Annotated in this window: 93 protein-coding genes, 6 tRNA genes and 1 riboswitch (2 of these 100 only partly in view); of the genes, 46 read left to right on the forward strand and 53 right to left on the reverse strand. The window is 47.7% G+C overall.

Annotation, left to right across the window (positions count from 1 at the left end; all coding sequences use genetic code 11):
- Together AC2CG4_RS10305 and AC2CG4_RS10310 are read right to left on the reverse strand one after the other, a co-directional pair.
- Window positions 1–962, reverse strand: the 5' portion of a protein-coding gene (locus AC2CG4_RS10305; protein ID WP_484486174.1) for an efflux RND transporter periplasmic adaptor subunit. 826 nt of this gene lie to the left of the window's left edge; only the first 962 of its 1,788 coding nucleotides appear in the window; its start codon is at window positions 960–962; the stop codon falls past the left edge of the window.
- A 123-nt stretch (window positions 963–1,085) separates the two neighbouring features.
- On the reverse strand, window positions 1,086–1,280 hold the full coding sequence (locus tag AC2CG4_RS10310; RefSeq protein ID WP_484486175.1) for a DUF1289 domain-containing protein: 195 nt from the start codon (window positions 1,278–1,280) through the stop codon (window positions 1,086–1,088).
- Window positions 1,281–1,478: 198 nt separating this feature from the next.
- Here AC2CG4_RS10310 and AC2CG4_RS10315 point away from each other — a divergent pair, with 198 nt between their 5' ends.
- The 4 genes from AC2CG4_RS10315 (at window position 1,479) to trxB (ending at window position 7,015) form a co-directional block, all read left to right on the forward strand.
- On the forward strand, window positions 1,479–3,650 hold the full coding sequence (locus AC2CG4_RS10315) for a sensor histidine kinase (RefSeq protein WP_484486176.1): 2,172 nt from the start codon (window positions 1,479–1,481) through the stop codon (window positions 3,648–3,650).
- Window positions 3,643–4,098, forward strand: coding sequence for a response regulator (locus AC2CG4_RS10320; RefSeq protein WP_484486177.1), 456 nt, complete (start codon window positions 3,643–3,645; stop codon window positions 4,096–4,098). The genes AC2CG4_RS10315 and AC2CG4_RS10320 overlap by 8 nt, the downstream gene beginning before the upstream one ends.
- 44 nt (window positions 4,099–4,142) lie before the next feature.
- On the forward strand, window positions 4,143–5,900 hold the full coding sequence (locus tag AC2CG4_RS10325) for a putative bifunctional diguanylate cyclase/phosphodiesterase (protein WP_484486178.1): 1,758 nt from the start codon (window positions 4,143–4,145) through the stop codon (window positions 5,898–5,900).
- A 167-nt stretch (window positions 5,901–6,067) separates the two neighbouring features.
- On the forward strand, window positions 6,068–7,015 hold the full coding sequence (gene trxB, locus AC2CG4_RS10330) for a thioredoxin-disulfide reductase (RefSeq protein ID WP_484486179.1): 948 nt from the start codon (window positions 6,068–6,070) through the stop codon (window positions 7,013–7,015).
- Window positions 7,016–7,098: 83 nt separating this feature from the next.
- Here the strand turns inward: trxB and AC2CG4_RS10335 are convergent, their stop codons facing one another.
- Window positions 7,099–9,822 carry a TonB-dependent receptor gene (locus tag AC2CG4_RS10335; RefSeq protein WP_484486180.1) on the reverse strand — a complete coding sequence of 908 codons (2,724 nt, stop codon included), beginning with the start codon at window positions 9,820–9,822 and terminating at the stop codon, window positions 7,099–7,101.
- A gap of 608 nt (window positions 9,823–10,430) precedes the next feature.
- Here AC2CG4_RS10335 and AC2CG4_RS10340 point away from each other — a divergent pair.
- Window positions 10,431–10,904, forward strand: a complete 474-nt coding sequence (locus tag AC2CG4_RS10340) for an acyl-CoA thioesterase (protein ID WP_484486181.1) — start codon at window positions 10,431–10,433, stop codon at window positions 10,902–10,904.
- A gap of 78 nt (window positions 10,905–10,982) precedes the next feature.
- Here the strand turns inward: AC2CG4_RS10340 and AC2CG4_RS10345 are convergent, their stop codons facing one another.
- Together AC2CG4_RS10345 and AC2CG4_RS10350 are read right to left on the reverse strand one after the other, a co-directional pair.
- Window positions 10,983–11,213 (reverse strand): DUF2789 domain-containing protein, encoded by a 231-nt coding sequence (locus AC2CG4_RS10345; protein WP_484486182.1) that lies wholly within the window; start codon window positions 11,211–11,213, stop codon window positions 10,983–10,985.
- 1,238 nt (window positions 11,214–12,451) lie between these two features.
- Entirely contained in the window at window positions 12,452–12,658 is a 207-nt protein-coding gene (locus AC2CG4_RS10350; protein WP_484486183.1) for a hypothetical protein, read from the reverse strand.
- 186 nt (window positions 12,659–12,844) lie between these two features.
- On the opposite strand from AC2CG4_RS10350, the gene AC2CG4_RS10355 reads away from it, so the two are divergent.
- Together AC2CG4_RS10355 and radC are read left to right on the forward strand one after the other, a co-directional pair.
- Window positions 12,845–13,057 (forward strand): hypothetical protein, encoded by a 213-nt coding sequence (locus AC2CG4_RS10355; RefSeq protein WP_484486184.1) that lies wholly within the window; start codon window positions 12,845–12,847, stop codon window positions 13,055–13,057.
- 11 nt (window positions 13,058–13,068) lie between these two features.
- Window positions 13,069–13,572 (forward strand): RadC family protein, encoded by a 504-nt coding sequence (radC, locus tag AC2CG4_RS10360; protein WP_484486185.1) that lies wholly within the window; start codon window positions 13,069–13,071, stop codon window positions 13,570–13,572.
- Window positions 13,573–13,623: 51 nt separating this feature from the next.
- Here the strand turns inward: radC and AC2CG4_RS10365 are convergent, their stop codons facing one another.
- The 10 genes from AC2CG4_RS10365 to AC2CG4_RS10410 all read right to left on the reverse strand — a co-directional run bounded on the left by AC2CG4_RS10365 (window position 13,624) and on the right by AC2CG4_RS10410 (window position 21,486).
- Complete coding sequence (locus AC2CG4_RS10365; protein WP_484486186.1) at window positions 13,624–16,599, reverse strand: DUF927 domain-containing protein; 2,976 nt, start codon at window positions 16,597–16,599, stop codon at window positions 13,624–13,626.
- A 61-nt stretch (window positions 16,600–16,660) separates the two neighbouring features.
- Window positions 16,661–17,035 carry a hypothetical protein gene (locus tag AC2CG4_RS10370; RefSeq protein WP_484486187.1) on the reverse strand — a complete coding sequence of 125 codons (375 nt, stop codon included), beginning with the start codon at window positions 17,033–17,035 and terminating at the stop codon, window positions 16,661–16,663.
- Window positions 17,036–17,044: 9 nt separating this feature from the next.
- Window positions 17,045–17,407, reverse strand: a complete 363-nt coding sequence (locus tag AC2CG4_RS10375; RefSeq protein ID WP_484486188.1) for a hypothetical protein — start codon at window positions 17,405–17,407, stop codon at window positions 17,045–17,047.
- Complete coding sequence (locus AC2CG4_RS10380; RefSeq protein WP_484486189.1) at window positions 17,397–17,726, reverse strand: hypothetical protein; 330 nt, start codon at window positions 17,724–17,726, stop codon at window positions 17,397–17,399. Before AC2CG4_RS10380 ends, AC2CG4_RS10375 begins: the two co-directional genes overlap by 11 nt.
- A gap of 1 nt (window position 17,727) precedes the next feature.
- The gene (locus tag AC2CG4_RS10385; RefSeq protein ID WP_484486190.1) at window positions 17,728–17,964 is read right to left on the reverse strand and encodes a helix-turn-helix transcriptional regulator; all 237 of its coding nucleotides are present in this window, start codon (window positions 17,962–17,964) and stop codon (window positions 17,728–17,730) included.
- 134 nt (window positions 17,965–18,098) lie between these two features.
- A complete protein-coding gene (locus AC2CG4_RS10390) occupies window positions 18,099–18,812 on the reverse strand; it encodes a hypothetical protein (RefSeq protein ID WP_484486191.1) in 714 nt (237 codons plus the stop codon).
- A 255-nt stretch (window positions 18,813–19,067) separates the two neighbouring features.
- Window positions 19,068–20,294, reverse strand: a complete 1,227-nt coding sequence (locus AC2CG4_RS10395) for a tyrosine-type recombinase/integrase (protein ID WP_484486192.1) — start codon at window positions 20,292–20,294, stop codon at window positions 19,068–19,070.
- Window positions 20,295–20,473: 179 nt separating this feature from the next.
- Window positions 20,474–20,550 (reverse strand) — tRNA-Arg (locus AC2CG4_RS10400).
- Between the two features lie 182 nt (window positions 20,551–20,732).
- A tRNA-Ser gene (locus AC2CG4_RS10405) sits at window positions 20,733–20,820 on the reverse strand.
- Between the two features lie 102 nt (window positions 20,821–20,922).
- Complete coding sequence (locus AC2CG4_RS10410) at window positions 20,923–21,486, reverse strand: nitroreductase family protein (protein WP_484486193.1); 564 nt, start codon at window positions 21,484–21,486, stop codon at window positions 20,923–20,925.
- Window positions 21,487–21,681: 195 nt separating this feature from the next.
- Between AC2CG4_RS10410 and AC2CG4_RS10415 the strand changes: the two genes are divergently transcribed.
- A complete protein-coding gene (locus tag AC2CG4_RS10415; RefSeq protein ID WP_484486194.1) occupies window positions 21,682–22,941 on the forward strand; it encodes a hypothetical protein in 1,260 nt (419 codons plus the stop codon).
- Between the two features lie 144 nt (window positions 22,942–23,085).
- Window positions 23,086–24,468 carry an adenylate/guanylate cyclase domain-containing protein gene (locus tag AC2CG4_RS10420; RefSeq protein ID WP_484486195.1) on the forward strand — a complete coding sequence of 461 codons (1,383 nt, stop codon included), beginning with the start codon at window positions 23,086–23,088 and terminating at the stop codon, window positions 24,466–24,468.
- Window positions 24,469–24,493: 25 nt separating this feature from the next.
- On the opposite strand, the gene queF is transcribed toward AC2CG4_RS10420, so the two are convergent.
- The 3 genes from queF to AC2CG4_RS10435 are packed head-to-tail and all read right to left on the reverse strand — an operon-like array spanning window position 24,494 to window position 27,061.
- Window positions 24,494–25,321 carry an NADPH-dependent 7-cyano-7-deazaguanine reductase QueF gene (gene queF, locus AC2CG4_RS10425; protein WP_484486196.1) on the reverse strand — a complete coding sequence of 276 codons (828 nt, stop codon included), beginning with the start codon at window positions 25,319–25,321 and terminating at the stop codon, window positions 24,494–24,496.
- A 16-nt stretch (window positions 25,322–25,337) separates the two neighbouring features.
- Window positions 25,338–26,111 carry an ABC transporter permease gene (locus AC2CG4_RS10430; RefSeq protein WP_484486197.1) on the reverse strand — a complete coding sequence of 258 codons (774 nt, stop codon included), beginning with the start codon at window positions 26,109–26,111 and terminating at the stop codon, window positions 25,338–25,340.
- Window positions 26,108–27,061, reverse strand: coding sequence for an ABC transporter ATP-binding protein (locus AC2CG4_RS10435; RefSeq protein ID WP_484486198.1), 954 nt, complete (start codon window positions 27,059–27,061; stop codon window positions 26,108–26,110). Before AC2CG4_RS10435 ends, AC2CG4_RS10430 begins: the two co-directional genes overlap by 4 nt.
- A gap of 57 nt (window positions 27,062–27,118) precedes the next feature.
- Between AC2CG4_RS10435 and AC2CG4_RS10440 the strand changes: the two genes are divergently transcribed.
- Window positions 27,119–27,541: a PA2817 family protein gene (locus AC2CG4_RS10440; protein ID WP_484486199.1), complete on the forward strand. Its 423-nt coding sequence runs from the start codon at window positions 27,119–27,121 to the stop codon at window positions 27,539–27,541.
- A gap of 92 nt (window positions 27,542–27,633) precedes the next feature.
- On the opposite strand, the gene AC2CG4_RS10445 is transcribed toward AC2CG4_RS10440, so the two are convergent.
- The 4 genes from AC2CG4_RS10445 to AC2CG4_RS10460 all read right to left on the reverse strand — a co-directional run bounded on the left by AC2CG4_RS10445 (window position 27,634) and on the right by AC2CG4_RS10460 (window position 28,067).
- Window positions 27,634–27,708: transfer RNA gene (locus AC2CG4_RS10445), tRNA-Gly, on the reverse strand.
- A gap of 6 nt (window positions 27,709–27,714) precedes the next feature.
- Window positions 27,715–27,790, reverse strand: a tRNA-Glu gene (locus tag AC2CG4_RS10450).
- A gap of 122 nt (window positions 27,791–27,912) precedes the next feature.
- Window positions 27,913–27,987, reverse strand: a tRNA-Gly gene (locus AC2CG4_RS10455).
- A gap of 4 nt (window positions 27,988–27,991) precedes the next feature.
- Window positions 27,992–28,067 (reverse strand) — tRNA-Glu (locus AC2CG4_RS10460).
- A 240-nt stretch (window positions 28,068–28,307) separates the two neighbouring features.
- Here AC2CG4_RS10460 and AC2CG4_RS10465 point away from each other — a divergent pair.
- Window positions 28,308–29,102, forward strand: coding sequence for a hypothetical protein (locus AC2CG4_RS10465; protein ID WP_484486200.1), 795 nt, complete (start codon window positions 28,308–28,310; stop codon window positions 29,100–29,102).
- 38 nt (window positions 29,103–29,140) lie between these two features.
- On the opposite strand, the gene AC2CG4_RS10470 is transcribed toward AC2CG4_RS10465, so the two are convergent.
- Window positions 29,141–29,413, reverse strand: a complete 273-nt coding sequence (locus AC2CG4_RS10470; protein WP_484486201.1) for a helix-turn-helix domain-containing protein — start codon at window positions 29,411–29,413, stop codon at window positions 29,141–29,143.
- A 102-nt stretch (window positions 29,414–29,515) separates the two neighbouring features.
- Here AC2CG4_RS10470 and corA point away from each other — a divergent pair, with 102 nt between their 5' ends.
- Complete coding sequence (gene corA, locus AC2CG4_RS10475) at window positions 29,516–30,481, forward strand: magnesium/cobalt transporter CorA (protein WP_484486202.1); 966 nt, start codon at window positions 29,516–29,518, stop codon at window positions 30,479–30,481.
- A 6-nt stretch (window positions 30,482–30,487) separates the two neighbouring features.
- Here the strand turns inward: corA and AC2CG4_RS10480 are convergent, their stop codons facing one another.
- Both AC2CG4_RS10480 and AC2CG4_RS10485 read right to left on the reverse strand, forming a co-directional pair.
- On the reverse strand, window positions 30,488–32,221 hold the full coding sequence (locus AC2CG4_RS10480) for a pentapeptide repeat-containing protein (RefSeq protein WP_484486203.1): 1,734 nt from the start codon (window positions 32,219–32,221) through the stop codon (window positions 30,488–30,490).
- A 77-nt stretch (window positions 32,222–32,298) separates the two neighbouring features.
- Window positions 32,299–33,888 (reverse strand): nitrilase-related carbon-nitrogen hydrolase, encoded by a 1,590-nt coding sequence (locus AC2CG4_RS10485; protein ID WP_484486204.1) that lies wholly within the window; start codon window positions 33,886–33,888, stop codon window positions 32,299–32,301.
- A gap of 180 nt (window positions 33,889–34,068) precedes the next feature.
- On the opposite strand from AC2CG4_RS10485, the gene ettA reads away from it, so the two are divergent.
- The 6 genes from ettA to AC2CG4_RS10515 all read left to right on the forward strand — a co-directional run bounded on the left by ettA (window position 34,069) and on the right by AC2CG4_RS10515 (window position 43,634).
- Entirely contained in the window at window positions 34,069–35,733 is a 1,665-nt protein-coding gene (gene ettA, locus AC2CG4_RS10490; protein WP_484486205.1) for an energy-dependent translational throttle protein EttA, read from the forward strand.
- 113 nt (window positions 35,734–35,846) lie between these two features.
- On the forward strand, window positions 35,847–37,277 hold the full coding sequence (nhaD, locus tag AC2CG4_RS10495; protein WP_484486206.1) for a sodium:proton antiporter NhaD: 1,431 nt from the start codon (window positions 35,847–35,849) through the stop codon (window positions 37,275–37,277).
- Window positions 37,278–37,636: 359 nt separating this feature from the next.
- Window positions 37,637–38,668, forward strand: a complete 1,032-nt coding sequence (locus AC2CG4_RS10500; protein ID WP_484486207.1) for a nucleoside hydrolase — start codon at window positions 37,637–37,639, stop codon at window positions 38,666–38,668.
- A 118-nt stretch (window positions 38,669–38,786) separates the two neighbouring features.
- Entirely contained in the window at window positions 38,787–40,151 is a 1,365-nt protein-coding gene (locus AC2CG4_RS10505; RefSeq protein WP_484486208.1) for a hypothetical protein, read from the forward strand.
- A 2-nt stretch (window positions 40,152–40,153) separates the two neighbouring features.
- Complete coding sequence (locus AC2CG4_RS10510; RefSeq protein ID WP_484486209.1) at window positions 40,154–41,623, forward strand: hypothetical protein; 1,470 nt, start codon at window positions 40,154–40,156, stop codon at window positions 41,621–41,623.
- Window positions 41,624–41,753: 130 nt separating this feature from the next.
- The gene (locus tag AC2CG4_RS10515) at window positions 41,754–43,634 is read left to right on the forward strand and encodes an SEC-C metal-binding domain-containing protein (RefSeq protein WP_484486210.1); all 1,881 of its coding nucleotides are present in this window, start codon (window positions 41,754–41,756) and stop codon (window positions 43,632–43,634) included.
- 180 nt (window positions 43,635–43,814) lie between these two features.
- On the opposite strand, the gene AC2CG4_RS10520 is transcribed toward AC2CG4_RS10515, so the two are convergent.
- The 12 genes from AC2CG4_RS10520 to AC2CG4_RS10575 form a co-directional block, all read right to left on the reverse strand.
- Window positions 43,815–44,252: a hypothetical protein gene (locus AC2CG4_RS10520; RefSeq protein ID WP_484486211.1), complete on the reverse strand. Its 438-nt coding sequence runs from the start codon at window positions 44,250–44,252 to the stop codon at window positions 43,815–43,817.
- A 104-nt stretch (window positions 44,253–44,356) separates the two neighbouring features.
- Complete coding sequence (locus AC2CG4_RS10525; RefSeq protein WP_484486212.1) at window positions 44,357–44,749, reverse strand: VOC family protein; 393 nt, start codon at window positions 44,747–44,749, stop codon at window positions 44,357–44,359.
- Between the two features lie 293 nt (window positions 44,750–45,042).
- Window positions 45,043–46,206 carry a hypothetical protein gene (locus tag AC2CG4_RS10530; protein WP_484486213.1) on the reverse strand — a complete coding sequence of 388 codons (1,164 nt, stop codon included), beginning with the start codon at window positions 46,204–46,206 and terminating at the stop codon, window positions 45,043–45,045.
- A 237-nt stretch (window positions 46,207–46,443) separates the two neighbouring features.
- Complete coding sequence (locus tag AC2CG4_RS10535; protein ID WP_484486214.1) at window positions 46,444–47,298, reverse strand: HNH endonuclease; 855 nt, start codon at window positions 47,296–47,298, stop codon at window positions 46,444–46,446.
- Window positions 47,295–48,863 (reverse strand): AAA family ATPase, encoded by a 1,569-nt coding sequence (locus AC2CG4_RS10540; protein ID WP_484486215.1) that lies wholly within the window; start codon window positions 48,861–48,863, stop codon window positions 47,295–47,297. Before AC2CG4_RS10540 ends, AC2CG4_RS10535 begins: the two co-directional genes overlap by 4 nt.
- Window positions 48,864–49,408: 545 nt before the next feature.
- A complete protein-coding gene (locus tag AC2CG4_RS10545) occupies window positions 49,409–51,094 on the reverse strand; it encodes a cellulose binding domain-containing protein (protein WP_484486216.1) in 1,686 nt (561 codons plus the stop codon).
- A gap of 454 nt (window positions 51,095–51,548) precedes the next feature.
- The gene (locus tag AC2CG4_RS10550; RefSeq protein ID WP_484486217.1) at window positions 51,549–53,513 is read right to left on the reverse strand and encodes a non-reducing end alpha-L-arabinofuranosidase family hydrolase; all 1,965 of its coding nucleotides are present in this window, start codon (window positions 53,511–53,513) and stop codon (window positions 51,549–51,551) included.
- Window positions 53,514–53,638: 125 nt separating this feature from the next.
- Window positions 53,639–55,525, reverse strand: coding sequence for an endo-1,4-beta-xylanase (locus AC2CG4_RS10555; RefSeq protein WP_484486218.1), 1,887 nt, complete (start codon window positions 55,523–55,525; stop codon window positions 53,639–53,641).
- A 358-nt stretch (window positions 55,526–55,883) separates the two neighbouring features.
- Entirely contained in the window at window positions 55,884–57,056 is a 1,173-nt protein-coding gene (locus AC2CG4_RS10560) for a helix-turn-helix domain-containing protein (RefSeq protein WP_484486219.1), read from the reverse strand.
- A 391-nt stretch (window positions 57,057–57,447) separates the two neighbouring features.
- Window positions 57,448–58,701, reverse strand: coding sequence for a substrate-binding periplasmic protein (locus AC2CG4_RS10565; protein WP_484486220.1), 1,254 nt, complete (start codon window positions 58,699–58,701; stop codon window positions 57,448–57,450).
- A gap of 79 nt (window positions 58,702–58,780) precedes the next feature.
- Entirely contained in the window at window positions 58,781–60,220 is a 1,440-nt protein-coding gene (locus AC2CG4_RS10570) for a cobyric acid synthase (protein WP_484486283.1), read from the reverse strand.
- Between the two features lie 84 nt (window positions 60,221–60,304).
- Window positions 60,305–61,666 (reverse strand): NosD domain-containing protein, encoded by a 1,362-nt coding sequence (locus AC2CG4_RS10575; RefSeq protein ID WP_484486221.1) that lies wholly within the window; start codon window positions 61,664–61,666, stop codon window positions 60,305–60,307.
- On the opposite strand from AC2CG4_RS10575, the gene AC2CG4_RS10580 reads away from it, so the two are divergent.
- Complete coding sequence (locus AC2CG4_RS10580) at window positions 61,665–61,937, forward strand: hypothetical protein (RefSeq protein ID WP_484486222.1); 273 nt, start codon at window positions 61,665–61,667, stop codon at window positions 61,935–61,937. The genes AC2CG4_RS10575 and AC2CG4_RS10580 overlap by 2 nt on opposite strands.
- Before the next feature lie 128 nt (window positions 61,938–62,065).
- Here the strand turns inward: AC2CG4_RS10580 and cobO are convergent, their stop codons facing one another.
- Both cobO and AC2CG4_RS10590 read right to left on the reverse strand, forming a co-directional pair.
- Window positions 62,066–62,704, reverse strand: a complete 639-nt coding sequence (cobO, locus tag AC2CG4_RS10585; protein WP_484486223.1) for a cob(I)yrinic acid a,c-diamide adenosyltransferase — start codon at window positions 62,702–62,704, stop codon at window positions 62,066–62,068.
- An 82-nt stretch (window positions 62,705–62,786) separates the two neighbouring features.
- Window positions 62,787–64,778: a TonB-dependent receptor gene (locus AC2CG4_RS10590; RefSeq protein ID WP_484486224.1), complete on the reverse strand. Its 1,992-nt coding sequence runs from the start codon at window positions 64,776–64,778 to the stop codon at window positions 62,787–62,789.
- Between the two features lie 122 nt (window positions 64,779–64,900).
- A riboswitch (cobalamin riboswitch) is annotated at window positions 64,901–65,098 on the reverse strand.
- 163 nt (window positions 65,099–65,261) lie between these two features.
- On the opposite strand from AC2CG4_RS10590, the gene AC2CG4_RS10595 reads away from it, so the two are divergent.
- From AC2CG4_RS10595 to AC2CG4_RS10630, 8 genes are all read left to right on the forward strand, one after another.
- On the forward strand, window positions 65,262–67,262 hold the full coding sequence (locus AC2CG4_RS10595; RefSeq protein WP_484486225.1) for a marine proteobacterial sortase target protein: 2,001 nt from the start codon (window positions 65,262–65,264) through the stop codon (window positions 67,260–67,262).
- A complete protein-coding gene (locus AC2CG4_RS10600; RefSeq protein WP_484486226.1) occupies window positions 67,255–67,842 on the forward strand; it encodes a class GN sortase in 588 nt (195 codons plus the stop codon). Before AC2CG4_RS10595 ends, AC2CG4_RS10600 begins: the two co-directional genes overlap by 8 nt.
- A 36-nt stretch (window positions 67,843–67,878) precedes the next feature.
- Window positions 67,879–68,652: a two-component system response regulator CreB gene (creB, locus tag AC2CG4_RS10605; protein ID WP_484486227.1), complete on the forward strand. Its 774-nt coding sequence runs from the start codon at window positions 67,879–67,881 to the stop codon at window positions 68,650–68,652.
- Window positions 68,653–68,677: 25 nt separating this feature from the next.
- Complete coding sequence (gene creC / locus AC2CG4_RS10610; protein WP_484486228.1) at window positions 68,678–70,117, forward strand: two-component system sensor histidine kinase CreC; 1,440 nt, start codon at window positions 68,678–68,680, stop codon at window positions 70,115–70,117.
- An 84-nt stretch (window positions 70,118–70,201) separates the two neighbouring features.
- On the forward strand, window positions 70,202–72,925 hold the full coding sequence (locus AC2CG4_RS10615) for a polysaccharide deacetylase family protein (RefSeq protein WP_484486229.1): 2,724 nt from the start codon (window positions 70,202–70,204) through the stop codon (window positions 72,923–72,925).
- A gap of 195 nt (window positions 72,926–73,120) precedes the next feature.
- On the forward strand, window positions 73,121–75,238 hold the full coding sequence (locus AC2CG4_RS10620; RefSeq protein WP_484486230.1) for a TonB-dependent siderophore receptor: 2,118 nt from the start codon (window positions 73,121–73,123) through the stop codon (window positions 75,236–75,238).
- 1 nt (window position 75,239) lies between these two features.
- A complete protein-coding gene (locus tag AC2CG4_RS10625; RefSeq protein ID WP_484486231.1) occupies window positions 75,240–75,845 on the forward strand; it encodes a hypothetical protein in 606 nt (201 codons plus the stop codon).
- A gap of 29 nt (window positions 75,846–75,874) precedes the next feature.
- The gene (locus AC2CG4_RS10630; RefSeq protein WP_484486232.1) at window positions 75,875–77,386 is read left to right on the forward strand and encodes a PepSY-associated TM helix domain-containing protein; all 1,512 of its coding nucleotides are present in this window, start codon (window positions 75,875–75,877) and stop codon (window positions 77,384–77,386) included.
- On the opposite strand, the gene AC2CG4_RS10635 is transcribed toward AC2CG4_RS10630, so the two are convergent.
- Together AC2CG4_RS10635 and AC2CG4_RS10640 are read right to left on the reverse strand one after the other, a co-directional pair.
- Window positions 77,383–77,694, reverse strand: a complete 312-nt coding sequence (locus AC2CG4_RS10635) for a type II toxin-antitoxin system RelE/ParE family toxin (RefSeq protein ID WP_484486233.1) — start codon at window positions 77,692–77,694, stop codon at window positions 77,383–77,385. The genes AC2CG4_RS10630 and AC2CG4_RS10635 overlap by 4 nt on opposite strands.
- Before the next feature lie 3 nt (window positions 77,695–77,697).
- The gene (locus AC2CG4_RS10640; RefSeq protein ID WP_484486234.1) at window positions 77,698–77,907 is read right to left on the reverse strand and encodes an addiction module protein; all 210 of its coding nucleotides are present in this window, start codon (window positions 77,905–77,907) and stop codon (window positions 77,698–77,700) included.
- 239 nt (window positions 77,908–78,146) lie between these two features.
- Here AC2CG4_RS10640 and AC2CG4_RS10645 point away from each other — a divergent pair, with 239 nt between their 5' ends.
- From AC2CG4_RS10645 to AC2CG4_RS10655, 3 genes are all read left to right on the forward strand, one after another.
- Window positions 78,147–80,501, forward strand: a complete 2,355-nt coding sequence (locus AC2CG4_RS10645) for a TonB-dependent receptor (RefSeq protein WP_484486284.1) — start codon at window positions 78,147–78,149, stop codon at window positions 80,499–80,501.
- A gap of 93 nt (window positions 80,502–80,594) precedes the next feature.
- Window positions 80,595–81,914: a 5-methyltetrahydrofolate--homocysteine methyltransferase gene (locus AC2CG4_RS10650; protein WP_484486235.1), complete on the forward strand. Its 1,320-nt coding sequence runs from the start codon at window positions 80,595–80,597 to the stop codon at window positions 81,912–81,914.
- Window positions 81,915–82,074: 160 nt separating this feature from the next.
- The gene (locus AC2CG4_RS10655; RefSeq protein WP_484486236.1) at window positions 82,075–82,875 is read left to right on the forward strand and encodes a PEP-CTERM/exosortase system-associated acyltransferase; all 801 of its coding nucleotides are present in this window, start codon (window positions 82,075–82,077) and stop codon (window positions 82,873–82,875) included.
- On the opposite strand, the gene ggt is transcribed toward AC2CG4_RS10655, so the two are convergent.
- Entirely contained in the window at window positions 82,864–84,561 is a 1,698-nt protein-coding gene (gene ggt / locus AC2CG4_RS10660) for a gamma-glutamyltransferase (RefSeq protein WP_484486237.1), read from the reverse strand. The two genes, AC2CG4_RS10655 and ggt, sit on opposite strands and share 12 nt — an antisense overlap.
- 227 nt (window positions 84,562–84,788) lie before the next feature.
- On the opposite strand from ggt, the gene AC2CG4_RS10665 reads away from it, so the two are divergent.
- The gene (locus AC2CG4_RS10665; RefSeq protein ID WP_484486238.1) at window positions 84,789–86,876 is read left to right on the forward strand and encodes a S46 family peptidase; all 2,088 of its coding nucleotides are present in this window, start codon (window positions 84,789–84,791) and stop codon (window positions 86,874–86,876) included.
- Between the two features lie 81 nt (window positions 86,877–86,957).
- Here AC2CG4_RS10665 and AC2CG4_RS10670 read toward each other — a convergent pair whose 3' ends face one another.
- Window positions 86,958–88,238 (reverse strand): hemolysin family protein, encoded by a 1,281-nt coding sequence (locus AC2CG4_RS10670; protein ID WP_484486239.1) that lies wholly within the window; start codon window positions 88,236–88,238, stop codon window positions 86,958–86,960.
- Between the two features lie 200 nt (window positions 88,239–88,438).
- Between AC2CG4_RS10670 and AC2CG4_RS10675 the strand changes: the two genes are divergently transcribed.
- The 3 genes from AC2CG4_RS10675 to AC2CG4_RS10685 all read left to right on the forward strand — a co-directional run bounded on the left by AC2CG4_RS10675 (window position 88,439) and on the right by AC2CG4_RS10685 (window position 90,280).
- A complete protein-coding gene (locus AC2CG4_RS10675) occupies window positions 88,439–89,065 on the forward strand; it encodes an energy transducer TonB (RefSeq protein ID WP_484486240.1) in 627 nt (208 codons plus the stop codon).
- Between the two features lie 81 nt (window positions 89,066–89,146).
- Entirely contained in the window at window positions 89,147–89,863 is a 717-nt protein-coding gene (locus AC2CG4_RS10680) for a MotA/TolQ/ExbB proton channel family protein (protein WP_484486241.1), read from the forward strand.
- A gap of 3 nt (window positions 89,864–89,866) precedes the next feature.
- Window positions 89,867–90,280, forward strand: a complete 414-nt coding sequence (locus AC2CG4_RS10685) for an ExbD/TolR family protein (RefSeq protein ID WP_484486242.1) — start codon at window positions 89,867–89,869, stop codon at window positions 90,278–90,280.
- Between the two features lie 38 nt (window positions 90,281–90,318).
- Here AC2CG4_RS10685 and AC2CG4_RS10690 read toward each other — a convergent pair whose 3' ends face one another.
- Window positions 90,319–90,465, reverse strand: coding sequence for a hypothetical protein (locus AC2CG4_RS10690; RefSeq protein ID WP_484486243.1), 147 nt, complete (start codon window positions 90,463–90,465; stop codon window positions 90,319–90,321).
- Between the two features lie 99 nt (window positions 90,466–90,564).
- Between AC2CG4_RS10690 and AC2CG4_RS10695 the strand changes: the two genes are divergently transcribed.
- A complete protein-coding gene (locus AC2CG4_RS10695) occupies window positions 90,565–91,902 on the forward strand; it encodes an MATE family efflux transporter (protein WP_484486244.1) in 1,338 nt (445 codons plus the stop codon).
- A gap of 40 nt (window positions 91,903–91,942) precedes the next feature.
- Here AC2CG4_RS10695 and AC2CG4_RS10700 read toward each other — a convergent pair whose 3' ends face one another.
- Window positions 91,943–92,593 carry a glutathione S-transferase family protein gene (locus AC2CG4_RS10700; protein WP_484486245.1) on the reverse strand — a complete coding sequence of 217 codons (651 nt, stop codon included), beginning with the start codon at window positions 92,591–92,593 and terminating at the stop codon, window positions 91,943–91,945.
- A gap of 103 nt (window positions 92,594–92,696) precedes the next feature.
- On the opposite strand from AC2CG4_RS10700, the gene AC2CG4_RS10705 reads away from it, so the two are divergent.
- Window positions 92,697–93,251: a TetR/AcrR family transcriptional regulator gene (locus tag AC2CG4_RS10705; protein ID WP_484486246.1), complete on the forward strand. Its 555-nt coding sequence runs from the start codon at window positions 92,697–92,699 to the stop codon at window positions 93,249–93,251.
- Window positions 93,252–93,309: 58 nt separating this feature from the next.
- Here the strand turns inward: AC2CG4_RS10705 and AC2CG4_RS10710 are convergent, their stop codons facing one another.
- Both AC2CG4_RS10710 and pdxR read right to left on the reverse strand, forming a co-directional pair.
- Window positions 93,310–93,633: a type 1 pili tip component gene (locus AC2CG4_RS10710; protein ID WP_484486247.1), complete on the reverse strand. Its 324-nt coding sequence runs from the start codon at window positions 93,631–93,633 to the stop codon at window positions 93,310–93,312.
- Between the two features lie 143 nt (window positions 93,634–93,776).
- Window positions 93,777–95,252, reverse strand: a complete 1,476-nt coding sequence (gene pdxR / locus AC2CG4_RS10715) for a MocR-like pyridoxine biosynthesis transcription factor PdxR (RefSeq protein ID WP_484486248.1) — start codon at window positions 95,250–95,252, stop codon at window positions 93,777–93,779.
- A 98-nt stretch (window positions 95,253–95,350) separates the two neighbouring features.
- Between pdxR and AC2CG4_RS10720 the strand changes: the two genes are divergently transcribed.
- Window positions 95,351–96,010, forward strand: a complete 660-nt coding sequence (locus AC2CG4_RS10720; RefSeq protein ID WP_484486249.1) for a pyridoxamine 5'-phosphate oxidase family protein — start codon at window positions 95,351–95,353, stop codon at window positions 96,008–96,010.
- An 80-nt stretch (window positions 96,011–96,090) separates the two neighbouring features.
- Here the strand turns inward: AC2CG4_RS10720 and rsgA are convergent, their stop codons facing one another.
- The 3 genes from rsgA to AC2CG4_RS10735 form a co-directional block, all read right to left on the reverse strand.
- The gene (gene rsgA, locus AC2CG4_RS10725) at window positions 96,091–97,140 is read right to left on the reverse strand and encodes a ribosome small subunit-dependent GTPase A (protein ID WP_484486250.1); all 1,050 of its coding nucleotides are present in this window, start codon (window positions 97,138–97,140) and stop codon (window positions 96,091–96,093) included.
- 366 nt (window positions 97,141–97,506) lie between these two features.
- Window positions 97,507–98,571 (reverse strand): calcium/sodium antiporter, encoded by a 1,065-nt coding sequence (locus AC2CG4_RS10730; RefSeq protein ID WP_484486251.1) that lies wholly within the window; start codon window positions 98,569–98,571, stop codon window positions 97,507–97,509.
- Between the two features lie 142 nt (window positions 98,572–98,713).
- A complete protein-coding gene (locus AC2CG4_RS10735; RefSeq protein ID WP_484486252.1) occupies window positions 98,714–100,900 on the reverse strand; it encodes a cellulase family glycosylhydrolase in 2,187 nt (728 codons plus the stop codon).
- Between the two features lie 412 nt (window positions 100,901–101,312).
- Here AC2CG4_RS10735 and AC2CG4_RS10740 point away from each other — a divergent pair, with 412 nt between their 5' ends.
- The 3 genes from AC2CG4_RS10740 (at window position 101,313) to AC2CG4_RS10750 (ending at window position 103,830) form a co-directional block, all read left to right on the forward strand.
- Window positions 101,313–102,137, forward strand: coding sequence for a polysaccharide deacetylase family protein (locus AC2CG4_RS10740; protein WP_484486253.1), 825 nt, complete (start codon window positions 101,313–101,315; stop codon window positions 102,135–102,137).
- Between the two features lie 302 nt (window positions 102,138–102,439).
- On the forward strand, window positions 102,440–103,333 hold the full coding sequence (locus AC2CG4_RS10745; RefSeq protein ID WP_484486254.1) for a lipid kinase: 894 nt from the start codon (window positions 102,440–102,442) through the stop codon (window positions 103,331–103,333).
- A gap of 47 nt (window positions 103,334–103,380) precedes the next feature.
- Entirely contained in the window at window positions 103,381–103,830 is a 450-nt protein-coding gene (locus tag AC2CG4_RS10750; RefSeq protein ID WP_484486255.1) for a DUF2383 domain-containing protein, read from the forward strand.
- A gap of 5 nt (window positions 103,831–103,835) precedes the next feature.
- On the opposite strand, the gene rlmE is transcribed toward AC2CG4_RS10750, so the two are convergent.
- The 3 genes from rlmE to AC2CG4_RS10765 form a co-directional block, all read right to left on the reverse strand.
- On the reverse strand, window positions 103,836–104,456 hold the full coding sequence (gene rlmE / locus AC2CG4_RS10755) for a 23S rRNA (uridine(2552)-2'-O)-methyltransferase RlmE (RefSeq protein ID WP_484486256.1): 621 nt from the start codon (window positions 104,454–104,456) through the stop codon (window positions 103,836–103,838).
- An 80-nt stretch (window positions 104,457–104,536) separates the two neighbouring features.
- Window positions 104,537–104,776 (reverse strand): toxin-antitoxin system HicB family antitoxin, encoded by a 240-nt coding sequence (locus tag AC2CG4_RS10760; protein ID WP_484486257.1) that lies wholly within the window; start codon window positions 104,774–104,776, stop codon window positions 104,537–104,539.
- On the reverse strand, window positions 104,773–105,198 hold the full coding sequence (locus AC2CG4_RS10765; RefSeq protein ID WP_484486258.1) for a putative toxin-antitoxin system toxin component, PIN family: 426 nt from the start codon (window positions 105,196–105,198) through the stop codon (window positions 104,773–104,775). The genes AC2CG4_RS10760 and AC2CG4_RS10765 overlap by 4 nt, the downstream gene beginning before the upstream one ends.
- 197 nt (window positions 105,199–105,395) lie before the next feature.
- On the opposite strand from AC2CG4_RS10765, the gene AC2CG4_RS10770 reads away from it, so the two are divergent.
- The 6 genes from AC2CG4_RS10770 to AC2CG4_RS10795 form a co-directional block, all read left to right on the forward strand.
- Entirely contained in the window at window positions 105,396–107,495 is a 2,100-nt protein-coding gene (locus tag AC2CG4_RS10770; protein WP_484486259.1) for a TonB-dependent receptor domain-containing protein, read from the forward strand.
- A gap of 50 nt (window positions 107,496–107,545) precedes the next feature.
- Window positions 107,546–108,379: a DUF4198 domain-containing protein gene (locus AC2CG4_RS10775; RefSeq protein WP_484486260.1), complete on the forward strand. Its 834-nt coding sequence runs from the start codon at window positions 107,546–107,548 to the stop codon at window positions 108,377–108,379.
- A 32-nt stretch (window positions 108,380–108,411) separates the two neighbouring features.
- Window positions 108,412–109,605, forward strand: coding sequence for an isochorismate synthase DhbC (gene dhbC, locus AC2CG4_RS10780; RefSeq protein WP_484486261.1), 1,194 nt, complete (start codon window positions 108,412–108,414; stop codon window positions 109,603–109,605).
- Between the two features lie 12 nt (window positions 109,606–109,617).
- Complete coding sequence (locus AC2CG4_RS10785) at window positions 109,618–111,303, forward strand: (2,3-dihydroxybenzoyl)adenylate synthase (protein ID WP_484486262.1); 1,686 nt, start codon at window positions 109,618–109,620, stop codon at window positions 111,301–111,303.
- 61 nt (window positions 111,304–111,364) lie between these two features.
- Window positions 111,365–112,297 carry an isochorismatase gene (locus AC2CG4_RS10790; protein ID WP_484486263.1) on the forward strand — a complete coding sequence of 311 codons (933 nt, stop codon included), beginning with the start codon at window positions 111,365–111,367 and terminating at the stop codon, window positions 112,295–112,297.
- A protein-coding gene (locus AC2CG4_RS10795) for an amino acid adenylation domain-containing protein (protein ID WP_484486264.1) crosses the window boundary here: on the forward strand, window positions 112,297–115,343 show its 5' portion. 1,615 nt of this gene lie beyond the right edge of the window; only the first 3,047 of its 4,662 coding nucleotides appear in the window; the start codon lies at window positions 112,297–112,299; its stop codon lies off the right edge, out of view. Before AC2CG4_RS10790 ends, AC2CG4_RS10795 begins: the two co-directional genes overlap by 1 nt.

A 115,343-nucleotide genomic window follows, 5' to 3' on the forward strand; every position in this document is an offset into this window, starting at 1 on the left:
GCAATACGCCTTTTTAAACCCTGCCACAGATTGGCATTCGCCTGCTGCCGCAATGCGAGAATCGCTCCGGCAAACTGCAATGCCTGCTGAACAAAACTGCGTTGTTCGTCAGATAAATCAGCTTGTTTATCTAACTCTATGGTGAGCACACCTACAATCACATCACCATTGCGCACCAATAAACTGTGCACCGACTGCAACTGTTGTTGCTGCAGCAATTGCTGATGGGAGCGTTTAATTAAATTTGGAGCTGAAGCAGCATCAACAGCCTGATCAATAACGGGCGAGCAATGAATGGCTGCGCCCTGCTCTATCGCCTCAGCCATAGCTTCGCTAATTGCCTGCATCGCCTGAGTGCGCTTATCAAAATTAGCCGAGAATGACACCGCCTCCAGCTCAATACGGCTGGCGTGACAAAGACCAAGGCTTACGCGGGTAGATTGCAGAAAGCCCGCTAGCATATTCACCAGGCTGATTGCACTTTCTTGCAGTGAGTTTTCTTTTAATAAACTGGCACTGAGCTGCAATAATGCTGGGCTAGCGGAATTTTTATCAATAACAGGGACAACAACCACCGGCTCAGCCTCGGCGGACTGCTGCAAGATAAACTGCAGCCAGTACTGGCCCAGCTTGAGGTTCTTTAATACGGCAGGTAATTCTTTTTTATCCTGAAGCTGCAAACGCAATAGCAACACCCCCCAGGACTCACCATCAATCACCAGCGGGTGGCCAACAATAAAATAACCCTCACCGTCGGGCGCCAGATGCAACCGTTTTTTATCCGCCACCTGTTTAAGCGCCTCGCGCAAGGCGGCATTATTTGCCGCCGCATTAGGCCATTTAGCAAGAATTTTTGGCGAAACACCAAAGGGGGTTTGCACTAACATTGACGCGCTGACGTTACCCAGCATTTGGCATTGCATGCTGAGCCAGAGTTTAAGTGAAGCGGTAAAAGACTGCATAAGCATTCTACGGTGATGTGTTATTCAAAAAGTCTAGTTCTAATAAAGGCAATTTGTATAACTAATTTATGATTATTGTGAGGCCGCAAAGAATAAACCAATGATGAATAATGTGCCAGCCGATTATTTTTTCCTCCCGGGAATTACTTGATGTTTGTCCTCGCGGCGCGCCCTGGCAGCAGCCAAGATTGACAACTTTGCCTCATCATCAGCCTGACTCCAATAAGTGATCTCAGCCAAACTGCGATAACAACCAACACAAATATCATTGTTATTCAGACAGCAATTGCGAACACAAGGTGATTCCACTGTCGCCATAAATCGACTACTCCAACTTCAATACATGATGGTTATGACACATCAGTATAAATAACGATAAATACTAATTATTTTCATCGCTACAGATATTTTTTAAGAGTATTTATCAATAGCTCATCTACACTCACACAGATTAGTGCTTTTTCTTCTGCGAGAACGAGGAAAAATGTATCTCAATGGATATGGATTAAACGAGACATGCACAGAATAACTTCGAGCAACGTTATCGCCACTGTGCCTATAGCAGCAGGGGCTGCGCTATTACTGCTGATTAGTAGCGGGGTCATCATCATATGGCACATCCCGTCACTGTTCCCAACCCTACGCCCCTATGCAACCCTAATGGCATACAACACCGCTGCCAGTTTTTTATTATGCGGTTTGGCGTTAATCGCCCTGTTAAATCAATTGCGTTTGACCGGGGTAGCATTGTCGCTTGGATTGCTAATACTTAGCAGCATTAGTGTCACAGAAATGCTATTTGATCTGCCGTTTGATTCGGGTTATTGGTATGAAACATTATTTAAGGCTGCTGTTACAGCCCCTATTGCAGCCCCCATTCCCACATCATCAATTACCTCAATTACCTTTGTATTTACGGCCATTACGCTGCTGTTACTGCTTAGCCAGTTGCTCACCCCAACAAGAATCCTGATTACCGCTTTCATCGCGTTGATTATTATCACCATTGCCAGCGCGATCATGATCGGGCACAGCCTGCACCTATTCCCCAGCTCAGTCTGGGCGGGGCGCAAAATGTCGCCCCATACAGCACTCTGTTTTTTTACCTATGCCACGGCGATTATTATCAGCTTATACCCTCACATTCTGACGGCCTTTACACGGTTAAATTTTTTCAACCGGTTAACGATTGGTTTTATGTTTATGAGTATTCTCTTTATCGGTATAGGCTCAATTGGCATTTTACAAATTAATAGTGTTGCAGCCATTTCACAAAAACTCTATCAAGAACCATTTCAAACCAATAGCGCTGCACTCCGGATAAAGCACCACATAAATTTACTCAACCGCACCATTAAAGATATTGGCATGGATCCCAACTTGGCAAAATCCAACCAGTACCGTCTCGTCCTTGAACAGACGATCGACAACATCGAAGAAGAAATTGAGCAGTTTACTCATGGCCAAGAGCACGAACAAAACTTGCACGCCTTACGTGAGCAATTTACGCAATGGGCAACCATGGTCAACAACCTCTTCCAACAGCTTGAGCAAGGGGACATTGCAGGGTACCGACAGAACGCACTCAATAATAATCAACGCAGTATTGTCGCTTTGGAAACCATTTGCGACACCATCATCAATGGCGCCCAGAAGGAGATGGAAAAATTAAATGCCGAAGCTGTTCAGACAAAACAACACGCAGAAAATTTAATGTTCATTGTTATCTTTGGTTTTTTAATTATGGGATTTTTGGTGTCGGTATTGCTCACGCGCAGTTTGAATCAACAATTGACTAAAGTGCGCTGCGCCATGCTTGATATTGCGCAGGGCAACAGCGACACCGCCATTCCATATCTTGATTACCCACATGAAATAGGTGACATGGCAAGAACACTGGAGGTCTTTGCCCAGAACGTCAGTGAACGAAAAAAAAATGCGGAACTACTGATCAAACATCAACAAGAGCTGGAGCAAATTAATCAACAACTAGCGTTAACCAATAAGGAGCTAGAAACCTTTGCTTACGTCGCTTCACACGATTTGAAATCGCCCTTGCGCGGCATTGCCCAACTTTCTACTTGGATTGAAGAAGATCTGGAATCCAAAGAATTTAGCGAAGTGAATAAGCACACCAATATGCTGCGCAACCGCATTTTGCGCATGGAAAAATTATTGGATGACATGCTGGTTTTTTACCGCGCGGGGAAAACCGACGGGACTATAAGCCGGATTGATGTTGCCCATATGGCCAAAGAGTTATTTGATATACAAAACACCAAGCCCGGATTGCGCCTGGTATTGGCTGAGAATCTACCCAGTATTGAGACATTAAAAACTCCCTTTGAACAAACCCTGCGCAACCTATTCTCTAATGCCATCAAACATCACGATACCGCTGAAGGTGTTATTAGCGTAAACGCACGCACTATCGACCAGAATTTTTACGAGTTTAGTGTTAGCGATGACGGCCCTGGCATCCCGCTCAAATTTCAGGAGCGGGTATTTGGCATGTTTCAAACCCTGAAATCTCGTGACGATTTGGAAGGCAGTGGCATGGGGCTTGCGTTGATTAAAAAAATTGTGGAGACCTACGGCGGAAAGATCAGTGTGTTTTCGGAGGGCCGAGGATGCCGCTTTACCTTTACATGGCCAATTCATATCAAAAGGAAACAAGATCATGATTGATAAAATTCACCCCACCGGCAACCAGGAATTTAAAGCGGTTAGCCTGTTAATTATTGACGATGACGATATAGATGCAACGGCATTAAAAAGAGCGTTGCATAAACTGAAATTACTTAACCCCCTCTATCGCGCCAAAGATGGATTGGAAGCTCTTGAAATATTGCGTAATGGCGGAATACCTAGCCCTTATATTATTTTATTAGATATCAACATGCCGCGAATGAATGGCTTGGAGTTTTTAGAATCTTTACGCGCCGATCCCGAGCTTACTCATGCGGTGGTATTTGTATTGACCACATCCAAATCCGATGAAGACATTATTGCTGCCTACCGGGAACACGTAGCTGGCTACTTATTAAAGCAGCGTATGGATAGCGATTTTATGCAAGTGATCAGCCTGCTTGATCACTACTGGCGGGTCATTGAATTACCGACAAAAACACCATAAATGTAAACCTGTATGATCTAGATCACTGCAAAGAGGTATCTTGCATGAAGTTATTACTCATTGACGATAACGAGCTTGACCGTCAAGCGATTATTCGCACTTTTAAGAAAACGGAATGGGACATTACCATTGCCCAGGCCAGTTCCGCCAATGAAGGGCTAGCGCAGTTCGATTGCAATGATTTTGATGCGGTTTTGCTCGATTATCGCTTGCCCGATATTGATGGCATGGAAGTTTTGCAGCTACTCAACAAGCACCCTCACAATCACGCGGCTATTATCATCCTCACCGGTGCCAATGCTGACGATGAACTTGAGCGCGAGTTTATTGCCGCTGGCGCGCAAGATGTATTATTTAAATCAGAAATAGTCCACAAACATTTAACCCGCGCCATTACTCACGCACAGGCGCGTCATCTACTAGAGCGACAACTACAAGAAAGCCATCAACGTCTGCGTGCACTAGCCGAAAACGATTCTCTAACCGGTTTGGCAAATCGCTATTATTTTGATGAAAGCTTGCGCGCCTCAATACAGCGAGCCAAACGCCACAATGAACAACTTGCTCTGCTATTTCTGGATCTGGATAACTTCAAATTTATCAATGATGGACTAGGCCATACGATCGGAGACCTTGTACTCAAAGAAGTAGCCAATCGCTTACTACAAGTTGTGCGCGCGGGCGATATTGTCTGCCGCTTGGGTGGCGATGAGTTTGCAGTACTCGCGCACAATTTTGATTCTGAAGAAGCCATAAGCCAATTAGCACAGCGTATTCTTGAGGACTTGCGCCGCCCCATTATGATCGGCACTTACGAGAACTGCATATCTAGCAGCATTGGCATCGCCACTTTTCCTGAAGCAGGTGATAACGCGGGCGACCTGCTTAAAGCCGCCGATATGGCCATGTACCGCGCCAAACAAGATGGCCGCGATAATTTCCAATTTTTCTCAGCGGTTATGCAAGCGCAAATGCAGGAGCGTTTACGCCTGGAAAAAGAATTGCGCGCACTGATCCCTACCGACCATTTTATTTTGTTTTATCAACCTATTGTGGATGCACAAACCTTTGAGATTTGTGGTGCGGAAGGTTTGATTCGCTGGGATCACCCTGAGCGTGGCATTTTGCCGCCGAGCGAATTTATCAGCCTTGCCGAAGAAATTGGCTTGATCAGTGAAATTGATTCACGCAGTCGTTTTAATGCCTGCCAACAATTAGCAGATTGGCGCGCGCAAAAGCTAGTCAATGACGACTTCAACATGAAGTTCAATGTCTGCGCTCAACTACTTACCGATGAAGATCTATATCAGGGAATAATTGATGATCTTGAGCGCACCGGCCTACCCGGCCGCTGCGTGAGCTTGGAAATCACCGAATCAGTACTGATTGAAAATCTGCAAAACACAGCGCACAGCTTAAAAAAAATCCGCGATTACGGCGTCGATATTGCTGTCGATGATTTTGGTACAGGCTATTCGTCCATGTCTTATCTAAAAGAGCTGCCCGCACGCACTCTGAAGATAGACCGCAAATTCGTCATGGGTGTGCCTGACAATGCCGCCGATTGCCGCATTCTGCGCGCCATGATTGTGTTTGCCAAAAGCCTGGATTTAATTATCGTAGTAGAAGGGGTAGAGACCCGCGAACAAGCGCGCATCTGCCGCGATTATGGTGCTGACTTATTGCAAGGCTATCTCTTCTCAAAACCCCTATCGCCCATGGCCTTTGAACAACTTTTGCGTACCCACAACGCGCAAGAGTGGAGTAATCATTTATCCACACTGGGAGTTATGACAGGTTAAACGATTTATTTAATTGCACCCCGCAGCATCAGCGATCAAGAAATACCCAAATAGCCAATGCCAATATGGCGTATTGAGTCAGACAATTTTGCACGGCTATTGTGATTGACCTATCATGCCCCCACATTGCGTAACACCCCCTTCTTTAGCAAGACCAAGGACTTCCTATGAGTGACGTACAACATCATCGCCTGATTATTCTCGGCTCAGGCCCTGCAGGTTATACCGCTGCTATTTACGCGGCGCGCGCCAACCTCAAGCCGGTTGTGATTACCGGTATGCAACAAGGCGGGCAATTGACCACCACTACTGAGGTAGAAAACTGGCCAGGCGGTGTGCATGACCTGCAAGGGCCGGATTTGATGGTACAAATGCAAGAACACGCCGAGCGCTTTGACACCCAAATTATTTTTGACCATATTCATGAAACCGTGCTGACCGAGCGCCCGTTCAAACTGATCGGCTCAAACACTTACACCTGCGATGCACTGATTATCTCTACCGGTGCCTCAGCTCAGTATTTGGGCTTGCCGTCTGAAGAAGCCTTTATGGGCAAAGGCGTGAGCGCCTGTGCCACCTGTGACGGCTTCTTTTATCGCGATCAAAAAGTGGCGGTAGTCGGCGGCGGCAATACCGCAGTTGAAGAGGCGCTTTATCTGTCTAATATCGCCAGCGAAGTCACCCTGATTCACCGTCGCGACAAATTGAAGTCAGAGAAAATTTTGCAAGACAAGCTAATGGCCAAAGTTGCCAATGGCAATATCAAAGTGATCTGGAACCACCAGTTAGATGAAGTGCTGGGCAATGATTCCGGTGTAACGGGTTTGCGTTTAAAAAGCACCCAAGATGGCGCCACCCAAGAAATTGATGTCGCCGGTGTGTTTATCGCGATTGGTCACAAGCCCAATACCGATATCTTTGAAGGCCAACTAACCATGAAAGATGGCTACATCAAAGTCAAAAGCGGTTTGGAAGGCAATGCGACGCAAACCAGCATTGAGGGTGTGTTTGCCGCAGGCGATGTGGCCGACCACATTTACCGTCAGGCAATTACCTCATCCGGCTCTGGTTGTATGGCCGCATTGGATGCTGAAAAGTATTTGGATGATCTTTAACACAGTACCAAGATCTCACAAAAACTAAAAAGGGGGTGCCTGTAATTTGGCACCCCCTTTTTAGTTTACCCAGAGCTACCGAATCAGAACGAGTATTGGGCACCCAGGTAGAATTGGCGACCTGATTTAAGTGTGGTATCTACCAAACCATAGTCACTGATCAATGTAGTTTCAGCTTCGTCAGTCAGATTCAATGCATCAAAAGTAAACTTCAAATTGTCATTGAATTGATAGCTAAACGCCGCATCGACTACAGCAACATCATCGGTGTTGTCACTGCCAATCGCCGCGCCCGCCGGGGTTTTGTAGACAGTCACACCTTGAGTTTGATAATCGCTACGGAAGGTGTAAGAAATACGTCCAGAGAATCCAGAATCATTTTCATACCAAAGCGTTGCGTTATAGCTTTCATCTGACTGGCCATTCAAGCGGGTCAACACAGGTAAAGCTGCAGTGCCGGTGTTAACCTCTGACTCAATCGAGGTGACGTTGGCTTTAATACCGAAGTTTTGCAGCCACTCTGGGCCAAAGGTAAACGGCTGCTGGTATTGCAATTCCCAACCGATTAATTCACCACCTTCACCGTTGATGTTTGAACGGTAGTTGAAAATATCTTGCTTGGTTGCGGGGCCATTACCTAACAAGCTGTCTGGTAAGCCCAACGAAGTCCAGGGCACATTGACAGGAATTGCTGCAGGGAAGGATTCAATGTCTTTTTTGAACCAGGCCAATGACACCAATGCTTCTTCTGCAAAGTACCACTCAACACCAATATCAGTAGCCTTGGCGCGGAATGGATCTAGATTAGGGTTGCCTGCAGTGTAGGCGCGGTTGAACACGTCTACGCTGCCGCCTGGCGTCAAGTTACCCAAGCTTGGGCGGGTCATTACTTCTGCCCAAGAGGCTCTCACAATAACATCAGCTATTGGCTCCAAGGCGAGGTTAATAGCTGGCAGAGTATCGGTGTAATCGCGCGAAACACTGACTTCGGTACCGCTCACAATACCGCGTGAGGATTGCATAGTTTCCACATAACGCACACCAACATCACCTCGGAACGGCAAGCTGAACAGCTCGGTATTGAAATCTACTTGTGCGTAGTGACCGCGGTCGTACTCCTCTACTGAACGATCCTCACCAGCTTGAACAACCGCAGGGAAACAAACGCTATCGGTAAACAAGCCCGTTTTGTTAGCAACCTTGTTAATGTTTGGCAGGAAGAATTCGTTGGCGCCATTGCCTGGTGTATAGAGTGAGCCTAGATCAGATGTCACATTCATATCAGCCAGTGTAAGCGAGCAGCCCGCAGGAACACTGACGCTGCCACCTTGAGGGGCCGCTTGGCTCAACACCGCGCGATCGCGTCTAGCTTGATTGTTATCAAAGCCAAACTTCTTCCACGAGGCACCCGCTTTCAAGGTGAATACTTCTGTCAGATCCCAAATAAAATCCAACTGACCAACATCATAATCATTGGTTGTGTCAGCAGGGCGATCACGCAATTCTGAAATCTTCCAGTTGGCAGGATCTTTTAAATCAAAACCGTAAGTTAAAGTTGGATTTAATGCATTGCCACGATAGTCGTAAGTGAAGTCAGCGTTAAAGCGCTCCAAAATTACGGTTGACTCTTGTAGGACTTCGGTTTTTGACTCAGAAGTACCTGCAAGCGCTTTTATACGAAAGCTATCGGTAAACTCGTGAGTTACGTTGAGTGAGTACTGACCAAAACTGGTGTCAGCATCCACTAAAGAGTTTTCAGCACGAACGTCAACACCGCTTAATTTGGCGTACTGCAATGAATTAGTTGCGGCATCATACGCATAGTCTACAACTGTAGTTTCACGGCGACCCGTAGCACCAGTACGCGCCATGGAAATTGGCGTTAAAGTCAAATCATTTTGCTGATAGCCGAGCTCAGCATAGAGCGCATCCAATGTCACCTTGGTTGCATCTGTTGGAGCCCATTGAATTGTTGCGGTGGCCCCCAAACGCTCCAGATCAATACTTCTGTCGAGCTGGCGAGGAAAGCGAGGAATGTTTGCAGTATTTACTTCCGCTGGGAGAGTGGCCGCATTTTTCCAGCGGTTATTGCCAGTGGTAGGGGAACCAAGTTGTTCCCAACGGCCAGAATTGTGGCCTTCTTGAGCGATACTGCGCTCTGAATACGCTAAAGAGACAGACGCTCCCAAAGTGCCTTCATCATTAACGATATTTGCCAAGGCGGTCATACGGGGATCGCTATTCCCCGACAGATCGTTATAGCCTTGGGTATAGCTCACAGTGTATGAGTCTTCTGAAGAATCCAGTGGGCGAGCGGTGAACAAATCAACAGTTGCACCTAATGAACCCTCTTCTACTTCTGCAGTTTGAGATTTTCTTACATCAATGCGGCTAAATAACTCCGATGCAAAAATATTAAAATCAAACGAGCGGGCTTTGTTGTTGTATCCGGTAGCAATCGTCTCCATGCCATTAATACGAACACGGCTAAAATCAGGACTTAAACCTCGCACACTGATTTGCTTGCCTTCACCGCCTACACGATCAATATTCACGCCAGGGATACGCTGCATAGCTTCAGCAAGATTGTTATCGGGGAAGTCGCCGATATCTTCAGCAACAATACTGTCGGTTGCACCGACATTATTGCGCTTCAAATTCAGCGCATTTTTTAAGCTGTCACGAAAACTACCTGTGACAACAACTTCTTCTACAGCATTATCTGACGAGCCTTGCGCATAAACCGCTGGTGCTATAGATACAACTGCCATAGCGAATACAAGTGGATTAAGAGTAAATTTTTTCATAGCTATTCCCGTGTTTTATTGTGATGGGCCCAATTAATTTTTATTGATATTAACGACGCGAATATGCCGATAAGGCTTAGCCTCAAGAGCTAAATTTTTTTATAAGTTATTTGTGGCAGACACAATCAAGAAACCTATTCGTGAAAAAAGCCACTACAGTGCAGTGGCAAACATGGGGAATAAGCATCCTTATAGACGGCCTAAAATTATTATTATTCTCATCTTTTCTATTTGCAACAAAAGCCTATAAATATTACTTAATGAATCATCAATGTGTGTATATATTACTCACCATACACAATGAATACGTTTACATAATTACAAAAACAACAAATGTAAACGATTACTCACAATTTAGTAAGACAAAAGACTATTGAAAATAAACAAAAGGTGGAAATTATATAAATCCTAATATTTTAAAATAATTAGAATTTATATCCCAATATAAACGAGAACAAAAAAGCCTTAACACTGGCCTTATCAACAGAATTAGACGACGAGAAGAGCCCTTCAACAGGAGCCGGATACAGCAGTTTTTATGCAGTGAATAAAAGATCAAAGTGTTTTATCCTCCCAAGCTACAACACCAACCCAGCCTGGGAGACACTATGAGCGACCCACAACGCGACATCACTCTACGCTTTCTAGCGGAGCCGCAAGATGTGAATTTTGGTGGAAAGGTTCACGGCGGCGCCGTTATGAAATGGATCGACCTCGCAGCTTACGCTTGCGCGGCTGGCTGGAGCAGCCGTTACTGCGTCACCGCCTATGCTGGAGGTATTCGGTTTGTGTCACCTATTCATGTAGGCAACTTGGTGGAAGTGGGCGCAAAAATTATCTACACCGGCAAATCCTCTATGCACATTGCCATCGAAGTAAATGCCTGCGACCCCAAATCGCGCAACCGACGCCTCACCACTCACTGCATCGTGATAATGGTGGCCGTTGATGAATCTGGCCACCCAGTCATTGTGCCTGAATGGGTTCCCCAAACCGATCAGGACAAACAGCAACACGCCGCCGCAATCAAGCTGATGGACATGCGCAAAAAAATTGGCGATGAAATGCAGATTTTTGTTTGAGTGCCGCGACAAAAATCATAACTAACTGAATAATGCCGCAGTCAACCACCCCAACCGGGGTGGCCAATCAATACTTTATTAGTGACGCAACAAAGCATCCAACTTATCGACAGCAACACACCAATCGGAATCCTGCTGCCAGCTTTCGCGTAAAAATTGCCGCTGACCATCTGTCCAGAAATCCGCTTCAGGCAAGGTGATATCTTTCGGTAAAGGATGCGCCTTTACGAAAGCCGCTATATCAGCTTCCGTATTTGGCAATCCCAACTGGACAAATAAATCTGGCAGCTCAATCGTGGTAATTTGCATTCTGATTCCTCCTTTACTCATCAAATGTAAGTAATTAGAACAGCAATTTATTTACCCATCTGTTGGCACTCGCACATTCCGTTAGTCGTATTTAATGCGCAACCAGAAAGCAAAAACCCCGATAATCGCCAGGATTATCGGGGTTCTCGGTACTGCTTTATGGTGCCTCAGGATCACTTGAATAAGCAACATAAGACAATGTTTTATATAGAATTAATGTTATTCGATAGTTGTAGGTACCCCCAAAAGTACCCCCAAACTTTAATTGTGCCTCACTTTCTTAACGAACTAATTACCACCACAACCCCCTATAAGCGATTACCTTTGGCGCTTTTGTGCGAGGCATTGCTCCGTATGATTAAAACCCTCGGGAAGAACCTAAAGGGTGGGGGGCGCCACTAACCAACCAAGCCAGAAGAAAATATAGCTGTGCGAAACAAGAGGACTTTTCACCCGTGAGGAATGTAGTAGAGGGAAGAACCTAAAAAATTTGCCTCGTTAAATTTGGTACCCCCCCCTCCCAAAACTCCCGCTAATAAAAACAGAGCGAGGGGATCGGTCTAGGTCGCGTTACCTTCCAAGCTTTTAACCCCCCTACCACCTATAGCCGCATACTACGTGGTGAATCTCTTTTCATTTCGGTACGCATAAAAATTACATTGAAGGTGCGGTGTCCGGCTCATCACCTCCACGGTTTAAACCCACCCCTCCCTTATGGTGGCTTTTTGTATTCAATTGCCCTGTTGTGAAAGAAATGCTGGGGGAACGGTCATTCAGGCTAAGGGATAAAACTTTTAGATAGCCCCAACGCTTGCACCTCACTTGCCAGATACACACCAGCAACAGCCAAAAAAAGCTAATCCGTATAAACCTGAAAGCAACAACCCGCGCTTTAATTCCGTGGAACATAGCGCGCTAATAGCACCCATTAAGGGGGCGGGGGGATTCGTTATATTAGGTACAGATACCAGCTACCTACTTTTTTAGGTGGGGAACGCGGGGAACGTGGGGAACGTTTTATAAGTAATTGATTTATATGATTTTAAATTGCTAAAAGTTCCCCAAACACCGTGCCCCACCGGTTTGTAAAAGTGGGGAACAAGGACTAAATAAGACCATGCACGGGCGATAATATGGGGGTGATGCTCACTTGGTACAGTGAAAGACGGGATTAGTAACGGACAAAAGATGGAAGGAATAGCACACAGGGAGGCCGTGGAACATTAAGCCATACGCAATCACACCCCCACGATATACACACCATCAAGGCCATCAAAGCGAACCTTGCCGGTATCAGTAAAAGCCTTGACTATCGCCTGTAGGGTGCGAATCTGCGCCCCTTCAAGGACACCATCGATAAGTTCAACGCGCTTTATGGTGGTAGTTCCAACCTCTGATTTGTCTGCAAGCACCTGAACACTCCAACACAACAAGCCCCGAGCCATTCGGCATTGAGCACCTGACAACATAACACCTCCAAATAGGTCTAATTTAGACAATTAAAAGCACAGAATAGATTGTTATTGTGCTTAATAAGGTCTATATTAGACCATGTAAAGCCAATAAAAAAGCCCAAGAGTGCGCTAACACCTTTGGGCTTCATCATTAACCGATTAAATGGGGATCAGCTAATGAGTACCAGCACTTTATCACAAACCGCTTTAACCGCGCACCAAGCCGTTTTTACTATCCACACTGATGTTATTACCGATTGGCGCCGGAAAGTGCGGGACGTGCAATTGATCGCCCGTGAATTCAGCAGCCAGATAGAAGCACTCGCAACACTTGAGCGCGTGCGTAAGACCAACCCGAAAGCATTTATTAAAACTCGCGTTATTCATTGAGGGCGCCATCTATGCAAGCAATAAAACATATCAGCGAATGCCTACCGGCTGCGGGTTATGACGCAAAAGAACAGCGCCTTGTGCGCAAGGCAATTGAACTACTAAAAACCAAACTCAAAAAGGATGGTGCTTGCGTGAACTGTGTTGTAACTGCCAGTGCAGAAGCTCGATTGCTTATTAATTTAGCGTTGGCCGATAAAGATCACGAAGTTTTTCTAGTAATGTTTTTGGATAGTCAAAATCGTATTATTGAAAGTGCAGAATTATTTAAAGGCACAATAGATAGCGCGGCCATATATCCTAGGGAGATTGTCAAGGCTGCTTTAGTGGTCAATGCGGCAGCGGTGATACTTGCTCACAATCACCCATCAGGAAATACAACACCAAGCGAGGCAGATAAAAGAATTACCCAAACAATTAAAGATGCTTTGGCCGTGGTAGAAATTAAAACACTCGATCACATTATTGTCGGCGGTGATAAAAATTTTAGTTTTGCCGAACACGGAATTCTATAAAAAAGCAAAAAGCCGGTGCAAAAAACACCGGCTTTTTATTGCTCACCCTTACTAAAACCCCGCCGCATTTTGTAAATCACTTTCGTTTTCTTCACCCTCTGCCATTAATGCAGATAACGTGATTTTGTAGCACCACACGCGCTTATTGCCCATGCGTGGCAGCTTTTCTTTTCTATCCATACGCTCCTTACCGTTGCTTTCAATGGTGGGCTGTAAGGCTCCCAAAGTGCGCAGCATTTTGGCGATGCGGTTGTGGTCAAAGCCTTTGCAAATATCGTTTTTAAAGGCGTCCTTAAATACATAAAAAACCACTTCGGATGAATCACCCTCTAAATAATCTTTAGTGCGTGATTCGCGCCTGTAGCCCCAGCATTCAGCCGTAATAGTCACATGGGAATCTATAACCGCGTTTTTGCTTTCCTCTGGATCGTCCCAACGTTTAAAGCGTGATTCACTGTATTTGGTGAATTGCTGGCGCACATGCTCGATCATTTGCTTTTCTTCAAAATTGCCATCACCCCCACGGGTGCGAAGCCAGGTATTAAAACAGGCAGCGGCCGCGCTTTTCGCTTGTCCTTGTTGCCAGCCTGTAATTCCCCAGTGGGTTGCAAGTTCACCAGCCCAACCCACTAACGCAAATTTAACGGCGGCTCTGTGTACTTGCCCGCTGGCATTATCATTTAAGTTTTCTTTTCTGAATTTTTCTAACCGTGACAGCATGGCCGCAATAAATCGCCCGTGCTTGTCGCCCTCCAATTCTTGCACCAGCGCATTTAAGAACGCGGGGAAGGCTGTGCCGTGGTATTGCGCCATAGTGCCTTTAAGCAGCTCTGAAAGAGCCGCGCCACCCATTAGCCCATGCGCATTATTAAACACCCCCATGCGCTTAATATCGGCCTCGGATTCGTGCAAGGTTGCGCGTATTTCTAAAAAACGCATTTCCATTCCGGCTGTTTGCGTTTTACCGGCTTCGCCCATGTATTGCTCTAACGTTTTTTCACCGTTGGATAAAAATGTAAAGCGCCAGCGGTGCGAATCATCACGCGCACCACCGCGATCATTAGCGCGGGTTTTACCGCTACCATTGCCCAGCATATAAACCGCATCACCCAACTTGCGCGGATCAAACTGGTTAATTTCATCCAGTGCTAACAACATTTCAGAATGCGAGGCGGCGAGGCTTTCCATACCGTTGTCAGTTGAGCGCCACGCCTTTTTGTAATCGTCTGGTTTACCAAATACCGAACACGCAATATTTAACAGCGTGGACTTGCCCCAAGAGCTATCGCCGTAAAAGTGAAAGCCCATTGTTTCCACCCCCAATAAATCAACCAAGGGCGCGGAAAAAGCCGCACTAACTGCAAACAATGCCAAGGGATTATCTACACAATACCGGCTTACATTGTCTTGCCATTCTGCCAAGGTGCCGCGTTCGGATAATTTGCACAGGGTTGCGCCTTCGGTATAAAACAATAGTTTTTCTTCGGTGCCTCCAATGATGCGATCCGGCAACACAAAGGCGCTTTTGTGCCAGCCGGTCTTATGCACCAGCCCTATGCGCTCTTGGGTTTTGTGGCCTTGCAAATACTCCAACACTTTGCGCTTGCTTTCGCGGTGCGCGTCATATTCCAGCCCCATACCTAATAGGCGTTTGGTTACTTCGGTACCGCCATCACTGCCAAATAATTCCAACGGAAAATTAAGCTGTTTTTCTTTCCCATCGCGATTTTTAAAGCGCACCAAAATTCCCCAGTTATCACCGGCATCATTTGCATCACGGCAATAAGCCACCACATCCAAGCGCGAACAAATGCGCCGGTGCTTTTCTGCTTTGGGGTCGTAGGCATACACCCCATCATCATCGACTTTAAAACCATAGGGCACGGCGGTTGGCTTATCGCTGGTGGCGTTTTCTGTATTGGGGGTGATAACTGGTATGGGTGCGGGTGTTTCGCCTTCTAGCGGCAATAAAAGCGCATTGCGTTCTATAAGCGCGGTTAGATGTGGCGATAACCAACCAAGGGCAACCGCATCAAAGGCGTCTGCTTTTTCTGGCCATGTAGTGGCGGCCTCGATCAACTGCCCATCATTGCCAGGTGCAAAGCGGGCGAACACATTCAAATCAAATACCCGAAACGATTTAACCCCTATGGCATTCAGTACAGGGCGCAGCGTATCAACGGTTTTATCACCGGCCAAATCATTATCCGGCCATAGCCATACGTCACGGCCAGCCAAGGGCGAAAAATCAGTTTTACCTATCGCTTTACTGCCACCGCTCCACGTCATGCATGGCTTACCAATAAACAAAGAGCGCGCAGCCTCACACGCTTTTTCACCTTCAACTAAAATAATCGGCAAATAATCAGCGGATACCGCCAACCATTCCAGCCCATAAAGCGGGCGATTATCCGGTAATTGGCGGAAGTGCCAGCCGGTGCGCTCTTTGCCTTTGCTGGTGCCAGTGCCATACACCACAGGGCGGTATTCTTTGGCGCGTTCGCCCGCACTGGTGGTGCGATCAAAGCGACACACACGCATCAATAAATCACCGGCGGCGTTTTTATAATCCCAATAGTGCGAAGCCTTCCCAAATTGTGGGAAATTAAACGGGCAGCTTTTGGCGGCCTCTGGTGGCGGTGGGAGTATCGGTTTAAATACAGGCTCTTTGGGTGCCTTTGGGGGTGTAGGTGTTGCGGTGTTCACGCGCTCAAATTCGCCCAAAGGCTCATCACTCACCCCCAAATAATTGGCCAGTGTTTTAAATGCATCCCCTTGGCTTAGGCGTAGCACATAAGCCACATAACTCACTATGTCCCCGCCAGACTCGCCAGATGCGAATTCAGACCAAACACCCGTATCTACATTGATTGAAAACGAACCGGCCTTGTTGTCGTTTCTGTTTGGATTAAGCGCTACCCATTCGCGGCCATTTAATTTCCCGTCCGGTGCGTAACGGCTAACAATGGATTCAGCTTGCGCCAAAGCCAATGAATTTATTTTCTTAAAATCTAGTTTTTTACCCATTTTAAAAAACTCTTTTGTTCAATATAAAAAGTGTATTTCCCACGCCCGATAAAAGCAGCATTCAGCGCGACCAAGCCAACTTAAAGCGGTGCTTGTGGAGGCGATCAACATTAATAACGCAAGGCGAGCCGTAACTAACCTCCATATCTGCCTCACAAAGCGCCAGTATTTGCATAAGCTCATAGTCGGTAAAGTCACAGGGGGAGAATTCGTAATAGCTAACCAGTAGGACAAAATGGTCATCATCAAATGCAGCGAATGCTAAGTATTTTTCTTTGTACCAATCGTCATAAAGCGCACTCAAAAACCCGTGTTTTATTGACTGAGAAAAGCCAGGTAAATCCATCATATTTAGCGTCACTTCATGAAAGTAAAATCTGGCGTTTTGAAGTGGTAGGCGCTCACCGATAAATAAAGAAAAAGAATCATCATTCATAAGCCACCTTTAGCGATGCAAAATAAGATCACGGGCGGTATCAGTTTCGAGGTGATAAAAGTGCTTTGCTTCATCACGGCTGGCGTAATAGCCCTTTTGTAATTGCCCGGGCGCTACGCTTGCATCCCTGTAAAACTCATCGTGAAAACAAGCCCAATTCCCATCACGCCAAAATGCAAAAACAGCCGTAAAAGACAGGGTTTTTCGCGCTCTTTTGCTGGCTATTAAGCAATCGAAAAGCTCAGGTTCCCCCATGGTTTTATCAGTCTGTTTTAATGCGTGTTTTAACTCGCCCACGCTCTCGCAAATATGCGGCTTGAGTATTTCGGTCTCACTCATAGGGGCGCTAAAAAGCTGCAAACTATGCAACATGGCCAACACCCCCAGCATCACGATAAATCAACCCACAACCGCGCACCGCGTAACAATAAGCGGCGGTAATTGTGTCCGGTGATAGTTGCGAAAACTCGCGGGCATGGTGGCTGATAACAAGCACTAGCGAACCGTCCGGCCATTCCAATAAATGCGCCCCGCAATCGTAGGCGATAGCGTTATTTATAAAGCTGGCGAGGCGTTTAAACATGGGATTGCGTGCGTTAGCACCACGGGACAAAAGATCATCCAGAGTGATACAGGCGCAGCGCTCAATGATTTGGGCGTGGGTGTATTGGGATTGGGTGCGAGAGGTCATATTAGGCGGCCTCGGGCGGTGTGGTGTCGGTACTTTCGGCCTCTAATTTCTCAATAAAGGCGTGAATACTTGAACGGCTCCATACAGTGACGCCAGGTGATAGCTTATGGCCTTTGGGTGCCTTGCCATTTTGTACCCATAGCCACCAAGTGCTTTTTGATATGCAGAGTAAATCAGTGATGTGTGAAACACGATAAAAACCAAATTCTTGGTTTTTGATGGGGGTGGGATTTGCCATGCTTAGTCTCCTTAGGACTGATTCACATGGCTTCGTATTTAATAGGGCAATACGAATATAAAAAAGAACTGTTATTTGCACTAAGCCCAGCTCACTGAAAACTTTTTTTCAGTGAGCTGGGCTTAGTGCAAAAATTAATTTATTTTTATTTTTGAAACGCCACTATCGCTATAGCTATCAAGTGAATCCATGAAGCCATTTCCATTTAGCCAAATTTCTGCACATTCATTGATGCCGGTCTTAAATTTATTACCCCCTAAGGACTTGAGATAGTTTCTAAGGCCTCCAACAGTCGGTTTAAACCCAGCTTCTTGGGCTGCTTTCTTGGCGCACACATATGCCTCTTTTCGGCGTTCACCTAACTCCTTTTTATCTTGACCGTTTTTATGCCCGCCTCGATGCGTTTTTCTAATGCTTTCCATACCTTTTGCCATTAAATCCTGATTATTTATCGCGCCTACATGTGTTCCTAGCTCGAACATAAGGAGCAGCAATTTTTCTGCATTTTTTGTGGATAAGTCAGGGGTTTTAGCCAACAGCTCATCTATCACCGCAACACTTCTTTTGAGCGGTACCTTTACACTGTTTAAATCAAAATTGATTCCATTAAAAGCATGGCTAGGCGGTGGTTCACTACTCGCTATAAACTCATTAATTCGATTTAAAACTGTGCGAACACTTAATACATCACCATCAACACAAGCTTTAATGTGACTTGGGTTATCGCCGCCCGTGATGATCGCCTGCATTTTTTTCAGATCATCCCAATCATCATCCCATTCGGCTCTAATCACATTCCAAAGCGGGCGATAACGCTTAACCTCTATAACCTTCCCATCATCTGGCATATCAAAACCTCAGGTAGTAAACGCTACAATTTGCGCAACGGTCATTTTTCGTGCGAATGATTATCATTATTGAGGTTTCGCCCGTTGCCGCAAAGCGCCAATTGTTCCCCACGTTCCCCACTCTTTAAAAAGTAAGTGGGGAACGATAAATACACATAAAACTATATCTAACTCTTTGATTTTCTTACGTGAGAGAGTAACCGTTCCCCAGTGTCCCCACGTTCCCCACTGCAAAACCGACTTTGCCGAAACGTTTTAGCCAGCTTTGCCAAAATTCGCAGTGATGACATTGGGGGTGAGTGCTTGCAGGCGCAGGGCATCAAGGTAATCAGCCCACTTTTGCATCATGGCTTTGCGCTGGGGTAAATGCTTGGTTCGGTTATAGGCGGTACCCAAAGCATCCTTAACCTTGTGTGCGAGTTGGTGTTCTATTAATTCAGTTGGAACACCCAGCACTTCATCTAAAATAGTACGCGCCATCGCCCTAAAGCCGTGGGCTGTCATATCGTCATTGGTATAACCCATCGTGCGTAACGCCACACGAATTCCATTTTCAGACAATGGCCGCGAAGCACTGCGCGCAGACGGAAATACAAAAGGACTGCGTTCTGTGTAGGGCTTGAGCGCGTTTAATACTTCAAGAGCTTGTGTGGATAACGGGACTATGTGCGGGGTTTGCGTTTTAGTGACCAAGTAGCGCCACTCGCTTGCCTCCCAATCAATATCCGCCCATTTCATTGTGCGAATTTCGCCAGGTCTTTGAAAGAACAACGCCGACAGTTGCAAAGCTGCTTTTACTGCCGGCGTGCCTTGATAATTACTGATAGCCACCATTAACCCACCTACCGCTTTTGGTTCGGTAAGTGCTGCATAGTGTTTTTGCTTGGGGGTGGTTAGGCCGCCACTAAGATCACGGCTTGGGTCACTGGCTAACTTGCCCATGCGTATGGCGTGCCTGAATACTTGGCTGGCAGTCTGTTTGGCGCGCTTGGCGGTTTCTAATAATCCGCGATCTTGTGCCTTATATAAGGCGGCCAATAATTCGGGCGGGGTTATTTCATTAATAGGACGTTTGCCGATCCACGGGAACAGGTGATTTTTGAGCAGGTTTTGGGTGCGCTCCCTGTGAGTCTCTGACCACTCAGGGCTGATAATTTCAAACCACGCATTGGCGATCACCTCGAACGTGTTTTCGGCAGCGCCTAACGCATCATGTTTTTCAGCTTTACGCTGCGCCATCGGGTCAATGGATTCAGCTATCAGCTTTCTGGCCTCGTTGGCTTTCGCCCTAGCCTCTTTCAAAGTCACTTCGGGATATACACCCAAGGGCATTAGCTTCTCTTTACCGGCCATGCGGTACTTCAATCGCCAGTATTTACCGCCATTGGGTTTAACTAATAGGTGCATACCGCCTGAGTCGCCCATCTTGTAGGCTTTCTCTCTCGGGGTAGCTGTTTTGACTTGAATATCGGTGAGCGCCATCCTATCAACCTCCAATTGGGGGTACCTGTTTTTGGGGGTATCTGAGGTACCCCCAAAAGTACCCCCAAAACCTATCGGATTAGGGGGTACTTCATCGGACTGTATAGGATGCAGTATAAACAAAAAACCCCGCAATAAGCGGGGTTTCAGGTCGTATCGGACTAATCTGATACGTTATATGGTGCACTCAGGAGGATTCGAACCTCCGACCGCTCGGTTCGTAGCCGAGTACTCTATCCAGCTGAGCTATGAGTGCGTTGTTGAGGCGCGCATTTTATTGATCGGGGTTCAGTGAGTCAAGCATTTATTTGATTTTCTTTTGTGAAACTTTCAAATTAATGCTTTATAAATCAATGAAATACAAATTTCGATCAACCTGTGCAAATAGCAAACTAAACACTGCTATGGGCCACACTGTACAGTTAAACTTTTAAAAAATGGCGGTGAGAGAGGGAGTCGAACCCTCGATACCTTGCGGTATACACACTTTCCAGGCGTGCTCCTTCGGCCACTCGGACACCTCACCGTTTTTCCGCATTACAACCGCGCGGTTTCGCTAAAAAATACTCGCTAAAGTACCCCCTGCGAAGGCGCGCTAATGTACACAAGCAAGCTCGTAAACGCAATCTTATTCCTGCGGCCATGCACTAAAAAAGTCAGCAGGGTTTTGTTCGCGCGGTGCATGCGGCGGAACCGTGGGCGTACCCAGATAAATAAAGCCGATAATTTCTTCACCCTCAATTAAACCCAATGCTTCTTTTACTATTGGATCGTAAGCCATATCGCCCGTGCGCCACACTGCTCCAACATGTGTTGCAAATGCGGCATTAAGCAAATTTTGCGTAGCAGCCCCCGCCGCAATGATTTGCTCAACCTGCGGCACTTTCAGATTAGGCTGGCACTTCGCGATGGAGACAATAATCATTGGCGCACGCTGGGGCATAGCATGGCAGCGATCCAATTCAGGCTGAGTAATCGCTGGATTTCTTGCTGTAGCGGCCTTGGCAAACAGCCCTCCAAGCTGAATAAGCCCTTCCCCTTCCACGATGAGAAAGCGCCACGGGCGCATATTGCCGTGATCGGCAGCCCGCATCGCCGCACGAAACAAAGTGTTCAGTTGCTCCGGCGTAGGTGCCGGTGCAGTGAGCCGGGGAGTTGATACACGCTGATGCAAGGCTGTAATAGCATCCATAAAGCTGAAACCTCATTGATAAAATCGTTCAAAACACAGGGAAAGCTGCGTAATACACTATAGCCAAGTCGAATATTGGCCAAATCTGTACCATACTTTCCGCTAAATACACTATTCGGCGATTATAAAGTCGATTGCGTACTTAAGGTTGCGATAACCCCATTGCCAACCAGAATCTTTTCGGCCGACAATAATATGCAAGTACCGACTCTTGTTCTCGCGGTAGCCATAGAAATCTATCTGGCGTTGCTTATCGCGACTGTTGTTGTGATTCTTTATGCATCCAAACAAAAACAGCTGGTTCGCCGACAACAAGAAAAACTGCTCGAGCTGATTGAAACAATCAACGCTGTCAGCTCCCCCGCTTCACCAGCGACAAAATCTTACAAACAACTGATCTACGACCAGCTGGAGCTAACGCAAGATCGCTTTGCACTGATTGCTCCGCGCAGCGATATCAGCGAAGCACAACCCTCCAACCTACCGATCAACCAACGTATTGTTGCTCTGCGCTATGCATTCCTGCGCGCAGAAGAGCTGGGCACTACCGAAGTGCCTGGCAGTGAAGGCTATTGGAACGTCTTTCGCCAAACACTAGAACCGCTGCTTCAAACTGGCATTGACAATGAACTTGGCACATCTCTAGATGCAGACGGTAATGAAGAGCTGGAGATGTATAAAAAGCGAGTTGAGAATCTAGAGAAATTTAAAAAACTGTTTTTTGATCTGGAAAAACGCTGGAACGAAGCCCAAGCCAATGCGCAAGGTTATTACAACGAACTTTATGCTATGGCCGATGGTATAGAGGATCGAGAGAGATACGAGATGCTGCTTGAGCAATATGGCAATAGTTACAATGAGATAACTCATTATATGCACTCCACCAATGCTGCGATTACGGGGCAACCAGTTGAGGGCAAGACCATTAATATTGTTCGTCAGGATCCGCGCGCAACAGAAGAGATCATGAAGTTGCGCAATGTAGCGGCTGACCAATACCGGGTAATCAGCAACCTGCAACGCAAACTGGAAGACGCGAAAACCGCTGAAGAGAAAGATCTTGTAATTAAGGAGTTAGAACAACAACTGCAACGACAAGTGCGCTTTGTTCAAGAATCAGACACCTGTGTACAACTGCTTGAGGAAGAACTCAACAAAGCTCATGAGCAACTAGCCAAACAAGGGGAGCAAATTGAACACGATCATTTACTTGAGGAGGAAAATCAGCGCATCAAAGAGACACTGCAAAATTTTACCCATGAAAGCAAAGAACTGCTGGGAAACCTGGAAGACTTGGAACGGGAAAACAATCAACTTAAAAATGACTTGGAAGATACTCTGACAACACCAAGGGAAAGCCCTGCAAATCTACAACAAATCCAGCGTGAATTTACTGAATTACGCAAGCAATATACCGAATTAGAAGAAAAATACCTGGAATTGAAGTTTAAATAATAAGCAATCTGATAATTCAGTGACACATTCCACAACAGGTAGACATTTCCAATAAAAACCCGTTTAATTCACTGGCTTAGGCAAGCAGAGCACCATTTTATAGGGATTCCTTACTGACCAAATAACTACAAGGTTTTCAGTCCAATGAACAGTAAGACCGACAGTCAACAACTGCAAACTGAATCTCCCATACAACAGTATTATTTTCGCGCCCTCATCTGTTTTACCGCCTCCGGCACCCTTGCCTCCTTTATTGATTGGAATCATCCCAGTATCGCCCATATGGGCGTCATTGTATTTTTGCTTATCTACGCTTACGCCACCTACTATTTCACCCGCAAACAAATTCCCGAGCAAATTAGCCGCATCAATCGCTGGCTATCCCATGTGGATGCAGCATTGATCGGTGTTGTATTGAGCCTAACTGACTTTAGTATCCTACCCTGCGTCATGTTTTTAACCATGATTCAATTTAACGCGCTAATAAGTGGCGGGGTACGCAAGCTGCTGGAAGACAATAGCGCGTTTGCGGTAGGTGTCATCCTAAGCCTAATTATTCATAAACCCCAGTTAGTGCTCTCCAGCAGTATAGAAATAAGCGCCGCCAGCCTGATCGGTGTCGCCACCTACTTTTTGGTCTATGCCATATATATGCATCAACGCTTTCACAAATTAATGATCAGCCAAAAACAGCTCGAAAACGAACAAAAATGGCATAAGATTCGCGCCTATAAGTTGTCACGTTATTTACCACCCACCGTATGGCAGGCGATTAATCGCGGCGATGACAAAAATCTGCAGGCAGAGCGCAAACGCATCAGTGTGTTTTTTTCTGACATTAAAGATTTCAGCCAACTCTCAGAAGAAATTGAGGCGGAAGCATTAACCGAACTGCTCAATCACTACCTCACCGAAATGTCAAAAATCGTTGCGCACTACGGCGGCACTATCGATAAATTTATGGGCGACGGTATTATGGTGCTGTTTGGCGATAGCAACAGCAAGGGAGTTAAAGACGATGCAACCCGCTGTGCCGCCATGGCGATTGCAATGAAAAAACGCATTAAAGCTATGCAGGTTGAATGGTTTAACCAAGGCATTAAAAAGCCACTGCAAGTACGCATGGGCATTAACACTGGCTATTGCACCGTGGGCACCTTTGGCACCTCCAATCACCTTGATTACACCGTTTTGGGCACTCAGGTTAACTTGGCTAGCCGCCTTGAATCTGCCGCAGAACCGGATGAGATTCTGATATCGCATGAAACCTGGTCACTGGTAAAAGATACCGTCATGTGCCGTGACAAAGGTGAAATTCAGGTGAAAGGTTTTTCGCTGCCGGTAAAGGTTTATCAAGTGGCAGATTTACGCAAAGAGATGGGCAAAAACCAAAGCTACTTCGAGGATCGCGCCGAAGGCTTTTCTATGTATTTAGATATGGAAAAAGTGCGTAACTACGACAAACAAAAAGTTATTGAGTCACTTGAAAAAGCCGCGAACCGCTTAAAAGATAAAGTCATAGTCTAAGCAATAACCAGTAGCGCGGCATGCACTACTGGCGAATCAAACGCCGCAGCTCTGGTTTAAGATTCGGGTTGCTAGCGCGAAACGGATTAATATCCAACCCGCCCCGCCGCGTATAACGTGCATATACCACCAACTCCTCCGGCATACATACGCGTGTAATATCGCTAAAAATCCGTTCCACACAATGCTCGTGAAAATCTTGATGCTCGCGAAATGAAATAATGTAGCGCAGCAAATTCTCACGTTGAATTTTTATGCCCTTGTAGCGAATCACAAGGCTCGCCCAATCCGGCTGCCCCGTCACTGGGCAATTGGTTTTTAATAAATGACTCACCAAGCACTCATCTACCACCTCAAGTTCAGTAGTAAGCAACTCAGGAGCGGGATGGTAGTTATCAACCACCACATCCAACTCATCTAATAATTCACCTTGCACTTCTGCGATTTCCGCCAAATGTTGCGCAGCACGCGCCGGTGTATTTAACGGTGTTATCACAACACGAACATCTGCATAGGTGACGCGCGCAAGATCTTGCGCAATCAGTTGCTCAACCTCAACCGCACTATCAAAATGCGTTTGATTCAGCGAGTTCAAATACAACTTGAACGATTTTGATTCCACAATGAATTCACTGGAACAAGGAATAAAAAACTCAGCCACAGCCACAACCGGCTTACCCTTTTTATCCAACCAGGACAACTCATAACCAGTCCAAATATCCACACCGTAAAACGGCAACTCATCGCCTATACCCAACAAGCTGCGCGATTCAGCGCGGGCAATGGGAAATAATAATTGCGGGGCATACACCGAAATATAATCAGTTTGCTGCCCAAGGGGATTGTGGCTCATCGCAACTCCTGCCAGATCAAGCGCGCAAACGCTTGCCGGTTTTTAATAAATGCATCGCAACCGTAAACAGGATCACCACAAAGATAGTTAACCCTACCAATGCCGAACCTATGTGCACATCGCTAACGCCCAGCATGCCATAGCGAAACCCGTTTACCATATGCAGAATGGGGTTAAACACCGATACCTGCTGCCAAAACTCCGGTAACAAGTTAATGGAATAGAACACACCACCAAAGTAAGTGAGCGGGGTTAATACAAAGGTGGGAATGATGGATACATCATCAAAGGTATTGGCGTAAATTGCATTGATAAAACCAGCCAAGGAAAACAGCACCGACGTCATAAACACAATAAATAGCGTCGCCCCCCAATGATGAATAGATAATTTCGTAAAAAATAACGACATGATAGTCACAATAAAACCTACCGCCACTCCCCGCGCAACACCGCCCATGACATAACCCAGTAAAATAATATAGTTAGGGGTGGGTGAAACCAGCAGTTCTTCAATACTGCGCTGGAATTTTGCACTAAAAAAAGACGATGAAACATTGGCGTAGGCATTGGTAATAACCGCCATCATAATTAAGCCCGGTGCAACAAATTCGATGTAGCTAAAACCCGCCATATCGCCGATGCGGCTTCCAATTAACTTGCCAAAAATCACAAAATACAAAATCATGGTGATGGCTGGTGGCAACAAAGTTTGAATCCAAATACGGGTGAAACGCTTAATTTCTTTGCGCAAAATGGTGAGAAAGGCAATCCACTGCTCTTGTACATTCATGATTGCACCTCTTTTTGTGTAGCGGCCAACAAATCTTTATTCCCATTGACCATCGCAACAAACAACTCCTCCAAGCGATTGGATTTATTGCGCATGCTGACAATCTCAAACCCTTGTGCGGTTAATTGCGTAAATACCGCGTTAAGCGATTGCCCTTTATCCACTTCAACTTCAAAAGAGTGATCATCAGTTTTTTCGACACGATGCCCCGCTAGGCTTGGCAAATTATGCAAATCACCCACCACATCAAAAATGAATACTTCTTTATTAAGCTGTTGCAGTAAATGTTTTACGCTGGTGTTTTTAACTATGACACCCTGATCAATAATCGCCACGTTGCGGCACAAACTCTCCGCCTCTTCTAAATAATGGGTGGTGAGAATAATTGTAGTGCCTGCCGCATTGATCTCGCGCAGAAAATCCCACATGGAACGACGCAGTTCTATATCAACACCCGCTGTAGGCTCATCAAGAATCAACAGCTGTGGCTCATGCACCAGTGCCCGCGCAATCATCAAACGCCGCTTCATCCCTCCCGACAACATGCGCGCAGGTGTGTGGCGCTTATCCCATAAACTTAATTGTTTTAAATATTTTTCAGTTTGCTGCAACGCCTGTTTGCGCGGCAACCCATAATACCCAGCTTGCTGCAGCACTATGTCTTCCACTTTTTCAAACATACTGAAATTAAATTCTTGCGGAACTACGCCCAGGTATTTTTTTGCACTGGAAAAATCCGTATCAATATTTTTACCAAACACCTCCACCGAGCCTGAGGTTTTGCGCACCAATGAACTAATAATGCCAATGGTGGTGGATTTACCTGCGCCATTTGGCCCAAGTACAGCAAAAAAATCCCCGGGCATCACATCCAAGGAAATACCCTTTAGTGCTTCGAATTTTTCGTTGTAAACTTTGCGCAGATTTCTTAATGAGAGTGCCGGAGTCATAACCCCTCGCAATAATGAATGAAAGTCAAAAAATTTATCACCAGATCAGGGCGCTGTATGTCGATTTCAAGTTTGGAACAATCCATTTACGACCAAGAGTATTATACCTATCATCTGGAGTTGCTCGCCGCTTTCAGCGCGCAAGTTCAAGAATTGCCGCCTTTTAATACAGAACCCCCTAGCGAGGATGATCAGGAGTTTCTCGCCGCACTCACCCAGTTGCCCCACCGATCCCATGAGCCAGGCTTTCTTGAGCAAGGCCAAACACTCATGTGCCGAGTTGTCGGCTCCTATCCGCATTTGATGCCGTTATTGTATCGCGACCTGCTGTGGTTTTTTGGTGGTGATTGCCTGCATTTTATGCCGGATGAAGAAATTGCGGTGTTCCAACGATTAGACGAGCAACGCGAAGAGGCAAAAGAGCAACAAGTGCCGTTCAGCTATAAAGAGGCGCGCGCAAAAACAATGGGAATGCATTAAACAGAATAAACGCAAGGGAATGCGACGCCCAAGCGGGCAAATATATTTTGAGAGAATGAGGAAAGTAAACTAAGAGATGAACTGAGTAAAAATGGAGCGGGAAACGAGGCTCGAACTCGCGACCCCAACCTTGGCAAGGTTGTGCTCTACCACTGAGCTATTCCCGCAAAATGTGGCGTCCCCTAGGGGACTCGAACCCCTGTTACCGCCGTGAAAGGGCGGTGTCCTAGGCCACTAGACGAAGGGGACATTTTCAAAGCTACCTAGGCGGCAACTATAAAACGTACTTCACTAACAGATTAAAACTTACAATTTTTTACTACTTAACTCTTTACTACGAGTTACTACTAACTTCTCACGGTGAGAGAAGTTGGAGCGGGAAACGAGGCTCGAACTCGCGACCCCAACCTTGGCAAGGTTGTGCTCTACCACTGAGCTATTCCCGCATATTGGCGTCCCCTAGGGGACTCGAACCCCTGTTACCGCCGTGAAAGGGCGGTGTCCTAGGCCACTAGACGAAGGGGACCCGGACCATCTCACGCTTAACCTACTCTTTCAAGTCGATGTCTGCGTCAGAAGTGGGGCGCATTCTAGGGACAGGTGCCGCCTGTGTCAACACTTTTAATTCTTTTTTTATCGGAGTGGAAACAAGCACTTAGCGAACTTAAACAAGAAATAAAATACAAACTCTAGTGCCATTTTTATCGGTGCTATACTTGAGGCAACTATATGCCCAGCAATTAACCAATAAGGTCTTTAATACATCATGTCGGTATACGTTATTGCCATAATACTTTTGTTGCTGATCTTGCTGGCGGGGTATTTGTTTTTATCTCACGCGATTGAAAAGCGACGCGCGCGGCGCCAGCGGCTCATTACCGCACTACGCGCACGACGCAACTCTTTTCGCGATCTTGCCACTGGTTTTCCTTCAGGTTTTTTATCTGCCGACTTAACTGCCCTGCTCTATCGCGCACTAATAGACTGCAGCGAGCAACTTTCACGCCTTGAGCCTAGTGACCCAACTCACGCTGAATACTTCAACCTTTACACAAATCTGCTGGCCGCGCAAAAAGATACCCCTGACCAAACCCGTACGCGCTTGGATAACCCGCAGCAAATGAAAGAAGCGCAAGGCTTACTACAAGAGCTACACAAGTTTGTGATGCAACAATCCGCATTGCATCTAATTAATCAAGTGCAAACTGATGCTTATGTCGATCAGATCAACCGGCTAGTATTGCAAATCTCCGTAGATGGCCATGTCTTTAACGCTCGCCAATCACAACAAATCGGTAAAATTCGCCTGGCCATTCATTATTACACCTTGGCTCGCAAAGCCTTAATCACGGAAAAAGCCGGGCGTAGCTTTGACAAACAAATAACACAACTGGACACCATCATCGCCAAGTTGCAAGAAAAAGCTGATGCGACACCAGAGAGCACCGAAACGTCTACCGAAACAAAACCTGGTGCAACTGCCGATATCACATCCAGCAAAGAGTGGCAGCAGTTCGACGAGGAAAATGATAAGTGGAAGAAAAAACAAATTTACGATTAATCACCCAACTACAATGGGCACCAAATAACCCTCTTCCCTCACGGATATTCCAGCACCTGTTTTAACTGCAAGATATTTTCCGCCACCCAATCCCTATTCACTGCCCCCCAAGCCACGACACGATAACTGCCGCTGATATTTTCCAACTCGATAGCCAGCTCATGAATAGCGGCCAGAGTATCTTGAGCGGTACGTCTTGGCATACCTGTAGCGCTGATTATTTTAGGAACTGTGTTAACTCCCTGCGCGATTAACCAGGCAACATAAATTCGGCGATAAAAACTGGTTTTAGTTTTACTGTGGGCATTCATAAAGCCTCTCCAAGCATCGAAAATTCATGATCCAGTATCGTCTTTATCAAAGAAATTTGCACTAGAATGGCCTTATGATTCCGCTTTTCACTTGGTGCTCCCATGTTAATTAATTGCGTTGCCTATCAAGAAGGTAAAAAGCTCTGTGATATCCCTGTAGTGGAAATCAGTGAGTACGTAAAAAAGAATGATTGCTTTGTATGGGTCGCATTAAAAGATGCTGAACCGAATGAACTCGACCAAATGCGACAGGAATTTGGTTTACATGAACTAGCCGTTGAAGATGCCCATGTCGGTCACCAGCGCCCCAAAATTGAAGAGTATGGCGATTCACTTTTTGCCGTCATGCATACCGTGGAATTTAATGACGGTGAATTACATGTGGGCGAAGTGGATGTATTCGTCGGGGAGAATTATGTACTCTCTACCCGCAATCGCACCCAGCAAGGATTCCTCGGCGTACGCGCCCGGTGCGAACGCGAACCACATCATCTTGCCCAAGGTTCAGCATTTGTTTTTTATGCATTGATGGATGCGGTTGTCGACCGCTACTTTCCCGTCGTTGTCGCCTTTGAAACCGAACTGGAAATTATCGAAGATCAAATCTTTACCAAAGGATCGCAGCGCGCCAATATTGAGCGACTCTATGAATTAAAACGCAAGGTTACTATTTTAAAACACGCAGTTGCGCCCTTGCTGGAGGCGGTGGGCAAACTCGATGGCGGCCGTGTTCCGCCAATAGTGGCGAACACCAAAGATTATTTCCGCGACGTGCAAGATCACCTCTATCGTATCAACACTTCAATCGACTCGATTCGCGACACTATTAGCACCGCGATTCAAGTCAACTTATCCATGGTGAGCATCGACGAAAGCGAAGTGAATAAGCGCCTCGCCGCTTGGGCTGCCATATTTGCCGTCGCTACAGCGTTTGTAGGTATTTGGGGGATGAACTTCGAGCACATGCCAGAGCTAAAATGGAAATACGGCTATCCAGTATCACTCGGCATTGTGTCAGTAATTTGTGTGTATTTGTATTATCGGTTTAAAAAATCTGGCTGGCTGTAAACAAGATTACGCCAGTGTATCTTGTAAATTTTTTGTCGCCTCTACCGCAAAACACTCAACATGTTCACCTTGCGCCAGTGTGCCAATAGATTTTTTCAGTGGCACACGGCGCGGGGTAAAGCTAAACAAATCACTGCGCTCAGCGTAGTGACGCACCATGTGGCTGACCAATACTTCGCCCGGCTCTGCCGCAGCCTCCATCCGCGCCGCCATACTTACTGCAACCCCTTCTAAATCAGGGATATCAGTCACTTCATTGTGAACTATGCTCACTTCACCCAATTCCACACCTATCCGCAATTCAAATCCGGCCGCGCGTAAAACGTTGCGCATCATGCACGCGCAGGCCAAACCTGCTGTGGCATTTTTAAAGGTCACGCGCAGTGAGTCACCTTCCATATTGGGATGATCTGCCGACCACTTTTTAAGGATCGGTTTTACCAAGCCGCGAAATAGCGCTAACTTTTCCGAAAGCTCGTCATTCCCCCATTGGGAGAAACCTTTTAAATCCATAAACAAAATAGTGAGTTTGCGCACTTGTTCTTGTTCATGGTCAGCGGCAAGCTCCAATAATCGCGGCCAGAACTCCTCGCGAATCGCCGCCATTTTTTCTTTCAGCTGCACATGTAACTGGGTATTAGTGCGCAACATTAATTGCGCGAGCTGAATACGCTCAGCTTCAGTTTGCAATTGATTTTTTAACTCGGTCGGGTTGTGCCTGCCCACCTCCTCCACTACAAATTTTACCAGCGCGCCGCCAGCGACATCACTGATAGACTTTAGACGCAATATTGTGCCCCAGTGAACCGCGGCTAAATGCTCCAAGAAAATGGGCAGTGTTGCCAACTCATGGTCGGCAAGGCGATAGGGGTAGCGCAACTCAATCGTAATAGCTTCAGCAAAAATGCGCTCAAATTCATGAGGGCGATAAACGGTTTTTTCCTGGCCATTTTCATCCCAATAAGCATGGGCACATTTAATATTAGCGATATTCCAACCAGCACTGGTAATTTTCCATAATTTACTGCCAGTAATAGTAGCCCCCGTCAATCTGACCTTGCTGAGATTGGCGCCGCGCAAATCGCAGTCCGATAAATTGGCGCTCGCAAAATCGGCCTTGTGTAAATCCAGCTGATGCAGATCTACGCCGGTTAAGTTAGCCGCTTTAAACACAGCTCCCGACAAGTTAACGCCGCGCATATTGGCGCAACTCAAATTAGCGCCCGTGAAGATAGCATTGGATAAATCCGCATTGCACAGATTAACGCCCGCCAGATTGGAATTGCTAAAATCCACGCGCGCCAACTGTTGCGCTTCCAAATTACTGCCCGCTAGTGATACATCGCGCAGAATCAAACTGCTGATATCATGACCGCGAAAATCAATATTTTCCAAGCGGGCATTACGCGTATTTGCGGTAAGAATTTTGGCAAGAAATAAAATTGAGCCGCTCAGATCGCAGCGTGATAGATTAGCTGCAATAAGTTTTGCATAAGAAAAATCATTGTGCTGAAAAAAGGAACCCTGCAAATTTGCGAAAATCAAATCCGCATATTGGAAGCTACAGTGAGCAACCCGCGCGTTACAAAAGGATACTTTAGAAAAATCGTAGCCGTTAAAATTCATTCCCTCCAACTCGACACCATCCAGATTAATGTCAACATTAGCCTGACGCTTACGCCAGCTATTCCAGAATGAAGCTCCTTGCTCCAACGCGTGCAGAATTTGGGCTTTATCCATCAAGATCTATCTCCGTAATAGCCATAAAATCAGCAAAGCAGCTCAACAAAAAATGGTGAGCTGCTCTTTTTCACTTGTTAATTGCGCTTTTTGTCGCCGCGCCATTGTACGCGATACAAATCGTGACGACGGTCTTTCAGGTTTTGCACTGTACCGCTATTGCGTGCCTGGATTAATAAATCGGGGCGCAAATCAGCAAAGCCGACCATCTCTACATTAGGCGTGGTATCGGCCGCAATACCATCGCGGGCGAAGGGGAAATCACACGGCGTCAGGATACAACTTTGCGCGTATTGGATATCCAAATTCGCCACATTGGGCAAGTTGCCCACATTGCCCGACATCACTACATAAATTTGGTTTTCTACCGCGCGCGCCTGGCAGCAATAACGCACACGTAAATAACTTTGGCGTTCGTCGGTACAGAAAGGCACAAACAAAATTTGCACACCCTGATCGACTAAGTGACGTGCCAGCTCGGGAAATTCGGAATCGTAACAAATCAATACGCCGATGGGGCCGCAGTCAGTATCAATTGCACTCAGGCTGCTGCCGCCTTCTATATCCCACCAGTAGCGCTCGCTCGGTGTCGGATGAATTTTCGGTTGCTCAAACGAACGGCCATCGCGCAAAAATACATAACTAATATTTTCAATGCGGCCATTTTCTACACGGGTAGGATGGGAACCGGCAATGATATTAACGTTGTATTGCAAAGCCAACTCGCGCATGGATTCTTTAAAACGCGGCGTATATTTAGTTAGCGCCTCTATCGATTGACTGGGCGATAGTTCCTGATCCTCAATAGATAACAATTGCAGAGTAAATAATTCCGGAAACACGACAAAATCACTTTTGTAATCGGCGACCACATTGACAAAATATTCAATATTTTTCATGAACTCGCCAAAAGAGCTCACTTTGCGCAATTGATATTGCACGGTGGCGATACGCACTACATCGGGCATGCGCACCCCAAATTGTTTTACTGGTTTCTCTTCTTTGAGTTGCACTTTGGGATTATACCAAGCCATGTGCGCGGCATACCCCATGGATTGATCATCATCGGGCAAATAATTTTCAATTATTCCGAGCACTTCAAAACCATTGCGCAATTGAAATGACAATACCGGATCTTTGATTTTTTTATGGACTACATTGTCAACATAGTTCTCAACAGTTTTGAACTTGCCGATACGTTTTGCCAGATTGGGAATTCGCCCGGCAAAAACCACGCCTTTTAAACCCAAGCCCTGACATAATTTTTTACGCTCATTGTAGAGCCGCTGGCCAATGCGATAACCGCGATAACTATCGTCAATACAAACTTCCATACCGTACAGCCAATCACCATTAATATCGTGACGCGAGGCATAACCATTTCCGGTGATTTCATGCCAGGTATGCGGCTTTAAACCAATCTTCTCGGCAATACGAAAAGTCGCACAATAACCAACCAACTCGTCGCCAACCATCACGACAATCTGCCCTTGGGCAAAATTATTAATCTGCCCGACAATCGCCGCAGGTGAATAGACTTCCATTTTTAGCGGTTTATAGACACGTTCAGACAAAGCAACAATGGCGGGAACATCTTTTACCGTCGCATTGCGTACCGTTAAGTGCGTATTGGGGTCACGCAGAGGGTTAATCGTTTTACTTGGCATTGCTTCCTCGCAGATTTATCAAGACATCAAACATAAAAAGGTTATACGCATTTCACGCGACAAACTCAAATTGAACCCTTTATAGGTACTCCCCTTTACAACGTAGATTGCGCCTTTCCCCCTCGCGCCGCTTTCTTTATAGTAGGCACCCTCTTTTACCGCGAATGAGAAAGTTACATCATGGCTCAATATGTATTCAGCATGCATCGCCTTGGCAAGATAGTACCGCCCAAGCGCGAAATCCTTAAAGATATTTCCCTCTCTTTCTTTCCCGGCGCCAAAATCGGCGTACTTGGCCTGAACGGCTCGGGTAAATCCACGCTCTTGCGCATCATGGCCGGTGTGGATCAGGATTTTAATGGCGAAGCTCGCCCTATGCCGAACCTGAAAATCGGCTATTTACCTCAGGAACCGCAGCTCGACCCAGCCAAAGATGTTCTGGGCAATGTACAAGACGGTGTGCGCGAAGCGGTAGATGCGCTAGCCGAACTCGACCAGATTTACGCCGCCTACGCCGAACCCGATGCCGACTTTGATGAGCTGGCCAAAAAACAAGCCAAGTGCGAAGACATCATTCAAGCTTGGGATGCCCACAATCTGCAACACACATTAGAAGTCGCCGCCGATGCGTTGCGCCTGCCGCCATGGGATGCCGACGTGACTGTGCTTTCCGGTGGTGAACGCCGCCGTGTGGCTCTGTGCCGCTTGCTATTGTCGCGCCCCGATATGCTCCTGCTCGACGAACCCACCAACCACCTGGATGCCGAATCCGTTTACTGGTTAGAACAATTTCTGCACAACTTCACCGGCACCGTAGTGGCGATTACCCATGATCGCTACTTCCTCGATAACGCCGCTGGTTGGATTCTGGAACTCGATCGCGGTCATGGCATTCCGTACGAAGGCAACTACACCAGCTGGCTGGAACAGAAAGATGCGCGTTTAGAACAAGAACAACGCACTGAAGCTGCGCACCAAAAAGCATTGAAAACCGAACTGGAATGGGTGCGTCAAAACCCTAAAGGCCGCCAAGCCAAGAGCAAGGCGCGTCTCGCTCGCTTCGATGAATTGCAATCGCAAGAATTCCAGGCGCGTAACGAAACCAACGAAATTTACATTCCGCCGGGCGAGCGTTTGGGCGATAAAGTCATCGTGCTGGAAAACGTGAGCAAGGGGTATGGCGACCGCCTGTTGATCGATAACTTGTCACTGAGCATCCCCAAAGGTGCAGTGGTCGGTATAGTCGGTGGTAACGGTGCGGGTAAATCAACCTTGTTCCGCATGATCGCCGGCAGCGAAAAGCCGGACAGCGGTACTGTCACTCTCGGCGAAACCGTAAAAGTCGCCTATGTAGAACAGAGCCGTGAAAACCTCGACGATAAACATTCTGTCTGGGAAGCCGTATCCGGCGGTGCAGACGTGTTGAAAATCGGCAACTACGAAGTGAGCTCGCGCTCTTACCTGGGTCGCTTTAACTTCAAAGGTGGCGATCAACAAAAACGTGTGGGTGAACTGTCAGGTGGTGAACGTGGCCGCTTGCATCTGGCCAACACCCTAAAGCAAGGCGCTAACGTGCTGTTGCTCGATGAGCCGTCAAACGACTTGGACATCGAAACCCTGCGCGCCTTGGAAGATGCAATCCTCGCCTTCCCCGGCTGCGTATTGGTGATCTCGCATGACCGCTGGTTCCTCGACCGTATCGCGACTCATATCCTCGCCTACGAAGGCGACTCCGATATTGTTTTCTTTGAAGGCAATTACACGGATTACCACGAGGATTTCGTCAAGCGTAAGGGCAATGATTCACAACCCAAGCGTATGAAGTACAAACCACTGAAAACTTAAACCCCAAGGGCAGCTCATACGAGCTGCCTTTTCTGTATCCAGTACCACACTCTAGAGTCAAATAACCTATAACTAATGACGATACGATTAATATCTTCTGAGACGGAGCACCTATGCGACTAAAACACATCTTACCCATCTTGCCATTCGCGGGGCTGGCAAGCAGCGCCCAAGCAGCCACCGGAGGGATCGACCTAACCAATGCTGCTGTTGGCTTTTTTGCTATCGGGGTCTTTGTAGTTGCCTACGCCTTGGTAATGGCTGAAGAGGCGCTACACCTGCGTAAATCCAAACCGGTACTGGTTGCCGCTGGTATCATCTGGATCGCCATAGGTATTGTGTATACCGCAGCGGGTCAACAAGAGGCGGCGCAACAAGCCTTCCGACATACCCTCCTCGAATTCTCTGAATTGTTTTTGTTTTTATTGGTGGCTATGACTTATATCAACGCCATGGATGAGCGCAATCTATTTGATACCCTGCGGGTATGGATGATCCGAAAAGGCTTCAGTTATAAAACCCTGTTCTGGCTAACCGGTATTTTGTCGTTTTTCATTTCTCCCATTGCCGACAACCTAACCACCGCGTTATTGATGTGCGCGGTGATTATGAAAGTCGGCGCAGGTGACAAACGTTTTATCAATCTCTGCTGTATCAATGTGGTGGTCGCCGCTAACGCTGGCGGCGCCTTCAGCCCCTTCGGCGATATCACCACGCTGATGGTTTGGCAGGCAGGCATTCTGCCTTTCCATGAGTTCTTTGCCTTGTTTATTCCCGCTGTAGTCAACTTTGGCTTGCCAGCATTGATCATGAGCTTTTTTGTTGAAAATCGTAAACCCGAGCCAGACACCAGTGAAGCCACCACACTCAAACGCGGCGCGCGCCGCATTCTGGCATTATTCTTATTCACCATTGCTACCGCTGTAGCCTGCCATAGCTTCCTCCATTTACCGCCAGTACTAGGCATGATGATGGGCTTGGGTTATCTGCAATTTTTTGGCTTTTTCCTACAGAAAACACTGCCCCGATCATTGGAGCGCAAACGCGCCGATGCAGAGCGCCGCGGCGATATGGAGGCCATGCGCCGCTTGGGCGACGTTATGCCATTCGATGTATTTAACAAAGTCGCCCGCGCAGAATGGGATACCCTGTTGTTCTTCTACGGCGTAGTAATGTGTGTAGGCGGATTAGGCTTTATGGGCTACCTCGCACTTATGTCTGATTTGCTCTACAACAACATGGGCGCAGTAACGACCAATATTATTCTCGGCGCCGTCTCAGCGGTTATCGACAACATTCCGGTTATGTTCGCGGTAATCAACATGCACCCGGAAATGTCTCAGGGTAACTGGTTGCTCATCACCCTCACTGCAGGTGTAGGCGGTAGCATGCTTTCTATCGGCTCGGCGGCAGGCGTTGCGCTTATGGGTCAAGCGCGCGGCTACTACACTTTTATGGGCCATTTGAAATGGGCACCGGTAATCGCTCTGGGTTACTTCGCTAGTATTGGCGTGCACTTATGGTTGAATTCTTCGCTGATGTAATTAGAAGCGACAAATAAAAAAGAAAACGCAGATTATTTTTAATAATCTGCGTTTTTTTTATTCGCCAAATAGCCAATTGCCCTCTACATTTTTGTCAGTGCAAAATTTTAATAATTATTGCACTGCAACAATGACCTCGATCGTCATCTAAATCAACAGCTACATTGCAGCGGTAATATCGCGTAATTCCCACGGTGTTATTGCGCCGACTACTATGATCGTGGTTGCTCATATTGTATCGATTTATATTATGAGTAGTTTTTACTGCAATATTTTTTAATCAGAATTTTTCGCCAAACAGGGAGTTGACACACAAGCGAAATAACTTAACAAACATTTAATCAAAATAAGGATTTGTTATGGCCCAGCTTACCTCCGCAACACAAGTATTAATTGATACTGATGCCGATTTTGATGACTACCTGGCGATGCTTTATTTACTCAAGCACCCCGCCATTCAAGTGACTGGCATTACCGTCACCGGAACCGGTGATGTTCATTTAACACCCGGCGTCAGTAATGTCAGCAACATGCTCACTTTGCTTGATGACCCCCTTGCTTTAAAAATTCCTGTCGCACGCGGTGCCAAAGCACCGATGATTTACAGCAACACCTTTCCCGGTAGCGACCGCACCGCAGCCAATGAGCATTACAACGCGAATTTTCCTGCAACCAATCCCACACCAACCATTGATTGCGCGCACACTTTTCTACGCAATTATTTTATCAACAGCACTATGCCAACCACGGTATTGTGCATTGGCGGCGGATCAAATTATGGGCGCCTGTTTGAATCAGCCAAAAACGATCCGGAATTGCGTGCGGCGCTGAAAAAAAATCTCACCAAAATCGTGATGATGGGCGGCAATTTGCTACCGCAATTTACGCCATCCGGATTTGACGGTGCGCAGGGCAATATTCAGGCAACCATGCAACCCACGCCCTACTACACCAATAAAGTTGCAGAATGGAATATTTTTGTGGATGTACGCGGCGCGCAGGAAATTTTTTCCAGCGGAATTCCCATCACTCTGGTTGCATTAAACGCAACCCAACAAGTTCCTATCACTGCCGATTTTGTGGAAAAAATAAAACGCATCAATAATCCCGCCACCAACTTTCTTTACGCCGTGTTAACCAGCAGCACAATTAAAGATGGGATTGGTAAATACCTCGACTTTTGGGACCCACTTGCCGCTTGCGTATTAACCAACCCATCACTGGTGACTACCCAAACCTTATCGCTGCGTATCGAGCAAGAACTCAACGAAGAAGATGATCACTCAGGAATGATCATCGTGGATAAGAGCGCAGGCTGTCCGATCGACGTTGCTCTCAGTGCTGATGCCGAAGCGGTCTACAGCACCTATTTGGAAATTATCGCGCGCTAAAAAAACAGTATTTTGCATACTAAAAATATCGCAATCACAATTTTCCATTACCAAAACATTTTAATTATTAAACTTTTTTAATTATTAAACTTATCTGATTATTAATAAGGACCGTGTTATGAAACGCACTTTATTTGCACTCGCCTGTGTGCTTGCCGCCAATACAACGCTGGCCACCAACACCAAGACTGAAGCCTATCGCAATGCCGCTATACCCGCACCAGCAGACTGGCAAGGCCCCACCTTTAAACTGAGCCATAACTACCCCAAACAGCAACCGGCTGCATGCACTGCCGCTGAATGCCCTTGGTTGGCAATTGATTTGAATATGGATAAAACCGATTTTTCCGCAGCGGGCATACCCTCCTGGGAAAAAAATTCGGTGTACAACCAATACATCATGAGTATTCTGGATTACGTCAAAAAAGGACAAACCCTCGACCTTAATAATACGGAAGGATTTAAAACCCAAGTTGATGGAAAGGAGCAATGGTTTCATATTCCCTGGATGGCATTTAATCAACACACCGGGCGCGAATTTGTACATGGGTTAACGAACGAGCGCACTGCGGTCATCAGTGATTTTTACGGTGAAGAACGGCAGGGTTTACACGCGCTGCCCAATGCCAAGAGCGGCAGCGAAGCCGGATTTGAAACCTGGGCAGTTGGTATGTATAACAATTATGGCGGCTACACCATTGGCCAAAGCTGGAGCAAAAAAGGCACGCCCAATATCGAAACCATCAATGGCATTACCTCCACTAAAGGCATGCCATTTATGGAAGGCACTGTGGTGGTGAAATTTTTATTTACCACCGCCACACCCGCCGATGTGCCCTACTTAGCCGGCAGTCCGGTTTGGCAAGCAGATCGTCACGTGGAAACTAACCAAAAATTTTCATGCGCGCGCAAAGTGCAAGAAGTGCGTTTGGTTCAAGTGGATGTTGCCGTTGTCGATAAAAACTCCCCCAGCCGTTGGGTCTACGGCACCTTCGCTTATATAAACGGCAAGGGAAAAACCCTATGGGATAATTTACAGCCAGTCGGTTTGCAATGGGGAATGGATGCCTGGACATTCCCTGCGGTTCCTAAATCTGAATCCATTCCTGCGCGCCAAAGTGTGTTGAATAAATCCATCACCGCATTTGAACACTTTGGTTGCAATGGCCGTCTCGCTGGCCCGGTGGATAACAAACTCAGTTCTTGCATGTCCTGTCACGGTGGTGCCTTTGCCAATACCGCAGGTAATACCTTTGCGACAGGTGCCTATAGCCCACCTATTTTTGGCTTCCCCGGCCTGTGTGAACAATACAGCCAGGACAATGCAGAATATTTCCAAACCATTCAATTCCCACAAGCCTATACCGGCGGTAATTATCCCGACACCATGAATCTGGACACCTCGTTGCAAATGCAAATTGCACTGCAAGAGTGGTCGCTGTTTAAAGCCAAAGGCAAAGCCGCTGCAGCCTGCGAGGAATAACAATGAAAAAATTATTATTAGCCGTCAGTGTGCTTGCTATCGCCAGTGGCAGTGCAATCGCGCAAGACAATATTTATAAAGATTTAAAACCGGTCATTAGCGGCACTCCTTTAAACGAAGTGCCAGCGCAACCCTTTGCTGCCTCGGGCGTGGTAAAGCGCCCTTTCTTTGATTATTTTAATTGGCAAAATTTTATTGCGCTCATGTGGCCAAGCCAGGTGAAATCTCACGGCGTTCCTTACCAGCCGCAAAATGCAAAAGTGTTTGGTAAATACACTAAAGATCTCCAACCTGTGTGGCTGGGCTGGAAATCTGCATTTGATTTGTTTCCGCAAAATGGCGACAAACCGATTGCGTGGAAGCAAAACAATGGCACCGCTGCCTGTCGCAATATTAAACCGGGCGATACTCGCCCGGTATTAATGAGTGGTTCAAAATTCACCTCAGTCGCAGATGAACTGGATCAAGCATTTGGCGGCCCACTGCCCGACCAAACCGGTTTGTTTACCCGTTATGAAGTGCGTATGAATAAAGTTGAATATGATTTTGTGCGTAATAACGGCTACTACAACAAAATTAACTGGCCCGAAAGCGGTATTATTTTGCCCGCTGGCGATGGTGAAAAAATAGCGGGCGTTATGGAAGTCAAAGCCGCTTGGCGCGATCTACGCAAAGTGGATAAAAAATTCCACTCGCGTTTTTTCACACTGGAAAATGCATTGGTTTCCATTCCCGATACCTGTAGCGATCAACCCAACAGCATGATTGTGTGCGATTGTGAACCCACTACGGTCGGCTTGGTCGGGTTTCACATAGCGCAAAAAACCCCGGATTTTCCCCAGTGGGTATGGGCCACTTTCGAGCAGGTGGATAACCTGGGCGAAGATGCCAGCACGCCAAAAGATATGCAGCCCTCCTACTACGATCCGGAACTTTATAAAAAGTATCCGAACGTATTGCGCGCAAATCCGGCGGCACACCCCGGCTCTAATCGCGTGCCGGACGCCAACGATTTTAATCCCGAACCGATTAACGTTGTGCGTCTCAGCCAGATTCCAGACACACCAAAACCGGCGGAAGGCGCGCAAGATTATTCGACCACAGGCATGAATAAAATGTATCGCGAAATGCTTAAAGGCACAGTGTGGGAACACTATCAATTGATTGGCAGCCAATGGCCGCAACTGCCTTCCATTTCCCCCAAAACCCCAACTGATGGTGATTTTGGTTGTGAAGATGGCACTGAGGTACAAGCGGGTGGTATGCCATTTCCACAATGCCAATTAGCAAACGTCACTATGGAAACTTATCACCAGTACGACAGCTGCATGAATTGTCATCAGGGCGCACAGCGTGCCGGTGCAGATTTCAGTTGGCTACTGGCAACACGCGCTTATTTGGGCGAGCCACCTCAAACTATTTCACACGCTATTTCACACAAAACAATTTCGCACGAAATCAAGTCTGAATAATAAACAAGATCAAACAAAGCGGCGGCCAGATATCTGGCCGCCGCTTTTTTATGTGCAGCATATCGAACTCCTTCATTTCACCTAACGAGTGCTATCATAGCCAGCAAGTTTCATTTGCCCGGTAAAAAATATGACTGATTACACATTGCAAGGTAATTCTGAAGAAAGCGCAGAGGAATTTGAATTATTGCTTCGCGTTGCTGCCGGAATCCTCTATCGCTCAGCGGACTCTGTGAATTTTCTCAGTTGGATTGCACAGCATGGCCCTTCACTAGCGCCTGAAATAACAAAACAGATAGACCCGGCAACCGGCTCTGCCTCACTGTTTTTTCGCGCCTTGGGCGTTCAGATTTACAACCACACACCCACACCTGATCACGATTTTGCTGTGCATCCGCTACCAAAACCCGAGCGCAATCAGCCTTGCCCCTGCGGCTCAGGCAAAAAATACAAACAGTGTTGTAGCCCGTTGGAAATGCATCAATCCCCACTCGCCGATTTCAACATGCTGTATTACACACTGGAATGCGCACCCAAAACCATGCTTGCCACCTTACCCACGAGCAAGGTGAACAACGAAGCATTGGCTGATGTAGCAGAACAATGGCGGGAAGAAGGAAAAATGGATCGCGTTCTGGCATTGCTGGAACCCTGGTTTAAACCCGATGTGCCGCTCACCAAACGTCACCGCTGGCTGTTCGATATCTTGATGGATGTGTACCTGGATATAGATAAACCACTCAAGCGCAAACGCCTACTGCAACGCGCCTGCGAAGCGGAGGATAAACAACTGCGCGCGGATGCCTGGCAGCGCAAAGCCTCCATTGATATGGACGCAGGGGATATCGCATCATCATGGAAAAGTTTTTCCATCGCACAACAGCTTGACCCTAATGCGCCGTCTCTGGCAGTGCTGGAGTTAACGCTGCTGTGCGCAGAAGAAAAATTTGATCAGGCCAAAGCGCGCGCAGTATTTTGGTTTGCAAGATTCAAACGCAACGCCGATGTTACTCCCGAGTTTTTGGATTTACTCGCGCAATGCACGCAAGATCCGCGTGCGGCACTGAGAGCAGCGGCATCAACCGAAGAACCCCTGCCGCCAGCACTGCAGGAATTAAACCACTTACTAAATTCCGCTCCGGCCATTGCCGTGCATTACCATTTGGATATTCACGCTGGTGAGGCAATGCTACAGCCCGAAAAAGCATTAGCGACACTGGAGCGCCAATGGGCTGCAAAAGCACAACCCAATAAACCGCAATTGACATCACTCAGCAATGACGATTTTGATTTCTGGAGCCGCGCAGAAAGCTGGTTACCGCTACTGCAAAGCAAGCCCCTGCTATGGAATAGTTTTGAGTTATTGGATGATCTGGTAATGGGGGTAGACGCAATTCTTAACGCGGGTGGAATGCAAGAACATTGGTTCGCTTTTTTCGATAAATTACTTGATCGAGCGACTGACCTACTGAATACGCAACTTGCCGCCCATCCATCTACCACAAAGCTACCTTGGCTATTTTTGGAAAACAGACCCGCACTGCGCCTGCTAGCGCACAAGGTCTCACTGTTGGAATTCACCGAAGGTTTAAACCAAAACTTTATCCAACACGCAGAACGCCTACTTCAACTAAACCCCAACGACAACCACGGGTTTCGCGCGCAATTAACAACAGCGTATATAACAAACAATCAACTGGAACAGGCGATCTTGCTTGCGAGTCAATATGAAGATGACGCCATGTGCGCTGTACCTCTGAATCATGTGCTGGCACTTTACTTGAACAACCAACACGCAGAAGCACTCGCACGCTTGAAAACCATCGCATCACGTTTTGATGTGGCGATTAAAATGCTCCTCGCCAAATCCCCCAAACAACCGCCTGCCGATAAATATGGAATTAAAATGGGTGGCAAACCAGAAGCATGGTTTTATCGCGATGACACGCTGGAACTTTGGCAACAACAAGGCGCGCTGGAGTGGTTAAAAAAATCGGTTAAAAGCGTGTAAAGATTTTAGCGCGCCCCCAGAGAAATCGCGACTCGCCCGTACCACCTTACCTATGGCATCTGCACTATCAATGGGTATCTGTATAAATAATCCTCACGATTGTGAGGATTATTATGAAATGGAGGTATTTTTAGAGAAAATCCTCACGATCATGAGGATAAATCTTTATAGCAAGCAACATCACACCAAAGCCTTCACGATCTGACTGTCGTTTACTTTCGGTTGATTATGCAAAAACAACACTAAATTTTTTACGGTGGTCACATTACCCCAATAGGGATTCACTTCCGGATTTTCGGTACTGATCCCTAATTTCTGCGCGATGTCTAAATAAATATCATCCAGTTCATCGGCGTCCATTTTATAAATTTCATCAAAACAATCATCGGCCTCAACGGGAAAAGGAATACCCTCGTACTTACCCGCCCACTCCTGAACATGGTTGTAGACCTCTCGCATTATTTTGGTGTCTACATTGCGGTAATCAAATGATCGTGCGTAACGGCAAATATCGGAGCCGCTACGGCTTAGCGCAATAGAGCGCATACGCCGGTGATGCCAAAAGGCAATGCATGAGCCGATAAAAATTAGAATGCCAACAATTACGATGATTTCCATTTTTGCGTTTCACGATATTGGGTTTATTTATCAATTATAGGTTGTACGTTGCGGCAATATTGTAGGTTGGGCAGCGATGCCCAACATTTTTGGTTACGGAATTATCATAGCGACCATTCACGATTCTGCAAAACCACGCGATAGCCATCATTATCTTCAAACGTCTTCCCCATCTGATCCCAATAAGAGTTATAGGATTTTACTGGCTCGAAGCCTGCTGCAAGCATTTTTTCGCAATACGCAGTCCATATTTGTGGTTCAGAAAAATAAAACACCAATAAATTATCTTGTGTCGGTGCTTTACCGACACTAGTGCCGCGATGGTGGGTAAACTCTAAGTGATAGCTATACTTCTCATGCCCAATGATAAATCCATCAAATCCATTATGATCTTCAAAACTTCCAAGCAATTTAAATCCCAAGCCATCCATATACATTTTACTGATTGCTTTTAAATTATCAGTGGGACGTGCGACTCTTAGTATTGCGGGTTTCATAAATAGAAATATTCCTTCAGTGATTTTGGAGTTGAGTCAGTGATGAGATAACAGGATACCGGAGGCTTCAACTATTTCGTTACCTCCATAGTTGCTCCAGTTGCTTTCAGCTCGGGCGATAGCCGAGTGGCATTTCACTCACGGGGAAAGCGCCGCCTCTTCAAGGAGCACACCAAAAACGTTTAATTTTGCTCTAACTCCAATTTTTTTAAGACAAGGATAATTTTGAATGACTGAGCAAGGCTCACAAGCGCGGGGCTCATAAGCCAAATCCAACCAACCAGTTGGTTGAGCTATGAAAGCTCCATGTAGTCTTTTCTTGCCCCCTCGTAACCACCTTGCAAAATATCGCGTTCATCGCTGCTTTCGTCATCACTGGTAACAACGCCATCATCCTCTTGCTGGAAAGGTTCGGATGCATGAACCGCTGGGTCTGTCTTTTCTTGATAATTGTGAATACTTGTTGATTTGCCAACCTGGGTATCAATCCGTTTCAACAAATTAGTACCTTTTTTTCGATGATCCTTTGCCGCCGCGCCCTTTTCCGCTGTATCCGGCCAATCCACGCTGTAATAGATGGGTACATCCTGACCAAATATACTCGTGTCACTCAATTTATTGGCACCACGACAATTCTGGTTGTCAGGCCCGCAAGCTTCCCTTTCGGTGTATACCCAATCCACGGAGATTACATGCTGCGCCTGCAGCAATTTAATAACATTTTTTATCGCACCCTCGGAATGTGTCGTTCCATCCTGGCTGCCGCGCGTGATGTAAACGGTCATTATCTTGCCGTTAACTTTATGGGTCAGTGTGACTTTGGCTGTTGCGTAATTGTATCCGCTGTACTTGCCTTTCTCATGCCTCTCCTGGCGCTCGCTGCGCGCAAATCGCGCTTTTGTACTGCCATACCTCACGCGGATTTGGCGGGGTTTATTCAGCCTGTAGGTCTTGCCTGTGCTCGATCCTATTTTACGCCTCTTCAAACCGACCTGATTCTCCAGTCTGGTAAAGTAACGCCGTTGCCCTATGCTGAGTTTTGCAAGATCGACATCTTTTTTCAGCTTTGCATTTTCGCCTGTTATTTTGTTGTAATACTTCAGTGCATCCTCCAATTTAAGCTGGATAGTATCTTTACGCTGAACCATAGGTTTCGACAACTGCCACGTCCGTGGCACCAGTTTTTTTTGCACGACGATATCCGCTTGCGTTGGCGCGGTGGTTGCACCAGTCAATTCTTTTGAAGCTTGCAAGCGAGAATTCGTATGCGCTGCCATCATTGCCTGCATGGATTTAAGCTGCCCCGTAGGCTGTCCATCTCTAGCTATAGATTGCAAGCGCACCTGTGAATCGGTAACTGGCCTATTGTCTTCAAACAAGAACTTGGTTGCGTCATGCCGAAGTTGCGCCGGATCTGCTTGTTGGTTTGAGTGTTGGGGTGGCACGTGGGTTTGCATCGCGATACTTCACCTCGCCAAATAAAAGAATCTCTATTTACCTGAGCAATTTTGCTTTTCACGGCACTTGGCCAAACATCAATCGCCGGAGCCATCTAAGTTTGACTGCCACTAACAATGGGGGGTCTACATATGAGACCAATATTTTCGTCACATAACCAAACCAAGTCCAAAGCCAGCAACCTTACAATGTTAATTATGAGGTTTGTTCCCATTGCTCATAGTTTTAGCACAGCATCAATTTCTTTTAAATTCGTTAAACCCTCCATCACAAAACCAATCACTGTTCATCATCGCTTGGTAAGCCGCTGTGTTCCATGAGTTAACATGATTCTTTCTTCGTGATTGTTCCTCTTCTTGGAGGTAGGCCTTCACAACATTTTTTCCACCTTTTTCATGAAGGCTATTTAGTCGAAATTGTATTTCAGTAACGGTCGAATATGCATTCGATGCATACAGGGAACCAAGCCCCAGCACTCTAAAGTGAAATTCAATTCTTTTGTTTAGCACCTCATCATAAGCTTCAACATCCAATGTATAAAATCGAATAGATCCTGGAGTTGTTTCTTTTACCTCAGCAAATAGCCACTGCTCACGTGTAACATCATCATAATAAGGATGTAATGTTTGTTCGCTTTTGCAACCAGGAATCTTATCTAATTTTGCCTTATTGCAATCCGAACAAGCTGGTATCAAATTCAGCGGTACAACGACCAATGCGGAAAAATTAGTTTTTGGTAGAAAATGGTCTAAGGTTGAGACTGTTCTTTGTCCGCATAAGGGGCATATCCCATTTGGCGCAGCATTTTTAAGTTGGTCATATAACGATCTTCCGGGAGCTCTTTGCCCAACCATTCTTTGTGTATAAACTTTTTCCATCTCGGCCTGACCCACCACCCCGTCAACGCCATCACTACTCGCAATCAAAAACCATTGTTGTTCAGAAGACCTTTCTTGATATTCAATATCAGCCGCTACGATAGAACCTGTTATTTGATGGAAATTTTTTTTAAGAATTGTATTTCTAACCTTGCTTACACAAATTTTATATACCTCTTTTGCAACCAAATCTGGCTTACCAATTACTCTCATACTTCATCCCTTCCCGCTTCTTTGTCGAGAAATAGTCCTCGCAATACGCCTCGAGCCTCGGCACCAAGTTGACCATTGAATCTTCTCAGCGCTTGCGTATAGGAGTCTGCCGATTCAGCTTCCTTTTTCAGCACCTGATGAAAGCCCGAATCCGTTACTTCTAAACCGAATACCTCTCTTGTTAATACCCCCACATTTTCACCAAAAGTTTCAGTTTCTGGTCTTTCGGCAACAGCATCTAAGCCACTTCGCCGTAACTTCCACACGCAGCTTTTAGGCACCTCTTGAAGTATTACAGGAGAATGTGTGGCAATGATCGCTACTGCATTCCTATGAGATAATAATTCAGATAACGTGCGTATAAATGCTGAAAGTAGCGGCGGGTGCAGATGTGATTCAGGTTCATCCAATAGAACCAGAGTTTTCTCTTCAGTTTTTTCAACTAGTTTGGCAATAGTAAGCAACACAATTGCATGTCCTGAACTTAATTCGGCAAAAATCCTCTTCGTCTTCTCCTCCAAATCACTAGTTGATGACAGTATTACGTCGGCGAGAGCAATATCTTTAAAAAGGCTATCTGTTTCAAGATCTCGAATAGCCTCAACGAATCGTTCTTGGTATCCAAATCGGCGAATGTTACTCAAACAATGAGAAAATTCTCTATTAAGCATTGAACGACTCATAGGAATGTGCTCACCATCTTTAGTCGTTGATTTCTGTTTTAAACCAACATAAGAATATTTTAACCCTTCAGTTTTATCTTTCCGCTCTGGTATCGGCTCAAAAGGATCAAAGGCGCTAAACGCCACAGACACAACACCAGCAAACATTTCTTGAAGATCGGCTCTTTTAGTTGACTCTTTGCGACCAGTTACAACTGAAAAAAAACCATCACTTTCTTGGGTTGCGTCATTATCCACAAGCGCTTTAACCATTGTATGAAGCAGGTATGTTTTGCCAACACCATTTCGACCAATCAAGACATGAATATTCGACGGCGGGTTAGATTCTGGGTCCACATAAAAGTCCATATCTAATCCAGCAGTACGCTTTCCTTGTGGAAGCGAATAAGAAAAATCAAACTCCGTACGCAGCTTGCCGCCATTAAGCAGTCGCTTAAACTGCCCTTTTATTGACGCAATACTCACTACGCGCAATAAGGATTCTTTCATTACCTGTTCATTGATAGCGAGATCATAAGCGGCATGATTATGCACCACATCATTTAAACTTTCTAAAATGTATTTTCTTAGTGCTTCATCTAAATTGTAAAGATTTTTATAGTATTCATCGCTTTGCCCAAGCGAAAAGAAAACTTTATCTAATGCTGAAAATTCTCTCGGGAGTTTCTCTTGAGTCCACCCACTCTCCTGGCCAGCATAGCCAATTTTAATTCCCCCAATATCATGTTCATTTCCATTTGCATCATAGACCATCAGATTAAATGTCGATTTGAACTTAAAGTCATCCCAGTTATCCGCCAATAAATAGGCAACACTTATTGTTTCCTTTCGCTCTGGATAGAAACGCGCATAAGGAGGGACTTTGAATACTAATTTCACCATATAAACTATCCATTAATTAATTAGACCAAAACATGCGCCCTCATGTTGAGGGGCAAATAAACCTCTAAATTCGGTCTGATAATTTGTGAAAAATTACTAACACTTCAACTACGTAGCCTTACTCAGCAACTGTGAGTTAAAAACTAGTGGAGCGAGTAACGTACAATGCTTTGCGGGTTTTTTAGGACTTGATTCTCATGGCACATAGTCTGCATTTTTATTTAAATTACCACATTGACTTCCGCTTTGGGCACGCTACCGACCTTCAAACTGTTGCGGTTCGTATACTCAATCTACGCGACCCGCCCCAACCTACAGCCACCAATTTACCCCAACAAAAAACCAATTAAAGACTATCCCACAAGTAAGCGCCAACCAAAATTACACCTTATTACCGCGCTCACCTATCCACCCCCCTCAAAAAAATCGAAAAAAAAGCCCGGCGCATTGGCCGGGCAAAACCTGAGGGACAAACAAAACAAGGTTAAAGCTAACTAATAAATAAGAGCGCTATTTTTATCACTGTCGTCTTTGCCTCACGGCAATTAGAACCGATTAAAGAAGTTCCATGCTCCAGAGCTGTAGAACGACGGCTGGGTGTGCCCACCGTTGAACGAACACCAGACAACAGGTTTACCTGCTGAACAGTTTTGGTACTCCACACAGGGAGATGGCTGCACCGGCACAGTCGTGTTAGAGCAACCGTTTGCTCTGAGATAAGCATCACGAGCTTGAGCGCCAGAACTATGGCTTACCACAGTGTCGCTAGTGCCGTGCGCAATCCAGGCCGCAGTCGCTGAACCGCTATCCACATGCGGCGTCAAGAAAGCACCTGATACAGGCGCGATAGCACGGAACGTGGTTGGCAATTCGCGGCCCACTGCAAATGACATCATGCCACCGTAACTCCAACCGGTAGAGAAGATCCGGCTTTCGTCGATACACAGGGATGACTTGAGTTGGGTTAGCATCGACTGCAAGAACGCTATGTCGCGGCCATTGGCATTTGTCCATCCGTCGGTACCGGCGGCACGATCAGGCGCGACGAAAATCGCGCTGTTGTTAGAGAGGCTTTTCATACCGTAGTAGCCCTGACCGACAACATCATTCGCACTACCACCGCGCCAGTGCCAACCAAAGACCAACTTGTAGGGATTGTTCTGGCTGTAGTTGCTTGGTATATCCAACACGTATTCGCGGTTCAATCCGTTAACGTTAATGGTACGACGGCCATTCGATAATTTTGCCGGGGCACCACAGCCAGCAGAACCGGTACCAGTACCGCCATTAGATGACGAACTGCTAGAGACCGAAGAGCTGCTTGAACGAGGCTCGCCCGTGACGCTACCGAAATTGATGTAGCCTTCGCAATGCAACCATTCGCTGGGCGCACCGCCACCGCAACGGTTATTTCCCCAAGCTCCTGTGTTTTCTGCCTGCACTTCTGCTTGACGGGTTACGCCGTTAACGTTGACGTAATCGATACGTACATCTGCATTGCCTCCATCATCATTAGTAAATGCAACAACTACGTCGCCAACCAGAGCCGTTTCTACCGTGTAATTGTTCATGACGGTACTCAAGGTCCAGGACTGTACCTCAGTACCACCTACGCTGAGAGTGATGGATTCGGTCGCTGTTGTGCCAAGTGCACGCACGGTAATAGCGTTACGAGCACCTGTGGGAACAGATGAAGCAACGCGCGACGATGAACTTAATGCAACCGATGAACTGATTCTTGATGATGAAACAACAGCAACCGATGAGCTGGAGCGCGAAGAACTCACCACCGGTGTGCTGCTTGCCGCAGAACTGACTGGCGTAGTTGTTCCACCGCAAGCGGCGCCAGTAATTGTTGGGAGCTCGGCACTACCGCCATTTTTTACACCTTGCAAACCAAACGAAACAGATTGACCAACAGCGATACTACCGTTCCAAGACATATTGGTCGCAGAGTAAGGATTGCTGCCAGAAAAATTTGCATTCCAACCGCTGGTCATCCGGTTAGTGGCATATTGCCAATTCACATTCCAATTATTGATCGGCGCGCCGGTGTCATTTTTAATGGTGATATTCGCAGTAAAACCGTTTGGCCACTCGCTGCTGATCGCGTAAGTACAACTGGCCGATGCTGATTGCGCCGCTGTCGCGAGCAACAATGCTGCGCCTATAAATCTGGCCGACGTTTGTAACCGCACCATTCGATTGAGGGAAGAATTGCTTTTATACATTATTCATATCCTTAGTAGTGTATGAAGAAAACGCCGTCATGAATGTGCTGATTAACGGCATGCCGGATAGTTGATTAATCTCTTATTATTAAACTTTCAACTGGATAAACACTCAGCAAATACTTATGCATTCCTGTAATAATCGTTGCAACAATCTTTGCGATAAAAATTGCAACAATCGTTCTGATAAAAGTTGCGATATAAGTCGCCACAAAAGTTCCGATAAAAGTTCCGATATAAGTCGCGGCAAAAAAGCCCGGTAACACACCGGGCTGAAACAAGGGTAACTATGACTGTAGGAGACTTACACAAACAGCAGTGGCACAGTTAAACCACTGCTGCGTTTATCCGCCGAATAAATCAGCGAATTTTTTGGTTGCGACTTTTGGGTCGCAACTTTTTACTTACAGGTTTTGAATCCTAACCATTTCAAATATCACTATTTCCAATGCAACTATTTTTTCAGTCGCAATAGGCCCAACTTGTACGGGATCAGATCATAGGTTGCACCATTACCCGTTTTACCTTGATAGAGGAATTCAAGGTTGCAAGGGTCAACGGTAAGGCGCTCGTCGTAACCTGAACGCACCAACTCACCATGGCTAATACCGTCAGACCATTTACCGGTTGGCCACTCTACGTTGCTATTACCCGCAAATGGATTTGCATCGGTATCCGCCAGCGGAGTCCAGGGGCCGTCGAGACTGGTGGATGTCCAAGAGCGGAACATACGTGGGCCACTTGGCCAGGCTTCTACCAACAACAAGTATTTATTTTGTCCATCGAGTTTATAAACGTTAGGCGCTTCAAATAAATATTGATTGCCGTTGCCGCGATTATCACGCATCACAACGGTATAGCCAGAGAAGTTGGGGAAGTTGGCAATAGTCGTTTTGGACATGTACAACACACCGTCATCGCGCGAGAAATACAAATAACAGTGGGTGTCATTACAAATTACCCAGAAATCCAACGAACCTGATGGTTCACCCTGCAACAAACGTTGTTTGGCTGACCAGTTAGGGTTGCGGATATCATCAGTGGTAGCGTAAGTACCGGGCCATTGGGTGATCAAATACCATTTGTTGTGCGGACGGAAATAAAACACCTGCGGTGCAACCGCATTACCCACACGGCTGCCATTCATAGAAATGTGGGGCGCTTGCTGTGCGTTATTCCAATCAGTGAAACTGGTATACATGGATTTATAAGACGTGTCGTAGTAAGTCGCATACACATGATAAGTACCGTTGTACTTCACAACAGACGGATCTTTAATCGATGCCCAGCCAGGATTTTTCGGGCTGATCAACGGTGCTGTTGATGTCCAGCGCAACGGAGCTTTTAATTCACAAGTTTGCGGCGGCGCACTAGAAGAACTGCTCGAAGAACTTGAAGCAGGCGCTTGTCCACCGATAGAAAAATCATCGGCGTAGTAGCTGATCGTTGCATCGGTTGCTTCAATAATAAAATGCTGAAACGCAGTTGACCCAGATTGAGTGTAATAGCCTTGCAATAAACGCCACTCAGTTGATGATGCGGTCGTAGTCGCTACGTGTGTATATTCGTTATAGGTTGAAGTATCACTATCGTCCTGACGTTTGGCCGTAAGTTGGATAACACTATCCGGTGTGCCAGGTGCGAGTTTTATCCACACTGCAACATCGTATTGACTGCCATTAACCAGCGAACCGGTACTAAACGTTAAACCGTTCCAGCTACTGGTGCGACCAGTAATTAATGCGCTGGCGGAACCGCTGCGTTTATCTTGAGTTGAACGAGTAATTGTTGCAGCCGTTGTTGACCAGTTAATCAAACCATTTTCAACGCCGCCATTTTGCGCAAAATTATTGGCCGGAACATTGTAACCAGCGGATGATGATGAACGGCTACTAACAACCACTGGCTGTGAGCTAGGTGCGACGGAACTGGGGGCGACACTTGAACGAGGAACCGAGCTGGGCGCAACGCTCGAAGGCGCAACACTGGAGCGAGCAACTGAAGAAGCCACAGCGCCACCACAAGCAGCACCATTCACCGTTGGCCGCTCGGCAGCACCGCCATTTTTTTCACCCTGAAAACCAAACGACACTGATTGGCCTACCGCGATACTGCCGTTCCAGGAAATATTACTGGCCGTGTAAGGGTTTGAACCGGAAACATTAGCATTCCATGTACCGCTAATACGGTTATTGGCATAAGCCCAATTCACACTCCAATTGTTAATCGGTGCGCCTGTGTCATTTTTAATAGTGATATTGGCAACAAATCCGTTGCCCCACTCACTCTCCACTGTATAAGTGCATGCAGCATATGCAGAATGGGACAAGATCGCCACGGTAGCACTGGCGCCCAACAAACCACAGGTACGTTTAAATACTTGTACGAGAGTTTTGGGAGAAATTTTGTCGTTAATCATCATAATCTCCGTTGAAGAATAGCTTCATCGTTATTGTGTTGAATCGGGATTTTTTACAAAAACAATTGTGTTTGATGAAAATATGCAACTCATAAAATCCTTTTATGAGCTGCAATAAAACGGGCTTACTTATTGATGTAGTTATTCAGCAACCAAGTCATTGCCGGGCGTGGAGTGCCGTTGTCCGACATTAACCCAGAACCTTCAATCCAGGTTCTACCATTTATATAGCCCCAGATAGTGATGCCTTTAACGTGTGGGTGATCCCAAAACACGGGGAAGTGAGCCTGGAAGTTTTGCAGTTGCACCTGATCATTGGTATCGCCGATATCGTATTCAGAAATGTAAATGGGTTTACCCACTTGATTCCAAATATTGTCGATCGCGGTTTTAACTTGCGCTGCGGTCAAACCCTTCAATTCATGAGCCTGCAGACCCACAGCATCAATGTAATCCCCTTGTGCTTTAGCGAGTGCAATAAACTCATTGTGCTGCCAACGGATATTGTTGTAGTCGTTCAGAATCAGAATTGAGTTGGGGCAATATTGACGAGCTAATTGGAATACACGTTGAATCCAATTATTGCCGAATGCTTTTTGCGCATAACCTGCTGGTTGATGCCCGACTACTGCTTCGTTAACGACATCGATCATTGCTGTATCGGGATAACGCGCACAGTAATCGCGAATCCACTCTTCAATCTCTGCAGCAGTTTCAGACGCGCTCAAGTTATTAATCCATGAAGGCGATTGCGCACCCCACACAAACGTATGCGCTTTTACCGGAATATTATTGGCACGAGCGTAAGCATAGATGCGATCAACCGGCGCCCAGTTATACACATCGCGCGTACCTTCCACTGAACCCCATTTGCCTTCGTTTTCTGGGGTGATTTGGTTCCAGTAACGGGTGAAATCTGATCTCACTGCACCGGAAGTTGTAATGTTGCCGATAAATTTTTTGGCGGCCGGAGCACTGCTTGATGAGCGCGATGAAGAACTTGGAACAACCGGAGCTTGACCACCGATAGAAAAATCATCGGCGTAGAAACTGATCGTTGCATCGGTAGCCTCAATGATGAAATGTTGGAAGGCAGTAGATCCCGACTGAGTGTAATAACCTTGCACCAAACGCCACTCAGTAGACGATGCGGTCGCAGTCGCAACTTGAGTGTATTCGTTGTAAGTGGATGAGTCATTGTCATCCTGACGTTTGGCGGTCAGTTGGATAACACTATCAGGCGTTCCGGGTGCAAGCTTCACCCACACAGCAACATCGTATTGGCTACCGTTAACAAGCGAACCCGCAGTAAATGTCAAACCATGCCAGTTTGCTGTGCGCCCGGAAATTAACGCACTCGCAGAACCACTGCGTTTATCTTGCGTTGAACGAGTAACAGTGCCTGCGGTTGTTGACCAGTTAGTTAAACCATTTTCCACGCCGCCATTTTGTGCAAAATTATTGGCTGGCACTGTGTAGCCCGCAGATGATGAAGAACGGCTGCTAACACCGGGTTGGGAACTGGGTGCCACACTTGATTGAGCAACCGAGCTAGGCGCAACACTGGAGCGCGGTGCCGAACTTGGCGCGACACTGCTTGCCACTGCACCACCGCAAACAGCCCCACTTACAGTAGGACGCTCAGCAGTCGCGCTATTTTTATTACCTTGAAAACCAAACGACACGGATTGGCCTACACCAATATTACCGTTCCAGGAAACGTTCGATGCGGTGTACGGATTTGAACCAGAAAAGTTCGCATTCCAGGTTCCGCTGATACGGTTATTCGCATAACCCCAATTCACGCTCCAATTGTTAATCGGTGCGCCCGTATCATTTTTGATGGTGATGCTGGCAACAAAACCGGTATTCCATTCGTTTTCAATGGTATAAGTACATGCAGCAAATGCTGAGTGAGATAACACCGCCAAAGCGGCCCCAGCACCAACCAAACCGCAGGTACGTTTTAGCACCTGAGCAAAAGGGTTAGTGGGATATTGTGATGTATGCATAATGCAAATCTCCAGTTATGGTTATTAGAAAAGTAAGTAGTGGTAGTGCGAAATTAAAAACTCAAAGGAGCCATTCGCCGATCAAATGAGTCGATCCGCGCTGGATGCAAGACTAAGGAAACAGAGGGATTTAACATTGCAGTTTTGAAAGGTTTTATATAAAACTGCAGAAAATTGAAGTCTTACTGTAATTATTTTAATGCAATTTAAAACGACAACTTGCACAATGAGAACTGCTTCGCTACCAAAAAATTATTTCTGTAATAGACCAAAGCTTTGCAAGATCTGAAGAGAAGATTATTTAAGGGGTGCTCAACTCATCAGAGTTGATAACTTGCAGGAAGAATCAAGATAAGAACTACTTTTCCTGTTGATCAGAATTTTTCAACGGATATAGAAATTTGAAAGTTTTGGGCACACACCCATATTCAGTTTTAAATAATTTATTAAAATAAGAAACATTGTTATAGCCAACCGAATAAGCAATTTCAGATACGTTAGCCTCTTCATTTTCTGACAACAACCGCGCCGCTTCCGTTAAACGTAACTTATTTAAATAGGTACTAAAGGTGAGACCCAACTCCTCTTTTAATATGTCATTTATTTTTGTTCGATTAACCCCAAGCGACGCAGCAGCCAGTTCCAAACTCAACTCTGGATTGGCATATTCTGTCGCCATAAAACGCAACACCGCACTTTTTTCTTTGTCTTTTTGCGGTTCGATTGATAGCTTTTTATAGGCCATTAACGGTTGATCTTGTTTTACTTTTTCTCTGATATCCACCGTCAACACCGCCACGTAGCGGCGGAACAACCACACACCAAATACAATCCACACCCCAAAGCATAGCGCCGCTGACACATAAATATAACGACGATCTGTACCGAGCAATTTCACATCGGTCAATTTTACATGGGAGGGTGTATTAAGCGGACTTTGCAAGGAATTCACCCAAGCAAAACCCATGGTTTTATTCAGCTGGTAACCGGTATCGCTAAATTCGTAACCGTATCGCCCCAACCACCAGTGCGGGGTATCCAAATCCGCTAAATTAATCCTCAATTCAGTCCAGTTTTTATCACAAGAAAACGCAGTAGAAGACACCCGGCGCGATGACATATTATTCAAATCAGTGACTTTGTCATCAAAACTAAATAACACCAACATCAGCACATTTTTGGGATCGCATTGAATTTTGAATGAAATTTCTGCGAACCGGCGCAGATCAACTTGGGCAAATGATTGAATTGGATCAACAAAATAAATGGAATAATGGGTGTAGGGAAATGGAGTATCTGCATCCAGAAAAAAATCATACTCTACCGTACCCACCTCGCCCTTCAGCTTTAACCGGGTATTGCCAACAGGCTCTTGCGGCTCTATCGCGGACACCCAAAGAAAATTCGCATCGCGCCCCGGAAATAACGACGCATTTAATCTGGATTTCATCACACCCACGTAAACCACTAGCGCACTAAACACCAAGATCGCGACAAATACTGCGAGGGCATTCCGGTAAAACGTTAACATTGTTGAAACAACCGTTCAGGTTTAGATAGATAGCTCGACCAGAGTCAGTGATTAGGGCTGCTCAGAGTGATATAACCCTATTTGCTACACGCAATCATTTACACCTCTCGCGGTATTCGCTGATTATTATGCGGCTCGTCGATTAAAAAGCCTTATAGAATGATTGCGCTCACATAATGTCATACAATCAGATCAAATGGCAATAAAGTCAATGCGACCTTAATGCCCGCTTGAGCTAATTTGTGAAGTCGGGTCATTTTTATCGCTTAAAAATGGCTACTTTTGAGGGGGTTCCCCCCTGTTCGCACAACCAGCGAGGGGAAAATTTCATTAGGAAAATCAACTTTAATGAATAAAAAGGCATCATAAAAGTAGCGATAAGGAGGGCAAATCACTGCGCTTGCGACAGCACTTTTTCTACATCTATACCAAATACCATAACACCCAGTGGTTCAAATTTTTCTTCGCTGAACAGCGGCACACTTAAATGTAATTGGAAGCGTTTGGTAGATTCGTCGTAATTTATTCCACTAAAATGAAGGCTGTTTGCGGGCTTGCCGAAAACTTCGGTAAATTTTTCCTCATCGCCCTGCCAGTAATCCGAGGTCATATCACTTACGGCCACATTTAACCCATAGGCGTCGGTAATAATAATTTCGGTAATCATGTCTTGTGATTGTTTTTTCACTTCGCGCAATTGTGCTGAAAGCTCTTGATCAACCAACTTAATAGGATAGGCAAAGTCGCCTTGTAAAAAGGCTTGAACCCATTGTTTATCACGCTTGGCGATTTCTTGCTGGCTGACACGGCGTGATTTTTCATTCTGGGCGCGTAACTTTACTTCTAATTTCGGCAGACGCTTCCAACGTTCAACTTTACGTATCAGCAGCTCTTTAATAAGCTGCTGCTCATAGTCCGTAACTGCAAGCCGAGTATTTGCACAACCGGTAATTTGCCGATTGAAGTTGATTAGAAATTCGGGGTTCCGATTGAGAAACTGCTCATTAAAATAGACACCAAGAGGAACGTAGCGAAAAAAACGGCTCTGAAAATGACTAGCATCAATCTTCAACTCTTGCGCGGCATGAAGAAAATGCTCGCGGTCAGCAAGAATCACATCAATGCGTTTGGATCTTAATAATTTAATAAGCTGTGGCAAATTGTTTGCATTCATATCAACACGATAACCCGCCTCACCCAACCATGTTTCTTGCTGACTACCTAAAATAGACCCCAATTTATAACCCTCGCGCCAAGATTCAGGAGCGATTGTGTCCATGCGCCAAAACCAATACCAATTTTCCAACACCATGGGGGCGGACAACACCGCATAGGGATCGATTTGGCGCATTGGAATAGCGGTGAAAAAACCATCGATACGATTATTTTTTACATCTTGATAGGCGCGGCGCCACGGCATGATTTGCACGCGATAATCCCACTTTATGTGCTTAAAAATGCACTGCAAATGGGGCAATAGATTTTGCGTGCTGCCCGACGGTAAATCAGAAGTGAAGGCAGAGGAAATATTGGTTGCCAAATTGATGCCAGGTGGTTCGTCTGCTGCATGGCTCGTGACCTGCCCCTCCGCCTGCACTGCTAAATGACCAATCAAAAATAAAATTACCAACAGTATCAAACGCATAAAGGCGCTCCTTAATTTGCCTTTGTTACAGAGGGAGTAAATGGGAATACCAAGGGAGTATAGGCCTGAAAACGCGCTCTTATAAAAATTGCTGCAAAAAATCAGGTAGCAACGCCAACTCAGTCGCCTCAGCCAACCGATCGAGGGATAACTCACGCTCGCGATTGATATCAATCTGCTGCACTTGCTCCGCGCCCAGCCACGAAAACAATGCATTCAGCGCATCTGGGTGATCGAATAAACCGTGAAGATAAGTGCCCATAACCAAGCCGTCTTCACTGATGGCGCCCTCTGGCTCCAAGCCTTGCTCGCCCTGCAAATAGCAGGCGGGGAATTGCAATGCATGGCCCGTTGTTATGCCACAATGAATTTCATAGCCCTGTACTGCACTGATTTTATTCCACAAAAAACCGCTGCGCTGTTGCAATATTTTGTGCGGCTCCAGTGTCGTCTGCATAGCAAACAAGCCCAACCCTGCCGAGCTACCTGGCGCAGATTCCAATCCCTGCGGGTCGTGAATCTCATCGCCGAGCATTTGAAAACCACCGCAAATAGCGATTAATTTTCCACCGTAACGCACATGTTTTTTGATTTGTTGATCCCACTGCTGTTCGTACACAAATTGCAAATCGGCGCGAGTATTTTTACTGCCGGGAATAATGAGTAAATCACAGGGAGGAATTATTTGTTTGGGACCGACCCAATGAAAGTCGATTTGTGGATGCAAACGTAGCGGATCAAAATCCGTATGATTGGAAATGCGCGGCAAGGCCAATACCGCAACACGGCAATTGGCATTCGGTTTAATGGCGTTCGCAGTGAGCGCATCTTCGGCATCCAAATATAATCCGTGTAAATAAGGGATAACGCCCAACACCGGTTTGCCGGTTTTTTGCTCCAGCCAATCCAAACCCGATTGCAATAAACTAATATCGCCGCGAAAGCGATTGATGACAAAACCGACAACCCGCTTGCGCTCGCTCTCGCTCAACAATTCCAATGTGCCCACCAAATGCGCAAATACACCGCCGCGGTCTATATCAGCAATTAAAATCACCGGGCAATCAACGGTTTCAGCAAATCCCATGTTGGCGATGTCGCGGTCGCGCAGATTGATTTCAGCAGGGCTGCCTGCGCCTTCAACCAAAATCACCTCATATTGCTGTTGCAGGCGCGCGTAGGAATCCAACACATACCCCATGGCCTGGGTTTTATAATCGTGATAAACCGCCGCTTCCATATCCGTGACCGCTTTCCCTTGCACAATAATTTGCGCGCGAGTATCGCTAGTGGGTTTAATTAAAATAGGATTCATATCGGTGTGCGGCTCAAGTCCAGCAGCCTGCGCCTGCAATGCTTGTGCCCGACCTATTTCGCCACCGTCGACAGTAACGGCAGAATTTAAAGCCATATTTTGCGGTTTAAACGGCACCACCGAAATGCCGCGCTTTTTTAAAATACGGCAAAGCGCGGCGACGAGTGTGGTTTTACCAGCGTCGGATGTTGTGCCCTGCACCATTAAGGTTTTACTTACCACACAACACCCACTTTTATTTTAAATAATTAGCGTTAACAACTTTACTCACAAACAAGTTGTATTCATTTACCAACTCGTTTGAATACTATTGCCTGTTGCATAAGTAGACGTGTTAGCAAACTCAGTGCCGCTGTTGATCACAGTATTTCCGCTAATGATCCAATTAATTGGACCACCCGCAGGTGATTCACCTTCGGCAGCATCATCTCTCAGCGCCACCGCAACAAAGCCTGGCACTGTGTTGTTGCTAATGGTGTTATTGCGCACCACAGAACCGTCACTATTGCCCAGCCAGATTCCTCTGGGGGAACTCACCGCATTGGCGGTATTGTCGCGAATACGATTGTTTTCGATAGTGGTTTTTGCCGTGCCGTATTGCACACTAATGCCCCAGTTACAGCCGATTAAATCGTTATTGTGAATCCAGTTATCAATACCACTTTTATCGTGACCTGCACCGGAATTACCCAGTGCAATTCCGGCGCGATAAGAATTCACTACGGTGTTGTAAGACACTTCGTTGGCGTACTCATCTTCACCATGAAGATCAATAGCATCGAGCTGGTTATTCACAAAATGATTATTGGTGATGAGATTATTATGCGCCCAGTATTGGACAATCACTGCGTGACGAATGTATTCACCTTCGGTTTTGTTGCCATCGAGCGTAACAAAATAAGTGTCTTTTGCAGCATCACCCAAATAGGGATTGGTTGCTGCACTTAAATGTGTACTACCCTGAATCACAAAACCATAACCGGCTCCGCCACCGGCCACATCGGTCGCATTGCGGGCGATAGAATTTTTTACCACTACATCATAGGAACCGGCGGCGATACGCACACCCATTTTGATATATTTTTCTACTACAACATTATCGATGGTAATGTTGTAGGCCGCAGCAGAATTGCCATACCCGGTTGCAATCACATAACTTAAACCACCGCGATCAGGGTTAGCTGTATTCGTATTGGTGGAATAGCTTTTGTTCCAGGTGTTGGTGAAAGTGAAATTTTTCAACACAATATTGTTCACGCCCAATATGCGGATACCGTAATAATTTGTCGCGCCGGTACCTGCATCTATATTGGACAAAAACACTGTGCCATCGCGGCTTTCGCCTTCCAAATTTACACCGCTTTTAGCCATCACAATGTGTACTGTTGTGCTCGACACTGAAACACTGTTCAAATTGTAAGTACCGTTAGGAAAATACACAGTGCTGCCCGCGGTAGTAGCTGCATCGCTAATTACCGCCTGAATGCCGGGGTTATCGTCATTGTTGGTGTTGGCAAGGTCGATGGTATAACCCAGCTGCGCAGCGCGGGTAACTACGTTGATGAAACTGGGAGCGGCATTAGGTGTATGTGCTGGGCGAATACTGCCATCGGGATTGCGCATACCCGGATTGCCCGCTGGCACTGACATGGAAGATTGGGAAACAGAATTGCTACTAATATTGGATGAAGAACTGCTACTAAGACTGGACGGCACACTGCTGCTCATTACCGATACACTTGTGGCGCTTGAGCTGGATGGTGCTACCGATAAAGCTTTACTGCTGGCAGCCGCAGATGTAGAGCCGCCACCGCCGCCTCCGCAAGCTTGTAAACCCAACAAAGCGCTAAATAAAAAGGCCACCAAAGACATAGTGTTGAAACTGTTGTGCATGTTGATTCTCTCAGTCGTTGAATTGTGATGACCGTTATAATTTTGGATATAGTTATAATTATTCACATCAGCTTAACTGAAAAGATACCCGCTTGCACAGCCTATACATACCTGCACAACAGCGATAAATAAAACATCAACAACACTAAATTGGTATTACCATTCAATTCCTTTTTGCGCTTTAACCCCAGCATTAAAAGCATGCTTAACCGATTTCACTTCACTGAATGTATCCGCCAAATCTTCCAGATATTTTTTTGCGCCGCGCCCGGTAATTATCACATTTTGATTTAGCGGGCGATTTTGAATTGCAGCGATCACTTTATCTTTATCGATATATTTGTAATTGAGCATGTAGGTCAACTCGTCGAGCAATACCAAGTGAATACTCGGGTCGCGAAATACATGTTCGCATTCTGCCCACACCGCTTCTGCGGCTTGTTTATCTTGTTCAGCGTTTTGGGTCTCCCAGGTAAAACCTGTACCCATCACAAAATATTCCAATTGCGGGCTGGCACCACGAAAAATACTTTCGGTTAAAAAGTTTTTTTCGCCGCATTCCCAAGTGCCTTTAATAAATTGCACAATTGCGACTTTGTAACCGTGCCCAAGACAGCGCAAAGCAGTACCAAAACCCGATGAGCTTTTACCTTTGCCGTCGCCGGTTAATACAATCACTACACCGCGCTCTTCGTCGGCACGGGCAATGGCCGCATCGACAATTTCTTTGCGTTGTTGCATGCGCTCTTGATGGCGCTTGGCTTTTTCATCGCCTTGGTTATGTTCATCGCTCATAGTGGTTTTCCATGCTGAAAAATGGGTACATTGAATTAAACAGTGGGTATCGCTTTCGCTCCACCCACCCTACGCGGATTAATTAAAAACGATAGGTGATGCTAGCTTGATAATTGCGCTCTGGTTGTGGGTATTGCCCCCAAACAGAATGATAGCCAGCATATAGCTCATTGGTGATGTTATGGATGCGGCCACCAAACTCCCACTGATCGTATTGATAATTTACTGCTGCATTGAATACCACGAGTGACTCTAAACGTGGATAGGCATTAGCTTCATCATTCGCCTTATACCGAGAACCTGTGTAGATGCCTTCCAAAGTTATATTCAAATGATTAATCGGCGTAAATACAACTACACCGCTAGCGGTATGCTCTGCGACAAAAGGTACCTCTTTGCCATCATAGCGGCCATCAACAACTTCTGCATCGGTATAGGTGTAGTTCAAGCGTAACGCCAGCTCATCGCTCAGTAGGGTATCCACATCCAACATAAATCCTTTGCGCTCTGAATCCGGCAAATTTATATTTGCTCCCTTATAGAACTTATTGTTTGCAACTGTACTGTCGTAAACAATTTCATCATTCAAGGTCATTGTATAAAGGGAGTAGGTAACACTCGCGTTGCCGACCTGCCATTCAGTTCCTAATTCAATCGACTCGCCAGTTTGAGGGTTCAAAAACAGAACATCTTTTGCCACCAAACCATTTTCATCAGCATTAGCAAAGCGGAAGCTTTCTGCATAACGCGTAAATGCTCTCCACTCGTCAGTAAACTGGTAATTCAATCCAAACTCACTTGCCGTTAAATCATCTTCTTGCTCAAGCAAACCCGATACGCCGATGTTTTCATCATTTACTTCTGATAAGCGAGCACCCAATGTTGCTGTCAGCTTGGGAAGTAACGGATATACCAATTGCGCATAATAGCTATCTTGCTGTTGGCTAGAGTTAACCGGCGACCAAACATTATTGCTTTCATAGTCGCTATCAATTCGATCATATCCAATTGTTGCTATAGCTGATCCATTATTAGTCGCATATTCACCCACCACACGCGGAGTAAAACTCTTTACACGCAAAGAGTATTCTGTTGGTGCAGGGTTTGAGAAATACCAATAATCATCGTAAAGATAAGTTCCCTCTTCATTTCTATCAGAATACTCCGCTTGCAATGACCAATGTTCGGAGAAATCCAAACCAGCCCCCATTCTCCACGTATCTGTATCTTGATTGCTGAAATCGTTTGGAGAATCTGTATGACGACGATCTGTCAATGCTTGGTTATCACCAATACTGCCCGGTAAACGTAAGTCATCATTTACTTGCTGCCCTTCAACAAATACAAAGCCCTGTTCGAAATCGTAACGTAAATTAGCCAACACATTTTCGTAAGCGGCTTGGTTGTTATCACGATAATTATCGGCATTGCGTTTTTGTGCCGAGGCAGAGTAACTCAAACCATTAGCAAAACCCTGATTGACGCTCGCAGTGTAATCTTCAAGATTATCGCTACCGCCGGTTGCGCTTACTGAACCGTGCACCTCACCTACAACTGCGCGGCGGGTGATGATATTAATGACGCCGCCGACTGCTTGATCGCCATACAACACGCCCGCACTGCCCTGCACAATTTCAATACGCTCTACATCTTTTAATGCAACTGTATTTAATGCCGGTGCAGCGAGTGATGGATTATTCAGTTTGCGACCATCTACCAACACCAACACATTGTTAGCGCCCGACAAACCGCGCATAGAAGCAGTGACATTGCGCGCGCCGCTGCCATCGGAATCGGTTAATTGAATGCCCGCTTGGGTGCGCAAGACTTCCGATAATAATTTTGCGCCGCTAACACGAATATCTTCGGCGCTAATAATTTTAATTTGCGTCGCCACAGGCATCTGCGCGGTTTCACTGCGTGTGGCACTGACGTAAACGGTTTCGAGTTTTTTATCGTCCGCCTTTTTAGTGGCAGCGATTGCTTGAGTGGATGTAAGCGCGATAATCGCCGCGCTCAGGCTGGCCAATGTAAAAGAAGCAGGACGTTTGAAAGAAGATGATTTGCTAAACATGAGATTCCTCAATCCTAAATGGGATGAGGGAGGGAAAGCGGAAAAGCCTGCGATGAGCCAAAGACTCAAAAAATACAGATTTCCACCGATGTTGCCCTCCGCGACATCGTGAACTAAAAGAGCATTGCTCCGGGTTTGAGGCTGGTATCGGACTCATCAGGATTGCAAAACAATCGTGATACACCGTTGCGGGGGCAGTGTCGGGATTGCATCGCCACTAATATACGAGCGATACGCACCGACTTCCCATTGACTCTGATCCTGGCGCGCTCTGGTTACAGAGCAAGCACCCATCAGACACCTCGGGCGCGCAAGGTACGAGGTTACTCGGGGTGAGTCAAGCGCCAAGCCAGGCTTGTTAATGCCATCTTCACCTGAGCCACACATTAATCACATAGTTTCCTCACACAGGTTACTTAATCTGTCTCTCGTCGGCCCACTTGACCAAGACCAAGGCCATTTTATTAGCGACAGGAGCAGTCAATGAAAATTACCCATTACCTCAGCCTATTGTGTGGATTACTCATATTCAGTAGCGGCCTGCAGGCCGCCGATAACAGCGGGCCGGAAAGCGGCAGTTTTTTAGTGCGCAGCGCAGCCGATCAAGATTACCAACCCGCCCTGCTGCTCGGCACCGACGTGGAGGTGAAAATTACCGGCCCCGTTGCGCGAGTGGTGGTACGGCAGCAGTTCTACAACCAGTCCGATACATTTGTAGAAGGCAAATATGTATTCCCGCTGCCGGAAGATGCCGCGATTAATGCAATGACCTTGCTCATTGGCGAGCGGGTGATCAACGGCGAAATCCATGAAAAACAACAGGCGCAAAAAATTTATCAACAGGCGTTACAACAGGGTAAACACGCGGGGCTGATTGAACAGCAGCGCGCCAATCTCTTCACCACACAAGTAGCCAATATCGCCCCGAAAGAAGCCATATTGGTAGAGATAACCTATATCGAAACCCTGACCCGCACCGGCAATGAATTCAGTTTTTATTTTCCTATGACCTTAACACCGCGCTACCTTCCACCTGCCGCTAACAACCTGGCTGAATCGTTGGGCAGCGATTTTATTTTTGCGCAAGATTTGCCGGCAGAGCTCGCCAATCTGGCGCGTATTCATGTGCAGATTAATAATGTGAAACACCTGAGCAGCATTGAAAGTAATAGCCATACCATAGTGACGCAAGAAGATAAAAATGCCTGGCAAATCACCACCAAAGATAGTCATGTACCGATGGACAGAGATTTTAAATTGCGCTGGAAAATTGCCAGCGCCAATGAAACAACACCGGCTTTTTTTGTCGATCAGGTCGATGGCAGTTACTACGGTTTATTAATGTTGATGCCGCCGGAAAACCCCAGCAATGAAACTATTTTAGCGCGCGAGACTATTTTTATTATCGATACCTCTGGCTCCATGGGCGGCGAATCTATCGCACAAGCCAAAGCCAGTTTAATTTTTGCGGTTGAACATTTAACCGAGCAGCAGCGTTTTAACATCATTGAATTTAATTCAATTCACCGCAAACTGTTTCCGCTATCCGAGCATGCAACCACCAACGGTAAACAACAGGCAGTCAACTTTGTGAATAGCCTGCAAGCAATCGGCGGCACCGAAATGGCACCAGCTCTGCGCAGCGCACTGACCTTACCCAGCGACCCGGAATATTTGCGTCAGGTGATTTTTATTACCGATGGTGCAGTGGGCAATGAGGATGAGCTGTTTGGCATTATTCATCAATTGCTCGGTGACAGCCGTTTGTTTACCGTGGGCATAGGCTCTGCACCCAACGGTTATTTTATGAAAAAGGCAGCAGAGCTAGGGCGCGGCACTCAAACACTGATCAGCCAATTAAGCGATGTAAATTCCGCGATGAGCACTTTGTTTACCCAACTGGAAAAACCCTTGCTGCGCGATATACAGGTAACCTTTCCCGATACTATTCACGCCGATATTTATCCACAAAAAATTCCCGATCTCTATGTAGGTGAGCCAATTTTACTAGCCCTAAAACTAAGCGCTTTACCCGCAACAATCAGCATTATTGGCGAAGGTCACTCGACTTGGAGCAGGAATGTTTATCCTCAGGATCACAGCGACACCACCAATAACAATGCAACCGGAATCGCAAGCCTCTGGGCGCGCGCCAAAATTGAATCGCTCAGCGAACGCATGCGGCATGAAGCCAATCCTGACACGCTTAAACGCGAAATGATTGATGTCGCATTCACCCATCAACTCGTCAGTCAATTCACCAGTTTTGTCGCCGTTGAGGAAGTGATCAGTCGCGCACCAGAAACCGATATCGCCAAACAAAACGTCGCCAATCTATTACCCAAAGGCACAGCGATTAGCCATACAGCGGCCTACCCTTCTACCGCAACCGGCATTGAATTATTGTGGTTGATTGGTGCGTGTATGCTCTTGGCATACGGCGCGTTAACAATTTATTGCCGTCGCAGTCAACGCTATGTGTAAGAGCAAATTTGCACAGCGCAACCGCTGGTTAAACCTATGTGCGGGATTGCTGTTAATAGTGGCTCTGGCCTGTTTAATAAAAGCCAGTTGGATTAGCGCTAAAGCCATGCTTGCACAATTGTTAATTGCGCAAGCATGGGAGCACACTTTGGCTACCGGCACCAACAGCAAACCCTGGCGCTGGGCCGACACATGGCCCGTTGCGGCACTCACCACACCTGCGGGCGAAACACTCTACGTGCTCGCAGGCACCAGTGGCCAGGCATTGGCATTTGGGCCGGGTTTACTTGACCAGAGTGCAGCGCCGGGTCAACCGGGCTCTACGATTATTGCCGGCCACCGGGATACACACTTTGTATTTTTGGAAAAACTACAAAAAGGCGATGTAATCCAATTACAAAATAGCGACGGGCACCGCTACAACTATAAAATCGAGCAAATGGAAATTGTAGATAGCAGCAAGCGGTCATTATATTTGCAGCAACAAAACGCAGAATTAACCCTGATCACCTGCTATCCTTTCCATGCATTAAACTCTGGCGGCCCGCTGCGTTATGTTGTACATGCAGCGCTCTTGTAACCGCAACTGTCATCAGGTATTGGATAAATCATTGCAATGAAAGCCCGCGTATTAATTATTGAAGATGAACCCACTATTGCGGACACATTGGTTTACGCATTGGAGACAGAAGGTTTTGCCGTCACTTGGGAATCACTGGCGCAAAGTGCCCTGCAATATCTTGCGCAGCAGCCAGTGGATTTTATTATTCTCGATGTTGGCCTGCCCGATCATAATGGCTTTGAATTGTGCAAAACCATTCGCCGCAGCAATGAGCCATATGCAGATGTGCCTATTTTGTTTTTAACCGCGCGCAAAGAAGAAGTTGACCGTATTATCGGCTTGGAAATCGGCGGCGATGACTATGTCACCAAACCCTTTAGCCCACGGGAAATCAGCGCGCGCGTTAAAACTATTCTCAAGCGCTCTGGCACCGCAGCGAATAGAACGCCCAGCAATTCGCCAGAAAAAAATTCAACGCCAGCCTCCGCCCAGGAGATCGCGCCAGCACCAACAACCCAAGCACCTTGGCAAAAGGGAAAGTTTTGTGTCGAAATCGATAAAGCGCGAGTCAGTTACTGCAATAAAATCATCAACCTTACCCGCTATGAATTTTTAATTTTGCGTGTACTGCTTGCACACCCTGAACGAATTTTTAGTCGCGCCCAATTAATGGATAAAGTGTGGGATGAACCCGAATCCAGTTTTGAGCGCGCGGTGGACACCCATATCAAAAGCCTGCGCGCCAAATTGCGCGATGCCACTGACAATAGCGATACCGACCCCATTAAAACCCACCGGGGTATGGGCTATAGCATCAGCATTCATTAGCCAAACGCGATAAGGATTGCCCTGAGTGAAATTAAGCCTGCGCATTTTTCTGGTGTATTTTTTATTGGTCGGCATTGGCCTGTTTACTTTTTTTAGCAATGCAGCCAACCAATTGCGGCCCATTGTGCGCCAGTCAGCCGAGAACGCACTGATCGATACCGCCAACCTGCTCGCTGAACTGGTGGTGCGCGATCTGCATAACAATCAATTTAATCGCGAGCAATTTACCCAGGCCATCGCCCGCTACCAGCAGCGCCAGCTCAATGCATCTATTTGGGATGTTAAAAAAACTACATCGGATATGCGCTGCTACATCACCGACCGCCAAGGTCGAGTGATTTTTCATACCGACCCGGATGAAATTGGCAAAGATTATTCGCGCTGGCTGGATGTAAGCAAAACGCTCAAAGGTCAGTACGGTGCGCGCACTACGCGTATAGATCCGAATGATGAATTAACCAGTGTAATGCACGTGGCCGCACCTATTTTTAACAATGGCGATTTATTTGGCGTGCTCACTGTGGTGCAACCCAATGCCAGCAGCGTGCCCTTTCTTGAATTTGCCCGCACCCAACTGTTAACCCAGGGCAGCTTGATTTTAATTTTCGCCCTGGCCATAGGCGCACTCTTAACTTATTGGCTCACTCACTCTGTTCGTCTCTTATCAATTTACGTGCAAAAAGTCAGGCAAGGTGAGCGTGTAACACCGCCGAAATTACACGAGCGAGAACTGGCAGAACTCGCAGAGGCAACTGAATCTATGCGCCGCGAATTAGAAGGCAAAGCCTACATTGAAAACTATGTACACACATTGACCCACGAAATGAAAAGCCCGCTGGCCGCCATTCGCGGTGCGGCCGAGTTATTGGAAGAAGGCGGCATGGAGGCCAATGCCCGACAAAAGTTTTTGCACAACATTGTTCACTCCGCACACCGCATGCAGGATTTAATTGATCGCTTACTGGCATTGGCCGCACTGGAAAACACCCATCAATTACATAACCCTGAGCCGCTGGATTTAGCCCAACTAGTCAGTGCTGAAATCGATACCAAACGCAGCCGTGCACAACAAAAACAACTTCAATTAGTGTTTACCGCACCACCCAACATTGCTGAAATAAAAGGCGATCGTTTTTTACTGCTGCAAGCCATTAGCAATTTGCTCGATAATGCCTTGAACTTTGCCAATAGCCAGAGCGACATTTTGATTCATATAGAACAACAAGCAGAACAGCTGGTATTAGTGATTCAAAACCAAGGCCCCTGGATACCAGATTACGCGCTGCCGCGTATTTACGAGCGTTTTTATTCGCTGGCTCGCGCCGAGGGCGCGGGGAAAAGTTCTGGCCTCGGTCTGAGTTTTGTACAAGAAATTGCCGCGCTGCACAAAGGTAGCATTCGTTTATGCAATGGTGGCACACTAGCGCAGCCTTGGGTTGAAGCGCGGCTCAGCATCGCCCGCTAAGCAATTAAGGACTCTACCTAATGCAGTCATTTTCTCCATACACCTGACTGCGGCAAACAATAATAGCGAGGAACATACAGGGTGATGTTTAAACAAATTCTGCTAATGCTGGTAGTGATAACCAGCTCATTACACGCTAGCGCCACAAGCAATCCAAACCCAACTGAAAAATTACTGGACGATATTGTCACCGCGCAGCGGGCGATGATATTGCTGCTCGACAAAAGCCCATCCAATGACCCGCTCTCTGATTATATTTTTGCCGCGCGCAATGCGTATGTGGTGAAGCAAGAAGGCATAGAACAATTAATCACACAGGCCGAGGCTGAGCAGTCATCGTCCAAACTGACGCAGGCCAGCGAAACACTCATTCGCTATACCCAAACAACACTGCAATCACACCCCGCCGATTTGCTCGCGTTTAATGATCTGTATGATGAGTTAATCGCGTTGGAACAAGCCCGTGCACTGCCCGCGCAAGAACTGGCTAAATTGGAACGCGCTGCGGCAGATTATCAAAAAGCATTTGATCAATACCGCAGTGATTACAGCAAGGCGCTGGATAAATTAACCACACGCGGACAGCAGTACGAGAGTTGGCTTGATTACATTAGTTTTCTCAACAGCCAGTTTGATACTGCTCAACTCTTGCGTCACTACGCGCAGGAAAAAGCACAATTATTTCGCTATATGACACGCGGCGAAAACGATAGCAAAACCAAAAAAGATGCCTTGACCGAGGCGACCCCCAAAATAATGTGGGGCAACGACTTGCCCGAAAAAACCGTGGTGCTCACTTTTGATGACGGCCCCCATGCGCGCAATACTGGTTTGGTGTTAGACATTCTTAAACAGTATGAAGTGAACGGTTACTTTTTTACGGTGGGGAGAAATTTGGGTGAAGCCGATGGCGAAGCGGTTACTAGCACACGCAATGATGCAATCGCCAAACGCATCATTGCTGAAGGCCATATACTTGCCAATCACAGTTATAGCCACAGCATTCTCACTAAACTTGCCGATGAAGGGCGCAAAGCCGAAATCACCAAAACGAATTTGCTGATCAGTAACAGCCAGGGCTCAGCCAACACACTGTTCAGGCCGCCCTATGGCTCGCGCGATAAAGCCTTGGACGCACTCGCCAGCAAAGAGGGCATGATATCGGTGATGTGGAATATCGATTCCATGGACTGGGCCGACCCGATTCCGGAATCTATTGCCGACCGCACGCTACGCGAATTGGAAAAATATAAAAAAGGGATTTTGTTATTTCACGATATTCACAAACAAACCGTTAATGCGCTGCCAACCTTGCTGACCGCACTGGCCAATGAAGGCTACCGTGTCGTCACGCTCGACGGTCGCAGCTTCAGCGAAAATTCAACGGGCTTACCAAAAGTTCAAGCGCCCAAAACCGAATTTTATGGCACCAGCTGGGCGGTGGTGATTGGCATTAATCAATACCAATCCTGGCCAAAACTGGAATACGCGGTAAACGATGCACAAGCAGTTGCTGCGCGGCTTGAAACTAAATTGGGGTTCAAAAAAGAAAATATCATCACACTCTATGATGAAGAGGCCACCTCCGAGCGGATTACCGAGGTGCTCGGCTATCAACTAGCAGACCCCAATCTTGTTAAAGAAAATGATCGCGTTTTTGTTTTTTACGCAGGTCACGGTATGACCCGCGACCTGCCCAATGGCAAAGCACTGGGTTATTTAATTCCCGTCGATGCGGACACAAATAAATTCCAAAACCGCGGCATTAGCATGACGCAAATTAACGACTTCTCTGCGCTTATTCCCGCCAAGCATGTGTATTTTGTGATGGACTCTTGTTACAGCGGTCTGGCATTAACCCGCGCCGGTGTCAGTATTGGTCAATCACTTAATTACATTAATCAGATCACCGAGCGCAAAGCGCGGCAGATTCTCACCGCGGGCGGCGCCGATCAACAAGTCGCCGACGGTGGCCCCGGCGGTCACTCGATTTTTACCTGGACCTTTTTACAAGCATTGGATGGTTTAGCCGATACCGACAACAACGGATACGTCACCGCTTCCGAGCTGGGTACTTATGTTGCACCCGTGGTATCCAGTTATGCAGAACAAACGCCCTCCTTCGGTAATTTGCTCGGCAGCGAGGGTGGTGACTTTGTATTTAAAATCAATAGCGATGCCGCAGCGGCCATTAATCAAAAATTAATTGCCGACTCAAAACGGATCGAAGCCGAATTAACCTCACTGCGCAAAGACACGTCTGAAAATGTGCGCCGCCGCTTGGAGTTGGAAATCGCTCTGGAAAAAGAACAGCAAGCGCAAACGACTAATACAAGTGCGGCAGCAAGCAGCAGCGCCACGGGTGATGCAACATCGAGCACTGCAGCAAAAACCTCGGAAGAACGCAAAAACCAAGCGCGGCGATTAAACGCATCGGCGATGGAATTTTTTAAAGAAAAGAAATACGCACAAGCAAAAAGCGAATGGGCGGAAGCAGTTCGGTTAAATCCGTACAACCCAACCATCGTCAACAATTACGCCTATGTACTCGACACCATGAATGAAAATGACGAAGCGCTGAAATGGTATTACCGCACCGTTGAGTTAGACGCGCGCCGCACCGCAGTTTACTGGAACCTCGGCGACATTATGGTAGAGCTGGGGCGCAAGCAGGATGCAATCCCCTACTACGAGCGCTTTTTACATTTGTACCCATCGTTTAAAGACGCCAAGAAAATTCGCGCCAAGATCGAAGAATACAAGCGCGAAATTGCCGCAGCTGAGGCGGCACTCGATACTCCAGAGTAAATCTGCCGCGCCTGATTCACAGGCACCAGTAGACCAGTTAAACGGGAGCTTCGGCTCCCGTTTCTTATTCAAGCCGGAGTTTTTACCCATCAATACAGCAACCAATATCGTTTAGAATTAAATACCATTTGATATTGATTATCATTTATAAATACAATGGCACCCTATTCATCAGTACGGGAGAGCCATATCACCATGAATCAGCCGAAAGCCCTGCTTGCCAGCATCATCACCAGCCTGTTGTTTACTCCTCTTACCAGCTTTGCCGAGGAGCCAACCGGTAAGCTCAAGACGGTGAAAGTTGAAGCCAATGCCTTGGGCAATACCACTGAACAGACCGGCGCCTATACCACTGGCAGCATGAACACGGCGACCAAAATGGACTTGAGTATTCGCGAGACTCCGCAATCGGTCGCGGTGATTACCAGCGCCCAGATTGAAGACCTGAACATCACCACCATCAATGAAGCACTGGATACCGCCACTGGTATCACCGTAAAACGCTCCGAGACTGACCGCACCTACTTTGAGGCGCGCGGTTTTGACATCAATAACTTTCAAGTGGATGGTTTGGGCACCCCCCTGCATTGGGATCTGCTGGAGGGCGATATCGATATGGCGCTCTATGACCGGGTAGAAATTATTCGCGGCGCTTCAGGTTTGATGAGCGGCTTGGGCAGCCCGGCGGCGACCATCAATCTGGTACGTAAACGCCCCACCGCCGATACCCAAGCCAGCCTCAACCTGACTCGCGGGCGCTGGGACGATACCCGCGCGGTATTGGATGCATCCGGCTCACTGACCAGTGGTATTCGCGCCCGCGCAGTGGTGAGTGATCAAAGTAAGGATTCCTATCTGCATGACTACCACAAGGATTTATCCACCAGCTATGGCGTTATTGAAGCGGATTTAGGGCTTAACACGCTGCTCACCGCTGGTATCAGCCGCCAAAAAAGTGAGGCCGATAGCCCTATGTGGGGCGCACTCACCCTGACGTATGTAGGCGATGATGGCAAAAACTATATGACCGATTTTGACCGTTCCATGAATAGCTCAGCGGATTGGGCCTACTGGGATGTGCAAACCACCAAAAGTTTTGCGGAGCTGGATCACACCTGGGAAAACGGCTGGAATACCAAAGCAACCTATACCCGCACCAAAACCCGTGGCGCGCAGGAGCTGCTCTATGTTTATGGCACTTTGAATGAAGATATGTCGGGTTTGGGTGGCTGGGCGGGAAAATTTGACCGCGAAACCGATCAGGAACAGTTCGACCTTGCCACCACCGGCAGCTTCACTACCGGTTCACTCACCCATCAATTTGTGATGGGTTTTACTCAGGCGGAAAGCGAATTACAGGAGCTGGCTCTTTACGATTACACCACCGGCAATGGCTTCCCGGCGATTGACAATATGGCCGAATGGACGGGCAACACGCCCCACCCAACATTCATGGATTCCAGCCCGGGCGCTGATATTACCGACAAACAAACTGGTGTTTATATCGCCGGTCAATTTAGCCTGAGTGATGATTTGAAACTCTTAGCCGGTGCCCGCGCCGCGCGCTATAACAGTAACGGCAGCAGTTACGCCACCGCACAAGATACCGACGAAAACGTGCTAGTGCCTTACGTCGGCCTGACTTACGACATCAGCCAACAACTGACCGCCTATACCAGTTACACCGAAACCTTCACCCCGCAAACCGAATTGGATGCACAACTCGACCGCCTCGCCCCCACCACCGGAGTCAATAAAGAACTGGGTTTAAAAGGCGAATTTTTTGAGGGTGCGCTGAATACATCGGTCGCGGTATTTGCCACTGAATTGCAAGACTTTGCGATCCAGCTCGGCTTTAACGAAGAGACCGGCAAGTTTTATTACGGTGGCGCGGACTATGAATCCCAGGGTTTTGAACTGGAGCTAGCCGGGCAAGTCACCGATCAACTGAAGATGACCCTGGGTTACACCAATCTCACGGTGGACGATCACAAGGGCGAAGTGGCGCGCACCTTTACCCCGAAGCAATCGCTCAAACTCAGCGCCAGCTTCAACCCTGAGTGGCAACCGGCCTTAACTTTGGGCAGCTTTGTCGAATACCGCTCAGACACTTATCTGCGCGGCACTGTGATCAAACAGGATGCCTTAACCTTGGTCGATGCCTTTGCCCGTTATCAATTGAACGATCACATCGCCCTCGGCCTCAATCTCAACAACATCACTGACGAAAGCTATTTAACCAGCTTTGAATATGCGCAGGCTTATTACGCCGAACCGCGCAATATCAGCGGCTCGGTTACGGTGAAGTTTTAAGATGAACTCGCTGTTTTTATCCACCGTAAACCCTTGGTTTAGTTTGCTCGCCCTGCTGTTGGTAGCCGCAGGCGTGGGCTTACTGTATCGCGCATGGCAAAAGCCTAAACGCCATTGGCCACTGATCGCTGCTGGCTGGAGTGTATTGATACTGGCGCACTGGCCTTGGTTTGCTGCTTTTGGGGTAGATCGCGGTTGGGCGTTAGCGGCGATACTGCCGGGGCTAGTCGCCCTGCTGCTAATTGCCTTGCGCACGCCTTGGCGCGAGCGCTATCAAGCTGATCGACGCAGTGATAAAACCGCGCACAGCCAGTCTTTATCCGCCCCGCAATCACCCCCTTGGTACACGCCAATTCCCAACTTATTGCTACAGATTCTGGTGGTGGGATTGCTCTCACTGAGCGCGGCCTTTGGTGCAGCCTTGGCGGTTTATGCACTGCTGGATACCAGCTTGGTAAACCGCATGATGGCCGCTGCCTCTGTCGCCCTGCTGCTCTGGCCTGTATTGATGGTGTGGAGCCGCAGCCACGATTCACTAGTCAAACCGGCGCTCTGGTTTATCGGCCTGAGTGTGGCTGGCTGGTTATCGACCCCGGCAATTTTCTAGCCCTCTTTATTACTCGATTGGATTTCACCGTGATCAGATCATTCAAGCTCTCATCCTCCAGCGTGCGCGCGAACCTCAAGGCGCATTCAGGGCTGGGGTTATTTATTGTCGCCCTGCTCTACTTGGTCTGCGTAACTGGGGTGGTCAGCGTTTATTACCCGGATATAGAACAGTGGGAGCAGGCCAATATCGCCGACACCCAGTCAGTCACACCGGCTCAGGTGCAAGCGGCGCTGGCGAATCTGTATCAACATCACCAACAGCAGCAGGCCGGCAAGGGCGATAAAGCGGAAGGTCTGGAGGATATTTGGGTCAGCCTGCCCACCGCCGATATGCCGCGTTTTACCGTAGGTGCCGCGCCCGCTCATGGAGAGGGTGAGTCTGAGGAAGATCATGAACACTTTGAGTTTCATCTGAATGCTGATGGCAGTTTGGGTGAAACTGTGAGCCACGAGTGGACGCATTTTGTAGTCAAGTTGCACTACGCCCTTACTATACCAGGCATTTGGGGTATGACCTTGGTGGGTCTGATCGGCATGGTGCTAGTGGCCATGACCATTAGCGGTATTTTGGCGCACCCTAATTTGTTCAAAAATGCTTTCTCCCTGCGCATCAATCGCGGCGAACGTCAGCAGCAGGTGGATATGCACAACCGCGTCGGCGTCTGGGCGACACCATTTATCTTGGCCATCGCCCTCACCGGCGCCCTGATCGGTTTAGGTCAGGTGCTGCTGTTTACCTTCGCCACCGGCTTTCATAAAGGCGATACCACCGCAATCACCAACCAGCTCTATATGCCGCACCCGGAGCCCAGCAAAGTAGCTGCCCCGCTAATGGACGTGACCCCGATTGTGGAGAAGTTCCAGCGCGATTACCCGGACTTAAAAGCCTACTTCCTCGCCATTCACTACCCCGGTACCACCGCCCAAACGGTTGAGATTGGTGCCTATGTACCGGATCGTCTGGTGTGGTACGACGCGATTCAATACAACGCGGCCGGAGAAGAAACCAAACGCCTGGGCTGGCCGGATGGGGATGTCGGCATGCAGATTTACGCCTCCAGCTATCGCCTGCACTTCGGCCATTTTGGCGGCCTGCCGGTAAAATTCGTTTACACCTTACTCGGTCTGGGCTTGTGTTTTATCTGCGCCACCGGCATGAACATCTGGTTTCGCCGCCAATTGCAAGCCGGCACCCCGCGCCCCACCACCGAGCGCTTGTGGCTAGCCGCGGTATGGGGTTTCCCTTGTGCATTGGTGTTAACGGGGATAACTAACTTCTGGTGGCCAATGGCATCGGTGGGTATTTTCTGGATTACCAGTCTGCTTCTGGCACTTATCGCTCTCATAATCCCTAATCGCCGCCAGATTTCGCTGGGCTTGCGCCTGTTGCTCGCGATGTTGCTCGGATTATTGCTAGCCACGCACATCAGCCACTTTGGTTCGGATTCGTTGATGGGCGCCAGCCTGTTGGTAAATGGCTTAATCTTCTTTGCCCTATTGGCATTGGTGATCGGCCTCAATACCACGCGATCGCGCTAGACATCAAAACGCTCTTTGATCGAATCAGGATTCTGTCGGCAATCCAACACAGCAACCACATACGCTGTGCGCTCTTGTAGCTCATAATAGATTGCGAAAGGAAAACGCTTGGAAAGCATACGATAGAAGCCTGCGTATGACTTGGGATGACTGCCAGCAGCCACGCATAACGAATCAATATCCGCAATTAAATTATCAACAAAGTAATCGCCGAGACCTGTAAGTTGTGACTCGTAAAACTCAAAACCGGAAAGTAAATCCTGCTCCGCAGAGTTGGTGAGACGAATAGAAAATAGCGACTCATCCATAAATTAAGAACCATTCCGTAAGCCTGCTTTAACTTCTTGCCATGACTTATGCTCGCCGCGCTGCAACTCTGCGCGACGCTCCGTTAGCACGTCTTCATGCCATGCAGGGCTTGGGTTGTAGTTTGGCTCGCGACAAAGTGAGTCCCATAGCTGTTCCATAGCCTGAATGCGCTCTGCCAAAGGGCGATCTGCAAGTTCGGTAACCAGTGACATAAAAATCTCCGCGATTGCACCTGACGAATAGTGCTCAAAGCTTAGCACTAGCCACCCTGTTCCGTCCCCCAAAAACACTAGGCTGACTCGCCCTGCTTAGGATTCGCTTTATTAAAGGTTGCCCAGTTAAATTGTTATAGTATAACATCACCAACAATTTCAAACGCCGTCTACCGTTTTTACCATCAGTGGGCAGGCAATCCGTTTTGCGTATAGCTGTGGAGATACACATGTTCAGTATGAAAAAAACCCTTTTATGTTTGGCGATTACCGCCGCCAGTCACTCGGCATTTGCGCAGTTGCAAGGCGTGGTGCGCGATGAGCAAGGCCAGCCAATTAGTAACGCCAAGCTCGATGTAGTGGGTTCTAACCTGCAGATTCGCACCAATGCCCAAGGCGAATTCAGCCTGCCACCGCAGGTCAATGGCGAGGTAGAGTTGCATGTAAAAGCGCCTATGTTTATGCACAAAACCTTTCATCTGGCGCAGGGCGATCAAGCCGTCGATTTGGTATTGCGCAGCACCGCCATAGAAGTGGTGAATGTGGTCGGCCTGCCCTGGCACGCCTCCAATATGGAATCGGCGCAACCGGTGACGGTATTGGGCGGCGATACCCTGCGCGAGCGTCAGGCATCTACCTTGGGTGAAACCCTCAAAAATGAAGTGGGCGTGCACTCCAACTATTACGGCCCAGTAGCCAGCAGCCCGATTATTCGCGGCCTTGAAGGCCCGCGTGTGCTCATCACCCAAAATGGTTTGGATGCGGGTGACGCCTCCCGTGTTGGCGCTGACCATGCGGTCGCAACCGAAGCCTCAACCGCGCGCCAAATCGAAATTCTGCGCGGCCCCGCGACTTTGTTTTACGGCAGCGGTGCAATTGGTGGCGTGGTGAATATTGTTGATGACCGCGTACCCCAGGGGCTGGATACCTATGGCGAGTGGCGGCTTGAGCGCGATTCGGTCGCCAACGATAAACTCGTCTCCGCCAGCGGCAATACCGGTGTAGGCAATGTCGGTTTGCATTTGGATGGTTTTTGGCGCGAATCCGAGGATTACAAAATTCCCGGAGCTGCAGAGCTGGAAACCCATGAAGAACACGAAGAGGAAGACCATGAGGATCACGATGATGATCGCTTGGCCAACTCGGCAACAGAAGCCAAAGGTTTTAATCTGGGCACCAGTTACATATTGGATGAAGGTTTTGTCGGCGTTTCCTACGGCCACTTGGAGCGTCAATACGGCATTCCCGGCCACGGCCACGAAGGTGAAGAAGTGGATGTTTACGCGGATTTAAAACAAGACCGCGTGCAATTTCTAAGTGAACTGTCACTGGATCACGATATTTTCAGCGCAATTAATACTCGTTTTGGTTTTACCGATTATCAGCACAGTGAAATCGAAAACGGTGAAATCGGCACCACCTTTAATAACGAAAGTCAGGAAGCGCGCATCGATCTATTTCACCACCCCATCGCCGATTGGCGCGGCGCATTAAGCCTGCATTTTAAACACGCGGATTTTTCAGCCGTCGGTGAAGAAGCCTTTACCCCGCCCAGTGAAACCAACACCCTTGCCATCGCCCTGATGGAAGAGCGTCACTTTGGCGATGTGTTAGTGCAATTAGGTGCACGCATCGAACAAGTGAAAATTTCTGCCGATAATTTTCAAGTCGATTTGAATGACCATGACCACGACGAAGGCGAGCATGAAGATGAATACCTAAGCGTATTCTTCATCGACCAAAAATCTACCCCGTTTAGCGCCTCCGCCGGATTGGTGTGGGATTTCACTCCAGGCTACAACATCGCACTCTCTTACACCCATGCCGAACGCTCGCCGTCTGCCGCCGAATTATTATCCTTCGGCCCACATATAGGCTCAGGTTTATATGAAGTAGGTGCGCTGCTGCAACTAGTGGAAGATGAACCGGGTGAATTTCATTTTGATTTAGCGCGCGCCGATGTCGAGCTGGAAACATCTAACAACATCGATCTTTCGCTGCGTAAATTTGAAGGCGATTTCGGTTTTATTTTCAATGCGTTTTACAACCGCATCGACAATTATTACTACCTCGCCGAAACCGGCATGACCTACGAGAGTGAACATGATCACGGCGACGAAAATGAAGCCGATGAACATGATCACGGCAGCGAGTTACCGGTATTTATTTATCAAGCGCGCGACGCCGACTTGTACGGATTTGAAGGTGAAATTATTTGGCAATTAAATGCACCATTTAAACTCAGTCTCACCAGCGATTACATCCGCGCGCAATTAGATGAAGGTGGCGATTTGCCGCGCATTCCGCCCTTGCGTGTCGGCGCGCGCGCTGAATATGCGCTTGGCAACTGGCGCGCAGAACTCAGCGGCCAACATTATTTTGAACAAGACCAAACCGCCGCCTTCGAAACCAGTACACCCGGTTACACACTAATGGATGCACAACTGAGCTATCAAATGCGCAGCGACCTGAAAATTTTCCTCAAAGGCCATAACCTCACCAACGAATATGCGCGTGTACATGCCTCATTCCTGAAAGACAAAGCGCCGCTGCCCGCTCGCTCATTTGCCTTGGGTATTAGCGGCAACTTTTAAACGCCAGCTGTCCTAACGCTCACTAACTGTCATACCCGCGAACGCGGGTATCCATAACTATTATTTAAAATTAGTCAAAAGGTAATCAAGAAAATGAAAAACAATTCATTATCCAGCCTGACATTGCTGCTTATTGCCGCACTTCTCAGCGGTTGCGGCGGCAGCGATACCAACATCGTTGAGCGAGATCCCATTCCTATAGAAAAAGATCATGACCACAACATTGAAAACCCACCAAAAGGTCGCTTATTAATTTCCACCAAAGATCAGGCCAAAGTGAGCGTGATCGACATTAAAGAAAAGAAACTACTGCACGAAGTTACGCTAAGTGAAACACCCAGTGCACTTTATGCAAGCCCAAATAATCGCTACGGTTTTGTATTGCAACGCACCGCTGATCGCGTTGATGTGGTTGATGGCGGCTTGTGGCAAGAAAATCACGGCGATCATCTGCATGACTACCAACAAGCGCCCAGGCAAATGTTATTCAGTACCAATAAAGCGCGCCCAACCCATTTCACTGGAACAGATAAACAATCAGTGATTTTTTATGACGGCAATAGCGCAACAGCAACTCCTGCGAGCGTAGGTGTATTTACCGAAGCCGATATAGCAAACAATACTGCGGGAACTCTACTCGAATACACCACCCATATGCACGGTGCCGCACAGGGGCGCGGTGAATATTTAATTTCCACGGTGCGCGACCCGGCAACTACCAGCACTCTGCCCGACCGCGTTGCAGTGTATCGCGCGCACAATGGCTATTTTGTGGATGAAACCATCTTCAGCGAAACCTGCCCCGGTCTGCACGGCAGCGCGCAAAATGAAAACCAAATCAGTTTTGGTTGCACCGATGGTGTATTAGTCATCACCCAAGCAGGTGACACTTTTACCGCGCGGAAAATTGCCAACCCTACTAACTTCACTGGCACAACCCGAATAGGCACATTGGTTGGTGATCACACTGTTAAAGAGTTTATCGGCATTGCCGCCGGACAGTTTTTTGCGATCAATAGCAGCACAAACAGCATCGCCGCAATTAACTGGATTGACACCAGTGTTACAACCACCGCTAGCGCGATCGCTTATGATTTTGCCGAGGAAGGCAAATTGTTCGTGATTCTAGACAACCAAGGCAAGCTAACAACGTTGAACACCGCTGATTGGAGCGTAAAAAAACGTGTTCAGGCCATTAGCAGCAACCTCGCCGCCTTACCGGTGGGCAGTAAGTTTGAACTGGCACTAACACCTGGGCATATCGCGTATGTGAGTGACCCTATCGCCAATCAAATTAAACAAATTGATCTGGAAAAAGCGGAGGTGACCGATACTATTCAATTGGATTTTGTGCCGAATAAAATCACTTGGCTGGGTATTGCAGAACCGGCAACGGATAAACACAATCACTAATGAATCAGAGGGGCGCACTTGGCGCCCCTCAGGATGAAAACGACGTAACACGCTATTCTGAATATACCAAGCTGGGCATAGATTGATTTAATTAGATATTCACGTGACAAGGAGAGCTACAATCGTTAGTGAGACGATTTAACAGGGAGATAAGGACACCATGAAATCGATCCATCACGCAAGCACTGACAACATCAATCAACTCGCCCCAAAACAAAATGCTGCCGCATTGGCAAGCGATGAAGCAGAAAACATCGCGCAGCATTTTTCCCACTATTTAAAACCACAAATTGCCAAATCTGACCCGTTAAAACAGGAAGTGTACAAACTTCGCTATCAAGTTTATTGCGAGGAATTACATTTTGAGGAAACCAATGCAAAACATATCGAACAAGACGAGTTTGATAGCCGCTCAATTCACTGTTTTATTCGCCACATCAATTCAAATGCACTCGCCGGGACACTGCGGGTAATCGCCACCCGCAATGCCGATGAACTTTTACCTATGGAAAAGTTTTGCCCACAGGCGATTACCGATGAAAATTTGCACCCCCGAAATTTTCCCGCGCACCAGATATGTGAAGTCTCGCGGCTGGCAGTGCCGCTCACGTTTAGAAAACGGCAGGTAGATCAATTCAGCGGCGGCGCCATAGGGGCAATTAATGAACAAATGTTTTCCACACAAGAGCTGCGCTTTTTTCCTTACATTGCCGTCAGCTTGTATTTATCCGCAATTGCCCTGTGCCACAAAAGCAGAATTCGCCATGTGTTTGTAATGATGGAACCCAGGCTAGCACGCAGCTTGAATTTTGTTGGCATTCACTTCACCCAAATTGGCGCACCGGTGGAATACCACGGCAAACGCGCCGCATATTATGTGGATATCCGCCAACTGCGCAAAAAAATGAGTATTGGTTATCGCAAATTATTGGCGATGATAGAGAAGGAATTATTTAGTTAAATTCTGCAAAATCACCCGCGGCTCAGCAACAGGCACCAATTTTCCATCGCGCAATTGAATTGCTTGCGATGCGCCCATGCTGGGCCAGATTTTTAATTCATGGCCTTTTTTCCGCAGTGCCTGTTGGATTTCAACCGGCATGGCCGATTCTACAAATAATAGATTCGGATTCCACTGCTGATGAATACGCGCTTGCGCCATCGCCTTTTCTACCGGCATAGAGTCATTCAGCGCATACAACAAGGTTTGTACTACTTGCGAAATAATCGTCGGGCCACCGGCTGCGCCGAGTGTCATTACCGGCTCGCCATTTTTAAACACCAGTGTCGGGCTCATACTGGACAGTGGCCGTTTGCGCGCCGCAATCGCATTTGCATCTGAGCCCACCAAGCCAAAGGCATTGGCAGCGCCGACTTGTGCAGAAAAATCATCCATTTGATTGTTCAATACCACACCGGTGCCGGGAATAACCACTTTACTGCCAAAACTGGTATTGACTGTAGATGTAATCGCCACCCAATTGCCGTCAAGATCTGCAGCGGCAATATGGGTAGTGTGTTTCTGCATCAAATGCTGAATATCCACATCTGGATTGCCTGCGGTGATATCCGCTGTGGTTTTTTCCAAACTGATTTTTTGTGCTATAGCTTTTGCATAGCGTTTATCCGCGATACTCAACGGCACCTTGGTAAAATCACTATCACCCAACCAGTGCGCGCGATCGGCAAAAGCAAACTTCATCGCCTCGGCCATTAAATGGTAGCGCTCCGCTGGGGCTAATTTATTTAACTCAAATTGCTCAAGAATATTTAAAATTTGCGCAACATGCACACCGCCGGAACTCGGCGGCGGAAAACCATAGAGTGTATAACCGGCAAATTCCGACACAATCGGCTTACGCATTTTGATCTGATAATTAGCAAAGTCTTTACTGGTGATCATGCCGCCATTAGCAGCCATCCAACGCCCGGTTTTTTTCGCAAAATCACCGCTGTAAAAATAACTAGAACCCTGTTTGGCAATGGAGCGATAAGTTGCCGCCAAATCTTTTTGTTGCAGCAGTGAAAAGGCGGATAGCGGTTTATTATTTTTATCCAAATAAATTGCTGCGCTCGCTGGAAATTTCGCCAAATTATCCGTCGTTGCTGTTATGCGCTCTGCCAGTGCAGGTGAAATTGGAAAGCCTTTTTCGGCCAAATCTGCCGCCGGTAAAATCACCTCGCGAAATGTTAATTTTCCGCCCAGCTTTTGCAATTTATCAAACGCCGCAACTGAACCGGGAATGCCTGCCGCCAACGCGCCAGTGCGGCTCAATTCCGGATTGGCTTTACCATCCACCACAAACATATCGCGTGTTGCCGCCGCCGGCGCCATCTCGCGGCCATCAATTGCAAATATTCGGCCATCGGCCATGCGCACTAAAATAAAACAACCGCCGCCAATGCCGGAGTTGTGGCCATCGACCACACCGAGCGTAAACGCAGCGGCAATCGCTGCATCAATCGCATTACCGCCCCGCGCGATGGTGTCTATAGCGATTTGTGTGGCATAAGGATTGACCGTAGCAACCGCCGCCCGCTCATCGGCACTGACTTGTGCATATTGACTGGGCTGGCCATCAGCCAACACTGGCAGGATTGAAAAAAACGCGCAGACGCCAAGCAATAGGACAACTAACTTTTTCATAACAACAACCAAATTTATGTGAAGTAAAGTGGAGTTTATTACCTGTGAGAGGATTCGGCTACCGTTAAGAATCCCGTCATGGAAATGACTAGCCACATTGGTCTACACTGCAAAAATAATTTATTGCTGTATTCCACCCACCATTGCAAGAATCTTCTAACTATTATTAACTCACCAATCATTATTAACTCACCAACAATTTTTCACTTACTGGCAGGAGTTTACTTATGCGACTAATGACAAGGGCGTTATTGCTGAGCGGTAGTGTATTAGCGGCTAACAGCATGCTGACACTACCGAGTGTTGCCGCCGAAGGCATGTGGACTATGGATAATTTGCCCCATACAACATTGGAAAAAACCTACGGTTTTAAACCTACAGCCACATGGCTGCATAAATCCATGCGCAGTGCAGTGCGGCTGGCCGGTGGTTGCTCTGGCTCATTTGTCTCGGCGCAGGGTTTGGTGCTGACCAATCATCACTGCGTGATTGGCTGCATAGAGGATTTATCCAGCGAGAAACAAGATCTGATCAACAAAGGTTTTCTCGCAGAATCTTTGAGTGAAGAAAAGCAGTGCCCCGGCATGGAAGTGAATCGCTTGGAGAAAACCGAAGATGTGACTGCGCGCATGCAAAAAGCGCTCGCAGGTTTGTCGGGCAAAGCATTTAGCGAAGCAAAAAAAGCCGAGCAGTCACTGATTGAAAAAGCCTGCGTCGGAGATGCTGGCGATGAGCGCCGCTGCGATATTGTCGAGCTCTATGGCGGCGGTGAATATCATGTATATCAATATGCCCGCTATCAGGATGTGCGTCTGGTTTTTTCACCGGAATACGCATCTGGATTTTTTGGCGGTGACCCCGACAATTTTAATTTTCCCCGCTACAACCTCGATATGAGTTTATTGCGTGTTTATGATCGCGCGGGCAAGCCACTCGTCAATGCGGATTGGTTTCCTATCAACCCCAAGGGTGCAAAAGAAGGCGAGCTGGTGATGACACTCGGCCACCCAGGCTCGACCCAGCGCCAGTTGACCATGGCGGAATTGGAAACACAGCGTGATCTGGTATTGCCTTTTCGTTTAATGCTTGCCTCTGAATATCGCGGCCTGCTGTTGCAATATTCAACCCAGAGCGAAGAAAAAGCGCGCATTGCACAAACGGAATTAACCATGGTGGAAAATGGAATTAAAGCGCGTACCGGAATGTTTCAAGCACTTCTATCGCCGAGCGTGATGCAACAAAAACGCGAGCAAGAAAATACCTTTCGCGCCTGGGTCAGTAGCGATGCTACACGCACGCAAACCTATGGCGACCCTTGGCAAACATTGAGCGAGACACAAACTGCGTGGCGCAATCTCTACGTCGATTATGTGATGGTGGAAATTGGTTTCGGCGCTATGTCGCAGCAAGTAAATTGGGCGCGGACTCTGGTACGCGGCACGGCAGAAAAAGCAAAACCCGATAATACCCGTTTGCGTGAATTTTCTGATGCCAGTTTACCGGCAGTACAAGCCGGTCTGTTTGCCGAGGTCCCACTCTATTCGGATTTTGAGCGCACCAAGCTCGCTTGGTCGCTGAGCAAGTTGCGTGAAAAGCTCGGCGTTGATAATCCGGTGGTGAAAAGTATTTTGGGCAAACAATCACCAGAAGCCTTGGCCAATGAAATTGTCACTCACAGCAAGTTAGGCGATGCAGCAGTGCGCAAACAATTATGGGAAGGTGGCGTCGATGCGATAAAAAATAGCGATGATCCAGCGATTAAACTCGCCTATTTAATTGATGAGCAGGCGCGAAAATTCCGCACGGATTACGATCAAAATATCGAGCCGGTACAAAAGGCGGCGGCCAATCAATTAGCCAAAGCGCGTTTTGCCTATCAGGGCACGCGGGTTTATCCCGATGCGACTTTTTCACTACGTTTATCCCACGGGGTAATTCGCGGCTGGGAAGAAAAAGGCAAAACAATTGCGCCCTTCACCAACATCGGCGGGCTGTTTGATCGCGCCACGGATTTTGATCCCTTTAAACTGGCGGATAGCTGGATTGCAGCGCAGAAAAAATTGGATAAAAAAACACGCTTTAATCAGGTGTCCACCAACGACATAGTCGGCGGCAATTCAGGCAGCCCGTTAATTAATGCGAAGGGTGAATTAGTCGGTCTGATTTTTGATGGCAACATCAATTCACTGGGTGGCTCGTACTTTTTTGATGAGTCAGTGAATCGGGCCGTATCGGTTCACCCCGCCGCAATGACGGAAGCCTTAAAACAGGTTTATAAGGCCAAGCACTTGGTTAAAGAACTTAAGCTGGACTAACGCAACTCCCGCCCCAAAAAAAAACCTCGCTGAAATTATTTCAGCGAGGTTTTTTTTATAGCCGGAAGTAACTGAATTCTATTATTCTTCAGCGATACAGTAGGCGAGCACTTTATCGATACGGCGACCATCCATATCGACAATTTCCAGCTGCCAGTTTTGTATTACCACTTTATCGCCAGTAGCGGGCATACGCCCCATCAGCAACATAATCAAACCGTTGAGCGTTTGGTAATTGCCCTCTTCCGGCAAATCATCAATCGCCAGACAATCTTTTAAATCCATAATCGGCAACATGCCATCCAATAACAAGGAGCCATCATCACGATGAATCACATAGGCGTCTTCACCCTCACCCAAAATAAATTCGCCGGTGAGCGCTTCCAATAAATCTTGCAGGGTGACTATGCCTTTTAGATCGCCATACTCATCCACTACAAACACCATTTGACTGTGCGACGAACGGAAGAATTCCAACAATTCCATTCCAGTCAATGATTCAGGCACTACGTGACACGGCTGCGCCATGGATTCGAGATCAACGGTGCTGCCACGTATCGCTTCAGCTAATAATTCTTTGGCATTGATAACACCAATTAAATTGTCATTCTGTTTGGTGCATACGGGAAAGCGCGAGTGCGGGGATTTCATCACTCGCTGATAATTTTCTTCCAGTGGCAAAGCGGTATCCAAATACACGATATCTGAACGCGGTACCATTAATGACACTATGCTGCGCGTTTCCAAACGCAATACATTTTTTACCATCGCATGTTCTTGTTGCTCCAACACCCCGGAGCTCGAACCTTCATCCAAAATTGCGTGAATATCCTCTTCGGTGACCTGCTGACTTTGGGTGTGATGAAAACCCATCATGCGCATCAAGGCGCGGGTAGAGCCCGATAAAAAATACACAAACGGCTTGGTGATAATAGCGAGCATCTGCATTGGTTTTGCCACAAAACAGGCAATACGTTCAGCGCTAAGTTGGCCGATACGTTTGGGCACCAATTCACCTACCACTATCGACAAATAAGTCACCACAACTACCACTAAAATGGTGGCGAAATTATCACTGAAATTAACGGGCACGCCGAAAGTTTGCAGCCAGAGCGCAAACGGCTCAGCGAGAATCGATTCACCAAAAATACCATTCATGATGCCGATTGAAGTGATGCCAATCTGCACCGTAGATAAAAACTGGGTGGGGTCTTCCGCTAAGCGCAACGCGACCTGCGCCGAGCTATTGCCCTTGGCGGCAAGTGCCATCAAACGGGATTTTTTTGCAGTGACAATGGCGATTTCAGACATCGCAAAAAGACCGTTCAAAACGATCAAGCCGAGCAATACAAAGATTTCCATGGAACCCTACTGGAAGAGCGCAAACACGCGGGAGAGCGAGTATAACACCAGCACCCACGCACTACGCCAGCCCAGCCTCCGATGGCTATCACCATTGCGCGATTCTGTTTTACTGATCCGATTGCCTTTATTGATGATAAGAATTATCATTAGCGCCATATTATCATTACCATTATCAATGCCATCCACAGCAGTTACCGATGCACTCAAAACACGCTTCTCTTATTTCTTTGCTGCTCGTTATCGGTGCTCATGCCGGGGTATTTGCAGCAGTGATGCTATCCAAGTCTGAGCCCAAGCCCGTTGAAATCGTGATTCCCACCATTCAAGGCATGTTGGTTATGGCTGAACCGGAACAGGCACCCCCACCTCCGCCAGAACCCCTGCCACCACCGGAAAAAAAGCCTGAACCCAAACCAACACCAAAACCGCCACCCAAGGCGCCACCTTCGGAACGCGCGGTCAAAGCACCAGAACCTGAGCCACCACCACCGGTAGAACAGCCAGCGGAACCAAAACCGGCAGAGCCTGCCCCCCCGGCACCTATAGTTCCACCCCGTGCAGAAGCCGGGCAGCTGAGTAATCCGGCACCTGTGTACCCCAGTTTATCGCGCCGGTTGCGCGAGCAAGGTACGGTGATATTAGAAATATTAATTAAAGCCAATGGCACTGTAGGCGAGATCAAAATCAAACAATCCAGCGGTTTTAAACGCTTGGATGAGACCGCCGTAAAAGCTGTAAGCCGCTGGCGTTACCTACCGGCGACGCAAGGCGGCAAAAAAATTGATTTTTGGTACGAACAGCCGGTTGAATTTAATTTGCGCTAATTCTTTCGCTTTTTAACTTTTCATTTTTCTATCTTTATTTTTCTATCTTTTATTTTCTATTGTTTGTAGTCAGAGGTTTTTATGGATTCACCTTATGGTATTGCCTCCATTTGGCAGCAGGGCGATCTGCTGATCAAAGGCGTTGCGATTATGTTGTTAATTATGTCCATCGCCAGTTGGTGGGTAATTGTCGTGCGCGCTTGGGGCTTATGGCGTTTACGTCGCCCTGCGCAGGGCTTAAATGATTTTTGGCACGCACAAAGTTTTGCAGAAGGTTTGCGCACGCTCGGTGAAGATCGCGCGACGCCCTTCCGTCATTTGGCTGAGGAAGGTCAAGCGGCACTTGATCATCACAGCAATCACAAAACCGATTTACACGGCCACTTGCCCCTCGCCGAATGGCTGACCGCTTGTTTGCGCGGCTCGATTGACGAAAGTGCCGAGCGCCTACAGCGCGGCCTGGCGATTCTTGCCTCGGTTGGCTCTACCGCGCCGTTTGTGGGTTTGTTTGGCACTGTATGGGGGATTTATCACGCACTGGTTGGGATTGGTATTTCCGGCCAAGCGAGTATCGATAAGGTTGCAGGGCCAGTGGGCGAAGCCCTGATCATGACGGCGTTTGGTTTGGCGGTCGCTATTCCTGCGGTACTGGGTTACAACGCCCTCACCCGCGCCAACAAAGGTGTGCTCAATAAACTCAACCGTTTTGCACATCAACTGCACGCTTATTTTATTACCGGCAGCCCTATGCAAAATAAAGGTACGATCACCAAACTCACTCCACGTAAAGAGGGTTAAGCCATGGCCTTCGGCGGTGGACTCGACGACGATACAGAGGTAATGAACGAAATCAACATGACACCCTTAGTGGATGTGATGTTGGTATTGTTGATTATCTTCATCATCACAGTGCCGGTATTGACGCACTCGGTAAAGGTAGATTTACCCAGAGCAGATAACACCCCCAATGAATTAAAACCGGAAACGGTAAACCTGGCAGTGAACGCTGAAGGACAAATTTATTGGAATGAAAATCAGGTAAATATGGAAGAGCTGGAAGTGCGCCTGTTAACCGCAGCCGCGCAACAACCGCAGCCCGAAGTGCATATTCGCGGCGACAAAGCAGTCGCCTATGAACATGTGATCAAAACCATGGCGGCAGTACAGCGATCAGGCATTTTAAAATTAGGATTTGTCACCGAACCCGGCAATTAGCCGGGTTTGTTGTTAATGGGCATTGTTATTGGGAATTGTTACTGGGTAATGGATTTTGGCTGGGACTCCAACCGCCAGGGTTTGCCATCGCAAATCGCGTAACTTGAACAACCAGGCTGACAGCCGCGACAAGGTAAGCGCGCTGGGGTGGTAGTATCAGCTGCAGTATTAGGCTTTTGTGACATAGAATCTCCGCAATAAACTCACTGAATTGATGTGACCTTTGCTCTATACGTAGAGCGCGAGTATTTAGGTGTGTGAAGAGCACCGATTGAGACAACACTATGCAGCAGGCATCCCCCGCCGAGATCCACCAGAGCACCAGCCACCGCAATATCATTCGCTTAGCGATTCCCATTATTCTGGCTAATGCCGCCGTTCCTTTGTTGGGTTTGGTGGATACTGCCGTGATTGGCCATAACGGCACCAGTGCAGATTTGGGTGCGATTGCGTTTGGCTCATTGATATTTTCATTTGTGTATTGGGGCTTTGGTTTTCTGCGCATGGGCACCAGCGGTTTTACCGCACAAGCTGCCGGCGCAGGCGATCACAACGAAGTGCGCGCTGCCTGTTTGCGCGCGTTATTGCTCGGCACAGCCATTGGCCTGAGTTTGATCATCGCCCAATACCCGCTAAAGCATTTTGCCCTCTGGTTACTGGATGGCAGCAAGGCTGTCGAACAGGGTGCGGCAGAGTATTGGCAAATCCGCATTTGGGGCGCACCCGCTACACTCGGCACCTATGCGATTGTGGGCACGCTGATCGGTTTGGGGCAGACGCGAAAGCTGCTCTGGTTACAACTTTTACTCAATGGCCTGAACCTATTACTTGATGTTATTTTTGTAGCAGGTTTTGATTGGGGTGTGCGCGGCATTGCGCTGGGGACGTTAATTGCTGAATGGATCAGTTTTGTTGTCGGCGCCATTATTTTGTTTAACCTTCTGCGACCTGAGCATCGCGCACCCTTTGCGATCTGGCCCGCTATTTTTCAACGCACCGCCATTGTCCGCACCCTGAAAACCAACAGCGATATTATGTGGCGCACCCTATTTATGCTCGCGGGGTTTGGGTGGTTCGCCAATCAAGGCGCACAATTTGGCGACACAACCCTTGCCGCCAATCATATACTGCTGCAATTTATTTCATTCTCGGCGTTTTTTCTGGATGGTTTTGCCTTTGCGTTGGAATCGCTGATTGGCAAAACCATGGGCGCCAAAAATCGTAAATTATTTGATCGCGCGATTATCGCCTCAACACAAATTGCAGCGTTTAGCGCCTTGGGTTTAATGTTGATAGTGGGCTTAGGCGGAAGCCAGTTCATCCATTGGCTAACACCAATAGCAACAATACAAAATGCGGCGCAGAATTATTTGCCCTACGCCGCAATTTACATTCTGGTTTCATTTGCCGCGTTTCAATTGGATGGCATTTTTATCGGCGCTACCGCGAGCCGCGCCATGCGCAATGCCGCGCTGATATCACTGCTGATATTTTTAAGCGCCGCAGAAATTTTGACCCGCACGGCAGGCAACCATGGCTTATGGCTTGCTTTTATTATCTACGTAATCGCTCGGGCCATTTGCCTTGGCTATTACCTACCGCAGCTGCGGCGACAAATTTGAAAATGCTATGCACCGATATATTTTCAAACTTGCCGCGACCTTATTTCACCATTGGAATAAACACATTTTTCGCCGCAGGTCGCGCAAGAATACCTGTTACATAGCTGCGCAATGGACTGTCTTTATGGACAAGATCTAAATTGTGTGGCCCATTCACCAAATAATTAATCACTGGTACAAGCAAAATATCCGCTAAGGTAAATTGGTTTCCCACCAAAAAAACTTTCGCACCTAGTTGCTGTTCCAAAATGCCGACTACCTGAATCACGTCAGGAATAGCGGCAGCAACAATGTCCTCACGCACACTGCCATCGGGTCCTTGGGGATATAAAAACTCCGACAGAAAATTGCGCACTATGGCCTTATCAACATACGCAGTGATTGCCGCACACCACTGATCCACTTCTGCTTTTTGCCACGCATCCTGCGGCTGCAAGCGGGCTTGGTTGTACTGATTATCCAGATAACGGCAAATGCTTTGTGTCTCATAAAGTGGACGACCAGCATCTAATAATACCGGCAACTTGCCAAACGGATTAATCGTCTTTAAGGCGGGGCTGCGCCAGATGTAATCCTGGCCATCGACCACCGAATTCAAGGTGTAAGCTAAACCAATTTCTTCGCAACAAAATTGCACCGCACGGGTAAAGGTACTGAACTGCACACCTACTATATGAATTTGATGACTCATCGATAACTCCTTCGTAATGGTTTACTAAAAACTGTTTTTCCTTGGCAATCTTCTATCGCCACCATAATATGATCAAGAACATATTTTAAACCGGAGGTACACCATGGCATGGAAAGAGTCACACAAGCAGGAGTCGCGCGAGCGGATCGTTAATGCGGCGGCTGAATTATTTACCCGTAAAGGTTTTAATCAGGTCGGTATAGATGAGGTCATGACGCAGGCAGGTTTGACACGCGGTGCATTTTACGCCCACTTCAACTCCAAAATTGACCTGTACGAAGAGGCAATCATCGCGGCGGGAAACGCAGCGGCACAGCATTTTAGTGAGCATGTAACTGACACCAATAGCATCATTAATCATTACTTAAGTGAAGGTCACCTTACTTCTACCAGCATTCGCTGCCCTCTGCCCTGTTTGGTAAGCGATGTCGCCCACGATGATGAACGGGTAAAACAGATCTATACCCGCCTCTATAAAGGTTTTACCAAACACCTCGGCAGCAATAATGGTGGTGCAGAAGATGAAGACAATGCGCTACTCCAATCCGTACTGATGATTGGAGGCATGGCACTGGCGCGCAGCCTCACGGATAAAACACTCGCAAAAAAAATCTTATCCCTGAGCAGTAAAGCTGCACAGCAAATTAAACCCAAGTGATGTGTATAAACGCCACCAAAAGACTCATCGCGCCAGCGCAATTTTGCTCGCCGTGCATCTAGCCTTGGTGCTGTTGTAAATATTTTTTGGTGAGCGCCATAAAACGTGGGGTTGGGCCTACATCTTCGTAAATCGCATCGCCCATTTCATCGGTCGCCACTACTTTTGTGCCCTGTACATAGGGCAAGCTGGCCTCAAGTTGCCCTAAGGCGGCCGAGAGTAATTCACTGATTAATTGTTCTTTGGAACGCTTGGGGTACATCTCAGCCAGCGCAGCCAGACGCGCCGCATCCTCCACCAACAGATGCACCGCGTAGGTCTCTTTGGTTAATTTACCTTGCGCGTGCGCTTCCCATTGTGCAACCAGTTCTTGTAAAAACATAACCGCAACCTCTCGTTCGCCAGAAGGACCAGGATGTAAAAATCTGCTGCGCGCTAAGGATTTTTACAGCCTCTTATGAGTGTAGTTGAAAGTAGCTCAGGCATCTCAACCGCTGAGCTTGCGCCCCTGAAAACTCACATTATTTAATGCGTATCAGATGCTGCACATTCAGTGCCAGCCTTAATCACCTGCGCCAAAATCTGCACGTACTTATCCATCTCAATCGCTTCAACCTGCGCGTAACCCAGCATCAAACCATTGCGCAGGACTTTATCGGTTGCCAATTTACTGAGCGGTTGCGCGTAGACACCCTGCGCTAATAGCGCTTGGCTAATGACAAGATCATTACTCTGTTCGGGTAAGGCGATGGTGAGATGAATACCGGAAGACCCGCCATAAATAGTGACGCTATCGCCGAGATATTTTTCAATCGCATTCACTAATGCATCGCGCCTCGCTGCATACAAACGGCGCATTTTTTTCAGATGCTGGGCAAAATGCCCGGCGCGTAAAAATTCTGCCAGCGCCAATTGGTCAGCGCTGCGACCACGTAAATGCCCCAAGCGCAACATACCGTAAAACGCGGCGGCCAAACCCTTGGGCACCAACATAAAACCAATGCGCAATGCGGGAAATAAGGTCTTACTAAACGTACCGAGATAAATCACCGGCGCATCCTCTACCAAACCTTGCATCGCTGGTAGCGGTGGGCCATCGCGGCGGAATTCACTGTCGTAATCATCTTCAATAATTAACGCGCCCACACGCTGGGCGGATTCGATCAAGCTCATGCGCCGCTCGATACTCATCACACTGCCCAGTGGGAATTGATGGGAGGGTGTGGTGTAAATAAATTTAGGTGGGAAATCATTCCAATCCGATTCACTGGGCGCTATGCCCTGCTCGTCCACCGCAATACCGCGCACATGTAATTCGGCCGCCTTGAGCGATTGAAACGCGCCGCCGTAACCAGGGTTTTCAATCCAGACTGTATCGCCCGCATTGGCCAGTGCATGGGCACAAATACCCAGACTTTGTTGGGTGCCATCGGTAATAAAAATTTGCGCTGCGGTACAGCGTACACCGCGCGTCGTGGTGAGATGGTCGGCAATGGCATTGCGTAACTCTGGCTCACCGGCAACATCGGCATAATCGAGCTGTTTATAACTCAGCTTGCGCCAACTGCGCTCCACACAACGGCGCCACAACGGCAGGGGAAAATCCGCGAGGGAGGGAACACCCGGCATAAAAGCGGTAAACGCACCGTGTGGATCAACCGGCCAAGGCGTTAACTGCGCCCGCGTTGAAATCGCGCGTGTTGCACTGTTTGCCTCATCGACAAGATGGCGGCCAGCACAGACTCCCTTTGCCACCCGCGTGCTGCCACCTTGGGTCTGCAACAAACCTTCAGTCACCAATTGTTCATAGGCATAAAGCACCGTGTTGCGTGCGACCTTGAGTTCCGCCGCCAGCGAGCGAGTGCCCGGTAACTTTGCATCGGCGACAAGATGCCCATTCAAAATCGCCTCGCGCAAACAGCCATATAAACGCCGCTGCTGGGATAATCTCAAGCCGCTATGGGCAGGCTGATATTGATCGAACAAGAGTTGGTAATCCAAAAAGTGGCTCCAAAAAATTTATCAATAATGGATCTTATTATAGAGCCAATGGCAGATTAACCTAGCAACTCCCTCTACTGCGATTAACAAGGAACACCATGAACAACTCGCACACTACCGCACCATCGCCCCGTACCCGCATTCGCCGCATTCCCGAATTGGCCAGTTATGAGCGCGATGCGCTGTACCAGATTATCGATGAAAGCTATGTCTGCCATATCGCCTTTCACGATGGCGAAAGCAGCCACTGTATTCCCACCGCCTGTTGGCGTGAAGGGGATTTTTTATATATCCACGGCTCTAATGGCGGGCGCTTGACCAAGATACTGTTAGGTGGGCGTCAGGTGTCGATTGCAATTACTCATGTGGATGGTTTGGTGCTGGCAAAATCGGCGTTTAGCCACACCATGAATTACCGCTCGGCGGTGATTTACGGCGCGTTTGAATTAATTGAAGGACGTGAACAAAAACTGGCAGCGATGGATGTATTTATGGACAAGATAGCCGCAGGCCGCAAACAGGAAGCACGCCCCGGTAACGATAAAGAATTGGCAGCAACCAGTGTGCTGCGGATTTCACTCGTTGAAGCTGCAAGCAAAATCAGCAACACCTTGCCGGTGGATAAAGAAGAGGATTTGGATTTGCCGGTATGGGCAGGCGTTTTACCCTTGCGGGTGGCTCATGGCGAACCTATTCATGCCAATAATGATGGCTTGGCTACGCCGGACTATGTAAAGCAGTGGAAAGAAAAGAAGTAACCATTGAAGGAGAACAGCATAATCAGGAGCGCACCAATTTAACTTTTGATGCGCTCCGAACCTACTTACTGGTTAATGGCTTAATAATCTCCTCGTTTTTCGCGCGACCGTATCGCCGCTGCTTTATGTAAAACCTTCCATTTGGCTCGCTCATCAATACGCTCAAGCGCGGTTTGTTGACTGCGCCTGACTTCACGCAATAATTTCTGATAATTAAGCAAACGATCAGCATCTATCACATCTCGCACGGCGCAGTCAGGTTCGTCTTGATGTTTACAATCACGAAAGCGACAACTCAGCGCCAGAGTTGCTATGTCATCAAATGCAAGATCAAGGGATTCCTCATCAACATCCGGGCTCCAGCTACGCAGTCCGGGCGTGTCGATAATACAGGCGCCTGCTGTGCACTGATGCAGTGAACGAGCTGTTGTCGTGTGTCGCCCCTTACTATCATCTTGGCGTACAGCTCCTGTAATTTGCGCACTGGATGTCAGCGTATTGGTCAAGGTAGATTTTCCTGCTCCCGACGACCCCAACAGCACCAGCGTTTGTCCTGAATTCAACCATGGAGCTAAGGTCACTACCGTATTTTCACTCAGTGCATTTACGGCAACAATCGGTATTTGAGCGGGAATTCGCTGTTTTATATGCTCTAACTTTTCAGCAACATCCTCTGCAATATCCAGTTTGGTTAACACAATTACAGGCATCACTTGTGCTGCTTGCACTATTGCAAGATAACGCTCCATGCGGCGCAAATTAAAATCATGATCCAAGCCCATGACCAACAGTGCTGTATCGACATTAGTTACCAAAAGCTGGCGTGTTCCCTCGTGTTTACGCCGTGCAATTTGAGTCACAGGCTCCACACATTGACTAACCCAGTACTCATTATTGGGGCGAGGCTCTACCAGCACCCAATCACCAACAGCAAGGCTTCCTCCCACACTTGGCAAAACGCGGACCCGACATTCAGATTGTCCGCTATGCGCCAGCATCCATTCGCGTTGAATTTCAATAATACGTGCCGGAAATGTAGCTGTAGCATGAGACTCCAGCATTAATAACTGTTGTGCGATATAAGGAGTAAGACCAATAACACGCAGAGATTCAAAATCGATTTCGATCATGATAAAAAACTTCCAATATCGTTAAGCTCGAAACACGAGCAAATACGTCGCAGTGAATGCGACATTAAAAAACGAAATGAAAGTCGGCGCACAATTACGTGGCCATTAAGAATCCCGAAAAACGAAAATAAAGGCGAGTAATCAGGCAGCCGACACAAGAGCAATATCAAAGACGGTCATAATTGAAGCTCCTATGTGGATTGATGAAATAATCTGAATCGAATAATCGGCAGTCTGTCACTGCAACTTTAATGAGTCAACGCACCGTTACAACTCATTACAAAGAGAGAATGACAAAAACCATATTGAAAAAGACAGAAGATGTTGACTCTATTGTTAACTTTCATAGAGCCAACACCTGTCACATTACGCACGGCGCTTGCGCAAATCCAACACCAGTGCAACCACTACATAGAGCACAACCACCGGAACCAAGCCAAACAGCACGGCGGTTTGCAATTGCGCCAAATACCCCAGTGACAAGGTCATCGCAATCAAAATCCATACATAGGCGGTATAGAGCGCAAGAAATAACAAACCTTCTATACGGTTGAGCGATGCACCAATAAAAAATAACGGTAAACACAGTGCCGCTACACCGAGCATCACCGGAATATCGAAGCTCGCCAGTTGTTCACCGGCCAATAAAGGGGTGGGCGAGACTACGCCAGAAATACCCAATACACAGAGGATGTTAAAAATATTACTGCCCACTACGTTGCCTACGGCTATATCGCGCTGGCCCTTCATAGTGGCCACTACCGATGTCACCAGCTCAGGTAAGGAGGTGCCCACTGCAACAATGGTTAAACCTATAACGGCTTCATTGATACCCCAAGCAGTCGCTAGCTCTACCGCACTTTGTACCAACCAGCGCGCGCCCAGTACCAAGAGCACCAAGCCAACAATCACCAACAGTATGTTTTGCCACATGGGAACGTTGGTTTTAAGCATTTCTTCTACTTCTTCATCCACTACATCAACACCCTTTTTCTTGCCCTGATAAAACAGGAAAAAGGTGTAGCCAAACAGGCCTGCCGCCAGAATGCCCGCTTCAACGCGACTGATGCTGCCGTCATAAGCCATAAATACCGCCAGCGCCGATAAGGCCACCATAATCGGCACGTCTTGACGAATCAGCTGACGGGAAATTAACAGCGGCGATATAACCGCAGAAAGGCCGAGAATAAAGAGGATGTTCATAATGTTGCTGCCCACCACATTAGCGATGGCCAATTCCGCTTGCCCAGAGTAAGCAGCCTTCACGCTCACCGCCAATTCCGGCGCACTGGTGCCAAACGCCACTACCGTGAGACCAACCACCAATGCCGGCACACCAAAGTTAGACGCGAGGCGCGCAGCCCCTTTGACCAACACATCGGCACCAACTACTAACAGCACTAAACCAACCACTAACAACAACCAGGTCATGGGTAACTCCAGGGTGAAAAATTTTGCCCAGCTTATAGAGATCATCCATAAAATCAAATCCCAATTGATAAATCTTATCGTTCAAAAAAAACGGAGCCAACTGACGCTGACTCCGGTTTTAGTGTTGATGAGCAAGAGGAAATTAATTACCCCACAGATCCTTCAACAAGGTGGTTTTACGCGCATCAAAATTCAGCCAGGTTCCCCAGCCAGAGGGATTGCTGTCTGGATCGTGAGAATGCAAATACCATCCACCGGTATCACCTGATTCTGGATTGATTGACCAATAACAGGCTTGGATCTTTTTCTCTTTCATATAGCTCACAAATGCCTGCTGCCATTGTTGATCAACATTGGTGGTGATGTGGCTCCAGCGACTGCGATCAGCGACTGAACCTTTTGCCGGCCAATCCATATTGCCGCCAAATTCGCCCACTACCATTGCAAAACCCTGATCGCGTAGATAACCAAAGTGCTCATCCCAACCCACGCTCAGCTTGGCTTTGTTAATCACTATATTGCAGTCAGAGTTACCCGCTTCATCGCCTTCCAATTCAGTACAGTTAACTTGTGCAGGGTCCATAAATTGTTTTTGTACAAACACCGAAGGTCCATAAGTGTGCGGTGAAAGCACCAAACGATCTTTCGGAATATTTAATGGATTAGCACGTGCACCGTACATGTTCTCACCCCAGTTTGGATTCAGGTCTTCGCTGCCGTGAGGAATTTTTACTCCGCCTGCGGTGGCCGACACACCTTCAACAAAAATCAACACATTGGGGTTAACTGCACTGATCGCTTGATAGGCTTTATCAGAAAGCGCTTTCCACTCGGCCCAGGTGTAATCCCATGGCTCGTTGAAAATGTCGATGCCGATAATATTATCAACCCCCAAAGCGGCTGAAAGTCCGGCAATATCGCGCAAGTTAGCCAGCCATTTGGCTTCGTTGTACTCATGTACCACCACGCCCGCACCACTCACTGGCGCGCAGGAATAGCCTTCGCGTTTGAAGTCGTAGCTTTCGCGATTAGCATCTGCGTAAGGCGGTTTTGCATCTAAACGACCTGCGCGCCAACCCACATAGTTAGAGCAGGAATGGATATCCACAATCACTTCAAGATTGTTTTGATCCGCCAGCTTGATGAAATCCTCCATCGCTTGACGCGCATTTGTTTGGCGCACTGAGGCATGGTTTTTCAGCACGCCGCCCGCTTGAATATCGCCACGCCCTTGTGGGTTATTGGGATCCAACGTTTGCGGTGCTATTGGCAACCGAATCACGTTGATACCCTGAGCTTTAATTTCATTCATCGTCTGCTGAATAGTGCGGCCGGTATTCGCCCACCACATATTGCCCACATACAACTCCATCGGCGCACCGTCGGGATTATTCGCTGCATTTTTGGGTTCATGCTGACCTTCAAGGCCAAACCAGTTGCCGCACCGCACCGGAAATACAGTGCCATTTTTGGTGATGTTACCCGTTGCATCCACGCGGAAGACAGCGCCTGCAGGCACACTGGAGCGGCTCGATGAACTAATCGAGCTAGGTGTACTGGAGCGCGATGAGCTAATCGAACTGCTGATGGAGCTTGGCGTACTTGAGCGCGATGAGCTGACCACACTACTGATCGAACTGGGTGTACTGGAACGGGAGCTGGAAACCGAAGAACTCACCACACTGGATGAATTGGCGCACGCAGTAACACCGTAAGGTGAAGGCTGGCTGGTACAAGTATTGCGCGAAATACAGCTGCGATTATTTTCATAACCCCAACCGCTGGTAGTAGTCACACACAAGGGGTACACGGTGCCGTACCAATTACATTGCTGGACGCAGTTACTAATGCTGCTCGCTGATGAGCTGACCGTTGACGAGCGCGAGGACGACGCAATTGAACTGGGCGTGGATGAACGCGATGACATTGCCGACGCCGAACTGCCTGCACCGCCACATACACTGCCACTCACGGTTGGCTGTTCAAGCGCACCGCCATTTTTATTTAACTGGAAACCAAAACTAGTAGCCTGACCTGGTTGCAGTGTGCCATTCCAACCCATATCAGTTGCGTTATAGGGGTTGCTGCCGGTGAGTTTGGCATTCCATGAACCGGTTAAACGGTTGGTGTTGTACTGCCAGTTCACTGACCAACCATTGATCGGAGCAGCAGTAGAATTGGTGATAGTAATAGTGCCTGTGGCTCCGCTATTCCATTCACTATCAATTTTGTAAACACAGGCGGCTGAGGCTGCGCCGCTGTAACCGGAAGCGACTAAGATACCCAGCGCTGCGACCAAACGCAGGTGGTTTTTGGGTGGTGTAATCATACGTGTCTCCTTGATTGCATAAGAAAAGGGCTGAACGCCCAGTGTGTAGTCATGACACAGGCTTGAATGATTACTGCATGAACGAGGTGGAGAGGCCACGTCAAACATCATTATTTTTATTATTGGATCTGGTGCCTGTACTGGAATGGCCGTGTTATTGATGGCGTCAACACCACCAAAACAGCGCTGTCATTCTCATTTTTATTATGCAGAAGTTCTGCGACTTGATTAACAAACAACCATACCGTTTTATCATTTATCTTATTTTTTATATTCACTATTAATCTCCTGTTACTCCCCTGCGCAATTGAAACACCGAGAATATTCAGTGCAGAAATGTAAATACCATGGCGACTCTGCGACTTCGCAGCTAAGGTTGCACAGACGAATTCACTGTTACAGGACGACCGCAATGACAATAAAAATCCAACCTTCACACTTAATCGCCAGCCTATTGCTAGGCCTACTGGGCACTGCTTCAAGCAGTTTTGCTGCCGATAAACCTTTCACCTGGCCAAAAGGTGCCAAAGCCGCAGTCAACCTCGCCTATGACGATGCGCTAGACAGCCAATTGGATAACGTCATCCCCACCCTCAACAAATACCATCTGCGCGGCACCTTTTATTTAAACGTCGTCAGCCCAACGCTGGTTACTCGTTTAGAAGACTGGCGCGCGGCAGCTAAACAAGGCCATGAATTGGGCAACCACAGTATTTTTCATCAATGCGCCAAAAGCCAACCTGGGCGCGAATGGGTTGCGGAAGATCGCGATCTGGATAAAGTCAGCGTTATTCAAATGCAGGACCAAGTAAAAGTAGCGAACAGTTTTTTACACGCGATCGACGGCAAAACCGAACGTACCTTTACCCCGCCCTGCATCGATTTAAAAGCCGGCGGGGCCAATTATGTGGATGGGTTAAAAAGTGAATTTGTCGCCTTTAAAACCAATTTTGGTGGCGTCACACCCGATATGAATACACTCGACCCCTATGCAGTCAGTGTAGATTTTCCCAGTGGTGTTACCGGCGCGCAGTTAATTGCCGTAGTAAAAGAAGCGGCAGCCAAAGGCACTATGGCGAACTTCACCTTTCACGGTATAGGTGGCGATCACATTGTCACCTCAAAGGAAGCTCACGATGAATTGGTAAAATATTTGGCGGATAACAAAGATATTTATTGGACCGATTCCTTTGTCAACATTATGAAATACGTGAAAGAGCAGCAGGCGAAAAAATAACGCCTGGCTGATTGCAACTGATCTACGCACCGGCAACTCCCGGCCATTATTTCCACCGGATTTGGAGATAATGGCAGCTCCCGCTTTTCACCATCACTCGCGGCTAAAACCAATCTGTTATCAATTGGCGTGCTGATTGCAATAAAGCGAGAGCATCAACGCGCAAATGACGTGAAGCGCTACCCACACTTACTTAAGCGAGAAAACCAACGGCAACCGCAGCAGATTTTTAATGCGAAACTTACAATCATTTTGTAAAAGTGCACAAACAGTTTACGGATAACACAGAGGTTTAAATACGCGTGACCAGCCACATCACTGCACTACTCATACTCAACAGCAGTAGCCGCAACGGTGGCGATGCCGATATTCAACAAGGGTTATCGCTGCTGGAAAACGCGAACATTACACTTATCCGAAAATCACCCAGCAGCGCTGAAGAGTGTCGAAAAATTATCGCCGAGCACGCGAATCAAGTGCAATTAGTTATTCTGGGCGGCGGCGATGGCACAATCAGTTCAGCGGTGGAAACACTTTACCAACATAAGTTACCACTGGCGATTTTGCCCTTAGGTACGGCGAATGATTTAGCACGCTCGCTGGAGATCCCTACCAATTTAACCGAAGCATGTCAAACCATATTGGATAACCATCGCAGCAAAATAGATCTTGGTGTACTCAATGGACATTATTTTTTAAATGCAGCACATATAGGCCTTGGGGTAAAAGTCTCCCATGAGCTAACGCCCGACATCAAAAAGAAACTGGGTATTTTTAGCTATCTTCACGCCGTGTTTGCCGCCTTTAAAAATAACAAATCATTTCGGGTTAATATTACGATTGATGGCAAGACACAGGTGTTACGCTCCATCCAACTAACTGTAGGCAATGGGCGTTATTACGGCGGCGGTAATATTGTCGATGAAAGATCAGCAATTAATGATGGGCTGTTGCGAGTTTACAGTATTCCCCCAACTCGTTTTTGGGACCTGTTAAGCCATGCGTTTTTGTTGCGCAATGGCAAACAACGGGAGATAGAAAATATCTTCACTGCCAGCGGTAAGCGAATCGAAATTAATACCAAACGGCCAAAAGAAATTCATGCCGATGGCGAAGCCGTGTGTAATACGCCCGCGCTTTTCGAAATCATTCCCCAAGCCTTGGAAGTCGTCCGGCCAAGACCCACTACACTTTAATTTGCAGTTAAACTTGCTGCATTTTGGCTCAACACAAAGGAATTCGTATGTTTCACTTATTGTCTGATAGCGAAGTCGTACTCAACGAATTACTCGTCGCTTGCCGCGAGAGCATCGATCATTATGAAGATGCAATAAACCTGAGTGAAAACCCAGTGATTACCGACAGCTTCCGCAAGATCGCCGCCGCGCGCAAACCGTTTATCAATAAGCTGGAAGAAGAAATACGACAGTTGGGTGATTTGCCTTCCGTTCCCGACCCGGACAAAGAGACGAGTGAAATGATAATGCATCATGTAGGCGCGGCATTCACACCGGATTACACCCACGAGTTATTGGCGCAACGAATTGAAGCGGAAGAAAATATCAAATCCATCATCGCGCAAGCGCACACCACTCAACCGAGTGAAACCTGCGTGAACTTGCTCAATGAATTGCGCGCGCATGTTGAACAAACAATCAAACTGTTTGTAGCGGCAACAAAAGAAATAAATTAGAACAATTACTCTTTAAATCCCTTGCCCACCACATACACTTCTCGCGAGCGTGGGCGTGAGGCATCGGGTTTGCGAATGACCACTTTGTCAAACGAAGTGCGCACTTCTTTTACGTAATCGTCATAACCTTCGCCGTGAAACACCTTGGCGACAAAATCCCCTTTGGGTTTTAACACGCTGCGCGCCATGTCTAATGCCAGCTCGACTAAATACATAGAGGATGCCTGATCTACCGCATCCACGCCGCTGATGTTGGGCGCCATATCCGAGATCACTACATCGGCGCGATTGCCGCCGAGCTTTTCCATGATTTGATTAAATACCGCTTCTTCGGTGAAATCGCCCTGAATAAAATCCACATGCTCCAGTGAATCCATCGGCAAAATATCCGACGCAATCACCCGACCTTTCACACCGACCAAACGCCCGGCAATTTGCGACCAACTGCCCGGTGCTGAACCCAAATCCACCACCATCATGCCCGGGCGAATCAGCTTATCTTTTTCATTCAACTCAAGCAGCTTGTAGGCCGCGCGCGCGCGATAGCCATCCACCTGCGCTTTTTTCACATAGGGATCGTTGACATGTTCTTCCAACCAACGGTTACTGCTTTTGGATCGGGCCATATAAAAACCAGAGTGTTGTTTTTGGTGATGGTGGTTAAAAATGTGTGTACTACCCGCAACGCGGGTATCCGTCAATTTCCCTAGGGCAGCTTATCCTCGGCTATGGTTTCAACATCCGGCACTTTTGCCATTGCGGCTAAAAATGCAGCTTCATTGCCCGCAGCAGCGCGTTTTTTTAAATACTCTTCAGTGAGATAGGCTGCCATTTTTTCTGCAATTGCAGAGGCGGCAAATTGGTTAATAGAGATTCCATCTTTTTTCGCCAACAATTTAATTTGCTCATGCACCGAATCAGGCAAACGCAAACTGAGTGTACTCATAACAACCTCCACTCTCGTAAAAACTCTTGGGGTATGATTACTTTAATACCAAACTGTTTTTCAACGCCGGCAAAGTCACGCAGATTAAACGTGATGATATAACGACTTTGAGATGCCACCGCCGCTTCCAATACCAGATCATCTTTGGGGTCTTTCAGAAATGGTCGCCACAAAAAGAACACCTCGTGGATACTGGCCCGGCTCAATAGGTAATCCAATATCGCATCAATGTCATTTGCACCCATGTTAGGCAACAACCCCGGCCGTTTTAACACTGCCTCATACTCTACAAATAAAGGTACGGATAAGCAGGGATTGTAGGCTTGCGCCTGTAACGCCATGAGCAATCTGACCGAGGCACCATTACTGGACTTGAGGGCGGAAACAAGGATATTGGCATCTATAACGATCGACGGAATCATGTTTGGTATTATAGGCAATACCAAACTTTATACAACCAACACATAAGTGTGGATTCTGCTTTACCCCTCAATCAAAAGGCACAGCGCAAATAAAAAACAATGACATCTAAAACAACATCTCATTTGATATTGATTATCATTTGATAATAGAATGCATCCGAACTGATAGTTTCCACGCTCACTCACTAGGATGAATCATGAAAACACTCCGCTTTACCCCGCACCCTCTCGCCCTCGCCTTGTTCGGATTAGTTGCAGTTCACGGCACTGCTCAGGCCACCTCTGACACCAGCACCAGTGAGCAGGCGGAAATAGAAACTCTTGCGGTTTGGGGTACTCAGGTTAAAGCGTCGTCGCTGTCGATGGATGCGGAGGCGATGGAGATCAGACAACCCGATCACATCAGCGATCTGTTGCGCACCATTCCCGGGGTTGATGTGGGCGGCGCTCACTCCCTCAACCAGCGCATCACCATTCGCAGCATGGACGATAAGGATCTGCGCATCAGCATCGATGGCGCCAGCCAAAACACCTACATGTATCACCACATGGGCAATCTGCAGATTCATGCCGACATTCTCGAATCCGCCGAAATAGACGTAGGCAACAACTCGGTGGTTAACGGTGGGCTGGGCGGCGCGGTGCGCTTCAAAACCAAAAATGCCCGCAGCCTGCTCGATGAAGGCGCGCAGTTTGGTGGCCGGTTACAAGCTTCTTATGCTGACAACTCAGGCGATAGCACCTCGCTGACCGGTTACGGCCAACTGACTGATTCATTCGATGCACTGGTGTACTTCAACAAAGTGAATCGCGATAACTATGAAGTGGGCGGCGGCAAAATTCTGGGTGCCGATGGCACTCAAGTCGCAGGTACCGATGGCACAGTGCGCGGGCTGGAAGGTGAAGTAGAAGATGCATTGATCAAATTCGGTTGGGATATAACCGAAGGCCACCGCATCAAACTTGGCTATGAAACCTATACCGATGAAGGCAACTACAGCTATCGCCCGGATATGGGGCTGGCCACCGACCTGGCGATTGCCAACTCGTTAAAAATCCCATTGACCTACCCCACCGAGTTTAGCCGCGACACCGCTACCCTCAGCTATGAAGGCCAATTGACCGCAAATACCCAAGTGGATGCTGCGTTTTATCGCAACGAAAGTACCTTCTGGCGCGACGAGCGCGGCTTGGTGAGCTGGAGCCCTGCATTCGCCACTATCAACCAAGGCGACGCCAATAACACCGGCATCAATCTACTTTTTAATACCACACTGGAAGGCAGTGTTGGCCATGACATTACCTATGGCTGGGAACACATCCAGCACGACACTGACTATATAGTCGGTGCCGCCCGCCTTGCCGGTGAAGAAGCCAATACCAATGCGCTGTTTGTGCAAAATAAAATTACCACTAACACAGGCTTCAGTTTTATTCCCGGCCTGCGTTATGAATCAGTAGACGTTGACTCCACCATTGTCAGCGATACCTTTAGCGAATTTACCTCCGCACTGGCGGTTGAGTATCAAGCCAGCGACAGCCTGTTATTCCGCGCCAGCAGCACCGAATTATTTCGCGCACCGGAATTAAATGAAGTGTTTATTGGTGCAGGTTTAGGCAAAACCCCCAACCCCAATTTACAAGCCGAGACCGGTAATAACCAACAGTTATCGTTTGCGTATCAGGATGAAATTCTCGGTGCCGATAATTTTTCACTGGGCGCCACTTATTTTTACACCACCATCGAAAACCATATTTACGACTACGCCGAACCCAGCCCGCGCAATTACATCACCGACAATATTGGCGATATGAATATCAGAGGCTTTGAAGCCTATGTGGGCTACGACATCCAGGGGCTTAAAGCACTGCTCACCTATTCCGATGCCGAAAGCGAGCTGGACGCGGCACCTGAGTACGCTGTATTTGATGGCGCCCGCATTGATCGCCAACAGGGCGATACGCTCAGCTTATCGCTGGACTACACCTTTATCCGCACAGATTTAAGTCTGCACTGGGACACGCTCTATGTGGGCGATGTTGCATCCGGAAAAGATTTGGATGGCGCAACGCTGGAAAACTCCAAAGACGGTTTTGTGGTTTCCAATATTTCTGCGCACTGGGAATCGGCGCGCGGCCTAGGCATTACCGCCGGTGTCGATAATATTTTTGATGAGTTTTACGCATCGCAATCATCGCGCACGGGAACCTCCTTCCACCCGCGTTTTGGTCAACTCTATTTGATGGATTATGAGCCGGGTCGCAACGCAAAAATTACGCTGAGCTATCGCTTTTAATTCACCGTTTCAGTGCGTCCTATAGCCCCGAACAACCAAGAGACCAGACCATGACTAACAGCCTTAAAATTTTAAGCCTTAGCCTGAGTGTGTTGTTACTGCCCCTCAGTGCCGAGGCTCATCGCGTATGGCTACTGCCCAACTCAACCATTATTTCCAGCGGCACCGATGCGTGGGTAAGTGTTGATGCCGCGGCATCGAACGATATATTCCATGCCGATCACGCGCCTATGCCGGTTAACTATGTGGAGATAGTCGGGCCGGACAACAAGACAATTCCCCTGGAAAATATTTACAGCGGAAAATTTCGCAGCAGTTTTGAATTTCCGCTAGTGAATAAAGGCACCTACAAAGTCGCCATGGCCGCAAACGGCATTATGGCCACGTGGGAAACCGCCAGCGGCGAACACAAAATGTGGCCCTATCGCGGCGCAAAAGCAGATCCGGCCGAGTTTGATAAAGCCGTTCCCAAGCAAGCCAAAAATCTTGAAGTTTCAGAGTTCTACCGGCGGGTAGAAACCTATGTCACCTCGGGCGCACCCGACACTCAGGTATTCAAGCCCAGCAAGACTGGCCTGGAAATGGTTCCTGTCACTCATCCCAATGATTTGTATGTGGGCGAAGCGGCGCGTTTTCGTTTCTTAATGAATGGTAAAGCCGCCGCGGGAATTCAGGTCAGCGTGATTCCCGATGCCATGCGCTACCGCAGCGATCAAGGTGAAATACAGCTCACCAGCGACAGCAATGGCGAGGTAAGTATCACCTGGCCGCGCGCTGGCATGTTTTGGCTAAGTGCTGAGTATCAGGATAACAAAGCCAAAAAGCCCGCCAGTATTCGCGTGGCCAGTTACGCCCTAACGCTAGAAGTATTTCCCGCACTCTAATCCACCATATTTTACTGGGAGGTATGCTTGCTATGAAAAGCCACTTTGATGTCAGCTCGACCCCATCGGATGCCAGCCTGCAAGCACCTCTGCTGGATGGCTATGCACCGGAAAATTCGCTGTATTTTTCTTCGCCGCGCCAAAGCCTGCTAGCCAAACCACCCTTCGCAAATTTACTCGATGCCGGTATGCAAGGTCTGCTGCAGCGGGTAACCGAGTCGTTGCGTTTTGCTCGGGAGCTAGGTCACAGCAACCCGCGTGTGGTGGGAGCCATAGGTTTTGATGCGGAAGCACAAAGCTGGTTGCGCCTGAGCACCTGCAGCGAAATTCGCAACGCGCCACGCATTGCAGCAAAAGCGCCGCAACTGAATTCATCGCCAGGCAATTACCAGCTGCGCGAAGTGCCAACGGCCAATATTTATCTCAATGGCGTTAAGGATGCACTCGCGCGTTTTGCGCGCGGCGAATTGGAAAAAGTCGTCTTGTCGCGCACGCTGGAAGTGCAGTGCGAACACACGTTGGATATCAAACAATTGCTCGGCAATTTGGAAGCGCGCAACCCCAATGCCTACACCTTTGCGGTAAAACTGGGCGAGGGAAAACATTTTCGCACCTTGATTGGCGCCAGCCCGGAATTATTAATTTCACGGCAGGGCAATCGCATTGTTGCCAATCCACTCGCTGGCACCGAGCCGCGCAGCAGCGACCCCGCAATCGATCAAGCGCGCGCGGAACAATTGTTTGCCTCGGCAAAAGATCGCTATGAACACGCACTGGTCATTCAAGCTGTGGTTGCGGCACTGCAACCGTTTTGCAAAGAGCTGCAGGTTCCTGCCGAGCCATCGCTCATCAATACACCCACGCTCTGGCATTTATCCACGCGGATTGAAGGCGTGCTGGAAGATCCGCAAACCTCCTCACTGGAATTGGCGTTAGCCATGCACCCAACACCCGCTGTGTGTGGCTACCCCACCGACAAAGCGCGCACCGCCATTCGCGAAATTGAAGGTTATGACCGGGGCATGTTTACCGGCATGGTCGGCTGGTGCGACAGCGCGGGCGACGGTGAATGGGTGGTCACCATTCGCTGCGCCGAAGTAGAAGCGCAAGCGATTCGTCTTTACGCAGGCGCCGGTGTAGTGGCGGGTTCCAGCCCGGAAAAAGAATTGGCCGAAACCGGAGCCAAATTTAACACCATGCTCAATGCCCTCGGCATTCACCTGTAGGAGGCACACCCAATGAATCCAACTACAGACTTCACGCCCTGGCCAACAGAATTGCAACAGCAATATCGCGCACAAGGTTATTGGAGCGATGAACCACTCGGCACATTACTCGCACAAAATGCCGCTGCCGCCGGTGAACACATCGCCATAATTGCCGGTGACAAACGCTGGAGCTATAGCCAACTCGATGAGCGCGCCAATCAATTAGCCGCGGGGTTGCTTGCGTCCGGCTTGCAACCGGGCACTCGAGTCGTGGTGCACCTACCCAACTGCGGCGAATTATTTGAAATTCTGTTTGCATTATTTCGCATAGGGGTAGCCCCCATACTGGCACTGCCGAGTCATCGTTTTGCCGAGATCAGTTATTTTTGCAGCTTCGCCGAAGCCGATGCTTACATCACTTGTGCCAACAACAATGGTTTTGATCACCGCGAACTCGCGCGGCAACTTCGGCACAATCATATTATTGAGCGCGTCATTATTGTCGGCGATAGCACCGGCGATGCTGAAGAATTTTGTGCATTGGATTCGCTCTACCAAGCGCCGATTGCACTATCCAACATAAATGCCAGCGACGTAGCGCTCTATCAATTATCTGGCGGCACCACCGGTGTGCCCAAATTAATTCCGCGCACCCACAATGATTACTATTACAGCCTGCGTGCGAGCGCATTAATTTGCGAGTTAACACAGGCATCCGTTTATTTGGCCGTGCTGCCCGTCGTACATAATTTTCCGCTGAGTTCTCCCGGTGCGCTGGGTGTGTTGTGGGCGGGCGGCACTTTAGTCTTAGCTGAAAATGGCGCACCGGATCTGGCCTTCAGCTTGATTGAACAACATCAGGTTACGGTTACGGCCATGGTTCCGCCCTTGGCATTAACCTGGCTCAGCGCCGCTGAAAATCGCCAAAAAATGGGCGATGCGCCCAAACTGAAAAGTTTGCAAGTGATTCAAGTGGGCGGTGCAAAATTTTGCGAAACCGCCGCGCGCCGCATTCAACCTATTCTCGGCTGTCAATTGCAGCAAGTGTTTGGCATGGCGGAAGGCCTGGTGAACTACACCCGCTTGAGCGATGACCAAGACACCACTATGACCACTCAAGGTCGCCCTATTTCCCCGCATGATGAAATACGCATTGTTAATGATGAAGATCGCCCTGTGGCCGATGGCGAAACCGGTCATTTACTCACCCGAGGCCCCTACACTATTCGCGGATACTTTCGCGCCGCTGAGCACAATGCCAAAGCCTTTACTGCCGATGGTTTTTATCGCACCGGCGATCTGGTGCGCATGACGGAGCAGGGATATTTAATAGTTGAAGGCCGCGCAAAAGATCAAATTAATCGCGGCGGTGAAAAAATTGCCGCCGAAGAAATTGAAAATTGTTTACTCGCTCACCCACAAGTGCAAGACGCCGCACTCGTCGCCATGCCCGACCCGTTTTTGGGCGAGCGCAGCTGCGCCTTTGTCACCTTGCGCACCGGCTGCAATCAACAACCACTCAAAAGTAACGAGCTAATAAAAGCGAGCGACCTGCAGCGCTTTTTACGCGAGTGCAATCTGGCTACTTTCAAAATTCCCGATCGCATTGAATTTATCGCTTCACTGCCGCAAACCCGTTTAGGCAAGGTCGATAAAAAATATTTGCGCGAATGGATTTCGGAAAAGCTGGCGCGCGCTACCCAATTAAAAATTTAATTAGCCCTCGTAAAGTCAATTAAACCTAAAAGCCACCTGAGCCCAATACCCGGAGCAAACCATGGCCATTCCCAAAATAGCCCCCTATTCACTGCAACAAGCTGCGCAATTACCTGTAAATAAAATCACGCTCAACAATGTCAGCTGGCCGATTGATCCCACACAGGCAGTTTTACTGGTACACGACATGCAAAATTATTTTGTCGATTTTTATCAGCGCGATGCAGAGCCAATGCGCAGCCTGCTGGGTAATATCCAGCAATTAATAGCGGCCTGTAAAGCAGCGGGAATTCCGGTGGTGTATACCGCACAACCCGGCAGTCAAACAGCGCAAGACCGCGCATTGCTCACCGATTTTTGGGGCACTGGTTTAACGGCAAACCCCGCACTCACCAGCATCACACCCGAGCTGACACCCGCAGCGAATGACATTCAATACACCAAGTGGCGCTACAGCGCATTTAAACGCACACCGCTGCGTGAATTTATGCGCGAAGAAAAACGCGATCAATTAATTATTTGTGGTGTGTACGCACATATCGGCATTTTATCCACTGCGCTGGAGGCCTTTATGGAAGATATAAAACCAACGCTAGTGGCCGATGCAGTCGCCGATTTTTCACTAGCCGATCACCAGATGGCACTGAATTATATTGCGCAACGCTGTGGCTATATCACCTCGCTGGAAAATATTCTGCCCCAGCTCACACCGAGCGCAGCAGGCTTAACCCGCGAACGCATGCAAACCGATATTGCACAGATATTAATGCTGACGCCGGATGAAATAGATCCCGATGAAAACCTGAGTTATCTGGGGCTGGATTCCATTCGCCTTATGTCGCTGTTGGAGCAATGGCGCAGCATGGGCGCACAGATACAGTTTATCGACCTCGCCGAAAAAACCACCCTCAATGAGTGGTGGCAATTGACACAAGAAAAAAGCAACACAGCGGTTAATGCTGGAGCGCAAACAGCACTGAAGGAAACTGCATAATGACGCGCGAATGGCAGCGGCCAGTTACCGATGCACAACTGGGTATTTGGCTCGGGCAGCAAATGGATATTGCCAGCCCGCGCTACAACACCGCTGAAGCGATTGAATTGCGCGGCGTGTTAAACATATGCTGTTTTCAACAAGCGTTGAATGAAGTGGTAGCTAACAGCATCAGTTTGCAACTGAGATTTAAACAAACCGAAAACGGACCACAACAGACGTTTAATCAATTCAGCCACGTAGACAATATCGCACAGCTGGAACAACTGGATTTCAGTCAACAGGGAGTAGATGGGCGCGATGAATCGGCCATGGATGCAGCGCAGGCCTGGATGCAGCAGGATTTAGCAGTGCCAGTAGATCTACAACAGGGGCCGTTATTTAAACAGGCGTTGTTAAAGCTCGGAGAAAATCATCACCTGTGGTACCAGCGTATTCACCATATCGCCTGCGATGGTTTTGCCTTTGCGTTACTCACGCAACAGCTAGCGGAACGCTATTCGGAATTGCTCGCCAACAAAACGAGTCAATCTGCAATTAAGATTGAACAACAACTAAAATGTTTTGAATTAATCGCAGTAGAAAATAGTGCCTATCTGCAATCGCCCGCGCTTGCAAAAGATCAGGCTTATTGGCGCGATGCCCTTAACCGAAAAAATATCAAAGCCGATGAGATGCGCTCATCATTTGGCACTGCCAGTTTTTCTCGCGCTAGCGCAGCACCGGCTAATACACATTTACGCAATAGTAGTTATATCAGCGCCGAACAATTAGCCCAGCTGCAACGACTGGCTGCGCCCTTAGGCCTAACCTGGTCAGATTTTCTCTTGGCCTGCGTTGCACAATTGCTTTATCGCCAAACAGCAGCTGCAACCATAACGCTGGGCATTCCAGTGATGAACCGCATGGGCTCTGCCAGTTTGCGTATTCCCGCCATGGTAATGAACATTATTCCCCTGCCGATTAACCTGCAGGGAATAACCACAACTACAGCGCTGGCACAGGCCATTAGCCAGCAACTCAAAAAATCGCGCCCACACCAGCGCTATCGCTACGAACAACTTAAACACGATTTAGGCATTGGCAGCACACAAAAATTATTTGGCCCAGTAGTTAATATCATGCCCTTTGATCGCCCCTTGGGTTTTAGCGGATTACAAGCGCATGCACACAATCTATCCGCCGGGCCGGTGGAAGATATTTCGTTTGCGTTTGTATTGGAAAACAAATTAACTGCAAACAAGTCCGCACCAGAAAGTTGTCTGCGCTTTGATCTGGATGCAAATCCCAATCGCTACACTAAAACAAAGTTGAATCAGATCCAGCAAGAATTTCACAGGCTATTACACCAGATTCTGCAACATCCAGATGCGCCACTCAGCGTAGATATACAACAACTGTCCTGGCTTGAAGGGAAATGTCTCGCCGCCCCCACCCATTCGGTATTGCACACTATTTATCAGCAGATATGTGCGCAGCCAGCGGCAATTGCACTGCAGCAAGACGACGAAACATTAACTTATCAGCAACTCGCCGCGCACAGCGCCAGCCTGGCAATTAGCATTGCCGATATGGGTGTTGTGCCCCATTGTGTGATTGCCTTGATATTGCCGCGCAGTACCGAGGCTATTAGCGCAGCTCTTGCGTGTTCGCTGTTGGATTGCACTTTTGTATTTCTCGATCCGGAAGCGCCCCAAACACGCAACGCGCTGATCATTGCCAATGCGCAACCGGCGCTGGTAATCGTTGAAAAAATAACGCCGGATTTCAGTGAACTGCTCACCCATACCGATAGCAAACTGGTCAGCCTGCCTTATTTGCGCAAAACCCAACAGCCGCTGGCAAGCGAACAGTTTCATCCTCTCTGGCAAAGAGCGACGCAAAAAAAATGCGCGCAGGCACATGCACCGGCTTATTTAATTTACACCTCGGGTTCAACCGGAACGCCCAAGGGTGTTGTCATAGGTCATCAGGCTTTGGCTGAATTTGTCGCCAGCAATCAGGATTCTTATCAGATTCAGCGGCAAGATCGGGTTCTGCAATTTGCGCCCTTGCATTTTGATGCCTGCATTGAAGAAATATTTGTCACCCTCAGCCAAGGCGCGCGCTTGGTATTGCGCAACAGCGCGATGCTGGAATCCATGCCGATTTTTTTACAGCAATGTGCGCAATGGCAAATAACACTGCTGGATTTACCCACTGCGTTTTGGCATGAGTTGGCATTTGCCTGCAAACATTTAGCCCTCGCCCTACCCGAGCAGCTGCGCGCCATTATTATTGGCGGTGAAGCGGTTATGCCCGAACGTGTAGCCCAGTGGCGCGCCTGTTTTGGGGAAAGTGTTGCATTGTTTAATACCTATGGCCCCAGCGAAGCAACGGTGATCGCCACCTGTGTAAACCTATGCAGCGCAGAACAGCTTAACCAAAACTTGCCCATTACAATTGGCTCACCCTTGAGTGGCCGCGCACTCGCAGTGGTAGATGAAAACTTACAGCTACTGCCTAAAGGTGAAGAGGGCGAACTGCTATTAACTGGTCTGCCTGGAAGCACAACGGACAATGAATTCACTGGCGGTTTAGCCGATGGCTATTTGCATTTGCCCGAAAAAAACGTTTCCGCTTTTATTCAACTGGCGTTGCCATGGCAAGAAAAAACATTGCGTGCCTACCGCACCGGTGACCGGGTAAAAATTAATGCGTACAATCAGGTTGAATTTATTGGCCGCTTGGACGATCAAATAAAAATCAGCGGTTACCGTATTGATCCGCTGGAAATTGAAGCCGCGTTAATAAAATTAAATGGCGTGCGCGAGGCTGCTGTAGTGGCAATTGCCAAAGGGCACCAAGAAAAAATGCTGGTCGCGCATGTGGTGAGTGATGGTTCAGAAGGTGATTGCACGGCAAGTAATAATCATGCAGACAAGATCAAACAATTGCGCAGCCAACTAAAACACCTGTTACCTGCCCCCATGTTGCCCAGCGCTGTTATCTACCATCAACAGCTAGCTAAAAATGCATCCGGCAAAATCAATCGCACAGCGCTGCA

The organism is Cellvibrio sp. ATLC23 (assembly GCF_057196725.1).

Excerpts from the sequence above, each read along its gene's own strand:
- AC2CG4_RS10310 (WP_484486175.1), bottom strand. The coding sequence starts at position 1,280 with ATGGCGACAGTGGAATCACCTTGTGTTCGCAATTGCTGTCTGAATAAC.
- AC2CG4_RS10315 (WP_484486176.1), top strand. The coding sequence starts at position 1,479 with ATGCACAGAATAACTTCGAGCAACGTTATCGCCACTGTGCCTATAGCA.
- AC2CG4_RS10320 (WP_484486177.1), top strand. The coding sequence starts at position 3,643 with ATGATTGATAAAATTCACCCCACCGGCAACCAGGAATTTAAAGCGGTT.
- AC2CG4_RS10325 (WP_484486178.1), top strand. The coding sequence starts at position 4,143 with ATGAAGTTATTACTCATTGACGATAACGAGCTTGACCGTCAAGCGATT.
- trxB (WP_484486179.1), top strand. The coding sequence starts at position 6,068 with ATGAGTGACGTACAACATCATCGCCTGATTATTCTCGGCTCAGGCCCT.
- AC2CG4_RS10335 (WP_484486180.1), bottom strand. The coding sequence starts at position 9,822 with ATGAAAAAATTTACTCTTAATCCACTTGTATTCGCTATGGCAGTTGTA.
- AC2CG4_RS10340 (WP_484486181.1), top strand. The coding sequence starts at position 10,431 with ATGAGCGACCCACAACGCGACATCACTCTACGCTTTCTAGCGGAGCCG.
- AC2CG4_RS10345 (WP_484486182.1), bottom strand. The coding sequence starts at position 11,213 with ATGCAAATTACCACGATTGAGCTGCCAGATTTATTTGTCCAGTTGGGA.
- AC2CG4_RS10350 (WP_484486183.1), bottom strand. The coding sequence starts at position 12,658 with ATGGCTCGGGGCTTGTTGTGTTGGAGTGTTCAGGTGCTTGCAGACAAA.
- AC2CG4_RS10355 (WP_484486184.1), top strand. The coding sequence starts at position 12,845 with ATGAGTACCAGCACTTTATCACAAACCGCTTTAACCGCGCACCAAGCC.
- radC (WP_484486185.1), top strand. The coding sequence starts at position 13,069 with ATGCAAGCAATAAAACATATCAGCGAATGCCTACCGGCTGCGGGTTAT.
- AC2CG4_RS10365 (WP_484486186.1), bottom strand. The coding sequence starts at position 16,599 with ATGGGTAAAAAACTAGATTTTAAGAAAATAAATTCATTGGCTTTGGCG.
- AC2CG4_RS10370 (WP_484486187.1), bottom strand. The coding sequence starts at position 17,035 with ATGAATGATGATTCTTTTTCTTTATTTATCGGTGAGCGCCTACCACTT.
- AC2CG4_RS10375 (WP_484486188.1), bottom strand. The coding sequence starts at position 17,407 with ATGTTGCATAGTTTGCAGCTTTTTAGCGCCCCTATGAGTGAGACCGAA.
- AC2CG4_RS10380 (WP_484486189.1), bottom strand. The coding sequence starts at position 17,726 with ATGACCTCTCGCACCCAATCCCAATACACCCACGCCCAAATCATTGAG.
- AC2CG4_RS10385 (WP_484486190.1), bottom strand. The coding sequence starts at position 17,964 with ATGGCAAATCCCACCCCCATCAAAAACCAAGAATTTGGTTTTTATCGT.
- AC2CG4_RS10390 (WP_484486191.1), bottom strand. The coding sequence starts at position 18,812 with ATGCCAGATGATGGGAAGGTTATAGAGGTTAAGCGTTATCGCCCGCTT.
- AC2CG4_RS10395 (WP_484486192.1), bottom strand. The coding sequence starts at position 20,294 with ATGGCGCTCACCGATATTCAAGTCAAAACAGCTACCCCGAGAGAGAAA.
- AC2CG4_RS10410 (WP_484486193.1), bottom strand. The coding sequence starts at position 21,486 with ATGGATGCTATTACAGCCTTGCATCAGCGTGTATCAACTCCCCGGCTC.
- AC2CG4_RS10415 (WP_484486194.1), top strand. The coding sequence starts at position 21,682 with ATGCAAGTACCGACTCTTGTTCTCGCGGTAGCCATAGAAATCTATCTG.
- AC2CG4_RS10420 (WP_484486195.1), top strand. The coding sequence starts at position 23,086 with ATGAACAGTAAGACCGACAGTCAACAACTGCAAACTGAATCTCCCATA.
- queF (WP_484486196.1), bottom strand. The coding sequence starts at position 25,321 with ATGAGCCACAATCCCCTTGGGCAGCAAACTGATTATATTTCGGTGTAT.
- AC2CG4_RS10430 (WP_484486197.1), bottom strand. The coding sequence starts at position 26,111 with ATGAATGTACAAGAGCAGTGGATTGCCTTTCTCACCATTTTGCGCAAA.
- AC2CG4_RS10435 (WP_484486198.1), bottom strand. The coding sequence starts at position 27,061 with ATGACTCCGGCACTCTCATTAAGAAATCTGCGCAAAGTTTACAACGAA.
- AC2CG4_RS10440 (WP_484486199.1), top strand. The coding sequence starts at position 27,119 with ATGTCGATTTCAAGTTTGGAACAATCCATTTACGACCAAGAGTATTAT.
- AC2CG4_RS10465 (WP_484486200.1), top strand. The coding sequence starts at position 28,308 with ATGTCGGTATACGTTATTGCCATAATACTTTTGTTGCTGATCTTGCTG.
- AC2CG4_RS10470 (WP_484486201.1), bottom strand. The coding sequence starts at position 29,413 with ATGAATGCCCACAGTAAAACTAAAACCAGTTTTTATCGCCGAATTTAT.
- corA (WP_484486202.1), top strand. The coding sequence starts at position 29,516 with ATGTTAATTAATTGCGTTGCCTATCAAGAAGGTAAAAAGCTCTGTGAT.
- AC2CG4_RS10480 (WP_484486203.1), bottom strand. The coding sequence starts at position 32,221 with ATGGATAAAGCCCAAATTCTGCACGCGTTGGAGCAAGGAGCTTCATTC.
- AC2CG4_RS10485 (WP_484486204.1), bottom strand. The coding sequence starts at position 33,888 with ATGCCAAGTAAAACGATTAACCCTCTGCGTGACCCCAATACGCACTTA.
- ettA (WP_484486205.1), top strand. The coding sequence starts at position 34,069 with ATGGCTCAATATGTATTCAGCATGCATCGCCTTGGCAAGATAGTACCG.
- nhaD (WP_484486206.1), top strand. The coding sequence starts at position 35,847 with ATGCGACTAAAACACATCTTACCCATCTTGCCATTCGCGGGGCTGGCA.
- AC2CG4_RS10500 (WP_484486207.1), top strand. The coding sequence starts at position 37,637 with ATGGCCCAGCTTACCTCCGCAACACAAGTATTAATTGATACTGATGCC.
- AC2CG4_RS10505 (WP_484486208.1), top strand. The coding sequence starts at position 38,787 with ATGAAACGCACTTTATTTGCACTCGCCTGTGTGCTTGCCGCCAATACA.
- AC2CG4_RS10510 (WP_484486209.1), top strand. The coding sequence starts at position 40,154 with ATGAAAAAATTATTATTAGCCGTCAGTGTGCTTGCTATCGCCAGTGGC.
- AC2CG4_RS10515 (WP_484486210.1), top strand. The coding sequence starts at position 41,754 with ATGACTGATTACACATTGCAAGGTAATTCTGAAGAAAGCGCAGAGGAA.
- AC2CG4_RS10520 (WP_484486211.1), bottom strand. The coding sequence starts at position 44,252 with ATGGAAATCATCGTAATTGTTGGCATTCTAATTTTTATCGGCTCATGC.
- AC2CG4_RS10525 (WP_484486212.1), bottom strand. The coding sequence starts at position 44,749 with ATGAAACCCGCAATACTAAGAGTCGCACGTCCCACTGATAATTTAAAA.
- AC2CG4_RS10530 (WP_484486213.1), bottom strand. The coding sequence starts at position 46,206 with ATGCAAACCCACGTGCCACCCCAACACTCAAACCAACAAGCAGATCCG.
- AC2CG4_RS10535 (WP_484486214.1), bottom strand. The coding sequence starts at position 47,298 with ATGAGAGTAATTGGTAAGCCAGATTTGGTTGCAAAAGAGGTATATAAA.
- AC2CG4_RS10540 (WP_484486215.1), bottom strand. The coding sequence starts at position 48,863 with ATGGTGAAATTAGTATTCAAAGTCCCTCCTTATGCGCGTTTCTATCCA.
- AC2CG4_RS10545 (WP_484486216.1), bottom strand. The coding sequence starts at position 51,094 with ATGTATAAAAGCAATTCTTCCCTCAATCGAATGGTGCGGTTACAAACG.
- AC2CG4_RS10550 (WP_484486217.1), bottom strand. The coding sequence starts at position 53,513 with ATGATTAACGACAAAATTTCTCCCAAAACTCTCGTACAAGTATTTAAA.
- AC2CG4_RS10555 (WP_484486218.1), bottom strand. The coding sequence starts at position 55,525 with ATGCATACATCACAATATCCCACTAACCCTTTTGCTCAGGTGCTAAAA.
- AC2CG4_RS10560 (WP_484486219.1), bottom strand. The coding sequence starts at position 57,056 with ATGTTAACGTTTTACCGGAATGCCCTCGCAGTATTTGTCGCGATCTTG.
- AC2CG4_RS10565 (WP_484486220.1), bottom strand. The coding sequence starts at position 58,701 with ATGCGTTTGATACTGTTGGTAATTTTATTTTTGATTGGTCATTTAGCA.
- AC2CG4_RS10570 (WP_484486283.1), bottom strand. The coding sequence starts at position 60,220 with ATGGTGCAGGGCACAACATCCGACGCTGGTAAAACCACACTCGTCGCC.
- AC2CG4_RS10580 (WP_484486222.1), top strand. The coding sequence starts at position 61,665 with ATGGAAGATTGGGAAACAGAATTGCTACTAATATTGGATGAAGAACTG.
- AC2CG4_RS10575 (WP_484486221.1), bottom strand. The coding sequence starts at position 61,666 with ATGTCAGTGCCAGCGGGCAATCCGGGTATGCGCAATCCCGATGGCAGT.
- cobO (WP_484486223.1), bottom strand. The coding sequence starts at position 62,704 with ATGAGCGATGAACATAACCAAGGCGATGAAAAAGCCAAGCGCCATCAA.
- AC2CG4_RS10590 (WP_484486224.1), bottom strand. The coding sequence starts at position 64,778 with ATGTTTAGCAAATCATCTTCTTTCAAACGTCCTGCTTCTTTTACATTG.
- AC2CG4_RS10595 (WP_484486225.1), top strand. The coding sequence starts at position 65,262 with ATGAAAATTACCCATTACCTCAGCCTATTGTGTGGATTACTCATATTC.
- AC2CG4_RS10600 (WP_484486226.1), top strand. The coding sequence starts at position 67,255 with ATGTGTAAGAGCAAATTTGCACAGCGCAACCGCTGGTTAAACCTATGT.
- creB (WP_484486227.1), top strand. The coding sequence starts at position 67,879 with ATGAAAGCCCGCGTATTAATTATTGAAGATGAACCCACTATTGCGGAC.
- AC2CG4_RS10615 (WP_484486229.1), top strand. The coding sequence starts at position 70,202 with ATGTTTAAACAAATTCTGCTAATGCTGGTAGTGATAACCAGCTCATTA.
- AC2CG4_RS10620 (WP_484486230.1), top strand. The coding sequence starts at position 73,121 with ATGAATCAGCCGAAAGCCCTGCTTGCCAGCATCATCACCAGCCTGTTG.
- AC2CG4_RS10625 (WP_484486231.1), top strand. The coding sequence starts at position 75,240 with ATGAACTCGCTGTTTTTATCCACCGTAAACCCTTGGTTTAGTTTGCTC.
- AC2CG4_RS10635 (WP_484486233.1), bottom strand. The coding sequence starts at position 77,694 with ATGGATGAGTCGCTATTTTCTATTCGTCTCACCAACTCTGCGGAGCAG.
- AC2CG4_RS10640 (WP_484486234.1), bottom strand. The coding sequence starts at position 77,907 with ATGTCACTGGTTACCGAACTTGCAGATCGCCCTTTGGCAGAGCGCATT.
- AC2CG4_RS10645 (WP_484486284.1), top strand. The coding sequence starts at position 78,147 with ATGAAAAAAACCCTTTTATGTTTGGCGATTACCGCCGCCAGTCACTCG.
- AC2CG4_RS10650 (WP_484486235.1), top strand. The coding sequence starts at position 80,595 with ATGAAAAACAATTCATTATCCAGCCTGACATTGCTGCTTATTGCCGCA.
- AC2CG4_RS10655 (WP_484486236.1), top strand. The coding sequence starts at position 82,075 with ATGAAATCGATCCATCACGCAAGCACTGACAACATCAATCAACTCGCC.
- ggt (WP_484486237.1), bottom strand. The coding sequence starts at position 84,561 with ATGAAAAAGTTAGTTGTCCTATTGCTTGGCGTCTGCGCGTTTTTTTCA.
- AC2CG4_RS10665 (WP_484486238.1), top strand. The coding sequence starts at position 84,789 with ATGCGACTAATGACAAGGGCGTTATTGCTGAGCGGTAGTGTATTAGCG.
- AC2CG4_RS10670 (WP_484486239.1), bottom strand. The coding sequence starts at position 88,238 with ATGGAAATCTTTGTATTGCTCGGCTTGATCGTTTTGAACGGTCTTTTT.
- AC2CG4_RS10675 (WP_484486240.1), top strand. The coding sequence starts at position 88,439 with ATGCACTCAAAACACGCTTCTCTTATTTCTTTGCTGCTCGTTATCGGT.
- AC2CG4_RS10680 (WP_484486241.1), top strand. The coding sequence starts at position 89,147 with ATGGATTCACCTTATGGTATTGCCTCCATTTGGCAGCAGGGCGATCTG.
- AC2CG4_RS10685 (WP_484486242.1), top strand. The coding sequence starts at position 89,867 with ATGGCCTTCGGCGGTGGACTCGACGACGATACAGAGGTAATGAACGAA.
- AC2CG4_RS10690 (WP_484486243.1), bottom strand. The coding sequence starts at position 90,465 with ATGTCACAAAAGCCTAATACTGCAGCTGATACTACCACCCCAGCGCGC.
- AC2CG4_RS10695 (WP_484486244.1), top strand. The coding sequence starts at position 90,565 with ATGCAGCAGGCATCCCCCGCCGAGATCCACCAGAGCACCAGCCACCGC.
- AC2CG4_RS10700 (WP_484486245.1), bottom strand. The coding sequence starts at position 92,593 with ATGAGTCATCAAATTCATATAGTAGGTGTGCAGTTCAGTACCTTTACC.
- AC2CG4_RS10705 (WP_484486246.1), top strand. The coding sequence starts at position 92,697 with ATGGCATGGAAAGAGTCACACAAGCAGGAGTCGCGCGAGCGGATCGTT.
- AC2CG4_RS10710 (WP_484486247.1), bottom strand. The coding sequence starts at position 93,633 with ATGTTTTTACAAGAACTGGTTGCACAATGGGAAGCGCACGCGCAAGGT.
- AC2CG4_RS10720 (WP_484486249.1), top strand. The coding sequence starts at position 95,351 with ATGAACAACTCGCACACTACCGCACCATCGCCCCGTACCCGCATTCGC.
- rsgA (WP_484486250.1), bottom strand. The coding sequence starts at position 97,140 with ATGATCGAAATCGATTTTGAATCTCTGCGTGTTATTGGTCTTACTCCT.
- AC2CG4_RS10730 (WP_484486251.1), bottom strand. The coding sequence starts at position 98,571 with ATGACCTGGTTGTTGTTAGTGGTTGGTTTAGTGCTGTTAGTAGTTGGT.
- AC2CG4_RS10735 (WP_484486252.1), bottom strand. The coding sequence starts at position 100,900 with ATGATTACACCACCCAAAAACCACCTGCGTTTGGTCGCAGCGCTGGGT.
- AC2CG4_RS10740 (WP_484486253.1), top strand. The coding sequence starts at position 101,313 with ATGACAATAAAAATCCAACCTTCACACTTAATCGCCAGCCTATTGCTA.
- AC2CG4_RS10750 (WP_484486255.1), top strand. The coding sequence starts at position 103,381 with ATGTTTCACTTATTGTCTGATAGCGAAGTCGTACTCAACGAATTACTC.
- rlmE (WP_484486256.1), bottom strand. The coding sequence starts at position 104,456 with ATGGCCCGATCCAAAAGCAGTAACCGTTGGTTGGAAGAACATGTCAAC.
- AC2CG4_RS10760 (WP_484486257.1), bottom strand. The coding sequence starts at position 104,776 with ATGAGTACACTCAGTTTGCGTTTGCCTGATTCGGTGCATGAGCAAATT.
- AC2CG4_RS10765 (WP_484486258.1), bottom strand. The coding sequence starts at position 105,198 with ATGATTCCGTCGATCGTTATAGATGCCAATATCCTTGTTTCCGCCCTC.
- AC2CG4_RS10770 (WP_484486259.1), top strand. The coding sequence starts at position 105,396 with ATGAAAACACTCCGCTTTACCCCGCACCCTCTCGCCCTCGCCTTGTTC.
- AC2CG4_RS10775 (WP_484486260.1), top strand. The coding sequence starts at position 107,546 with ATGACTAACAGCCTTAAAATTTTAAGCCTTAGCCTGAGTGTGTTGTTA.
- dhbC (WP_484486261.1), top strand. The coding sequence starts at position 108,412 with ATGAAAAGCCACTTTGATGTCAGCTCGACCCCATCGGATGCCAGCCTG.
- AC2CG4_RS10785 (WP_484486262.1), top strand. The coding sequence starts at position 109,618 with ATGAATCCAACTACAGACTTCACGCCCTGGCCAACAGAATTGCAACAG.
- AC2CG4_RS10790 (WP_484486263.1), top strand. The coding sequence starts at position 111,365 with ATGGCCATTCCCAAAATAGCCCCCTATTCACTGCAACAAGCTGCGCAA.